The sequence below is a fragment of the Roseateles saccharophilus genome (genome assembly GCF_004342485.1).
GTDB classification, from domain to species: Bacteria; Pseudomonadota; Gammaproteobacteria; order Burkholderiales; family Burkholderiaceae_C; genus Pelomonas; species Pelomonas saccharophila.
In genome coordinates, this window is the sequence record NZ_SMBU01000003.1 from 1 (window position 1) to 110,334 (window position 110,334).

At 69.6% G+C, this 110,334-nt stretch carries 112 protein-coding genes, 3 tRNA genes and 3 pseudogenes (1 of these 118 only partly in view); 74 read left to right on the plus strand and 44 right to left on the minus strand.

The features are described from left to right. Positions 1-86 precede the first annotated feature (86 nt). The 9 genes and pseudogenes from EV671_RS03265 to EV671_RS03305 all read left to right on the plus strand — a co-directional run. Positions 87-548 (plus strand): annotated as a pseudogene (locus EV671_RS03265) (beta-keto acid cleavage family enzyme); the annotation flags it as partial. 125 nt (positions 549-673) lie between these two features. Beyond that, positions 674-1,579, plus strand: coding sequence for a TauD/TfdA dioxygenase family protein (locus EV671_RS03270; protein ID WP_415840488.1), 906 nt, complete (start codon positions 674-676; stop codon positions 1,577-1,579). Positions 1,580-1,625: 46 nt separating this feature from the next. After that, a complete protein-coding gene (locus EV671_RS03275) occupies positions 1,626-2,684 on the plus strand; it encodes a beta-keto acid cleavage family enzyme (RefSeq protein WP_132569864.1) in 1,059 nt (352 codons plus the stop codon). A gap of 14 nt (positions 2,685-2,698) precedes the next feature. Continuing rightward, positions 2,699-3,262, plus strand: a complete 564-nt coding sequence (locus EV671_RS03280; protein ID WP_132569865.1) for an RBBP9/YdeN family alpha/beta hydrolase — start codon at positions 2,699-2,701, stop codon at positions 3,260-3,262. 12 nt (positions 3,263-3,274) lie between these two features. Then, entirely contained in the window at positions 3,275-4,267 is a 993-nt protein-coding gene (locus tag EV671_RS03285; protein ID WP_132569866.1) for a quinone oxidoreductase family protein, read from the plus strand. A gap of 16 nt (positions 4,268-4,283) precedes the next feature. Next, positions 4,284-5,636, plus strand: a complete 1,353-nt coding sequence (locus EV671_RS03290) for an MFS transporter (protein ID WP_132569867.1) — start codon at positions 4,284-4,286, stop codon at positions 5,634-5,636. A 34-nt stretch (positions 5,637-5,670) separates the two neighbouring features. Further along, entirely contained in the window at positions 5,671-7,299 is a 1,629-nt protein-coding gene (locus EV671_RS03295) for a 3-(methylthio)propionyl-CoA ligase (RefSeq protein ID WP_132569868.1), read from the plus strand. Between the two features lie 139 nt (positions 7,300-7,438). Continuing rightward, a complete protein-coding gene (locus tag EV671_RS03300) occupies positions 7,439-8,461 on the plus strand; it encodes a YeiH family protein (RefSeq protein WP_132569869.1) in 1,023 nt (340 codons plus the stop codon). Between the two features lie 300 nt (positions 8,462-8,761). Further along, positions 8,762-9,532: a Bug family tripartite tricarboxylate transporter substrate binding protein gene (locus EV671_RS03305; protein WP_132569870.1), complete on the plus strand. Its 771-nt coding sequence runs from the start codon at positions 8,762-8,764 to the stop codon at positions 9,530-9,532. A 70-nt stretch (positions 9,533-9,602) separates the two neighbouring features. On the opposite strand, the gene EV671_RS03310 is transcribed toward EV671_RS03305, so the two are convergent. The 11 genes from EV671_RS03310 to EV671_RS03355 all read right to left on the minus strand — a co-directional run bounded on the left by EV671_RS03310 (position 9,603) and on the right by EV671_RS03355 (position 19,769). Continuing rightward, positions 9,603-11,993 (minus strand): efflux RND transporter permease subunit, encoded by a 2,391-nt coding sequence (locus tag EV671_RS03310; RefSeq protein WP_132569871.1) that lies wholly within the window; start codon positions 11,991-11,993, stop codon positions 9,603-9,605. A gap of 11 nt (positions 11,994-12,004) precedes the next feature. Further along, the gene (locus EV671_RS03315; protein WP_132569872.1) at positions 12,005-12,961 is read right to left on the minus strand and encodes a WD40/YVTN/BNR-like repeat-containing protein; all 957 of its coding nucleotides are present in this window, start codon (positions 12,959-12,961) and stop codon (positions 12,005-12,007) included. Between the two features lie 12 nt (positions 12,962-12,973). Then, positions 12,974-14,323: a DUF1329 domain-containing protein gene (locus EV671_RS03320; protein ID WP_132569873.1), complete on the minus strand. Its 1,350-nt coding sequence runs from the start codon at positions 14,321-14,323 to the stop codon at positions 12,974-12,976. Between the two features lie 11 nt (positions 14,324-14,334). Then, entirely contained in the window at positions 14,335-16,029 is a 1,695-nt protein-coding gene (locus EV671_RS03325; protein ID WP_243655555.1) for a DUF1302 domain-containing protein, read from the minus strand. A 479-nt stretch (positions 16,030-16,508) separates the two neighbouring features. Beyond that, positions 16,509-16,583, minus strand: a tRNA-Val gene (locus tag EV671_RS03330). Between the two features lie 88 nt (positions 16,584-16,671). Then, positions 16,672-16,746: transfer RNA gene (locus EV671_RS03335), tRNA-Val, on the minus strand. 33 nt (positions 16,747-16,779) lie between these two features. Continuing rightward, complete coding sequence (gene dnaQ, locus EV671_RS03340) at positions 16,780-17,508, minus strand: DNA polymerase III subunit epsilon (RefSeq protein WP_132569875.1); 729 nt, start codon at positions 17,506-17,508, stop codon at positions 16,780-16,782. Between the two features lie 3 nt (positions 17,509-17,511). Next, the gene (lgt, locus tag EV671_RS03345; protein WP_132569876.1) at positions 17,512-18,333 is read right to left on the minus strand and encodes a prolipoprotein diacylglyceryl transferase; all 822 of its coding nucleotides are present in this window, start codon (positions 18,331-18,333) and stop codon (positions 17,512-17,514) included. Between the two features lie 68 nt (positions 18,334-18,401). Beyond that, positions 18,402-18,950, minus strand: coding sequence for a tetratricopeptide repeat protein (locus EV671_RS26645; RefSeq protein WP_165917454.1), 549 nt, complete (start codon positions 18,948-18,950; stop codon positions 18,402-18,404). 14 nt (positions 18,951-18,964) lie between these two features. After that, a complete protein-coding gene (locus EV671_RS26650; RefSeq protein WP_165917455.1) occupies positions 18,965-19,384 on the minus strand; it encodes a hypothetical protein in 420 nt (139 codons plus the stop codon). A 124-nt stretch (positions 19,385-19,508) separates the two neighbouring features. After that, positions 19,509-19,769 (minus strand): TIGR04438 family Trp-rich protein, encoded by a 261-nt coding sequence (locus EV671_RS03355; RefSeq protein ID WP_132569878.1) that lies wholly within the window; start codon positions 19,767-19,769, stop codon positions 19,509-19,511. A gap of 60 nt (positions 19,770-19,829) precedes the next feature. On the opposite strand from EV671_RS03355, the gene EV671_RS03360 reads away from it, so the two are divergent. Next, positions 19,830-20,126 carry a c-type cytochrome gene (locus EV671_RS03360; protein ID WP_132569879.1) on the plus strand — a complete coding sequence of 99 codons (297 nt, stop codon included), beginning with the start codon at positions 19,830-19,832 and terminating at the stop codon, positions 20,124-20,126. 237 nt (positions 20,127-20,363) lie between these two features. Here the strand turns inward: EV671_RS03360 and acs are convergent, their stop codons facing one another. Further along, on the minus strand, positions 20,364-22,325 hold the full coding sequence (gene acs / locus EV671_RS03365; RefSeq protein ID WP_132569880.1) for an acetate--CoA ligase: 1,962 nt from the start codon (positions 22,323-22,325) through the stop codon (positions 20,364-20,366). 158 nt (positions 22,326-22,483) lie between these two features. Here acs and EV671_RS03370 point away from each other — a divergent pair, with 158 nt between their 5' ends. After that, positions 22,484-23,062, plus strand: coding sequence for a TIGR00645 family protein (locus EV671_RS03370; protein WP_132569881.1), 579 nt, complete (start codon positions 22,484-22,486; stop codon positions 23,060-23,062). A 34-nt stretch (positions 23,063-23,096) separates the two neighbouring features. Here the strand turns inward: EV671_RS03370 and fumC are convergent, their stop codons facing one another. Further along, entirely contained in the window at positions 23,097-24,482 is a 1,386-nt protein-coding gene (gene fumC / locus EV671_RS03375) for a class II fumarate hydratase (RefSeq protein ID WP_132569882.1), read from the minus strand. A gap of 86 nt (positions 24,483-24,568) precedes the next feature. Here fumC and EV671_RS03380 point away from each other — a divergent pair, with 86 nt between their 5' ends. The 3 genes from EV671_RS03380 (at position 24,569) to ahr (ending at position 27,740) form a co-directional block, all read left to right on the plus strand. Then, the gene (locus tag EV671_RS03380; protein ID WP_132569883.1) at positions 24,569-26,110 is read left to right on the plus strand and encodes a fumarate hydratase; all 1,542 of its coding nucleotides are present in this window, start codon (positions 24,569-24,571) and stop codon (positions 26,108-26,110) included. A gap of 147 nt (positions 26,111-26,257) precedes the next feature. Then, positions 26,258-26,716, plus strand: a complete 459-nt coding sequence (locus EV671_RS03385; RefSeq protein ID WP_132569884.1) for a GNAT family N-acetyltransferase — start codon at positions 26,258-26,260, stop codon at positions 26,714-26,716. 10 nt (positions 26,717-26,726) lie between these two features. Next, on the plus strand, positions 26,727-27,740 hold the full coding sequence (gene ahr / locus EV671_RS03390; protein WP_132569885.1) for an NADPH-dependent aldehyde reductase Ahr: 1,014 nt from the start codon (positions 26,727-26,729) through the stop codon (positions 27,738-27,740). A 24-nt stretch (positions 27,741-27,764) separates the two neighbouring features. On the opposite strand, the gene EV671_RS03395 is transcribed toward ahr, so the two are convergent. The 3 genes from EV671_RS03395 to EV671_RS03405 all read right to left on the minus strand — a co-directional run bounded on the left by EV671_RS03395 (position 27,765) and on the right by EV671_RS03405 (position 31,931). Continuing rightward, entirely contained in the window at positions 27,765-29,630 is a 1,866-nt protein-coding gene (locus EV671_RS03395) for a DUF3857 domain-containing transglutaminase family protein (RefSeq protein WP_132569886.1), read from the minus strand. Positions 29,631-29,649: 19 nt separating this feature from the next. Beyond that, entirely contained in the window at positions 29,650-30,933 is a 1,284-nt protein-coding gene (locus EV671_RS03400) for a mechanosensitive ion channel family protein (RefSeq protein WP_132569887.1), read from the minus strand. Positions 30,934-30,995: 62 nt separating this feature from the next. After that, positions 30,996-31,931 (minus strand): histone deacetylase family protein, encoded by a 936-nt coding sequence (locus EV671_RS03405; RefSeq protein WP_132569888.1) that lies wholly within the window; start codon positions 31,929-31,931, stop codon positions 30,996-30,998. Positions 31,932-31,954: 23 nt separating this feature from the next. On the opposite strand from EV671_RS03405, the gene EV671_RS03410 reads away from it, so the two are divergent. From EV671_RS03410 to mltB, 5 genes are all read left to right on the plus strand, one after another. Next, positions 31,955-32,887 carry an AAA family ATPase gene (locus tag EV671_RS03410; protein ID WP_132569889.1) on the plus strand — a complete coding sequence of 311 codons (933 nt, stop codon included), beginning with the start codon at positions 31,955-31,957 and terminating at the stop codon, positions 32,885-32,887. 195 nt (positions 32,888-33,082) lie between these two features. Beyond that, positions 33,083-33,643, plus strand: coding sequence for a PEP-CTERM sorting domain-containing protein (locus EV671_RS03415; protein WP_132569890.1), 561 nt, complete (start codon positions 33,083-33,085; stop codon positions 33,641-33,643). 51 nt (positions 33,644-33,694) lie between these two features. Next, on the plus strand, positions 33,695-34,678 hold the full coding sequence (locus EV671_RS03420) for a DUF58 domain-containing protein (protein ID WP_132569891.1): 984 nt from the start codon (positions 33,695-33,697) through the stop codon (positions 34,676-34,678). Between the two features lie 88 nt (positions 34,679-34,766). Beyond that, positions 34,767-36,785: a transglutaminase TgpA family protein gene (locus tag EV671_RS03425; protein WP_243655556.1), complete on the plus strand. Its 2,019-nt coding sequence runs from the start codon at positions 34,767-34,769 to the stop codon at positions 36,783-36,785. Then, positions 36,782-37,882 carry a lytic murein transglycosylase B gene (mltB, locus tag EV671_RS03430; protein WP_165917456.1) on the plus strand — a complete coding sequence of 367 codons (1,101 nt, stop codon included), beginning with the start codon at positions 36,782-36,784 and terminating at the stop codon, positions 37,880-37,882. The genes EV671_RS03425 and mltB overlap by 4 nt, the downstream gene beginning before the upstream one ends. On the opposite strand, the gene EV671_RS03435 is transcribed toward mltB, so the two are convergent. Further along, on the minus strand, positions 37,876-38,961 hold the full coding sequence (locus EV671_RS03435) for a cyanophycinase (protein WP_165917457.1): 1,086 nt from the start codon (positions 38,959-38,961) through the stop codon (positions 37,876-37,878). The genes mltB and EV671_RS03435 overlap by 7 nt on opposite strands. Before the next feature lie 116 nt (positions 38,962-39,077). Here EV671_RS03435 and EV671_RS03440 point away from each other — a divergent pair, with 116 nt between their 5' ends. Continuing rightward, the gene (locus EV671_RS03440) at positions 39,078-41,546 is read left to right on the plus strand and encodes a S9 family peptidase (protein WP_243655557.1); all 2,469 of its coding nucleotides are present in this window, start codon (positions 39,078-39,080) and stop codon (positions 41,544-41,546) included. A gap of 115 nt (positions 41,547-41,661) precedes the next feature. Here the strand turns inward: EV671_RS03440 and EV671_RS03445 are convergent, their stop codons facing one another. From EV671_RS03445 to EV671_RS27185, 3 genes and pseudogenes are all read right to left on the minus strand, one after another. Further along, a complete protein-coding gene (locus EV671_RS03445) occupies positions 41,662-42,447 on the minus strand; it encodes a ComEC/Rec2 family competence protein (protein ID WP_243655558.1) in 786 nt (261 codons plus the stop codon). Beyond that, entirely contained in the window at positions 42,356-43,405 is a 1,050-nt protein-coding gene (locus tag EV671_RS03450; RefSeq protein ID WP_415840492.1) for a ComEC/Rec2 family competence protein, read from the minus strand. Before EV671_RS03450 ends, EV671_RS03445 begins: the two co-directional genes overlap by 92 nt. 159 nt (positions 43,406-43,564) lie before the next feature. Further along, positions 43,565-44,103 (minus strand): annotated as a pseudogene (locus tag EV671_RS27185) (ComEC/Rec2 family competence protein); the annotation flags it as partial. Positions 44,104-44,159: 56 nt separating this feature from the next. Between EV671_RS27185 and EV671_RS03455 the strand changes: the two are divergent. The 3 genes from EV671_RS03455 to EV671_RS03465 are packed head-to-tail and all read left to right on the plus strand — an operon-like array spanning position 44,160 to position 46,462. Beyond that, the gene (locus EV671_RS03455) at positions 44,160-44,624 is read left to right on the plus strand and encodes a RidA family protein (RefSeq protein ID WP_132569897.1); all 465 of its coding nucleotides are present in this window, start codon (positions 44,160-44,162) and stop codon (positions 44,622-44,624) included. Next, positions 44,624-45,115, plus strand: a complete 492-nt coding sequence (locus tag EV671_RS03460; RefSeq protein WP_132569898.1) for a disulfide bond formation protein B — start codon at positions 44,624-44,626, stop codon at positions 45,113-45,115. Before EV671_RS03455 ends, EV671_RS03460 begins: the two co-directional genes overlap by 1 nt. Positions 45,116-45,148: 33 nt before the next feature. Then, positions 45,149-46,462 carry an MFS transporter gene (locus EV671_RS03465; protein ID WP_132569899.1) on the plus strand — a complete coding sequence of 438 codons (1,314 nt, stop codon included), beginning with the start codon at positions 45,149-45,151 and terminating at the stop codon, positions 46,460-46,462. A gap of 94 nt (positions 46,463-46,556) precedes the next feature. Here the strand turns inward: EV671_RS03465 and EV671_RS03470 are convergent, their stop codons facing one another. The 5 genes from EV671_RS03470 to EV671_RS03490 form a co-directional block, all read right to left on the minus strand. Further along, complete coding sequence (locus EV671_RS03470; protein WP_132569900.1) at positions 46,557-48,335, minus strand: gamma-glutamyltransferase family protein; 1,779 nt, start codon at positions 48,333-48,335, stop codon at positions 46,557-46,559. Positions 48,336-48,374: 39 nt separating this feature from the next. Continuing rightward, positions 48,375-49,754 carry a DUF1501 domain-containing protein gene (locus EV671_RS03475; RefSeq protein WP_132569901.1) on the minus strand — a complete coding sequence of 460 codons (1,380 nt, stop codon included), beginning with the start codon at positions 49,752-49,754 and terminating at the stop codon, positions 48,375-48,377. Positions 49,755-49,764: 10 nt separating this feature from the next. After that, the gene (locus EV671_RS03480) at positions 49,765-51,456 is read right to left on the minus strand and encodes a DUF1800 domain-containing protein (protein WP_132569902.1); all 1,692 of its coding nucleotides are present in this window, start codon (positions 51,454-51,456) and stop codon (positions 49,765-49,767) included. A 103-nt stretch (positions 51,457-51,559) separates the two neighbouring features. Next, positions 51,560-52,198: a 3-oxoacid CoA-transferase subunit B gene (locus EV671_RS03485; RefSeq protein WP_132569903.1), complete on the minus strand. Its 639-nt coding sequence runs from the start codon at positions 52,196-52,198 to the stop codon at positions 51,560-51,562. 3 nt (positions 52,199-52,201) lie between these two features. After that, positions 52,202-52,966, minus strand: a complete 765-nt coding sequence (locus EV671_RS03490) for a CoA transferase subunit A (RefSeq protein WP_132569904.1) — start codon at positions 52,964-52,966, stop codon at positions 52,202-52,204. A gap of 81 nt (positions 52,967-53,047) precedes the next feature. On the opposite strand from EV671_RS03490, the gene EV671_RS03495 reads away from it, so the two are divergent. Both EV671_RS03495 and EV671_RS03500 read left to right on the plus strand, forming a co-directional pair. Further along, positions 53,048-53,602: a LuxR C-terminal-related transcriptional regulator gene (locus EV671_RS03495; RefSeq protein WP_132569905.1), complete on the plus strand. Its 555-nt coding sequence runs from the start codon at positions 53,048-53,050 to the stop codon at positions 53,600-53,602. Further along, the gene (locus EV671_RS03500) at positions 53,599-54,540 is read left to right on the plus strand and encodes a DUF3667 domain-containing protein (RefSeq protein WP_132569906.1); all 942 of its coding nucleotides are present in this window, start codon (positions 53,599-53,601) and stop codon (positions 54,538-54,540) included. The genes EV671_RS03495 and EV671_RS03500 overlap by 4 nt, the downstream gene beginning before the upstream one ends. Positions 54,541-54,564: 24 nt before the next feature. On the opposite strand, the gene EV671_RS03505 is transcribed toward EV671_RS03500, so the two are convergent. The 5 genes from EV671_RS03505 to EV671_RS03525 all read right to left on the minus strand — a co-directional run bounded on the left by EV671_RS03505 (position 54,565) and on the right by EV671_RS03525 (position 57,643). After that, entirely contained in the window at positions 54,565-55,407 is an 843-nt protein-coding gene (locus tag EV671_RS03505) for a 2OG-Fe(II) oxygenase (RefSeq protein ID WP_132569907.1), read from the minus strand. 270 nt (positions 55,408-55,677) lie between these two features. Beyond that, positions 55,678-56,451 (minus strand): peroxide stress protein YaaA, encoded by a 774-nt coding sequence (gene yaaA / locus EV671_RS03510; RefSeq protein ID WP_132569908.1) that lies wholly within the window; start codon positions 56,449-56,451, stop codon positions 55,678-55,680. A gap of 16 nt (positions 56,452-56,467) precedes the next feature. Continuing rightward, entirely contained in the window at positions 56,468-56,884 is a 417-nt protein-coding gene (locus EV671_RS03515; RefSeq protein WP_132569909.1) for a DUF6691 family protein, read from the minus strand. 10 nt (positions 56,885-56,894) lie between these two features. Further along, a complete protein-coding gene (locus tag EV671_RS03520) occupies positions 56,895-57,323 on the minus strand; it encodes a YeeE/YedE family protein (protein WP_132569910.1) in 429 nt (142 codons plus the stop codon). Then, positions 57,320-57,643 (minus strand): ArsR/SmtB family transcription factor, encoded by a 324-nt coding sequence (locus EV671_RS03525; RefSeq protein WP_132569911.1) that lies wholly within the window; start codon positions 57,641-57,643, stop codon positions 57,320-57,322. The genes EV671_RS03520 and EV671_RS03525 overlap by 4 nt, the downstream gene beginning before the upstream one ends. Before the next feature lie 56 nt (positions 57,644-57,699). On the opposite strand from EV671_RS03525, the gene EV671_RS03530 reads away from it, so the two are divergent. Beyond that, complete coding sequence (locus EV671_RS03530; protein WP_132569912.1) at positions 57,700-58,554, plus strand: MBL fold metallo-hydrolase; 855 nt, start codon at positions 57,700-57,702, stop codon at positions 58,552-58,554. A gap of 49 nt (positions 58,555-58,603) precedes the next feature. Here the strand turns inward: EV671_RS03530 and EV671_RS03535 are convergent, their stop codons facing one another. The 3 genes from EV671_RS03535 to EV671_RS03545 all read right to left on the minus strand — a co-directional run bounded on the left by EV671_RS03535 (position 58,604) and on the right by EV671_RS03545 (position 61,455). Further along, complete coding sequence (locus EV671_RS03535; RefSeq protein ID WP_132569913.1) at positions 58,604-59,959, minus strand: TolC family outer membrane protein; 1,356 nt, start codon at positions 59,957-59,959, stop codon at positions 58,604-58,606. Positions 59,960-60,105: 146 nt separating this feature from the next. Continuing rightward, on the minus strand, positions 60,106-60,759 hold the full coding sequence (locus EV671_RS03540) for a protein-L-isoaspartate O-methyltransferase family protein (protein WP_132569914.1): 654 nt from the start codon (positions 60,757-60,759) through the stop codon (positions 60,106-60,108). Positions 60,760-60,819: 60 nt separating this feature from the next. Continuing rightward, the gene (locus EV671_RS03545; protein ID WP_243655560.1) at positions 60,820-61,455 is read right to left on the minus strand and encodes a TetR/AcrR family transcriptional regulator; all 636 of its coding nucleotides are present in this window, start codon (positions 61,453-61,455) and stop codon (positions 60,820-60,822) included. Between the two features lie 122 nt (positions 61,456-61,577). Between EV671_RS03545 and EV671_RS03550 the strand changes: the two genes are divergently transcribed. From EV671_RS03550 to EV671_RS03580, 7 genes are all read left to right on the plus strand, one after another. Beyond that, complete coding sequence (locus EV671_RS03550) at positions 61,578-62,402, plus strand: undecaprenyl-diphosphate phosphatase (protein WP_132569916.1); 825 nt, start codon at positions 61,578-61,580, stop codon at positions 62,400-62,402. A gap of 12 nt (positions 62,403-62,414) precedes the next feature. Further along, positions 62,415-63,236: a type I methionyl aminopeptidase gene (map, locus tag EV671_RS03555; RefSeq protein WP_132569917.1), complete on the plus strand. Its 822-nt coding sequence runs from the start codon at positions 62,415-62,417 to the stop codon at positions 63,234-63,236. A gap of 1 nt (position 63,237) precedes the next feature. After that, positions 63,238-65,826, plus strand: a complete 2,589-nt coding sequence (locus tag EV671_RS03560; RefSeq protein ID WP_132569918.1) for a [protein-PII] uridylyltransferase — start codon at positions 63,238-63,240, stop codon at positions 65,824-65,826. Beyond that, on the plus strand, positions 65,823-66,878 hold the full coding sequence (mnmH, locus tag EV671_RS03565; RefSeq protein ID WP_132569919.1) for a tRNA 2-selenouridine(34) synthase MnmH: 1,056 nt from the start codon (positions 65,823-65,825) through the stop codon (positions 66,876-66,878). Before EV671_RS03560 ends, mnmH begins: the two co-directional genes overlap by 4 nt. 74 nt (positions 66,879-66,952) lie before the next feature. Beyond that, positions 66,953-67,747, plus strand: a complete 795-nt coding sequence (locus EV671_RS03570) for a DUF2189 domain-containing protein (protein WP_132569920.1) — start codon at positions 66,953-66,955, stop codon at positions 67,745-67,747. 4 nt (positions 67,748-67,751) lie between these two features. Then, positions 67,752-67,970, plus strand: a complete 219-nt coding sequence (locus tag EV671_RS03575) for a DUF2788 domain-containing protein (RefSeq protein ID WP_132569921.1) — start codon at positions 67,752-67,754, stop codon at positions 67,968-67,970. Continuing rightward, a complete protein-coding gene (locus EV671_RS03580) occupies positions 67,967-68,590 on the plus strand; it encodes a YitT family protein (RefSeq protein ID WP_132569922.1) in 624 nt (207 codons plus the stop codon). The genes EV671_RS03575 and EV671_RS03580 overlap by 4 nt, the downstream gene beginning before the upstream one ends. On the opposite strand, the gene EV671_RS03585 is transcribed toward EV671_RS03580, so the two are convergent. The 5 genes from EV671_RS03585 to EV671_RS03605 form a co-directional block, all read right to left on the minus strand. Next, a complete protein-coding gene (locus tag EV671_RS03585; protein WP_132569923.1) occupies positions 68,591-69,427 on the minus strand; it encodes a prohibitin family protein in 837 nt (278 codons plus the stop codon). A gap of 79 nt (positions 69,428-69,506) precedes the next feature. Further along, positions 69,507-70,085, minus strand: coding sequence for a DUF3501 family protein (locus tag EV671_RS03590; RefSeq protein WP_132569924.1), 579 nt, complete (start codon positions 70,083-70,085; stop codon positions 69,507-69,509). Beyond that, a complete protein-coding gene (locus EV671_RS03595) occupies positions 70,082-71,428 on the minus strand; it encodes a (Fe-S)-binding protein (protein WP_132569925.1) in 1,347 nt (448 codons plus the stop codon). The genes EV671_RS03590 and EV671_RS03595 overlap by 4 nt, the downstream gene beginning before the upstream one ends. Before the next feature lie 40 nt (positions 71,429-71,468). Next, positions 71,469-71,888, minus strand: a complete 420-nt coding sequence (locus tag EV671_RS03600) for a rubrerythrin family protein (protein ID WP_132569926.1) — start codon at positions 71,886-71,888, stop codon at positions 71,469-71,471. 68 nt (positions 71,889-71,956) lie between these two features. Then, the gene (locus EV671_RS03605) at positions 71,957-72,634 is read right to left on the minus strand and encodes an alpha/beta hydrolase (protein ID WP_243655561.1); all 678 of its coding nucleotides are present in this window, start codon (positions 72,632-72,634) and stop codon (positions 71,957-71,959) included. A 223-nt stretch (positions 72,635-72,857) separates the two neighbouring features. Here EV671_RS03605 and EV671_RS03610 point away from each other — a divergent pair. From EV671_RS03610 to nifA, 16 genes and pseudogenes are all read left to right on the plus strand, one after another. Next, positions 72,858-72,933, plus strand: a tRNA-Ala gene (locus EV671_RS03610). Positions 72,934-73,276: 343 nt separating this feature from the next. Continuing rightward, positions 73,277-74,662, plus strand: coding sequence for an IS5 family transposase (locus EV671_RS03615; RefSeq protein WP_132569927.1), 1,386 nt, complete (start codon positions 73,277-73,279; stop codon positions 74,660-74,662). Positions 74,663-74,993: 331 nt separating this feature from the next. Next, positions 74,994-76,217: an IscS subfamily cysteine desulfurase gene (locus EV671_RS03620; RefSeq protein WP_132569928.1), complete on the plus strand. Its 1,224-nt coding sequence runs from the start codon at positions 74,994-74,996 to the stop codon at positions 76,215-76,217. A gap of 18 nt (positions 76,218-76,235) precedes the next feature. Further along, positions 76,236-76,667 (plus strand): Fe-S cluster assembly scaffold IscU, encoded by a 432-nt coding sequence (gene iscU / locus EV671_RS03625; RefSeq protein ID WP_132569929.1) that lies wholly within the window; start codon positions 76,236-76,238, stop codon positions 76,665-76,667. Between the two features lie 32 nt (positions 76,668-76,699). Continuing rightward, on the plus strand, positions 76,700-77,119 hold the full coding sequence (gene erpA / locus EV671_RS03630) for an iron-sulfur cluster insertion protein ErpA (protein WP_132569930.1): 420 nt from the start codon (positions 76,700-76,702) through the stop codon (positions 77,117-77,119). A 13-nt stretch (positions 77,120-77,132) separates the two neighbouring features. Beyond that, complete coding sequence (locus tag EV671_RS03635) at positions 77,133-77,456, plus strand: HesB/IscA family protein (RefSeq protein ID WP_132569931.1); 324 nt, start codon at positions 77,133-77,135, stop codon at positions 77,454-77,456. A gap of 23 nt (positions 77,457-77,479) precedes the next feature. Beyond that, positions 77,480-79,390, plus strand: a complete 1,911-nt coding sequence (gene hscA, locus EV671_RS03640) for a Fe-S protein assembly chaperone HscA (protein WP_132569932.1) — start codon at positions 77,480-77,482, stop codon at positions 79,388-79,390. Between the two features lie 12 nt (positions 79,391-79,402). Continuing rightward, a pseudogene (locus tag EV671_RS03645) lies at positions 79,403-79,786 on the plus strand (2Fe-2S iron-sulfur cluster-binding protein); the annotation flags it as partial. Between the two features lie 226 nt (positions 79,787-80,012). Next, the gene (gene nifV / locus EV671_RS03650) at positions 80,013-81,167 is read left to right on the plus strand and encodes a homocitrate synthase (RefSeq protein ID WP_132569934.1); all 1,155 of its coding nucleotides are present in this window, start codon (positions 80,013-80,015) and stop codon (positions 81,165-81,167) included. Between the two features lie 12 nt (positions 81,168-81,179). After that, on the plus strand, positions 81,180-81,515 hold the full coding sequence (gene nifW, locus EV671_RS03655) for a nitrogenase stabilizing/protective protein NifW (RefSeq protein WP_132569935.1): 336 nt from the start codon (positions 81,180-81,182) through the stop codon (positions 81,513-81,515). 23 nt (positions 81,516-81,538) lie between these two features. Further along, complete coding sequence (locus tag EV671_RS03660; RefSeq protein WP_132569936.1) at positions 81,539-82,387, plus strand: electron transfer flavoprotein subunit beta/FixA family protein; 849 nt, start codon at positions 81,539-81,541, stop codon at positions 82,385-82,387. A 19-nt stretch (positions 82,388-82,406) separates the two neighbouring features. Next, positions 82,407-83,540, plus strand: coding sequence for an electron transfer flavoprotein subunit alpha/FixB family protein (locus tag EV671_RS03665; RefSeq protein WP_132569937.1), 1,134 nt, complete (start codon positions 82,407-82,409; stop codon positions 83,538-83,540). A gap of 27 nt (positions 83,541-83,567) precedes the next feature. Further along, a complete protein-coding gene (locus tag EV671_RS03670) occupies positions 83,568-84,875 on the plus strand; it encodes an FAD-dependent monooxygenase (RefSeq protein ID WP_132569938.1) in 1,308 nt (435 codons plus the stop codon). Continuing rightward, positions 84,872-85,171 (plus strand): ferredoxin family protein, encoded by a 300-nt coding sequence (locus tag EV671_RS03675; RefSeq protein ID WP_132569939.1) that lies wholly within the window; start codon positions 84,872-84,874, stop codon positions 85,169-85,171. Before EV671_RS03670 ends, EV671_RS03675 begins: the two co-directional genes overlap by 4 nt. Positions 85,172-85,180: 9 nt before the next feature. Further along, the gene (locus EV671_RS03680; protein WP_132569940.1) at positions 85,181-85,699 is read left to right on the plus strand and encodes an Rrf2 family transcriptional regulator; all 519 of its coding nucleotides are present in this window, start codon (positions 85,181-85,183) and stop codon (positions 85,697-85,699) included. A 162-nt stretch (positions 85,700-85,861) separates the two neighbouring features. Then, positions 85,862-87,625: a nif-specific transcriptional activator NifA gene (nifA, locus tag EV671_RS03685; protein WP_132569941.1), complete on the plus strand. Its 1,764-nt coding sequence runs from the start codon at positions 85,862-85,864 to the stop codon at positions 87,623-87,625. Between the two features lie 146 nt (positions 87,626-87,771). Here the strand turns inward: nifA and EV671_RS03690 are convergent, their stop codons facing one another. Then, positions 87,772-88,680, minus strand: coding sequence for an endo alpha-1,4 polygalactosaminidase (locus EV671_RS03690; RefSeq protein WP_243655562.1), 909 nt, complete (start codon positions 88,678-88,680; stop codon positions 87,772-87,774). A 420-nt stretch (positions 88,681-89,100) separates the two neighbouring features. Next, the gene (locus EV671_RS03695) at positions 89,101-89,523 is read right to left on the minus strand and encodes a hypothetical protein (protein ID WP_132569942.1); all 423 of its coding nucleotides are present in this window, start codon (positions 89,521-89,523) and stop codon (positions 89,101-89,103) included. 244 nt (positions 89,524-89,767) lie between these two features. Between EV671_RS03695 and nifB the strand changes: the two genes are divergently transcribed. The 19 genes from nifB to EV671_RS03790 are packed head-to-tail and all read left to right on the plus strand — an operon-like array spanning position 89,768 to position 102,726. Further along, the gene (nifB, locus tag EV671_RS03700) at positions 89,768-91,354 is read left to right on the plus strand and encodes a nitrogenase cofactor biosynthesis protein NifB (protein WP_132569943.1); all 1,587 of its coding nucleotides are present in this window, start codon (positions 89,768-89,770) and stop codon (positions 91,352-91,354) included. 29 nt (positions 91,355-91,383) lie between these two features. Beyond that, a complete protein-coding gene (locus EV671_RS03705; RefSeq protein ID WP_132569944.1) occupies positions 91,384-91,578 on the plus strand; it encodes a 4Fe-4S binding protein in 195 nt (64 codons plus the stop codon). Between the two features lie 23 nt (positions 91,579-91,601). Further along, positions 91,602-92,003 carry a HesB/IscA family protein gene (locus EV671_RS03710; RefSeq protein ID WP_132569945.1) on the plus strand — a complete coding sequence of 134 codons (402 nt, stop codon included), beginning with the start codon at positions 91,602-91,604 and terminating at the stop codon, positions 92,001-92,003. Positions 92,004-92,018: 15 nt separating this feature from the next. Continuing rightward, entirely contained in the window at positions 92,019-92,678 is a 660-nt protein-coding gene (locus EV671_RS03715) for a hypothetical protein (RefSeq protein ID WP_243655563.1), read from the plus strand. Further along, positions 92,675-93,463 (plus strand): 4Fe4S-binding leucine-rich repeat protein, encoded by a 789-nt coding sequence (locus EV671_RS03720; RefSeq protein WP_132569946.1) that lies wholly within the window; start codon positions 92,675-92,677, stop codon positions 93,461-93,463. The genes EV671_RS03715 and EV671_RS03720 overlap by 4 nt, the downstream gene beginning before the upstream one ends. Further along, positions 93,456-93,791: a nitrogen fixation protein NifZ gene (locus EV671_RS03725; protein ID WP_132569947.1), complete on the plus strand. Its 336-nt coding sequence runs from the start codon at positions 93,456-93,458 to the stop codon at positions 93,789-93,791. The genes EV671_RS03720 and EV671_RS03725 overlap by 8 nt, the downstream gene beginning before the upstream one ends. Before the next feature lie 17 nt (positions 93,792-93,808). After that, entirely contained in the window at positions 93,809-94,078 is a 270-nt protein-coding gene (locus EV671_RS03730; RefSeq protein WP_132569948.1) for a nitrogen fixation protein NifZ, read from the plus strand. Continuing rightward, the gene (locus EV671_RS03735; protein ID WP_132569949.1) at positions 94,075-94,422 is read left to right on the plus strand and encodes a DUF3024 domain-containing protein; all 348 of its coding nucleotides are present in this window, start codon (positions 94,075-94,077) and stop codon (positions 94,420-94,422) included. The genes EV671_RS03730 and EV671_RS03735 overlap by 4 nt, the downstream gene beginning before the upstream one ends. Next, the gene (locus tag EV671_RS03740) at positions 94,419-95,573 is read left to right on the plus strand and encodes a cysteine desulfurase family protein (RefSeq protein ID WP_132569950.1); all 1,155 of its coding nucleotides are present in this window, start codon (positions 94,419-94,421) and stop codon (positions 95,571-95,573) included. The genes EV671_RS03735 and EV671_RS03740 overlap by 4 nt, the downstream gene beginning before the upstream one ends. A gap of 24 nt (positions 95,574-95,597) precedes the next feature. After that, complete coding sequence (nifT, locus tag EV671_RS03745; protein WP_132569951.1) at positions 95,598-95,816, plus strand: putative nitrogen fixation protein NifT; 219 nt, start codon at positions 95,598-95,600, stop codon at positions 95,814-95,816. Continuing rightward, positions 95,816-96,076 (plus strand): hypothetical protein, encoded by a 261-nt coding sequence (locus EV671_RS03750; protein ID WP_132569952.1) that lies wholly within the window; start codon positions 95,816-95,818, stop codon positions 96,074-96,076. Before nifT ends, EV671_RS03750 begins: the two co-directional genes overlap by 1 nt. A gap of 3 nt (positions 96,077-96,079) precedes the next feature. After that, positions 96,080-97,279 carry a DegT/DnrJ/EryC1/StrS family aminotransferase gene (locus EV671_RS03755; protein ID WP_132569953.1) on the plus strand — a complete coding sequence of 400 codons (1,200 nt, stop codon included), beginning with the start codon at positions 96,080-96,082 and terminating at the stop codon, positions 97,277-97,279. A 5-nt stretch (positions 97,280-97,284) separates the two neighbouring features. After that, positions 97,285-98,121, plus strand: coding sequence for an SIR2 family NAD-dependent protein deacylase (locus EV671_RS03760; RefSeq protein ID WP_132569954.1), 837 nt, complete (start codon positions 97,285-97,287; stop codon positions 98,119-98,121). 26 nt (positions 98,122-98,147) lie between these two features. Further along, on the plus strand, positions 98,148-98,453 hold the full coding sequence (locus tag EV671_RS03765; RefSeq protein ID WP_132569955.1) for a 2Fe-2S iron-sulfur cluster-binding protein: 306 nt from the start codon (positions 98,148-98,150) through the stop codon (positions 98,451-98,453). Positions 98,454-98,456: 3 nt separating this feature from the next. Continuing rightward, positions 98,457-99,614, plus strand: a complete 1,158-nt coding sequence (locus EV671_RS03770; protein ID WP_132569956.1) for a flavin monoamine oxidase family protein — start codon at positions 98,457-98,459, stop codon at positions 99,612-99,614. Between the two features lie 51 nt (positions 99,615-99,665). Further along, positions 99,666-100,352 (plus strand): molybdate ABC transporter permease subunit, encoded by a 687-nt coding sequence (modB, locus tag EV671_RS03775; protein ID WP_132569957.1) that lies wholly within the window; start codon positions 99,666-99,668, stop codon positions 100,350-100,352. Positions 100,353-100,362: 10 nt separating this feature from the next. Then, complete coding sequence (modA, locus tag EV671_RS03780) at positions 100,363-101,112, plus strand: molybdate ABC transporter substrate-binding protein (RefSeq protein ID WP_132569958.1); 750 nt, start codon at positions 100,363-100,365, stop codon at positions 101,110-101,112. Further along, complete coding sequence (locus EV671_RS03785; protein WP_132569959.1) at positions 101,109-101,900, plus strand: ATP-binding cassette domain-containing protein; 792 nt, start codon at positions 101,109-101,111, stop codon at positions 101,898-101,900. Before modA ends, EV671_RS03785 begins: the two co-directional genes overlap by 4 nt. After that, on the plus strand, positions 101,893-102,726 hold the full coding sequence (locus tag EV671_RS03790) for a TOBE domain-containing protein (protein WP_243655564.1): 834 nt from the start codon (positions 101,893-101,895) through the stop codon (positions 102,724-102,726). The genes EV671_RS03785 and EV671_RS03790 overlap by 8 nt, the downstream gene beginning before the upstream one ends. Before the next feature lie 5 nt (positions 102,727-102,731). Here the strand turns inward: EV671_RS03790 and EV671_RS03795 are convergent, their stop codons facing one another. Then, positions 102,732-103,241, minus strand: coding sequence for a hypothetical protein (locus tag EV671_RS03795; protein WP_132569960.1), 510 nt, complete (start codon positions 103,239-103,241; stop codon positions 102,732-102,734). Positions 103,242-103,364: 123 nt separating this feature from the next. On the opposite strand from EV671_RS03795, the gene modD reads away from it, so the two are divergent. The 3 genes from modD (at position 103,365) to EV671_RS03810 (ending at position 105,670) form a co-directional block, all read left to right on the plus strand. Continuing rightward, positions 103,365-104,225: a ModD protein gene (gene modD / locus EV671_RS03800; protein WP_132569961.1), complete on the plus strand. Its 861-nt coding sequence runs from the start codon at positions 103,365-103,367 to the stop codon at positions 104,223-104,225. Between the two features lie 257 nt (positions 104,226-104,482). Continuing rightward, positions 104,483-104,842 carry a hypothetical protein gene (locus tag EV671_RS03805; protein ID WP_132569962.1) on the plus strand — a complete coding sequence of 120 codons (360 nt, stop codon included), beginning with the start codon at positions 104,483-104,485 and terminating at the stop codon, positions 104,840-104,842. After that, positions 104,843-105,670, plus strand: a complete 828-nt coding sequence (locus tag EV671_RS03810; protein WP_165917460.1) for a tRNA nucleotidyltransferase — start codon at positions 104,843-104,845, stop codon at positions 105,668-105,670. Here EV671_RS03810 and EV671_RS03815 read toward each other — a convergent pair. Genes EV671_RS03815 through EV671_RS03825 form a run of 3 tightly spaced genes read right to left on the minus strand, consistent with a single transcriptional unit; the run spans position 105,656 to position 107,034 of the window. Then, positions 105,656-105,985 (minus strand): rhodanese-like domain-containing protein, encoded by a 330-nt coding sequence (locus EV671_RS03815; protein ID WP_132569964.1) that lies wholly within the window; start codon positions 105,983-105,985, stop codon positions 105,656-105,658. The two genes, EV671_RS03810 and EV671_RS03815, sit on opposite strands and share 15 nt — an antisense overlap. A 10-nt stretch (positions 105,986-105,995) precedes the next feature. Next, positions 105,996-106,589 carry a hypothetical protein gene (locus EV671_RS03820; RefSeq protein WP_132569965.1) on the minus strand — a complete coding sequence of 198 codons (594 nt, stop codon included), beginning with the start codon at positions 106,587-106,589 and terminating at the stop codon, positions 105,996-105,998. 40 nt (positions 106,590-106,629) lie between these two features. After that, the gene (locus EV671_RS03825) at positions 106,630-107,034 is read right to left on the minus strand and encodes a group II truncated hemoglobin (protein WP_132569966.1); all 405 of its coding nucleotides are present in this window, start codon (positions 107,032-107,034) and stop codon (positions 106,630-106,632) included. 363 nt (positions 107,035-107,397) lie between these two features. Here EV671_RS03825 and nifH point away from each other — a divergent pair, with 363 nt between their 5' ends. The 3 genes in view from nifH to nifK are tightly spaced (at most 60 nt apart) and all read left to right on the plus strand, a layout consistent with a single transcriptional unit that may run on beyond the window. Continuing rightward, positions 107,398-108,279, plus strand: a complete 882-nt coding sequence (gene nifH, locus EV671_RS03830) for a nitrogenase iron protein (protein ID WP_132569967.1) — start codon at positions 107,398-107,400, stop codon at positions 108,277-108,279. Between the two features lie 60 nt (positions 108,280-108,339). After that, the gene (nifD, locus tag EV671_RS03835; protein WP_132569968.1) at positions 108,340-109,800 is read left to right on the plus strand and encodes a nitrogenase molybdenum-iron protein alpha chain; all 1,461 of its coding nucleotides are present in this window, start codon (positions 108,340-108,342) and stop codon (positions 109,798-109,800) included. 34 nt (positions 109,801-109,834) lie between these two features. After that, positions 109,835-110,334 carry the start of a nitrogenase molybdenum-iron protein subunit beta gene (gene nifK, locus EV671_RS03840; RefSeq protein WP_132569969.1) on the plus strand. The gene runs 1,060 nt beyond the window's last position, so the window shows 500 of its 1,560 coding nt (coding positions 1-500); it begins with the start codon at positions 109,835-109,837; the stop codon falls past the right edge of the window.

Consider the following 110,334-nt stretch of genomic DNA (forward strand, 5'->3'; position numbering starts at 1 on the left):
TGCCCTCAAGCGCCGTGCCGCTGCCCTGGGCTACCAGATCAATCCGATGGAGGCAGTCGCATGAACGACCGTCCTCAGTTCTGTTTCTTGTGAGCTGCGCCGGCCACGGCACGCGCTTCGAGATCGAGTGCTACGACATCGGCCACCTCTACACGCTGGCCCATTTCGTCGACCGCGGCCTCGTCAAGCCGCCCTTCTTCGTGCAGTCGGTGTTCGGCCTGCTCGGCGGCATCGGCACCCACCCCGAGGACGTGGCCATGATGAAGCGCACCGCGGACCGGCTGTTCGGCAAGGACTACCTCTGGTCGGTGCTGGGCGCCGGCCGCAGCCAGATGACGATCGCGACGCTGGCGCTGGGCATGGGCGGCAACGTGCGCGTCGGCCTGGAGGACTCGCTCTGGGACGGTCCCGGCCAGTTCGCCCGCAGCAACGCCGACCAAGTGCGCCGCGTGCGTCGCATCATCGAGGGCCTGTCGCTCGAGATCGCCACGCCCGACGAGGCCCGCCGCATGCTGCAGCTCAAGGGCGGCGACGCGATCGCCATCTAGGAAGTCGCTCCAGGCCCCTCCCCCCTCTACGCCGGGGGGGGACGGGCCGGGCCGGCTTCCTAAGCTAGCCCCCATAACAGGCCGCCGGGGCCCACCGCCCGGCAGCCATCACACGGAGACAAGCCATGACCCAAACCGTCGCTGCACCCGCCGTCGTGCGCGCCGCCTCGCTGCCGGACTCGATCCAGGCCCATCCGCTGACCTGCGCCATCGGCGCCGAGATCCGCGGCGTCCACCTCGGCGCCGCCTCGCGCGACCCGGCTGCCATGGAGGAGCTGCGCCGCCTGCTGATCCAGCACCGTGTGCTGTTCTTCCGCGACCAGAACATCAGCCGCGCCGAGCATGTCGCCTTCGCACGCCACTTCGGCGAACTGGAGGACCATCCGGTGGCCGGCGCCGTGCCCGAGCAGCCCGGCCTTGTCGCGATCTACAAGAGCCCCGACACCCCCATCGACCGCTACGAGAACTGCTGGCACACCGACGCCACCTGGCGCGAAAAGCCGCCCTTCGGCTGCGTGCTGCGCTGCGTCGAGGCCCCGCCGGTGGGCGGCGACACCATGTGGGCCAACATGGTGCTGGCCTACGAGAAGCTGCCCGAGCACATCAAGCAGCAGATCGCCGGCCTGCGCGCCCGCCACAGCATCGAAGCCAGCTTCGGCGCGGCGATGCCGATCGAGAAGCGCCTGGCGCTCAAGGCCCAGTTCCCCGACGCCGAGCACCCGGTGGTGCGCACCCATCCGGACACCGGCGAAAAGATCCTGTTCGTCAACGGCTTCACGACGCACTTCACCAACTTCCACACTGCCGCCAACGTGCGCTTCGGCCAGGACTACACGCATGGCAGCGGTGAGCTGCTGCGCTACCTGATCAGCCAGGCCTTCATTCCCGAGTACCAGGTGCGCTGGCGCTGGCAGCCGAACTCCGTGGCCATGTGGGACAACCGTTCCACGCAGCACTACGCGGTGATGGACTACCCGCCCTGCCACCGAAAGATGGAGCGCGCCGGAATCATCGGCGACACGCCCTACTGAGCCTCCAGCCCCGCCCCCGATTCAACCCACCCAGAGGATCACCCCCATGAACCTGCTCGACGGTCACCTGTTCCCCGAAAACCAGCAGCCGCTGATCATCACTGCCGCGCCGTATGCGCCCTCCTGGCTGCCCTCCGACTTCCCCGAGGACATCCCGGTCACGATGGAAGAGCAGATCCAGAAGGCGGTCGACTGCTACAACGCCGGCGCCCGCGTGCTGCACCTGCATGTGCGCGAACTCGACGGCAAGGGCAGCAAGCGCCTGTCCAAGTTCAACGAACTGATCGCCGGCGTGCGCAAGGCCTGCCCCGAGATGATCATCCAGGTCGGCGGCTCGATCAGCTTCGCGCCCGAGACCGAGGGCGCAGCGGCCAAGTGGCTCAGCGACGACACCCGCCACATGCTGGCCGAGCTGACCCCCAAGCCCGACCAGGTCACGGTGACGATCAACACCTCGCAGATGAACGTCCCCGAGCAGTTCGACGCCCGCGACCTCGCCGGCACGTCGATGGCCGAGCCCGAGGTCTTCAACGCCTACAAGGAAATGATCGTGCCGGCCCAGCCTGGCTGGGCCGAGGAGCACATCCGCCGCCTGACCGCTGCCGGCATCCAGAGCGCCTTCCAGTGCTACAACATCAACAGCTTCGAGTCGGTGGAGCGCCTGATGCGGCGCGGCATTTACAAGGGCCCGCTGGTGATGAACTGGGTCGCCATCGGCGGCGGCATGGATGCGCCCAACCTCTACAACATGGCCAACATCGTGCGCGCCGTGCCCGATGGCGCCGTGCTGACCGTCGAGGCCTCGACGCTGAACGTGCTGGGCATCAACATGATGGGCATGGCCATGGGCCTGCATGTGCGCTGCGGCATTGAGGACAACCTCTGGAACCAGACCCGCACCAAGAAGGCCAGCACCGTCGAGCAGATCGAGCAGCTGGCGCGCATCGCCAAGGATTTCGGCCGCCCGATCGCCACCGCGGCCCAAGCCCGCGAGATGCTGCGCATCGGCGTGTTCTACGACAGCGTCGAGGAGACGCTGGCGGCCAACGGCTTCGCGCCCAACCGCAACGGCGGTCAGCAGGGCTATCTGCGTAAAGTGGCTTGAGGCAGAGCCCAGCCATGTCCGGCTCCGCCACCGTCCTGATCGTGCCCGGCCTGCGCGACCGCGTGGACCAGCACTGGCAGACCCTGCTCGAGCCGCAGCTGCCGCGCGTGCGCAGCGTGCCGCCGATGGGGCGCACCGACCTCGACTGCGCGGCCCGCGTGGCTGCCATCGAGCAGGCCGCCACCGCCATCGAGGGCCCGCTGATCATCGTGGCCCACAGCGGCGGCTGCGTGATGGTGGCGCACTGGGCGCGCAAGACCCGCCGCCCGGTGCTCGGCGCGCTGCTGGCCGCGCCGCCCGACTTCGACCGCCCCATGCCCGAGGGCTACCCCAGCCTGGCCGAGCTGACGATAGGCGGCTGGCTGCCAGTGCCGCGTGCGCGCCTACCCTTCCGCAGCATCGTCTGCGCCAGCCGCAACGACCCCATCGCCCGTTTCGAACGGGTCGCCGAACTGGCGCGCGACTGGGGCAGCGAGCTCGTCGACCTCGGCGAGGTCGGCCACCTCAACCCCGCCTCGGGCTATGGCGAATGGCCTGCGGCCCATGACCACATCGCGCGGCTCGCCGCCTCACACTGAAAGAGAACTGCCATGCCACGTGCCATCCGCTTCTACGAAACCGGCGGCCCCGAAGTGCTCAAGCTGGAAACCGTCGAGGTCGGCGAACCCGGCCCCGGGCAGGCGCGCGTGCGCCACGCCTATGTGGCGGTGAACTTCATCGACATCTATTTCCGCATCGGCCGCTATCCGCACCCGCTGCCGGCCGGCCTGGGCAGCGATGCCGTGGGCGTCGTCGAGGCTGTGGGCCCCGGCGTGGATTTCGTCAAGCCGGGCGACCGCGTCGGCTACATGTTCGGCGGCCAGGGCGCCTACAGCGATGTGCGCGTGATGCCGGCCGACGCCCTCATCCCGCTGCCCGACGGCATCTCCGACCGCACCGCTGCCACGCTGATCATGAAGGGGCTGACGGCCCAGTACCTGTTCCGCCAGGTCTATCCGCTCAAGAGCGGCGAGACCATCCTCTATCACGCGGCGGCCGGCGGTGTCGGCCTGATCGCCTGCCAGTGGGCCCGCGCCATCGGCGTGACCATGATCGGCACGGCCAGCACCGAAGCCAAGGCCGAGATCGCCCGCGCCAACGGCTGCGCCCATGTCATCGTCACTGGCGGCATGACGCCCGAGGACCTGGCGCGCGAGATCCCCAGGCGCGTCAAGGAACTGACCGACGGCCGCGGCGTGCCGGTGGTCTACGACTCGGTCGGCAAGGACACGCTGGCCGCCTCGCTCGACAGCCTGCAGGTGCGCGGCCATCTGGTCAGCAACGGCACCTCGTCGGGCCCGGTCGTCATCGACACGATGCAGCTGGCCGTCAAGGGCTCGATCTGGGTCACGCGGCCGGCGATGGTCCATTACGCCGCGCCGCGCAGCCAGATGCTGGCCATGGCCGACGAGCTGTTCGCGCATGTGCTGGCCGGGCGCATCGCCGGCGAACCCCAGCAGGAGTTCCCGCTGGAGCGGGCCGCCGATGCCCATCGCGCGCTGGAGGGCCGCCAGACCACCGGCGCCACCGTGCTGACGCTCTGAGCCTCGGGGAGACGCCATGCATGCCGCGCCCACCCAGCTGCCCCATCAGGACGGTTACCTGGTCGGCCGCGGCGCCGCCTGGTTCGCGTTCGCGATGACCATCATCCTGATGATGTTCGACTACATCGATCGTCAGGTCATCGTCTCGCTCTTTCCCCACCTCAAGACCGAATGGGAGCTGTCGGACAAGCAGCTCGGCGGCCTGGTTTCGGTGGTCTCGGTCACCGTCGCGCTCGGCGGCATCCCCATCGCCCTCTTCGCCGACCGCGTCAGCCGCGTGAAGAGCATCGTCGCGATGGCCGCCGTGTGGAGCCTGGCCACCATCTCCTGCATGTTCGCCGGCAGCTATGCCCACCTGTTTGCGGCTCGCGCCCTGGTCGGCGTCGGCGAGGCAGGCTATGGCTCGGTCGGCGCGGGCCTGATCTCCAGCCATTTCCCCAGCCGCATGCGTGGTGGCCTGATGGCGGCCTTCTTCGCGTCGGCCTCGCTGGGCTCGGTGGCGGGCGTGGTGCTGGGCGGCGTCATCGCGGCGCGCTTCGGTTGGCAGGCGGCCTTCGGCGTCGTCGGCATCCCAGGCCTGATCTTCGCGCTGCTCTACCTCTTCGTGAAGGACTACGGCACCGTCACGCTCGACCCCAGGCGCGAGCAGGCCCGCCGCTCCACGGCCGAGGCCAGCGGCTTCATTGCCCGCGCGCTGGTGCGCTCGGCGACGATGCGCTGGGTCTGCGTCGGCGGCGCGGCGCAGCTCATCGTCGTGTCGACCGTCTGGTCCTGGCTGCCGAGCTACCTGAACCGCTTCCACGGCATGGCCGTGCAGGAGGCCGCCACGCGCACCGCCCTGGTCGTGCTGGCCTGCGCCGTCGGCAGCGTGATCTGGGGCGTGCTGGCCGACCGTGCCGGCCGCCGCGTACCGGGCCGCCGCCTCGTCACGGTGGCGATCGCCTGCCTGATCACGCTGTTCGTGCTGCTGACGGCCTTCGCCGGCCCGCTGCTGGGCTTGCAGCTTGGCCTCGGCCAGCAGCTCGGCCTGGTGCTGTTCGCCGGCCTCTTCATGACCTGCACCTCGGGCCCGGTGGCGGCCACCGTCATCGACGTCGTCCACCCCGGCCTGCGCTCCACCGGCGCGGCCGTGCTGTCACTGTTCCAGAACCTGTTCGGCCTCGCCGCCGGGCCCTTCATCACCGGCGCGCTGTCCGACACCTTCGGCCTGCGCGTGGCGATGGCAGTGATGCCACTGTTCGGCCTGTTGTCGGCTTGGGCGCTGCTGCGCGCATCGCGCAGCTATGCCGGCGACCTGCAGAGCCAGCAGCAGGCCCAGACCACAGAAGCCTCGGCCCCCGGCACCGCGGCAGCGCTGGCGCACGGCTGAACACTTTTCCATTTCTCACCTCCCCGCCCCGCCCATGAATGGACTGATGCAAGAGCAGCCTCTGCTCATCTCCTCCCTGCTGACCCATGCCGAGCGCCATCACGGCGATCAGCAGATCGTGTCGCGCCGCGTCGAGGGCGATCTCCACCGCTACAGCTTCCGCGAGCTGGCCGAGCGCGCGCGCCGCGTCGCCAACGCCATGGCCGCGCTGGGCGTGGGCTTCGGCGAGCGCGTCGGCACGCTGGCCTGGAACGGCTACCGCCACATGGAGCTCTACTACGGCGTCTCCGGCTCGGGCGCCGTGCTGCACACCCTCAACCCGCGCCTGCACCCCGACCAGCTGCTGTGGATCGCCGAGCACGCCGAGGACAAGGTGCTGTGCTTCGACCTCAGCTTCCTGCCGCTGGTCGAGGCCGTCGCGCCGCGTGCGCGGGGCATCAAGGCCTTCGTCGCGCTGACCGACCGCGCCCACATGCCGGCCGCCAGCAGCATCCCCGGCCTGCTCTGCTACGAAGAGCTGCTCGAAGCCGCCTCGCCGGACTTCGACTGGCCAGTCTTCGACGAGCACCACGCCTCCTCGCTCTGCTACACCTCGGGCACCACCGGCCACCCAAAGGGCGCGCTCTACAGCCACCGCTCGACGGTGCTGCACACCTTTGCGGCCGCCCTGCCCGACAGCCTGAACTGCTCGGCCCGCGACACCATCCTGCCGGTGGTGCCGATGTTCCACGTCAACGCCTGGGGCCTGCCCTATATCGCCTGCATGGTGGGTGCGAAGCTGGTCTTCCCCGGCCCCTTCCTCGAAGGCCGCAGCCTGCACGAGCTGTTCGAGAGCGAGGGCGTGACCGTCTCGGCCGGCGTGCCCACGGTCTGGCAGGGGCTACTGGCCCATGTCGAGGCCAACAACCTCGCCTTCGGCACGATGCGCCGCACCATCATCGGCGGCTCGGCCTGCCCGCCGGCCATGATGCGGGCCTTCCAGGAACGCTACGACGTACAGGTGCTGCACGCTTGGGGCATGACCGAGATCAGCCCGCTGGGCACGGCCTGCACGCTGAAGCCCCGCCAACTGGCCCTGCCGGCCGAGGAACGCTACGCCGTGCAGGCCAAGCAGGGCCGCGCGGTGTTCGGCGTCGACATGAAGATCGTCGACGAGGACGGCAAGGCCCTGCCCTGGGACGGCAAAACCTCGGGCGACCTGCTGGTGCGCGGCCCCTGGGTCATCGCCAGCTACTTCAAGGGCGAGGGCGGCGACCCGCTGGCGGACGGCTGGTTCCCTACCGGCGACGTCAGCACCATCGACGCCGACGGCTTCATGCAGATCACCGACCGCGCCAAGGACGTGATCAAGTCCGGCGGCGAGTGGATCGGCTCCATCGACCTCGAGAACATCGCCATGGCCCACCCCGCCGTGGCCATGGCCGCCTGCATCGCGGCCCACCACCCCAAGTGGGACGAGCGCCCGCTGCTGGTGGTCGTGAGAAAGCCCGGCGCCACGCTGACACGCGAGGAGATGCTGGCCTTCTTCGACGGCAAGATCGCGCGCTGGTGGACGCCCGACGACGTGGTCTTCGTCGACGCCATCCCGCTCGGCGCCACCGGCAAGATGCAGAAGAACAAGCTGCGCGACCAGTTTACCGACTACCGCCTGCCGACCGCATGAGACCCCTCGGCCAAGGACTACCTTGGCCGGTCCCCCGCGGGGACGGCGATGCTTGCGGCATCGAGCCGCAAGCACATCGCCCGCGGGCCGGCTTGGGGCGGCCCGGCGCTCGGCCCCGACACATCGATCGACACGCTCTATGACCGCTACTCTCACCACACGCATCAGCCCCGCCCGCCTGCGCGGCCTCTTCCCCGGCGTGATCGCCTGTGCCGTGGTGGCCGCGGCCGCCGGCTTCCTCGGCGAGCACTACGGCGCCCCGGTGCTGCTGTATGCGCTGCTGCTGGGCCTGGCGATGAACTTCCTGTCGGAGCAGGGGCCCTGCCGGCCCGGCATCGAGTTCTGCGCCAAGGCGGTGCTGCGCGTCGGCGTGGCGCTGCTGGGCCTGCGCATCACGCTGTCCCAGGTCGCGGCGCTGGGCTGGGGGCCGGTGCTGCTGGTGCTGATCAGCCTCACGCTGACCATTGGCCTGTCGATGTGGGTGGCCAAGCGGCTCGGCTTCCAGGCCCTGTTCGGCCTGCTGACCGGCGGCGCGACCGCGATCTGTGGCGCCTCCGCCGCGCTGGCGCTGTCGGCCGCGCTGCCGCCCCACCCGCTGAAGGAGCGGGCCACGCTGTTCACGGTGATCGGCGTGTCGGCGCTGTCGACCTTCGCGATGGTGGCCTACCCCATGGTGGTCAAGCTACTGGGCCTGGACCCGCGCAGCGCCGGCATCTTCCTCGGCGCCACCATCCACGACGTGGCCCAGGTCGTGGGCGCCGGCTACAGCATCTCGACCGAGACCGGCGACGCCGCCACCCTCGTCAAGCTGCTGCGCGTGGCCATGCTGCTGCCCGTCATCCTGCTGGCCGCGAGCATCACGCGCGCGCGCAGCGCGGCCGAGGGCAGCAGCACCGGGCCGCGCCCGCCGCTGCTGCCCGGCTTCGCGGTCGGCTTCGCCGTGCTCGTCGCGATCAACAGCACCGGCTGGGTGCCGCATGCGCTGCAAAGCGCCGGCAACGAGGCCTCGCGCTGGTGCCTGGTCGCGTCCATGGCCGGCATCGGCATGAAGACCCAGCTCAAGGAGCTGGTCACGGTCGGCCTCAAGCCGGTGCTGCTGATGGTCGGTGAAACTGTCTTCCTCGCCACGCTGACGCTGCTGCTGATGCCACGGCTGATGTGAACTGAGTGCCCCTCGCCCGGTCTCGCCGCGCTGAACGCGGGCGAGCCCGGTCGGTCCCCCGCGGGGACGGCGATGCTTGGCGGCTCGGCCGCCAAGCACATCGACCACGCGGGCCGGCTTGGGGCGGCCCGGCGCTCGGCCCGCAATACCCGGGTTTCATTCGCAGCGGGTGCCGCGGACGCAGAATGGATCGCTGAAATGTCCCACCCGATGAACCCCGCTTCCACCGCACGCCGCTAGCTGCTGGGCGCCGCAGCGCTGCTCGCCGCGGGGCTGCCCGCGCGGGCCGTCGAGTGGCCGATGCGACTGCTCGTCGCCGGCCCGCCCGGCGCCTCGGCCGACCTGATCGCCCGCCTGCTGGGCGAGGCCCTGGGCACCGAGCTCGGCCAGGTCGTCAATGTCGAGCCCAGGCCCGGCGCAGCCGGACTGCTGGCGGCGGGCGAGCTGATCAGGGCGCCGCATGACGGCCAGACCCTGCTGGTGGGCGTGAACTCGCTGGTCAGCGAGATCCCGCACATCGTCAAGTCCGGCCACGACCTCGGCCGCGAGCTGCGCCCGCTGGCCGAGCTGGCCCGTGGCGGCCTGGTGCTGGTCGGCCATCCCTCTCTGCCGGCGCGCAATCTCGCCGAGCTGGTGGCCTGGATCAAGGCCCGCCCCAGCCAGGTCAGCGTGGCCTCCTACAGCCGCGGCACGATGAGCCATGTGCTGGGCCGGCTCTTCAACCAGGCCCTGGGCACCAACCTGCAGCGTGTCGGCTACAAGGGCAGCACGCCGCGCCGCATGGCGGTGCTGCCCGAGGTGCCGACCTTCACCGAACTGGGCCTGCCCCGCCTTCAGGCGGTGGGCTGGATGGGCCTGTGGTGCACGCCGGACCTGCCGGCCGCGGCCCAGGCCCGGCTGCGCGCGGCCACGCTTAAGGTGCTGGCCCAGCCCGGCCTGCACGAGCGCCTGCTCGCGCTCGGCTTCGAGGCCGGCACGTCGCGCACGCCCGAGGAGATGGGCGCCGACCTGCGCGCCGATTTCGAACGCGTCGGTGCGGTGCTCAAGAGCGTCGGATTCAAGCCCGACTGACGGCCTCGATTCCGCCGAAACCCACTGCAGCGCGCCGCCCGGCTGCCCGCCGGTGGCGACGCGGCGCCGCTCACGCCCGCGCCAGCAGCAGACGCGACAGGGCCGGGATCATCACGACGGCGCCGACCATGTTCCAGACGAACATGAAGGCCAGCAGCACGCCCATGTCGGCCTGGAACTTGATCGGGCTGAGTGCCCAGGTCGCCACGCCGGCTGCCAGGGTCACGCCCACCAGCACCACCACCTTGCCGGTGAACTGCAGCGAGCGACGGTAGGCCTGGGCCAGCGGCACGCCGGCGCGCTGCTGGGCCAGCTGGACCGACAGCAGGTAGAGGGCGTAGTCCACGCCGATGCCCACGCCCAGCGCGATCACCGGCAGCGTGGCCACCTTGACGCCTATGCCCAGGGCCACCATCAGCGCCTCGCAGAGCACCGAGGTCACGACCAGGGGCACCACCGCGACGACGACGGCGCGCCAGCTGCGGAAGGTGACGAAGGCCAGCACGATGACGGCGGCATAGACCAGCAGAAGCATCTGTTCCCAGGCCTTGCGCACGACGATGTTGGTGGCGGCCTCGATGCCGGCGCTGCCCGCCGCCAGCAGGAACTGCCGGTCGTCGCTGCCATGGGCCTTGGCGAAGCCGTCGGCCACGGCTACGACGCGGTCCAGCGTGTGCGCGCGATGGTCGGACAGGTAGGCGATGACGGGCATCACCGAGCAGTCGTTGTTGAACAGGTCGGGGTTGTTGACGCTGGCCTGCTGGGCGCCGTAGTTCAGCACGTCCTGGTTGCGCGCAATGGCCAGCCACTTGGGCGAGCCCTCGTTGCTGCCGGCGGTGATCTGGCGCACCGCGTTGGCCAGGCTCAGCGTGGTCTGCACGCCGTCGACCTGCTGCAGCGACCAAGCCAGGCGGTCGGCCTCGACCAGGGTCTCGTACTTCAGGCAGCCCTCCTTGGGCGTCTTCACGATGACGGCGAAGCTGTCGCTGGAGAGCGTGTAGTGCGAGGTGATGTAGGCGTTGTCGCGGTTGTAGCGGCTGTCGGCGCGCAGCTCGGGGGCGCCGGGGTCGAGGTCGCCGATGGCCAGCCGGGTGCTGGCGGCATAGCCGCCGGCCAGCAGCAGGCCCGAGCCGATCAGCGTCAGGTGGGCCCAGCGCGGCTCGACGAAGCGCGCCAGCAGCGCGAAGAGGCGGTTGAAGCCACGGTTCTGGCCGGCCTCGCTGTCGGCCGCCAGCGTGCGCGCCGCGGCGGCGTCGCTGACACCGACATAGCTCAGCAGCACCGGCAGCAGGATGAGGTTGGTGAAGATCAGCACCGCCACGCCCAGGCTGGCGGTCAGGGCCAGGTCCTTGATGACGGCGATGTCGATCACCATCAGCACCGCGAAGCCGACGGCGTCGGCCAGCAGCGCCGTCAGGCCGGCCAGGAACAGGCGGCGGAAGGTGTAGCGCGCCGCCACCAGGCGGTGCGCGCCCTGGGCGATGTCCTGCATGATGCCGTTCATCTTCTGCGCGCCGTGGCTGACGCCGATGGCGAAGACGAGGAAGGGCACGAGGATGGAATAGGGGTCGAGCTCGAAGCCCAGGCCGGCCACCAGGCCGAGCTGCCAGACCACCGCCACCAGCGAGCAGGCCATCACCAGTGCGGTGGAGCGCAGGCAGCGGGTGTAGAGCCAGATGATGGCGGCGGCGATGGCCGCGGCCAGGCCGAAGTAGATCGCCACCTGCATCAGCCCGTCGATCAGGTCGCCGACTAGCTTGGCGAAACCAATCACCTCGATGCGGACCGCACCGCCGGCCTCGGCGCGGCTGCGGATGGCCTCGATGGCGTGCGACAGCGCGCGGATGTCGAGGCGCTGGCCGGTGGTCGGGTCGGTGTCTAGCAGGGGCACGACCAGCATGCTGGAGCGGAAGTCGTTGCCAACCAGGCTGCCGACGATGCCGGCGCGCGCGATGTTGGCGCGCAGCTGCTCGGTGGCGGCGGGCGAGCCGTCGTAGTTGTCCGGCATCACCGGGCCGCCGCGGAAGCCCTCCTCGGTCACCTCGTTCCAACGCACGCCGGGCGCCCACAGCGACTTGACCCAGGCGCGGTCCACGCCGGGGGTCAGGAAGATCTCGTCGTGGATCTTCTTCAGCGTCTGCTGGTAGGCCGGGTCGAACAGGTCGCCATGCGGGTTCTCCACGACGATGCGCAGCGCATTGCCGAGGCCGCGCAGCTCGCCCCGGTTCTCCAGGTAGTTCTGGATGAAGGGATGGCTGCGCGGGATCATCTTCTCGAAGCTGGCCGAGAGGCTGAGCCGGGTCACGGCCAGCGTGCCCAGCAGCAGCGTCACGAGGGCGCAGGCCAGCAGCACCCAGCCGCGGTGGTTGAAGACGGCGCGCTCGAGCAGCGAGCCCGACTGCCGGTCGAAGCCTTCCAGGCTGGCGGGCGCCTCGGCGGCGGGGGCGGAGATCGCATGCATGGGCAGGCTCTTCAGGACAGGTTCAGGGAGCTGACGCCGCGCGGGCCGGCCAGCACCAGGCTGCCGTTGGCGGCGCAGGCCACGGCGGCGGCGGGCTGGGGGCGCTCGACCTTGAGCGGCGTGAAGCTGGCGCCGGCGTCGCTGCTGACCAGCACATGGCCGGCCTGGCTGACGATGACGAAGCGGCCTCGCGCGTCGACGGCGCCGGCGGTCAGACCGACCGCGAGACCGGTCTCGACACCCTGCCAGCTGCGCCCACCGTCGGTGCTGCGCACGACATGGCCGCGCAGGCCGTGGGCGAGCACGGCGCGCTCGTCGCCGACCAGGCCGAACAGCGTGCCCGCATAGGGGCTGGCGAGGGCCGTGAAGCCGGCGCCGTCCTGGCGCAGCAGCAGTCCCTGCTCGCCGGCCAGGTAGAGGGCACCACCGACGCGGCGCACCGCGTAGAGGTGCAGGCCCTTGGGGTTGTCGGCCAGCGTGGGTTCGTTGCGCCAGCTGCGGCCACCGTCGGCCGTGTGCAGCAACGTGCCGAAGGCGCCGACCGCATAGCCGCGCGACCCGTCGTCGAACCAGACGTCCAGCAGCGGGTTCTCGGCGCCCTGGGGGCCGAGCTGGCGGCCGTCGAACTGGCGGCTCCAGCGCCGGCCGCCGTCGCTGCTGGCCAGCACCACGCCGTCGTGGCCCACGGCCCAGCCGCGCTGCGGCGTCGGGAAATGCACGGCGACCAGGTCGGAGCTGACCGGCACCTCGGCCTGGGCCCAGGTCTTGCCGACGTCATCGCTGGTCAGTACATGGCCGCGCTGCCCCACCGCGACGAGGCGGGGGCCGGCCCAGGCCAGGCCGTTGAGCAGGGCCTTGGCGGCCAGGCGGCTGGCCAGGGCCGGCGTGTCCAGCAGGTCGACGAAGCCGGCGGCGCGGGCAACGGCCACCGGCAACAGGGCCGCAGCGAGCAGGCAGCGCCGTTTCATCACAACCTCACTTCAGCGGACACCGGAGCCGGCCAGCGCGTCGGCAGTCCACTCGCGCTCGGGCAGGGGCTTGGTGTGGCGCACACCACCGGTCTCGGCGATCAGGCCGGTCAACGAGTACTGGCGCGACACCAAGTCGTAGTGGCCGAACATGTCGGTGTAGGGCGCGGGCAGGTCATAGCTCGGCGCGTTGTAGGCGAAGCCGGTGCGGTAGAGCTGGCCGCGGGCGTCGTACTCGTCGCTGGCCAGGGCCGCCCAGGAGTCCTCGTCGATGTAGAAGGTGCGCTTGGCGTAGATGTGGCGCTTGCCTTCCTTCAGCGTCGCCTCGACCACCCAGACGCGGTGCAGCTCCCAGCGCACCAGGTCGGGGTTGAGGTGGTTGGGCTTGACCAGGTCGTCCTGCTTGGCCTGGTAGACCGCCGCATAGTCGTTGTAGGGGACGAACATCTCCTTCTTGCCGACCAGCTTGAAGTCGTAGCGGTCCATGGACCCGGTGAAGATGAAGCTGTCGTCGAAGGTGGTCGAGCCGGCGGTGCCGGGGTTGGGCGTGTCGAAGGCCAGATCGGGCGCGACCTTGACGCGGCGCTGGCCGGGCAGATAGGTCCAGGCGCGGCGGTCGCGCGTGCCGATGTCCAGCGGGTCGATGATCATCAGCGCCTCGCCGGCGCGGCGGGCCGGGCCGCTGTAGGTGATCTTGATCTTCCAGTAGACCTCGGAGCTGGGCTTGCTGTTGTCCCAGTAGGGGTACTCCTGGACGCTGGTGCCCTCGGTGGCCAGCGTGGCACGGCCGTTGGCGTCGACTGCGACATTACGGTACTTGGCTTCGTAGCTCTGACCGTTAAAGCGCATCAGGTGGTTCCACATCACCTCATTGCCCGTCTTGGGGATGGGGAAGGGAAAGCCGGCATGCGCGCCCTCGATGGAGCGGCCCTCGTTGAGGGTCTTGGCCTTCAGCGCGTTCCTGGCCGTGTTCTCGTAGACCCACTTGGGGAAGGCCACGCTGCGCTGGGTCGGGTAGACGTCGATGCGGTAGCTGGGGTATTTCTGCAACAGGGCCTTGGTGCCCTCGGTGAGCTGACCGGTGTGGGCCGCCATGTTCTTCGCGTCGATCTGCAGCCGCGGCTTGTCGCCGGCGAAGGGGTTGGGGCGGATGCCGTCGCCGGGCTTGAAGCCGGTCGGCGCCGTGGTGTTGCCGCCGGTCCAGGCCGGGATGCTGCCGTCCTTGTTGCCGGCCTTCTCGGCGCCTACGGGGGTCAGCGTGGCGCCCAGGGCCTTGGCCTCGTCGGCCGAGACGGCCGCCGACGCCGCGGCGGTGAGGCTGGCTGCGATCAGCCCGGCGAGCAGTTGGATCTTGGTGTTCATGCGGCCCTCGCTCAGAAGGTGGCCTTGAAGGTCAGGCTGACGAAGCCCCGGTCCTTCAGGAAAGTGGTGAAGCCGTTCTGCGACGTGACCGCGGTCCCGTTGTCGCGATAGCGGCCAAGGTAGTCGATGTACTTCAGATCGAAGCGGTATTTCTGCTGCACGTCGGCCGACAGGCCGAGGCTGAAGTTGCCCAGGCCCTCGTTGCCACCGAAGGTGACGGCCGAGTTGCCCTTGAGGCCGATGGCATAGGTCAGGGGCGCCGACAGGTCCACGCCCGGCACGACCTGGAACCAGCTCGGCGTGAAGCCGAGGCCGATGCCGACATAGTCCTTGGTGGCGCAGCCGTCCCATTTGTCCCAGTTGCGCAGGCGCGTGGTGCCGTTGGCCAGGCAGGGCGCATAGCCGACCGCGTTGAACAGGTTGGCGCCGCTGCGCACCTTGCTCCAGCTCGAATACTGCAGCTCGCCGGCCCAGCTCGCGGCGTCGAACAGCGGCGTGCGCGAGATCGTGCCGAGCAGGTTGACCAGCGCATGCCAGGTGTCGCCGCGCGGGCCCTTGGTCTGGCCGGGATCGGGCAGGCCGATGGCGACGCCCAGGGTCTGCGAGTTCAGCGGCGTGTTGCGCCGCTGCGAGACCTCGGCACCGAGGCTGACGCCGCCGATGTTCTTGGCCAGGCTGATGCCGAACAGCTTGACGTGGTCGGCATAGATCAGGTTGTAGCGGCTGCCGGCGGGCGGCAGCTGGGTCAGCAGCGTCTGGGGCATCTTGTCGGCGAAGTCGCGCCAGTAGAAGCCGAGCGTGCCGTCCAGCCAGTTCGGGCTCCAGCGCGCCGCCAGGCCCCATTCGCCGCGGTCCCGGGGCCGCACGGCGTCGCCGCGCTTGGCAAAGCCCAGGGCGGCCGACAGGTATTGGCGGTCCGGCCCGTTGAAGACGAAGTCGACCGGGCCGAGATAGGTGCCGCCCTCGGGATAGCGGGCCGACTCCCATTGCAGCGCATAGGTCGCGGCCAGCGACAGCGTGTCGGCCACCTGGGCCTGCGCCGAGAGCTGGTCGATCGGGCGGAACAGCTCCTTGGCCTCGACGCCCGGTGTGGCAAAGCCCTTCTGCAGGTCCAGCGGGCTTTGCGCATAGGCGACGCTGTGCATATGGCCGCCGAGCAGCAGGGACTCGCCCCAGTAGACGCTGTGGCGGCCGAGCTTGACCGAGACCGGCACGTCGCCGGCGTCGAAGCCGGTGAACGCGAAGGCATCCAGGATCTCGCCGGTGCCGCCGCGGTAGAGCCGCTTGATGGTCGAGCTGTACTGGTTGCCCACATAGCTCGGGATGGCGGCGAAGGGCGCATTGGGGTTCGATCGGCTGCTGCTGCCATAGGCGGCATCGCCCCAGGCCGCCGCGCTCAGGCGCACGCCGCTGCGTTTCTTGTAGACCACGTCGAACTCCGACAGCAGGTCCAGGCGCTTGGCGACCATGTCGCCCTTGTCGAAGCTGTAGTCGCCCTCGTCGGCGATCACCGTGTTGGCGATCTTGGGATCGCGCCCCTCGACGCGCCAGCCGAGGTTGACGCGCACGGTGTTGTCCCAGCGGACGCTGACATCGGGGTTGCCGGTGTTGATCTCGAAGGCCCCGGCCGGCAGGGCCAGGAACAGGGTCGCGGCAGCCAGGGTCAGCGGCGCGAGTGCGAACGGGTGATGCGCAGGTCGTCTCACGTTGTCTCCGTTTGTATGGGTGTCCTCACGGCCTCTTTTCGGGGCTCGTGAAGGCTGGATCAGCGTAGGAAATTCTGCGAACCGGGGAGGCCCCCAGCCCCCCTCTTGACAGGGGGGAGGTCGGCGCGGCAAACCCGCCCACCGTGACCCCAAGGCGACAGGTCGGGCGCGCCGCCTTCCTCGTTCAAACCGCAGCCTGCCAGGTCTGCCGGCGGAGGGCCCGTGGGCTTCGCTCGCGGCAGGCAGCTGCGCGGCGGAATCCGCGAGCACGAGGCCAGGGACACCGGCGCGGCATCGCATGCAAGGCCAGTTCGGCTTGAGTCAGCGGGATGCGGCAGCGTGCGCTCTCATGAGCGGTGCAGTCGACGCTTGTCGGAAACGGCTCTGTCCCAGAGCCCGTTTTTTTTGCTCGCATGAGCAGCAAGCGATGGCGCAAAAAGCAAACCCGGCTGGCGCCGGGTTCTTGTGGAGTCCTTGATTGGTGGGCGGTGCAGGTTTCGAACCTGCGACCCCCACAGTGTGAATGTGGTGCTCTACCCCTGAGCTAACCGCCCAATCAAAAACTGCCTTGGCCTATATTTGGCCTACCCGACCAGCCGCGCATTCAGGATCCACTTCGAGCCCTCGCTTTGAAAGGACACCTGGTGGGCGGTACAGGGTTCGAACCTGTGACCCCTGCCGTGTGAAGGCAGTGCTCTACCGCTGAGCTAACCGCCCTGATTGCACCCTGGCTTTCCGGGAAGCCCGCGATTATGCCACGGGTTCGGCGGGTTCCAATGTTCGCCACTTGCAGGCGCCGCCGGCAGCCTTGTCGAGCTCGACCAGCAGCTTGGCATGGGCCTCGGCCTCGGCCGCGTCGGCCCGCAGTACCGGCAGCTCGAAGCGCCTCAGGTCCACGGCCTCGAAGGACGCGTGGGCGTCACCACCGCCGGCGTCGCCATGGTCGTCCATCAGCAGCGCGTCCTGGCCGCGCGTCAGGCGGATGTAGACATCGGCCAGCAGTTCGGCGTCGAGCAGCGCGCCGTGCAGCACGCGCTTGGTGTTGTCCACCTCGAGGCGGCGGCACAGCGCGTCCAGCGAGTTGGCCTTGCCGGGGAAGAGGTCGCGCGCCATCAGCAGCGTGTCGCGCACGCCACTCACATGGTCGGTCAGCACGCCGCGCCTGAGACGGCGCAACTCGGCGTTGATGAAGCCGATATCGAAGGGCGCGTTGTGGATGACGAGCTCGGCACCGGCCAGGAAGGCGAGCAGCTGGTCGACGATCTCGGCGAACTTGGGCTTGTCGGACAGGAATTCTTCCGTCAGCCCGTGCACCCGCAGCGCGTCCTCGTGGCTGGCGCGCTCGGGGTTGATGTAGAGGTGCAGGTTGTTGCCGGTGAGCTGGCGGTTGACCATCTCCACGCAGCCGACCTCGATGATGCGGTCGCCCTTGTCGGCCTCCAGGCCGGTGGTTTCGGTGTCGAAGAAAATCTGTCTCATCGCTCAGCCCGCGGGCCTCTCGTTGCGCCTGGTAGCCCAGGCAAAGAGGGCGATACCGCCGACGATCATCGGCACGCACAGCCACTGCCCCATGCTGAGGCCGGTGCGAGCGGCGAACTCCATCAGGAAGGCATCCGGCTCGCGGAAGTATTCGGCCGCAAAGCGCAACACGCCGTAGCCGATCAGGAACACGCCCGAGATCTGGCCCGTCGCGCGCGGCTTGCGCGCGTAGAACCACAGGACGATGAAGAGTAGCAGGCCCTCGCCGGCCGCCTGGTAGAGCTGCGACGGATGCCGGGCGAAGCCGGCGGGATCGTTGGCCTGCGGAAAGATCATCGCCCACGGCAGGTCGGCCGGCGCCTGGCGCCCCCAGAGCTCGCCGTTGATGAAATTGCCCAGGCGCACCGAGACGATGCCGGTCGGCACGCAGGGCGCGATCAGGTCAGACACCTCGAAGAAGCCGCGACTGCGCCGGCGGCCAAACAGGAAGAGGCCGAGCAGCACGCCCAGCAGCCCGCCATGGAAGGACATGCCGCCCTTCCAGACCGCGAACACCTCCAGCAGATGATCGATGTAGTAGTCGGGCTTGTAGAACAGGCAATAGCCCAGCCGCCCGCCCAGCACGACGCCGAGCACGCCGTAGAACAGCACATCGTCCACGTCCTGCTTGGTCCAGCCCACGGCGGCATGCTGGGGCATGCGCGCGCGGCGGCCGGCCAGCCACAGGAAAAGGCCGAAGGCAATCAGGTAGGTGATGCCGTACCAATGGATACCCCCCGAGCCGATGTGGATGGCGATGGGGTCGAACTGGGGATGGACCAGCATGCTCAATCAGGGAAGCAGGAAGCGGCCGGCATCATAGCTAGCCCCCTCCCCGCCCCGCGGCCGCCCACTCAGGCCATGCCGGCCAGCAGCTTCTTCGCGTCCTCGACATTGCGCGGATTGGCGCGCTTGTTCTGCACGAAGCGCTCCAGCGCCGCCTTCGCACCGGCCTTTTCGCCCTTGGCGAGCAGGGCCTGGCCCAGGCGGTGGTCGATGGGCAGGCGCTCGGCCCCTTCCAGGCCGCGCGCGCGCTCCAGCGACCTGACGGCCTCCTCGGCCTGGCCCATCTCGGTCAGCACGCGGCCCAGGCCGTAGGGGCCGGCCGCGTGGGCGGGATAGTCGCGCTGCAGCGACTCGAAGATGCCACGGGCCTTGGGCAGGTTCTTCTGCTCCATCAGCTCGAAGCCCAGGCGCACCCAGCTGCCGCGCAGTTCGCGAGCCACGGTGCGGTCATCGCCCGCCTTCACACCGGCCAGCTCGCGCTCGGCGCCGGCCCAGTCCTTGTCGTTCATGGCCAGCAGCGCGCGCAGCAGCTTGGCCTGCTCGGGCTGGCGGGCCTGCACCTCGGCGGCCAGTTCCCTGGCCTTGGCCGTGCTGCCGCCGGCAAAACCCGGCGCCATCAGATAGAACTGGGTCAGGCCGCTGCGGGCCTCGAACAGCAGTGGATCCGCTCGACGGCCTTGACGAACTGCTCCTTGGTCTTGGCGGCCAGGCCGGGCATCTTGAAGACGCTGGCGGTCATGGCCTGCTGGCCATAGACGCGCCCCAACGCGTAGCTGCAGACGGCCTGCGGGCGCTTGTCGGCGCAGGCCTGCAGGGCCGGTAGGCTGGCCTCCAGGCGCGCACCATCGTTGTCGTCGACGGCGGCCAGGGCCAGGGCTACGGCGGCCTGATCGTCGTCGGGCTGCGCCTTGGCGCGGGCCTGGGCTGCACGGACCAGGTCGTTGGACTTGCCGGCGTCCAGCCAGGCCTGCCATTGCGGGTCCTTGAGGACGTCGGCGGATGCGGCGCAGGCCAGCAGGGCCAGCGCGAAAGGAACGAAGCGAAGGGTCATGCGGGGCTCTCCTGGAAGACGCAGATTGAACGTGCGGCCAGGGCCGGGCGACGCCCGGGTTTTCTCGATGTGACTTCAGGCAGGGCAGCTCGCACGGCGGTGCGGCGCCGGGTCGCGTGCACGCTCAGCGCTTCTTCTTCGCGCCGGGCTTGCGCTGGCCGAGGGCCTCCATCTGCTGCTCGCGGCGGGCCGCCTTCCTGGCGTCCAAAGAATCCATTACTTTGCGCTGCGTCAAACCACTTGCATCCGCCCAGCCCCACCAGGCGAGGGCCAGCGCGAAAGGCGACAGTACGATCACCCAGGCCCAGAAATCATCGCTGTGAAACTGCACCCAACCGCCAAGACGCAGCACAATGAAGAGCACGCCGATCAACACGAATGCCATGCGGCATCTCCTTCAAGTATCTTTGCAACCACTGTAGTTCAACGTCCGGAAAGGTTACCCGTGAAAGTCCTGATCCTCAGCCTCGCCCTTGTCGCCCCCGCCGCCTTCGCCAACCAGGAACTGGCCAAGTCCAAGAACTGCCTGGCCTGCCACGCGCTGGACACCAAGCTCGTCGGCCCCGCCTACAAGGACGTGGCCGCAAAGTACGCCAAGGACAAGGATGCGTACAAGAAGCTGGCCGAAAAGATCCAGAAGGGCGGCTCCGGCGTCTGGGGCCCCGTGCCCATGCCGGCCAACCCGCAGGTCAGCCCGGCCGAGGCCGAGACCCTGGCCAAGTGGGTTCTGACGGTCAAGTAAAGACCCTCCCGCCGCAGCGAAGCTGCGGCCACCGGCAGCAGCCGGATGAACAAAGGCCCGCATGCGCGGGCCTTTGCTTCTGGAGCGTTGAAGTTGGTCAGTAAGCCTGGCCTAACTGCTCAAGGATGGCGAGGTTTTGGTGTTCCCCCACATCGCTACGCGATATGAATGAACCCCGAACCCGGCCCCTCGGCTCCGCCGACCGCGCACCGCGCGGCTTTGAACAGTCGTTCCAGGCTAGTAAGCCTGGCCCAGCTGTTCCAGGATGGCCGGGTTCTCCAGCGTGGATGTGTCCTGGGTGACGCTCTCGCCCTTGGCCACCGAGCGCAGCAGGCGGCGCATGATCTTGCCGGAGCGGGTCTTGGGCAGGTTGTCGCCGAAGCGGATGTCCTTGGGCTTGGCGATAGGGCCGATCTCCTTGGCGACATGGTCGCGCAACTGCTTGGCGATGGCCTTGGCCTCGTCGCCGCTGGGGCGCGGACGCTTCAGCACGACGAAGGCGCAGATGGCCTCGCCGGTGGTGTCGTCCGGGCGGCCCACGACGGCCGCCTCGGCGACCAGCTCGGTGCAGCTGACCAGGGCCGACTCGATCTCCATCGTGCCCATGCGGTGGCCCGACACGTTCAGCACGTCGTCGATGCGGCCGGTGATCGTGAAATAGCCCGTCTCGGCATCGCGGATGGCGCCGTCGCCGGCCAGGTAGTAGCCCTTGAGCTCGCTCGGGTAGTAACTCTTCTTGAAGCGCTCGGGGTCGCCGTAGATCGTGCGGATCATGCTCGGCCAGGGCTTCTTGACGACCAGGATGCCGCCCTGGCCGTTGGGCACGTCGTTGCCCGTCTCGTCGACGATGGCCGCCATGATGCCCGGGAAGGGCAGCGTGCAGGAGCCGGGCACCAGGGTCGTCACGCCGGGCAGCGGCGTGATCATGTGGCCGCCGGTCTCGGTCTGCCAGAAGGTGTCGACGATGGGGCAGCGGCCGCCGCCCACATGCTGGTGGTACCACTCCCAGGCGGCCGGGTTGATGGGCTCGCCCACCGAGCCCAGCAGGCGCAGGCTGGACAGGTCGTAGTTCTTCGGATGCACGGCCTCGTTGGTCTCGGCCGCCTTGATCAGCGAGCGGATGGCCGTCGGCGCCGTGTAGAAGATGCTGACCTTGTGCTTCTGGATCATCTGCCAGAAGCGGCCGGCGTCCGGGTAGGTGGGCACGCCCTCGAAGACGATCTCGGTGCCGCCCAGGGCCAGCGGGCCGTAGGTGATGTAGCTGTGACCGGTGACCCAGCCGATGTCGGCCGTGCACCAGAAGACGTCGCTGTCCTTCAGGTCGAAAGTCCACTTGGTGGTGAGGGCCGCATGCAGCAGATAGCCGCCGCTGCTGTGCTGCACGCCCTTGGGCTTGCCGGTGGAGCCGGAGGTGTAGAGCAGGAAGAGCGGATGCTCGGCCTCCACCCATTCCGGCGCGCAGGTGGCGGACTCGGCGGCCATCAGCTCGTGCAGCCACAGGTCGCGCCCCTCGACCCAGGCGATCTTGCCGCCGGTGCGCTGGTAGACGATGCAGTCCTTCAGCGTCGGGCAGGCGCCGCCTTCCAGCGCCTCGTCGACGATGGCCTTCAGCGGCAGCGCCTTGCCGCCGCGCATCTGCTCGTCGGCGCAGATCAGCGCCACGGCGCCGGCGTCCTGGATGCGGTCACGCAGCGACTGCGCCGAGAAACCGCCGAACACGACCGAGTGCGTCGCGCCGATGCGCGCGCAGGCCTGCATGGCCACGACGCCCTCGACCGACATCGGCATGTAGATGACGACGCGGTCGCCCTTCCTGATGCCGCGGGCCTTCAGCGCATTGGCCAACTGGCCGACCTTGGCCAGCAGCTCGGCATAGGTGACGGTCGTGACCGTGCCGTCGTCGGCCTCGAAGATCAGCGCCGTCTTCGCGCCCTTGCCGGCCTCGACATGGCGGTCCAGGCAGTTGTAGGACACGTTGAGCCGGCCGTCTTCGAACCACTTGAAGAAGGGGGCGTCGCTCTCGTCGAGCGTCTTCGTGAAGGGCGTCTGCCAGCTGATCAGCTCGCGGGCCAGGCGGGCCCAGTAGCCGGCATAGTCCTTCTCGGCCTCGGCCACGAGCGCCGTGTAGCCGGCCTCACCCTTCACGTTGGCATTGGCGACCCACTCGGGGCTGGGCGCGTAGGTTTTCAGCGTACTCATGGCTTGTCTCCTGAAGTTGCTTGGCGCGGACTGTGCGAGGAGTCACTGACGAAGCGCTTACTCTGGTCGCCAAAACGGAGCCGGCGGGCCGCCCGGCAGCGGGCGTATCCGGTGAATCCCTAGAATCCGCCCGCTTTCCGTTGCACCCGAAGGATCCGATGACCTCCCCGCTGCGCCCCCTGCCCCGCCTGATCTTCGCCAGCCGCTGGCTGCAGCTGCCCCTGTACGTCGGCCTCATCCTGGCCCAGGCCATCTATGTCTGGCAGTTCTGGACCGAGCTGGTGCATCTGATCGAGGCCACCTTCGGCGACGGGCATGCGCTGGAGCTGCTGGCCGGCAGCGTCGGCGCCAAGGGCGCCGTGCCCGACCGGCTCTCCGAAACGCTGCTGATGCTGGTCGTGCTCGGGCTGATCGACGTGGTGATGATCTCCAACCTGCTCATCATGGTCATCATCGGCGGCTACGAGACCTTCGTGTCGCGCATGGACCTGGAAGGCCATCCCGACCAGCCCGAGTGGCTCAGCCACGTGAACGCGTCGGTGCTCAAGGTCAAGCTCGGCACCGCCATCATCGGCATCAGCTCCATCCACCTGCTGAAGACCTTCATCAACGCCGGCGCCTACGAGGAGAAGCAGCTGATGTGGCAGACCCTCATCCACATCACCTTCCTGCTGTCGGCCATGGCCATCGCCGCGACGGACCGGCTGCTGCCGGCACCCAGGCACGGGGAGCACTGAACCGGGCAGGCCGCGCCGTCGCGGCGGCCTGGTCCTAGCGTCCGACCATCTGCCCCGGCACCACCCAGGCGTCGAACTGCTCGGCCGTCAGATGGCCCAGGGCCAGCGCGGCCTCGCGCAGGCTGCTGCCATCCTTGTGCGCCTTCTTCGCGATCTGCGCCGCCTTGTCGTAGCCGATGTGGGTATTCAGCGCCGTCACGAGCATCAGCGAGCGCTCCACCAGCTCGGCGATGCGGCCCTCGTTGGGCTCGATGCCCACGGCGCAGTGCCGGTCGAAGCTGGCCATGCCGTCGCCCAGCAGCCGTACGCTCTGCAGGAAGTTGTGGATGACGAGGGGCCGGAACACGTTCAGCTCGAAGTTGCCCGAGGCGCCACCGATGTTGATGGCCACATCGTTGCCCATGACCTGGGCCGCCAGCATCGTCACCGCCTCGCTCTGCGTCGGGTTGACCTTGCCCGGCATGATGGACGAGCCCGGCTCGTTTTCCGGGATGCGGATCTCGCCGATGCCGCTGCGCGGGCCGCTGGCCAGCCAGCGCACGTCGTTGGCGATCTTGTTCATGCTGGCGGCCAGCGTCTTCAGCGCGCCATGCGCATGCACCAGGGCGTCGCAGGCCGCCATGGCTTCGAACTTGTTGGGCGCCGTCAGGAAGGGGTGGCCGGTCAGGCGCGCCAGTTCGGCCGCCACCGCCACCGCATAGCCCTCGGGGGCATTCAGCCCGGTGCCCACCGCCGTGCCGCCCAACGCCAGCTCGTGCAGATGCGGCAGCGCGGCCAGCACGTGGCGCTCGCCCTGGGCCAGCTGAGCGACCCAGCCGGAGATTTCCTGGCCCAGCGTCAGCGGCGTCGCGTCCTGCAGATGGGTGCGGCCGATCTTGACGATGTGGTCGAAGGCCTCGGCCTTGGCCTGCAACGTCGCCCGCAGCGCGCGCAGCGGCGGCAACAGGCGTTCCACCAGCGCCTGTACGGCCGCGACATGCATGGCGGTCGGGAAGACGTCATTGCTGCTCTGGCTGCGGTTCACGTCGTCGTTGGGGTGCACCAGCCGCCCCTCGCCGCGCTCGCCGCCCAACAGCTCGCTGGCGCGATTGGCCAGCACCTCATTGACGTTCATGTTCGTCTGCGTGCCGGAGCCCGTCTGCCACACCACCAGCGGAAACTCGCCCGGATGCCGGCCTGCGATGACCTCGTCGGCTGCCGCGACGATGGCCGCCGTCTTCGCCGCGTCCTGCAGGCCCAGGGCCTGGTTGACGACCGCCGAAGCCCGCTTCACCTGGGCCAGCGCGCGGATCAGCTCGGGCGCCTGGCGCTCGCCGGAGATGTCGAAGTTCTGCAGCGAGCGCTGGGTCTGCGCACCCCAGAGCCGGTCGGCCGGCACCACGATGGGGCCGAAGCTGTCGCGTTCGATGCGTGTGTTCATCAGAGGGGCTCCAGACGGCTGTAAGCCGCATTGTGGGCAGGGCGCCGGATAATCCGGGCCGCAGTCCATCCTCACCCGACTCCGCCATGACCGTCACGATCCGCCAGCAAGACCTCATCGACAGCGTTGCTGCCGCTCTGCAGTACATCTCGTACTACCACCCGGCCGACTACATCCAGCATCTCGCCCGCGCCTACGAGAGCGAGGCCTCGCCCGCGGCCAAGGACGCGATCGCGCAGATCCTCACCAACAGCCGCATGTGCGCCGAGGGCAAGCGGCCCATCTGCCAGGACACCGGCATCGTCAACGTGTTCTTGAAGATCGGCATGGACGTGCGCTGGGAAGGCTTCAGCGGCAGCATCGAGGACGCCGTCAACGAAGGCGTACGCCAGGGCTATCTCAACCCCGAGAACAAGCTGCGCGCCAGCGTGCTGGACGACCCGATCTTTGCGCGCAAGAACACCAAGGACAACACACCCGCCGTCGTGCAGATGGAGGTGGTGCCCGGCAACACGGTGGACGTCATCGTCGCGGCCAAGGGCGGTGGCTCGGAGAACAAGAGCAAGGTCTACATGCTCAACCCCAGCGACGACATCGTCGACTGGGTGCTGAAGACCGTGCCGACCATGGGCGCCGGCTGGTGCCCGCCCGGCATGCTGGGCATCGGCGTCGGCGGCACGGCCGAAAAGGCTGCCCTGCTGGCCAAGCAGGCGCTGATGGACGACATCGACATGTACGAGCTGCTGCAGCGCGGCCCGCAGAACAAGTTGGAGGAGCTGCGCATCGAGCTCTACCAGAAGGTCAACGCTCTGGGCATCGGCGCCCAGGGCCTGGGTGGTCTGACGACGGTGCTGGACGTGAAGATCAAGACCTTCCCGACCCACGCCGCCAGCAAGCCCATCGCGATGATCCCGAACTGCGCGGCCACGCGGCACGCCCACTTCGTGCTGGACGGCAGCGGCCCGAGCTACCTCGAGGCCCCGAGCCTGGACCTGTGGCCCGACGTGCACTGGGCACCCGACTACAACAAGAGCAAGCGCGTCGACCTGAATGCGCTGACACCGGCCGAGGTGGCCGGCTGGAAGCCCGGCGATACCCTGCTGCTGAACGGCAAGATGCTGACCGGCCGCGACGCCGCCCACAAGCGCATTCAGGACATGCTGGCCAAGGGTGAGCCGCTGCCGGTGGACTTCACGAACCGCGTCATCTACTACGTCGGCCCCGTGGACCCGGTGCGCGACGAGGTCGTCGGCCCGGCCGGCCCGACCACGGCCACGCGCATGGACAAGTTCACCGACATGATGCTGGCCAAGACTGGCCTGATCGCGATGGTCGGCAAGGCCGAGCGCGGCCCGGTCGCCATCGAGTCCATCAAGAACCACAAGAGCGCCTACCTGATGGCGGTCGGCGGCGCGGCCTACCTCGTCAGCAAGGCCATCAAGGGCGCCAAGGTCGTCGGCTTCGCCGACCTGGGCATGGAAGCCATCTACGAGTTCGACGTCGTCGACATGCCGGTGACGGTGGCCGTGGACGCCAGCGGCACCAGCGCCCACATCACCGGCCCGGCCGACTGGCAGCAGCGCATCGCGTCGGGCAAGGGCATCGCCATCCCGGTCGCTGCGGGCTGAAACGAAGCCCCGGCCCGGCGAGTACGTTGGGCCGCCCCCCGCGGGGGCGGCAATACCCCGGGTTTCATGCGTCACGGGTGCCGTGAACCCGGAATGGATCAGTGATTTAGCGCATCACAATCGGGCGGTCATCCACGGCCCCCCGACATGATCCAAGTCCGCCCCCTCCAGCCCTCCGACCGTGCCGCCTGGCAGCCGCTCTGGGACGGCTACAACGCCTTCTACGGCCGCGCCGGCGAGACCGCCCTGCCGGCCGCCATCACCGAGTCGACCTGGGCGCGCTTCTTCGACGCCTACGAGCCCGTCCACGCCCTCGTCGCCGTGGATGAACACGGCGCCCTGCTCGGCCTCGTGCACTACCTCTTCCACCGCAGCACGACGCGCATCGAGCCGACCTGCTATCTGCAGGACCTCTTCACCACCCCCGAGGCCCGCGGCCGCGGCGTGGGCCGCGCGCTGATCGAGGGCGTCTACGCTGCCGTGCAGGCCGCCGGCGGGCGGCGCGTCTACTGGCAGACGCACACCAGCAACACGACGGCCCGCGCGCTCTACGACCGGCTGGCGCGCAACGACGGCTTCATCATCTACGGCCACGACATCGCCTGAGGAGGCTCGCATGCCCGCCATCCGCGCCTACGCCGCCCACACCGCGGGCGGCCCGCTGCAGCCCTTCGAGTTCGATCCTGGCCCGCTGGGCGACGAGGATGTCGAGATCACGGTCGAGCACTGCGGCATCTGCCACTCTGACTTGGCGATGATCGACAGCGAGTGGTTCCCGGCCAGTTATCCCCTGGTACCCGGCCACGAGGTCGTCGGCCGCATCACGGCGCTGGGCGCGCATGCCAAGGGCCGGCAGATCGGCCAGCGCGTCGGCGTGGGCTGGCACAGCAGCAGCTGCACGCACTGCGACTTCTGCCTCGGCGGCGAACAGCATCTGTGCGGCAAGCGCCAGCCGACGCTGATCGGACGCCACGGCGGCTTCGCGGACCGGCTGCGCGCGCACTGGAGCTGGGCCGTCCCGCTACCCGGCGGCCTGGACCCGGCCGCGGCCGGCCCGCTGATGTGCGGCGGCGGCACGGTCTTCCTGCCTTTCGTGCTGCACGCCATCAAACCGACCGACCGCGTCGGCGTCGTCGGCATCGGCGGCCTGGGCCACATCGCCGTCAAGTTCGCACGCGCCTGGGGCTGCGAGGTGACGGCCTTCACGTCCAGCGCCTCCAAGCGTGACGAGGCGCTGGCGCTGGGCGCGCACAAGACCGTCTCCAGCGTCGACAAGGCCGAGTTGAAGGCCGCCGCCGGCAGCCTGGACTTCCTGCTCATCACCGTCGGCGCCGCGCTGCACTGGGATGCGCTGCTGGCCACGCTGGCGCCCAAGGGCCGCATGCACCTGGTCGGCGTCGTGACCGAGGCGATGGCGCTGAAGAGCGGCGGCCTGCTGAGCTGGCAGAAGGGTCTGTCGGCCTCGCCGACGCCGCCTCCCTCGGTGCTGAAGACCATGCTGGACTTCTCGGCCCGCCACCGGATCCTGCCCCAGGTGGAGCGCTTCCCGATGAGCCGCGTCAACGACGCACTGGACCATCTGCGCTCTGGCAAGGCCCGCTACCGCGTCGTACTGGACGCGGATTTCTGAGCCCGCGCCGGGCCAGGCCAGGCCTTATTTGTAGAGCACCTGCTGGCGTAGATCGTCCAGCACCGGCTTGAGCGCTTCCAGGTAGCCCGCCATCAGCTCCGGCGTGCAGATATTGGCCGGCATGCGGTCCGAGATGCTGCGGCTGACATGCAGCACGCGGCCTTCGCGCCGGTAGCGGCTCTCATAGCTGATCAGCGGCCCGTTGAACGCGACCCCTTCCGGGATGGACAGCACCTGAATGGTCTCGGGCAGCGTGATCTCGTAGCGCTCCTCGCTGTGCGACGAGAAACACAGCACCGGGTGCTCGGGCGCCGGCTGGTTGACGCCATTCACATAGCTCGCGACAGGTGCCGGGCTGAACAGCACCGGTCCGATGCCGAACGCGCCGGCCGCGCCCATGCGCAGCGCCTGCTTCACCTTGAAGCTCGCGTGGTAGTCGAACTCGTCGCTGCGCCGGGCCGCGTCGGAGGTCTCGATGCTGCCGTCGCCGGACATCCGCATCCCCTCGAAGTAACGCTTGACCGCGCTGCCGAGCTGATCCTTGCTGATGCTCTTGAAACCCAACCGCATCTGTTGGCCGAAGCGGCCCTGCGCGTGCAGCTCGGTGTCGCCCGTCATCGAGCCGTCCGCGCCGATCTCGAAGCGCGTGACCGTGCTCTGGCTGGCGCGGCCGTCGTCGTGCGGCGTGCGCTCGGGCAGGCCTTCCACAGCCGCGAGCACCGGCTTGTCCTGCACCTGGACCGGCAACTGGCCAAAGGGCGTGTCACTGTCGGTCGAGTCGAGGAAGAGGCCGACCGACGGCACGTAGTTGATGACGTGGTTGACCATGCTCAGCACCGGCACCTCGGGCAGCTTGTGCAGGTTGCCGGCGTTGACCAGCACCTGGTGGCTGGCAATGCCACGGGCCTGCAGCAGTGCCTGGAGCAGCGTCGCGTGGTCCTTGCAGTCGCCCATGCGGTTGTCGATCACGAAGCCCAGATCGCGCGGCACGACAGCGCCGATGCCGACGCAGTTGCCGGCATAGCCGATCTCGCGCGACACCCATTCGTAGAGCGCCCGCACCTGGGCGCGTTCGCCATCCGCACCCTTGGTGATCTCTTCGGCCAGGGCCTGCACGCGCGGCGTCACCGCGGCCTTTGGCGCGGCCCGCTCGACATAGCGTTGCGCAATCTCGCGCGTGCTCTCGAAGCTCGATACCGCGTAGCCCGGCTCGCTGCCGAGCTCATAGACACTGAAGTCCCGGCGCTCGTTGATGACGGGCTCGGGATTCTTCAGCGTCCAGCTCAGCAGCTGGCGCTTGCCGACGGTCTTCTCGCTGAAGTCCATCTGCCAGCTCTTGTGCAGCAGCTTCATGCCCGCCGGCGCGTCCACGCTGATGCTGACGCGGTCGAAGGCATAGCCGCGGCTGAACTCGCCGTTGCGCGAAAACTTGCCGGGAAACAGCGGCTGACGCGTGACGATGCGATAGCTCAACTCGGCCGCGTCGCCGACCTGCAGGTCCGGGAAGACCAGCGTCGTCTGGTTCCAGTCCGAGAACAGCGCCGCACCGCCGCTGCGCCCCGACGCCGTCTGCAGCTGGTAGTTGTCCTTGGGCAGCTTGATGCGACGGCCGTCGGCCTTGCGCGTGAACGCCTCGACGATCTCGAGCCGCTGGGCGCTGGCGCTGTAGCTCAGGCGCTGGCGGCGCACATCGTCCGCCGCATCGGCTTTCAGCAGCCGCGTGACCTGGCGGTAGGTGCTGACCTCGCTGCCGTCCTCGGACACGACATGCTGCTCGCTGTAGAGCTCCGTGCGCGCGGGCAGGTCCGTTGCGACACGCGGCGCCGCCGCGAACGCGGCCACGCCGAACCCGAGCGCGCAGGCCGCGCCCATCTTCCACATTGCCTTCATCAGACCTCCCTGGTCTTCGTCATGAAATCTGCGTGGCGGGCAGCCCGGCCTGGTGCAGCACCCGCTGCGGGTAAGGAATGTCCACGCCCAGGCGCTTGAGCGTGCGCAGGATGGCCAGGTTGACCTCGGAGCGCACGCCGCCGCTGCCGTTCTCGGGGTCGGCGATCCAGAAATAGATCGTCAGCTCCAGGCCATCGGCGGCGAACTGGCTGAGCTGGGCGGACGGCCCCGGGTCGGCCAGCACGCGCGGCACATCCTTCGTCGCCGCCACCAGTGCGGCGATGACGGCTTCCACGTCGCAGTCGTAGCTGACCTGCACGATGGTGGACAGCAGCACCCGCGGGTCAGCCAGCGAGGAGTTCTCGACGCGCTGCGTGATCAGGTTCTCGTTCGGGACGATGGCCTCCTTGCCGCCCAGCGAGCGGATCACCGTGTAGCGCGTCTTGATGTCGGTGACGCGGCCCTCGAAGCCGTCGACCTTGACCATGTCGCCGATGCGCAGGGAGCGCTCGGCCAGGATGACGAAGCCCGACACATAGTTGGCCGCCAGCTTCTGCAGGCCGAAACCCAGGCCCACGCCGAGCGCCCCGCCCAGCACGCCCAGGGCCGTCAGGTCGATGCCCGCCGCCGACAGCGCGAACAGCAGGCCGATGAAGAGCAGCAGCGCGCGGATCGCATTGGCCGCGATCTTGCGCATGGATAGGTCCAGCGACTCGCGCCGCAGCAGCTGTGCCTCGATGGCGGACGAGGCCCACAGGGCCAGCACCAGCACGAGGGCGGCCGTGAGCCCGCCTTCGATCATGTTGCGCAGGGTCAGATGGACGTTGCCGACCTTCCAGCCGATGTCGTCCAGCACGTCCATCATCATCGGCCACAGGCCGGTGATCCACAGCACGGCACCGATCCAGACCAGCCAGGAGCCCAGCCTCTCGACGCCCTTGATGAAAGTCGAGTCGGGCCAGGCTGCGGCCAGCACGCGGGCGACGAGGCGGATGGCCGCCAGCGACACCAGCAGCGGCAGTGCCAGCCGGAACAGGGCCGGCGGCAGGTCCCACAGCGGCAGCAGCCGGCGCGCCGCCAGCGCGAAGGCCAGCGCCAGCAGCGGAAAGAGCGCGCCGTCGATGATGCGCCTGCCGAACAGCACGCTCAGGTGGCGGCGCTCGGTCGCGCGCGACAGCACGGTGCTGACGAGGCCGGCCAGCAGCAGGCAGGCCAGCAACAGCATCCATTCGCCCAGCGCGGCCACGCTGAAAGCGCGGCTCAGCAGGGCCTGCAGTTCATTCAGGCTCAGAGGTTGATGCATTTCGTTCTATTCAGTCGGGGACGGAGCCACTCTCTTCTCTCGGGCGGTCTGTCCCGCAAAGGTCACAAGTCGGCGAGAGCGCGGAGGTGGACGCCGACGCTGCGCGACAGCGCATGCAGGTTGTAGCCCCCCTCCAGCACCGACACGATACGGCCTTGCGCGTGACGCTCGGCGATGGCCTTGACCTTGAGGGTGATCCATTCGTAGTCGGCCTCGACGAGGCCGAGCTGGCCGAGGTCGTCGTCGCGGTGGGCGTCGAAGCCGGCGGAGATGAAGATCATCTGCGGCTTGAAGCGCTCCAGCGCCGGCAGCCACATGGCCTCGACGATCTCGCGCACGTCGCCGCCACGCGTATACGGCGGGATGGGCACGTTGACCATGTTGGTGCCCTTGGGCACCGCGCCGCTGTAGGGGTAGAGCGGGTCCTGGAACAGGCTGACCATCAGCACGCGCTCGTCGCCGGCAATGATGTCCTCGGTGCCATTGCCGTGGTGGACGTCGAAGTCGACGATGGCCACGCGCTTGAGGCCACGCACGTCCAGCGCATGCCGGGCCGCGATGGCCACGTTGTTGAAGAAACAGAAACCCATGCTCTGGTCGCGCGTGGCATGGTGTCCGGGCGGGCGCACGGCGCAGAAGGCGTTGTCGGCCCGGCCGTCGATGACGACATCGGTCGCGCGCACCGCCGCGCCCGCGGCGGCCAGCGCGGCGGCCCAGGTGTGGGCATTGGCCGAGGTGTCAGGGTCCACCGCGCAGCGCCCGCCCGTCGCGGCGCATTCACGCAGCCGCGCGCCGATCTCGGCGACATAGCCGTGGGTGTGGGCCAGCTCGACATCCTTCAGGTCCACCGGACCGGCGTCGAAGTGCTCGAGCGCGTGGTCCAGCCCCGAGGCGATCAGCCAGTCGTCGATGGCGGCCAGCCGTGCGGGGCATTCGGGGTGGCCGTCGCCCATGTCGTGGCGGCGGCACTCGGGGGGATTGAAGTAGGCGGTGGGCATGTCTCTTGATATGGTCCAGCCCCATGACGCAATCACGAACGCTGGCGGCGCAACTGCAGGCGCTGCAAAACCAGATTAGCACGGTCATCAAGGGCAAGCCCGCGCAGATCGCCGAGGCCCTGGCCTGCCTGATGGCCGGCGGCCACCTGCTGATCGAGGACCTGCCCGGCGTCGGCAAGACGACGCTGGCCCATGCGCTGGCCATCTCGCTGGGGCTGAAGTTCTCGCGCCTGCAGTTCACGGCCGACCTGCTGCCCAGCGACCTGCTCGGCGTCAGCGTGTACGAACGCGAGCGCCAGGGCTTCGCCTTTCACCCCGGCCCGGTGTTCGCCCAGGTGCTGCTGGCCGACGAGATCAACCGCGCCGGCCCCAAGACGCAGAGCGCACTGCTGGAGGCGATGGAGGAGCACCAGGTCAGCATCGAGGGCGTGAGCCACCCGCTGCCCGAGCCCTTCTTCGTCATCGCGACGCAGAACCCCAGCGAGCAGCTCGGCACCTTCCCGCTGCCCGAGTCGCAGCTGGACCGCTTCCTGATGTGCATCTCGCTGGGCTACCCCGACGCCGCCGCCGAGCGCGAGCTGCTGATGGGCCAGGACAGCCGCGAGCAGCTGCGCGCACTGCAGCCCGTGATGACGCCGGCCGAGCTGGTCGCCGCCCAGGCCGCCGTGAAGGCCATCCATGCCGCGCCGCCGCTGCTGGACTATCTGCAGGCCCTGATCGCGGCGACGCGCTCGGGCCAGTGGTTCGTCGAGGGCCTGTCGCCGCGCGCCGGCCTGGCCGTGCTGCGCGCCTCGCGGGCGCGGGCCTTGCTGCAGGGGCGCGACTATGTATCGCCCGACGATGTGCAGGCCATCCTGCCCCAGACCATCGCCCACCGCCTGCAGCCCCGCGCCGGCGCCGGCCGCGGCGCGCGCGAGCAGGTGCGGGCCATGATCGAGGCCGTTCCCCTGCCCTGACACCCTTCCGCCGCAACGGTCCGCTGTCGATTCTCTTGACAGCTCGCACCGCCGACTCCGCACAGCCGCCGTGAGGCCGGAGTCAAGCCTTTGTCACGCATTGGGAAACCCGCCGGCTCCCAGCATTTGGCGCGTAACTTGCGTGACGCTCCTGCCGGGTGTTCGGCCCGGCGTCACACAGTCAGGAGATCAACAATGGCCCAGGTTTCAAACCCCCTGCGACACGCCGCCGCGGCCGCCACGCTGGCACTGATGGCCAGCGCACCGAGCTACGCGGCGCCGACCCTCACCTGGGACTTCGTCCCCGCCGTGCAGCAACTGGTGCCGACCGACGCCTACCAGATCACCGGCGAGCTGACCAACACCGGCACGACGAAGATCACCGGCATCACCTTCCTCGAAAGCTGGTACGGCTCGATCGGGGCCTACATCACCCACTGGAACTGGAACCCTAACTTCTGGACCGACTACGGCTCCGGCCTCAGCATCGACCCGGGCGCGAGCTTCACCTTCCAGATCGCAACCGTCGACATCGTCGATGCACACAGCGGCCTCTACACCGGGGCTGCCGACTACGCGCCCTTCCAGTCGCGGATCGGCGTCGTCGACACCGCGGGCGACTATTCGGGCACGGTCTACGCCAGCAACCAGCTGTTGCTGCAGGTCCCCGAGCCGTCGTCGGTCGCGCTCACCGCTCTGGCGCTGCTGGGCCTGTGCGGCGCCGCACGGCGTGGGCGGCGCGCCGCTACTGCTTAGGGCATTGCGCTCGCCTGCGCCGGGTCGCAGGCCCACGTATCCTCGGGGCCCATGGCCCCCTTTCTCCCGCTACGCCAACGCTGGCAGGCCTGGTGGCAGGCCCGCCAGCCCGTGGCCGACACGCACCTGACGACGCAGCGCAATGTCTACATCGTGCCGACGCTGGCCGGCCTGGCCTTCTGCGGCACGCTGGGCGTGCTGCTGCTGGCCAGCATCAACGAGCAGCTCAGCCTGGGCTACGCCCTCACCTTCGCGCTGACCGGCGCGGGCCTGGCGTCCATGCACACGACGCACGCCAATCTGCGCGGGCTGCAGATGGACCTGCGCGCGCCCGAGGGCGTGCATGCGGGCGACGAGTACGCGCTGGAGCTGCGCCTGCACAACCCGGGTAGCGCACGCTTCGGCATCGCCGTCAGCGCCCAGCTCGACAGCGGCCTCACCGAGCCCGCCTGGGTCGACGTGCCGGCCCTGGGCCATGCGGTGCTGGGGCTGCGCCTGCCGGCCGCGCGGCGCGGCCTGCGCGAACTGCCCCGCCTCATCGTGACGACGCGCTTCCCGCTCGGCTTCTTCCGCGCCTGGAGCTATTGGCGGCCTGCGGCCAGGGTCTGGGTCTACCCCAGGCCCGAGGAGGTGCCGGCGCCCTTCCCGCCCCAAGCCGAGGCCGGCGCAGGCGAGGCCGCATCGGCGCGCCAGGCGCAGTCCGGCACCGATTTCTCCGGCGTGCGCAGCTACCGCCGCGGCGACTCGATGAAGCAGATCCTGTGGCGCAAGTCCGCCCTCGCGCTGGACCAGGGCCTGCCGCTGTGGGTGCGCGAGACCGAGGCGCCGCTGGCCAGAGACCTGTGGCTGGACTGGCGCGACACGGCGGGCCGCGACCTGGAGGCCCGCCTGTCGCGCCTGACCGCCTGGGTGCTCGCCGCCGAGCGCCTGGGCCAGCCTTATGGCCTGCGCCTGGCCGGCCGCGAGATCGCACCCGCGCTCGGCGCGGCCCACCGCCAGGACTGCCTTGAAGCGCTCGCGGGGTTCGGCGGATGAACGCGCGTGCCGAGCGCCGGGCCACCCCAAGCCGGCACGCCATCCCCCTGCGGGATGGCCCGATGTACTCATCGGGCGAGGGGCGGCCGTGACGTCGGCCTGGTGGAGCCGCCTGCCGCGCGACACGCGCGACTGCTTCTTCCTGCTCGCCGTCATCGCCGCCGTCATCGCGCCGCATGCCGGCCACCTGCCCTGGTGGAGCAGCGCGCTGACCATCGTCATCCTGTGCTGGCGCAGCCTGCTGGCGGCGCGGCAGCGCCCCCTGCCCAGCCGCTGGTGGCTGGCAGCCATCATCGTGCTGTACGGCGGCATGACCTGGCTGACCCTGCGCACGCTGATCGGCCGCGAGGCCGGCATCACGCTGCTCGTCATGTTGATGGCGCTGAAGACGCTGGAGCTGCGCGCCCGGCGCGACGCCTTCGTCGTGTTCTTCCTCGGCTTCTTCCTCGTGCTGACGCAGTTCCTGTACTCGCAGTCGCTGCTGACGGCGGCCTGGTCGCTGCTCGCGCTGTGGGGGCTGCTGGCGGCCGTCGTGCTGGCGCAGATGCCCTCCGGCGTTCCCAGCATCGCCATCGCCGCCCGGCGCGCGGCCGGCACCACGGCCCTGGGCCTGCCGGTCATGGTGCTGCTGTTCATGCTGTTCCCGCGCATCGCGCCGCTGTGGGGCGTGCCGACTGAGGCCATCGGCCGCACCGGCCTGTCCAACCAGCTCGAGTTCGGCGCGATGAACGAGATCGCCAACGACGACAGCATCGCGATGCGGCTGCGCTTCCTCGACGGCAGCGCGCCGCCGCCCGAGCAGCGCTACTTCCGCGGCCCGGTGCTGACCCGCTTCGACGGCAGGACCTGGCGCGCCCCCGACCCGAGCGCCAGCCAGGGCTGGCTGCGTGGCCGCGACGACATCGCCACCAGCGGCCCGGCGCTGCGCTACGAGATGACGCTGGAGCCGCTGCGCATCGCGGTGCTGCCGCTGCTGGAGATGAGCCCCGGCGCCGTCGGCAGCGAGATCTCCCTGCCCGACCTGAGCATCACGCGCGGCCCCGAACTGCAGTGGCTGTCGCCACGCCCCATCACCGAGCGGATGCGGGTGGAGGCCACGGCCCACCCGGCCTGGCGGGCCGGCCGGGAGCGCAACCGGCTGCAGCTGGCCGTCGACCTCGAACTGCCCCCTGCCAGCAACCCGCGCACCATCGCCTGGGCGCACGAGCTCGCCGGCCAAGCCCGCTTCAGCGTGCTGGCGCCCGGCCCGCGCGCCGAAGCCCTGGCCGCCGCCGTGCTGGCCCATGTGCGCGACGGCGACTACACCTACACGCTGGCCCCCGGCCGCTATGGCGAGCAGTCGCCCCATGTCATCGACGAGTTCTGGCTGGACCGGCGCCTGGGCTTCTGCGAGCACTTCGCCTCAAGCTTCGTCGTCGTCATGCGCGCGATGGGCGTGCCGGCCCGCATCGTGACCGGCTTCCAGGGCTGGGACGCCGAGCCTCAAGACGGCTACTTCGTCGTGCGCAATGCCAACGCCCATGCCTGGGCCGAGTTCTGGGTCGAGGGCCGCGGCTGGCTGCGCGCCGACCCCACCGCCGCCGTAGCGCCCAACCGCGTCATCCAGGGCCTGGCGCTGCAGCCCCAGCCGGGCGTCATCGGGCAGTTCAACCCGACGCTGTGGCGGGCCATGCGCAACGGCTGGGAGGCCGTCAACAACCGCTGGCAGCAGCTGGTGCTGAACTACTCGCGCCAGAACCAGTTCAACCTGATGAAGTCGCTGGGCTTCGAGCACCCCGACTGGACCGCGCTGGGCCAGGCCCTGGCCGGCGTCATCCTCGCCTTCGCGCTGGCCACCGCACTCTGGATACGCTGGAGCAGCCGCCCGCACGATGCCTGGAGCCGGCAGCGCGCGCGCATCGCCGCGCAGCTGGCCCGCGCCGGCGTGGCCCTGCCCACACACGAAAGCCCGGCCGCGTGGGCGCGCACGCTGCGCAGCCAGCTCGGCCCGAAGGCCGAGCCCGCCGCGCAGTGGCTGGAGAGGCTGGAACGATCGCGCTATGCAGCCGGCCAGCCCGCCCCCGCCTGGCGCGACTTCGCCGCCGCCGCCCGTATGCTGCGCCCGTGAACTTCCGACTCCTGCCCCTGCTGGCCGGCCTGTTGCTGGCCTCTTCCGTCCAAGCGAAACCCCGCCACGCCAGGCACGAGGTGCCCCCCAAGCCCCTGGGCCTGCGCCCCGCCCTCGTCGCCTTCGCCGACGAGCTGGCGACAGCGCAGAACTGGGACGCCGCCGCGCTGCGCGATCAGCTCAGCGGCGCGCTGGACCTGCCCAAGGTGCGCCAGCTCATCCTGCCCGCGGCGGCGGGCACGGCCAAGAACTGGGGCGCCTACCGGGACCGTTTCATCGAGCCGAAGCGGCTAGAGGCCGGCGTCGCCTTCTGGGCCGAGCACGAGGGCGCGTTGGCGCGCGCCGAGAGCCGGTACGGCGTGCCGGCCGGGATCGTCGTCGGCATCCTCGGCGTGGAGACCTTCTACGGCCGCATCACCGGCGGCTTCAAGGTGCTGGACGCGCTGGCCACGCTGGCCTTCGACTTCCCCGCCGAGCACCCGCGCGCGGCCGAGCGCCAGGCCTTCTTCCGCAACGAGCTGGCCGAGTTCCTGAAGCTCTGCCACGAGAACGGCCTCGACGCCACCGAGGTGCGCGGCAGCTACGCCGGCGCCTTGGGGCTGCCGCAGTTCATGCCGGGCAGCTGGCGCCAGCATGCGGTGGACTTCGACGGCGACGGCCGCGTCGACCTGATCAACAGCCCGGACGACGCGATCGGCAGCGTGGCCCATTACCTGTCCGAATACGGCTGGAAGCCGGGCCAGGCCACGCACTACAGCGTGCGCCTGCCGGCCGACCCGATCACGCGCCGGCGCCTTCTGGCGCCCGACATCAAACCCCATTTCATGGCGGCCGATCTCGTCGAGGCCGGTGCCGAGCCCTCCGAGGCCGCGCGCGAGCATGCCGGCCCGCTGGCCGTCATCGAGCTGCAGAACGGCCCGAAGCAGCCGCCCACCGTGCTGCTGGGCACGGAGAACTTCTGGGTCGTCACGCGCTACAACTGGTCGGCCTATTACGCGCTGGCCGTCATCGAGCTGGGCGAAGCGGTGGCACGTGCGCGGGCCGTGCAGATACAGCAGCAAACGCCGCCGCAACTGCCGGCGTCGGCGCCTCAGTAGGGGTTGGAGGTCAGCACGCCCGACTCGACCGAGATCGAATAGGGCGCGACGGTCGGCCAGTTGACGAGGTCATAGCTGCCACCGGCCACCCGCTTCTCGACCTGCAGGCCGCGATAGGTCAGCGGCGTCTTGGCCTTCACGGTGATCGGGGCCACCGGCGACTGCAGGAAATAGGCCTGGCCAGTGCGGCCGCCGCTGCCGTCGGGGTTGCCCACCACGGTGCCGATGCCGTTGTCGACGACGACAGCCGTCTGCTCGTTCAGGCCGATGCCGCGCACGGCCGCATTGCTGGCCCAGCCGTCGGCCACCAGGCGGCCCATGAAGGTCACGAGCCGGCCCATGCGGTCGCGCGTGATGAGGTGGCTGTCGGTGATGACGCCGGCCATATAGGGCAGCGAGTTCAGCAGGCTGCGGTCCAGCGTGACATTGCGGTTGTAGGGGTTGGCCATCGCATCCGTCGACGTGACGGACTGGTAGAGGGCCGAATAGTCGAACTGGCCGAGCACCGCCAGGCCAGCACTGGTGCCGCCGAAGGGCACATGGTTCGCGACGGCGGCCTTCATCGCCCCCTCCAGCGGCGTACCGGCCCATTCGGCGACGTAGGTGGACTGGTCGCCGCCGGCGATGAAGAGCACGTCGGCGCGGTTGACGAGGTCCAGCACCGGCTGCGCGCTCGCGCCGGCACGGCTCTTGATGACGATGGAGCCGACCGCACCCACGCCATCCATCGCCATCAGGTAGGCGTTGTAGCCGTCCGAACCCGAGGTGCGCAGGATGACGATGTCCACCTTGTTGGCGCTGCCGCCGCGGGCCTTGGCGATCATGGCCCGGAAGGCATCGTCGACGTCGGTGCCGCCGCCCATCAGCACGAGCGTCGTCGTGGCCGGCCGCGGCGGCTGGAGGGCGGGCACGCTGCCGCTCAGGTAGAAGTCGTAGTCCTTGGTGCTGACGGTCGGCAGCGCACCGCTGCCCGTGCCATTGCTGCCGGCCCAGGCGGCACCGCTGGCCACCAGGCCGAGCGACAACAGGCCGAGCAGTGCAAGGCGACGGCTGAAAGACAGGACACGGTCTGCAAGCATGGCGGCCTCCGGCGCGACGGGTCTGGGCGAGTGTAGGCCGCGACATGACCTCCGGCAGGGCTGCCGCCGACAAGTCTGGTGTAGCGTGGCGCCCCGCATCCAGGGGAGGAACCCGCTTGACCCAAGTTCGCCCGTTGCCGCTCGCGCTGGCCCTTGCCGCCGGCCTGGCCGGCGCGCCTTCTTTCGCCCAGACCGGCTACGACAAGCCGCCCGAGCCGCTGCTGGGCGTGATGCACACGCCGCTGCCGCCATCGGCCATCGCCGACCCCACCGATCGCACGCTGTTGATGGTGCAACAGGCGCAATACCCGTCGATCAGGCGCGTCGCCGAGCCCTATCTGAAACTGGCCGGCGTGCGCGTGGAACCGCGCACCGGCGCCCGCCACGATGCCTCCAACGGCTACGGCATCCGCGCCTGCCTCGAAGGCTTCGCGCTGATCGACATCGCCAGCGGCGAGGAACGCCGGATCGCCCTGCCCGCCGGCGCCTGCCCCGGCCTGCCGACCTGGTCGCCGGACGGCCGTCGCTTCGCCTTCGGCAACACCGTGGCCGACCATGTCGAACTCTGGGTCGGCGACGTCGCCAGCGGGGCCGCGCGGCGCATTGCCGGCGTGCGCCTCAACACCATCCTCGGCAACGACATCCAATGGCTAGGCGGTGGCGCGGCCCTGCTGGTGAAGCAGCTGCCCGCCGGCCGCGGCCCCGCGCCATCGCAAGCCGCGGCGCCGATCGCGCCGGAGATCCGCGAATCGCTGGGCGGCAAGGGCGAGAGCAGCACCTACGAGGCGCGCGACACGCTGACCGGCCCCGAGGACGAGGCGCTGTTCGACCACTACGCCAGCGCGCAGCTCGCCAAGGTCGACCTCGCCAGCGGCAAGCTGACGCCACTCGGCAAGCCGGGGGTGATCGCCGGCGTCGAGGTCGCGCCCGACGGCCGCCACGTGCTTTACGAAGCGCTGAAGCGGCCCTACTCCTATGCCACCACCTGGCAGCGCTTCGCCCACGACACCCTCGTGCTCGACGCCGCGGACGGCCGCGCGACGCTGATCGACAGCGCGCCCGTGGCCGACCGCGTGCCGGTGCGCGGCGTGCCCACCGGGCCACGCGATTTCGGCTGGCGGGCCAATGCGCCGGCCACGCTGGTCTGGGCCGAGGCGCTGGACCAGGGCGACTGGAAGCTCAGCGTGCCCTTGCGCGACAAGGTGCTAATGCAGAGCGCGCCCTTCACCGCCAAGCCGGTCGAGATCCTGCGCACGCCGCAGCGTTTCAGCGGCATGGCCTGGCTGGAGAAAGGCGACGAGCCCTTCGTCTACGAGTTCGACGCCAACCGGCGCTGGGTGCGCGTGACCCGCATCGACGTGTCCGCGCCGGACAAGGCGCCCCGGGTCGTCTGGGACCATTCCGCCGACGAGCGCTACAGGAACCCCGGCGCGCTGCTGATGCGCCGGCTGGCCAATGGCGCGACCGTCGTGCGCGAGGACGCGGGCAAGGTCTATCTGCGCGGCAACGGCGCGACACCGCAGGGCGATCGCCCCTTCCTGGACCGCTACGACCTGGCCACCGGCCGGAGCGAGCGCCTGTTCCGCAGCGGCAACGAGGCGCTGGAACGCGTCATCGCCGTGATCGACGGCGGCAGCCGCTTCCTCGTCTCGCGGCAGTCGCCGGCCGAACCGCCCAATGTGTTCATGGCCACGCTCGGCGCCGCCAATGCCGGCGCCGCCGAAGGCGAGGCGCGCTACGCGGTCGCGACGACGGCCGTCACCCACATCCCCGACCCGATGCCCCAGGTGCGCGGCGTCAAGAAGCGCCTGGTCAGCTACAAGCGCAAGGACGGTGTCGAGCTCTCGTTCACGCTCTACACGCCGCCCGGCTACCAGGAGGGCACGCGCCTGCCCGCCGTGCTCTACGCCTATCCGCTGGACTACGCCGATCCGTCCAAGGCGGGCCAGGTCAGCGGCTCGCAGCAGAGCTTCGACTTCCTGCGCGGCCATCGCCTGCTGCTGCTGGCCGGCTACGCCATCATCGACAACGCCGCCTTCCCCATCGTCGGCGACCCGAAGTCGGCCTACGACACCTACCTCGACCAGCTCATCGCCGATGCGCAAGCCGCGGTGGACAAGGCGGTCGAGCTCGGCGTGGTCGACCGCGACCGCATCGGCGTCACCGGCCACAGCCACGGCGCGCTGATGACGGCCAACCTGCTCGCGCACACCGGGCTGTTCCGCGCCGGCGTGGCCACCAGCGGCAGCTACAACAAGACGCTGACGCCGTTCGGCTTCCAGAACGAGCCGCGTTCGCTGTGGGCCGCGACGCCGGTCTACGAGCAGGCCTCGGCCTTCTTCCATGCCAACAAGATCAAGTCGCCGTTGCTGATCATGCATGGCATGGACGACGCCAACCCGGGCACCGAGCCCGTCCAGGCACCCAAGCTGTTCCAGGCCATCCGCGGCCTCGGCGGCACCACCCGGCTGGTGATGCTGCCTCACGAACCGCACTGGTATACGGCCATGGAGTCGAACGAGCAGGAGGTTTACGAGATGCTCACCTGGTTCGATCGCTATGTGAAGAACGCTGCACCGCGTTAATCAACATCGCAGTTGTCCAATCTGCGTTCGCGGCGCCCGCGACGCATGAACCCGGGTCTTGCGGGCCGAGCGCCGGGCCGCCCCAAGACGGCCCGCGCTGGGCCGAGGCTTCACTTCAAGGCTCGCCGGCTTCCGGCCAGCCCGGCGCGGGCGGCCCCGCCGGTTCCGGGTCGACGGCCGGCGCGACGCGGTCGCTCCAGTAGCGCCGGCTCAGGGCCCGCTCGCAGCGGGCGTCGGCCAGCGGCTCGGCACTGCCCCAGCGCCAGGCACCGCAGGCCGGGCTGGCCACGGTCGCGATGCCCGCGGCCTGGTAGCGCGCCAGCACCGGCGGCGCCGGATGGCCGAAGCGGCTGCGGTAGCCGGCCTGCACCAGGCCCGCCACCGGCCGCACGGCGGCCAGGAACTCGGCGCTCGAGGAGGTCTTGCTGCCGTGGTGGGGCACCAGCAGCACGTCGGCGCGCAGGTCAGGCTCACGCTGCACGAGCAGCCTCTCCTGCCCGGCCTCCAGGTCGCCCGCCGGCAAGGCACGCCGCCCCGATGCCGACGTGATGCGCAGCACGCAGGACAGGTCGTTGGACTTGAGCCCCGCCACATAGTGGGCCGGCGTGGGATGCAGCACGTCGAAGCGCACGCCGTCCCAGGTCCAGCCCTGGCCCGCCTCGCAGCGCGCGGCGGGCGGCCCGGCCTGCCGCAGCGGGTGGCCGGACTCCAGGGAACTGCGCAGTTCGGCCACCGGCAGGGCCTGCATCAGCGTCGCCGCGCCGCCGACGTGGTCGCCATCGCGGTGGCTGAGCATCAGCAGGTCGAGGCTATGCACGCCCAGCAAGCGCAGCAGCGGCAGCAGCACGCGCTCGCGGGCATCCGCGCCGGGCGAGTAGGCCGGGCCGGTGTCGAACAGCATGGCATGGCCGGCGGTGCGGATGAGCACCGCGTTGCCCTGGCCGATGTCGGGCGCCAGCAGCTCGAACTCGCCGGCCGGCGGGCGGGCCACGGCCGGCCAGAGCAGTGGCAGCATCATCGCGAAGCCGGCCGCGCAGCCGCCAGGGCAGGCGCATGACGACGAGGGCCGCCCCCATCAGGGCCAGCCCCTGCGACCACAGCGGCGCCGCCGGCGGCCACCAGACGGCCGCGGGCCAGGCGACCAGCAGCCTCAGCCAGGCCATCAGGCCCTGCACCAGCAGCGCGGCCAGGGCCCACAGCGGCGCGAACAGGCTGCCGAACAGGGCCAGCGGCGTGATGACAAAGCTGATCAACGGGATAGCGGCGAGATTGGCCAGCAGGCCGACGACCGAGATCTGCGCGAAGCAGATCAGGCTCAGCGGCGCGAGGCCGACCGTGGCGATGGCCTGGGTACGCAGCGCGGCCTTGAGCTGAGCGCGCCTGCCGGGGGGCGCCGGCTCGCCGCCCGCCGCCATCAGCAGACCCACGGCGTCGAAGGACAGCCAGAAGCCCGGCTGCATCAGCGCCCAGGGGTCCACGGCAGTGACGATGACGGCCGCACCCAGCAGCACCAGCGGCCAGGGCCAGCGCAGGCCCAGCGTGCGCAGGGCCGCGACCGCGGCCAGCATGACGACGGTGCGCTGGGCCGGCACGCCCCAGCCCGAGAACAGCGCATAGGCCAGGGCCACCACGACACCGACCCAGCGCGCCGCCGTCGACGCCGGCAGGCGCAGGCACAGCCAGCCGCTGCGCCGCCACAGCGGCGCGACCAGGGCCGCCGCCAGCCAGCCCAGCAGCACGACGTGGCTGCCCGAGACGGACAGCAGATGCGCGACGCCGGTGTCGCGGAACAGGTTCCAGTCGGCGTGGGCAATGGCGTTCTGGTCGCCCAGGCTGAGCGCCGCCAGCACGCCGGCCATGGCGGGGTCGGCCACGCGCTCGCGGATGGCCGTGCGCAGGCGCTGGCGGGCCGCGTCGATCTCCCACCAGGGCGCCGCCTGCAGGCGCTCGGCACCACCCGGCCGCACGGTGCCGCTGGCGCGCAGACCCTGCTCGAACAGCCACAACTCCGCGTCGAAGCCGCCCGGGTTGACCAGGCCGTGGGCACGCTTCAGGCGGGCCGTGAAGCGCCAGCGTTCGCCAGCCGTGATGGGCGGCGAGTCATACGCCAGCAGCAGCAGCAGCAGCCGGCGCGGCACCTGGGCGCCAGCGCCGTGCCCGTGGGGCCGACCGCCTCGACGGCGAACTCGAAGCGCCAACCGGGCACGCCGCCCTGGCCGGTGATGGCGATGGGCAGCGAATCGACACGCCCGCTCAGCAAGAGGTCGCGGCCTTCCCAGGCCGGATGCAGCTCGGGCGTCATGCGCCATTGGGCGCGCAGCGCGCCCTGCGTAAATGCGAGCACCGCGACGCAGCCGGCCAGCGCCAGCCAGTGGCGGCTGCGCAGCAGCCAGAGCAGCGCAAGAGCGAGGGCCAGCGCCGCGTACTCCGCGCCGGTCGGCAATCGCTCGCAGCGATGCAGCAGCGCCAGACCGGCCAACCAGGCCAGCCCCGTCGCCACCAGCTCGCGCATGCCCCAAGGCCGCTCCGCCAAAGCCCCTCCCTGCTCCGATCCCATCGGGGTCGGAGGTGTAGCATGCCGCGGTTTTTCTCTCGCGCCACCGCGCTTCCCCCATGAGCTCCTCCGCCATCCAAGCCAAGCTCGCCGAACTCGGCATCACGCTGCCGCCGCTGGCCATCCCCGCCGCCGCCTACCTGCCCTTCACGCGCACCGGCAAGCTGCTCTTCCTGTCGGGCCACATCGCCAAGAAGGACGGCAAGCCCTGGGTCGGCCAGCTCGGCAAGAACGTCGACACCACCACCGGCCAGCAGGCCGCCCGCGCGGTCGCCGTCGACCTGCTGGGCACGCTGCAGGCCGCCGTCGGCGACCTCGGCAAGGTGCGCATCGTCAAGGTGATGAGCCTGGTCAACAGCACGCCCGACTTCACCGAGCAGCACCTCGTCACCAACGGCTGCTCCGAGCTGCTGGCCGAGGTGCTGGGCGAGGCCGGCAAGCATGCGCGCAGCGCCTTCGGCGTGGCCCAGATCCCGCTGGGTGCCTGCGTCGAGATCGAGCTGATCGCGGAAGTCCAGGACTGATGTTCATCCAACCCTCCAAGTTGCCGGCCCGCGCGCTGGCCGGCATGGCCGTGGCCAGCTTCGCCGCCGTCGGCGTGGCCCTCGTGGCCCAGCACCAATTCGGCGTCAAGCCCTGCCCCTGGTGCGTGCTGCAGCGGCTCATCTTCCTGGCCATCGGCACGTTCTCGTTGCTGGGCTGGCTGGTGCAGCCCAGGCGCTCGCTGCGCCAGGCGGCACTGGTCGTCGTGCTGATGCTGTGCGCCGCCGGCTTGACGGCGGCCGTCTTCCAGCACGAGGTGGCGTCCCAGAGCGCCAGCTGCGCGATGGGCCTGGCCGACAAGATCGTCACGGTGCTGAACCTCGAGGACCTCTGGCCCTCGGTCTTCATGATCACGGCCAACTGCGCCGAGGCCGCGGCCTACCGCTTCATCGGCCTGCCCTACGAGATCTGGAGCGGGCTGCTCTTCGTCGGCATGGCGGCGCTGGGCCTGATGGTGCTGAACAAGCGCTGACCCCCCCCGCCGCGCTGCCCGGACGGCCAGACCATGCGCGCCGCAGGACGCCCGCCGGGCTTCGCGGCCCTGCTCGCGGCCGACGCGCTCGCGAGCCTGGCCGAGCTGGCGGCCGCCGTCGTCATCCCGTGGTGGATCACGACACAGGGCGGCATGCAGGCCATCGCCGCCTACGGCATGACGCTCGCCGTCGCCACGCTGATCGTCGTGCCGGCCGCAGCGCCCTTCGGCGACCGCTTCTGCAAGGCCGCGCAGATGGGCTGGGGCCTGGCCGGGCTGGCGAGCACCGCTTTCGCGCTCGCCTGGTGCGCCGCGCGCCCCTTCGCGCTGGCGCCGGTGCTCGGCCTGAGCGTGGCCCGCGTGCTCGCCCGGACCTTCGTCGAGCCCGCGCAGTCCGCGCTGCTGCCCGAGCTGGTGGCGATGGAGCGCCTGCCCGCCGCGATCAAGCTGCAGAAGACCTGCCGCGCCGTCAGCGGCGTGCTCGGCCCCTTGCTGGCCGGCGCCCTGCTGGGCCTGGCCAATGTGCCGGTAGCGCTGGCCGCCTGCGCGGCGCTGCCCCTCGTCGCCGCCGCGGCCTCGCTGGCGATCCCCCGCCACCCAGGCGGCGCCCAGGCCTTCGACGCCCGCGCATGGTGGCGCGACCTGCGTGCCGGTGCCCGCGCGAAGTGGACCGTGCCGATGGAGCGCGGCTGGACGCTGGTCAACTTCGTCGTCTGGATCTTCCAGGGCCCCGCCGTGGGCATCCTCATCCCGATCAAGGTGAACGCGCTGGGGCTGGCAGGGCAGTGGCTGGGCGCCGGCCTGGGCGCGCTCGCCTTGGGCGTGCTGATCGGCAGCCTCTGCGGCACGGACCGGCTGGTGCGGCGCTTCGGGCGCTACCGGGTCCGCATCGGGCTGGGCTGCATCGAAGGCCTGTGCCTGGCCGGGGTGGGCCTGGCGCCGTCGGCCGCGCCGATGCTGGCGGGACTCGTGTTCGCCGGCTTCTGCAATGCCACGATGGCGCTGGTGGGGGCGACGCACCGGGCGCTGGCGATCCCGCGCTCGCACCGCGTGCGCATGCTCGCCGCCGGGGCCGTCAGCACGCAGGTCGCCGGCGCCGCCGGCCCCGCCCTGGTCGGCATCGCGCTGGCCCATTGGGCCGTGCCTGCCGTCTATGCGGGTTGCGGTCTGCTGATGGCGGTGTCTGTCCTTGGCCTCTGCCGGGTCCCGCGCCTCAGGGAGTTCCTCGAACTCGACCACGCGCACGTCGTGGACTGGTACCCGCGCCAGTACCCCCGCGTCTTCCCGGGAGGGGCCGGCCAGGCGCCGCCTTTCATGAACGCTCCAACCGCGTCGTCGGCCGGATGATCGACGCACAGGACTGCAAGGCGATGCGCAGCTTCCATGCAGACCGGTTGCAGCGCACGGTGCGGGAGGCCGGCACGGTTCCTCGAAGCCGCCCTCACTCGCCCCTGACGACACCCTCGCGGCGCGGGTCGGCCGCGCCGACCCAGCCGCCGCCATGTTCAGGGTCAAGGCGCATCAGCACCTGCAGGCCGCTGGTCAGCTCGGTCTCCTCGATCTGCTGGCCGCGTGCGCGCAGCGCCGTGAGCTGCTCGGCCGTCAGCGTGCCCGGCTCGACGTAGAACCGCCCCGAGTTGAAGTGGCCGAAGTTGGGCAGGTCCACCGCCTGCTGCACGGGCAGGCCCCAGGCCAGCGCGCCGGTCAGCAGCTTGGCGACGTAGTGGATGATGACCGGCCCGCCCGGCGAGCCGGCCACCATCAGCAGCTTGCCGTCGTGGTCGAACACCAGCGTGGGCGCCATGCTGGAACGCGGGCGCTTGCCGGCTTCCACGCGATTGGCCACCGGCCTGCCGTCGGCGCCGGCGGGCTGCAGCGAGAAGTCCGTCAGTTGGTTGTTCAGCATGAAGCCGCCGGCCAGCCCCGTGCCGCCGTCGCTCATCGTCTTGCTGCCGAAGGCGGACTCGACGCTGGTCGTCATCGACGCCGCATGGCCCTGGACATCGACGACGCTGACCTGGCTGGTGCCGTGCTCGGGCTGTTCGGCCTGGGGCGCCAGCGCCTGCGTGAGCGCGCCCGGCCGGCCCGCCGCGGCCGCGGCCATGGCCTGGGCGCCGATCAGCGCGCCGCGCTGCTTCAGATAGGCCGGCGCCAGCAGGCTCTGCCAGTCGCCACCGGGTGCGGTGACGAAGGCCGGGTCGCCGATGAACTGGGCGCGGTCGGCGAAGGCCAGCTTGGACGCCTCGGCATAGGCATGCATCCAGTCGGCCGTGATGCCCCGGGCCGCGAGCGCGGCGGGCTGGGTGTCCAGCAGACCGAGGATCTGCATCAGCGTCAGTTGGCCCGAACTGGGCGGGCCGAAACCGCAGACCCGGTAACGGCGCCACTCACTGCACAGCGGCGGGCGCACGGCGGGCTTGTAGCCGGCCAGGTCGGCCGCGGCCAGCAGGCCGGGGCGGGCCTGGCCCTTCACACGGCGCACGATGTCCTCGGCCACGGCGCCCTCGTAGAAGGCCTTGGCGCCGTGCTGGGCGATGGCGCGCAGCACGGCGGCATAGGCCGGGTTCTTCAGCACGGTGCCGACGGCCTTGGGCGCGCCGGCAGCGTCGAAGAAGTAGGCGCGGGCCTGCGGATCGTCGCGCAGCGCGGGCTCGGCACCGACCAGCTCGTGCAGCCGCGGGCTGATCGCAAAGCCCTGCGTGGCCAGGCGGATGGCCGGCTCGAACAGGCGCGCCCAGGCCAGCCTGCCGTGCTGGCGGTGCGCCTCGGCCAGCATGGCCAGCACGCCTGGCGTGCCGGTGGACAGGCCGCTCTGGATGGCCTCGCGCATGGGCAGTGGCTTGCCGTCGGGCTTGAGGAACATGGCGGGCGTGGCCGCCGCGGGCGCGGTTTCGCGGCCATCGAAGGCCTGCACCTGACGGCCGTCCCAGTACAGCAGGAAGGCGCCGCCGGCGATGCCGCTGGACTGCGGCTCGACGAGGCCGAGCACGGCCTGCATCGCGATGGTGGCGTCGATGGCCGAGCCGCCCGCGCGCAGCATCGCTATGCCGGCGTCCACGGCCAGCGGGTTGGCGGCCGTGGCGGCGAAGCGCCTGGCCGGGGCCGCCAGGCCGGCCTGGCGGGCGCTGCGGGTGGTGGCGGCCTCGGGCTGGTCGAGAGTCTGGGCGGCTGCCGGGGCCAGCCATGCGGCCAGCAGCAAGGGGGTCAGGGTGCGCAACATGGCGGCCATCTTAAGAACGGTCGCCCTGCAGCACCGATCTCAAAAGTAAGCCATGTCACGCTGGCTGTAATTGACGATCTGCGGCATCACGCTGGCCAGATCAGTGGCGCTGACGCCCATCCAGGTCGCCAGCGTGGCGCCGAGCTGGTCGACGGCCGTCGTCGGCAGCAGCCGGCCCTGGCCGACGTCGTCGGGCCCGTTGATGCTGACCGAGGGCAGACTGCCCCAGAACCGGCCGCCCTGCACCGCGCCGCCCAGCACGAAGTGGTGGCTGCCCCAGCCGTGGTCGGAGCCATCGCCATTGCTCGTCAGCGTGCGGCCGAAGTCGCTGGCCGTGAAGGTGGTGACCTGGCTGGCCACGCCCAGCTCCACCGTGGCCGCGTAGAAGCTGGCCAGCGCGTCGTCGACGGCGGTCAGCAGGCCCGGGTGCTGGGCGACGAGGAAGTCGTGCAGGTCGAAGCCGCCCAGCGACACGAAGAAGACCTGGCGCGTCGCGCCCAGGGCCTGGCGGGCGGCGATGAGCTTGGCCACCATCAGCAGCTGGTTGGACAGGCTGCTGGTGGTGTCGAAGGCCGTCGTCAGCGCCGGCACGCCGGCCAGGCCGGCCGTGACGACGCTCTGCGCGCTGACCGAGCGCGTGACGACGCGGTTGAGCTCGGCCTCCATCCAGTGGCTGCGGTCGCCCGCGGTGATGAGGCCGCGCAGCGCATCGGCACAGGCCTGCGAGCCGTAGAGCGGCTTCATGATGCCGTTGATGGGCACGGCGCCGCTGGTGGACACCTGATATTGCACGGCCTGGCGGCCGGCCATGAAGACGGCGTTGCCCGAGGCATTGATGCAGGTGAAGGTGGACGTGCCGTTGCCGGACAGGAAGAGGTCGCCCATGCGCCCGCCCCAGCCCGTCGTCGCGCCCTCGGGCGAGCTGCTCTGCCAGACGGACTGCTGGTCGTTGTGCGAGAACAGCTTGGGCGGCAGCGGCACGCTCTGGGCCTTGTACTGGGCCAGCGTGGTGGGCTGCACCAGGGTGCCGACGTTGAGCTGCACCCCCAGGCGACCGCTGTCCCACAGGCTCTTGAGCTTGCCGAGCTGGGGCGCCAGCGCCATCTGGCGGCTGCCGACGCTCAGGCCCAGGGCCGTCGCGGCGAGCTGGTCGCGCGGCGTGGCCAGGGCCAGGCGGATGGCCGCATAGGCGTCGTAGCTGGGCTGGTCGTAGGGCACCAAGGTGTTGCCGTAGTCGTTGCCGCCGTAGAGGAAGACGCAGACCAGGGCCTTGTAGTCGCCGGGCGCGGTGGCCGCCGCGGCCTCGCCGAGGGCGGCGAGGTTGAAGGCCAGCGGCGCGGCCGCGCCGGCCAGGCCCAGGGCCGAGGCGCGGCGCAGGAATTCGCGGCGCTGCAGTTCGGGGAGTCGGTTGAGCTTCATGGTCGGCCCCTTATTTCTGGATTTGATATTCGGGGCAGGCCATCAGCATCAGGATGGCGGCCTGCACGCGGCCGAGCTTGCCGGCATCGGTGCTCGCGCTGATCGTCGCGACGGCCGTCGCGATGGTGGCCTGGGTCGCAGCCGAGATGCCGCCGCCGCCCAGGCGCAGCGCGAGGTTGGCCACCAGGCTGGGCGCGTCCGCGGCCAGCGTCAGTTCGGTCGTGTAGCTGGGCTTGACGTCGCCGACGCCGCTCGCGATGGCCGACTGCAGGAAGTTCAGGTAGCCGGCCACCGTGCTCTCGTTGCAAAGCTGGAACTCGGGCGCCGTGACGCCGTTGCTGCCGAGCTGGGAGTTGGGCGGCACATAGCCGGGGCGGAAGAAGTTGAACACCGTGGGGCTGCGCAGCGGGCTCTGGCCCAGGCGGGTGGCGGGGTTGGTGGTGTCGCCGATATTCCACAGCCCATTGGGCGAGCTGACACCGAAACTTCGCCCCCACTGGATGAAGCGCTGCACCGGTTCGCGCAGCTTGCCGGCGCCCAGGCCCGTGGGCACGGTGCGCGCCTCGCTGTCCAGCAGGATGGCGCGGATGACGGCCTTCAGGTCGCCGCGCACGCCGGCGCCGTTGTCGGCCCAGACCGCGGAAATCCGCGCCACGAACGCGGCGCTGGGGTTGCTGGCCACGAGGCGCTGGATCAACTGGCGGCCGATGAAGGGGCCGACGTTGGGATGGTTGGCCAGCGTGTCCAGCGCGATCTTCAGCGCGCCGGGGCCGTCGGCGGTCGAGGGGATGTCGACGTCCAGCACCTTCTTCGCGCCGGTGGAGAACCGCGCCGGGTTGTTGACCATCGGCTTCTTCATGAAGCCGGGGTCGGTGCTGCTGGCACCGTCGAAGTCCCAGCCGGTGAGGACGCGGGCCAGGTCGGTGATATTGCTCTGGTGGTAGGTCTCGACGGGCTTGCCGGCGCCGTCGAGCTTGGGGCTGCCGTCGGCGTTGAGCTGGTAGAGGCCGATGGAGAGCAGCTGCATCACCTCGCGGGCGTAGTTTTCGTCGGGCACGCGGCCGGTCGCCGGGTCCTCCTTCAGGTTGCCGCGCATCGCCAGGTAGACGCCCATGCCGCAGGACAGCGTGACCGCGTCCAGCAGGTCGCGGTAGGTGCCGAAGCAGCGCTGCTCCAGCATGTCCACATAGGCCGCGACGGCGAAGCCGCGCCAGCTCACCGGCAGGCCGTTCATCGAGATGACGAAGATCTCGCTCAGCGCCAGCACGACGCGCTGGCGCAGCGTATCCGGCGCCGTCATCAGCTTGCGCCACAGCGTGTTGTCGGCACCGCCGAAATCGTTGCGGTGGGCGACGACGGCATAGCCGTTGGCCACCATCCAGTCGAAGTGGCCGTCGCTCGCCGGCAGCGCGAACTGCGCGTCCAGCCAAGCAGCATAACCGCCGGCCTTCACGGTGGCGATGTCGGCGCTGCTGGCGGAAAAGCCGGCCTGGGCCAGGAAGCGGGCCGCATCGGCATCGCCGATGCTGGGCGGCGGTGGAGGGGGCGGCGGTGAGGGTGTCGGTGCGCTGCCGCCGCCTCCGCAGGCGGCGAGCAGGGCCGCGGCGGCCGTGGCGGCGGCCAGGGCAGGATTCAGGTCGGCTGCGGTTGGCGCGGCGGCGGCGGCAACGGCCTCTGCCTCGGGCGATGGCGGTGGGTGCATGGGGTCCTCACTCCAGGTGCGCGGAGGATGGCCCAACGCAAACGGGCCGGCTTGCGCCGACCCGTCGAGGCCCCTGAAATGGGGACAAAGCGTGTGCTTTACCTCAGAGCAACGGAACCCCGGTCTTGCTCTGCGCGAATTCGCGCGTCACGCCCTCGGCCAGCTCGACGACGCTGATGCCGTGCGGCGTCACGTCGAAGACGCCCAGGTCCGTGATGATGCGGTCGACGACGCCCACGCCGGTCAACGGCAGCGTGCAGTTGGGGATGATCTTCAGGTCCTCGCTGCCGTCCTTCTTCTTGGCCACATGCTCCATCAGCACGATGACGCGCTTGACGCCGGCGACCAGGTCCATGGCCCCGCCCATGCCCTTGACCATCTTGCCCGGAATCATCCAGTTGGCCAGGTCGCCCTTGGCGCTGACCTGCATCGCGCCGAGGATGCTGAGGTTGATCTTGCCGGCGCGGATCATCGCAAAGCTGTCGTGGCTGCCGAAGATGCTGGAGCCGGGCAGCGTCGTCACCGTCTGCTTGCCGGCGTTGATGAGGTCGGCGTCGACCTCGTCCTCGGTCGGGAAGGGGCCGATGCCCAGCATGCCGTTCTCGCTCTGCAGCCAGACCTCCTTGGAGGTCGGCACATGGTTGGCCACCAGCGTCGGGATGCCGATGCCGAGGTTGACGTAGAAGCCGTCCTCCAGCTCCTGGGCCGCACGCGCGGCCATCTGGTCTTGGGTCCAGGCCATGGCTCAGTCCTTTTTTGAAGTGAGGGAGACCGAGCTACTCGCTTCGCTCGGGCGGTCTGTCCCCTTGTCTTTAGAAGGCGACAGCGTCACCTTCTCGATGCGCTTCTCGGGGTTGGCGTTCACGACGATGCGGTGCACATAGATGCCCGGCAGATGCACGTCGTCCGGGTCGATGGTGCCGGTCTCGACGAGCTGCTCCACCTCGACGATGGTCAGCTTGCCGGCCATGGCCGCGGCCGGGTTGAAATTGCGCGCCGTGCGGCGGAACACCAGGTTGCCGCTCTTGTCGGCCTTGTAGGCCTTGACCAGGGACACGTCGGGCACCAGGGCCTTCTCGAGGATGTAGGTGTGGCCGTCGAACTCGCGCGCCTCCTTGCCCTCGGCGATCAGCGTGCCCACGCCGGTGCGCACGAAGAAGGCCGGGATGCCGGCGCCGCCGGCGCGCAGCTTCTCGGCCAGCGTGCCCTGGGGCGTGAACTCCAGCTCCAGTTCGCCGGCCAGGTACTGGCGCTCGAACTCCTTGTTCTCGCCGACGTAGCTGGAGATCATCTTGCGGATCTGGCGCGTGGTCAGCAGCTGGCCGAGGCCGAAGCCGTCCACGCCGGCGTTGTTGGAGATAACCGTCAGGTCCTTGACGCCGCTGTCGCGCAGCGCGCCGATCAGCGCCTCGGGGATGCCGCACAGGCCGAAGCCGCCGACGGCCAGCATCTGCCCGTCCTTCACGACGCCGCGAAGCGCCTCCTCGGCGCTCGGGTACACCTTGTTCATGCCACTGTCTCCTCGCGGTTAGCAACGCCCGCAAGGGTACTATCGCGCGCCCTCAGCCGTCGATTACGCAAGATCGCCTAAGTGGAACCCGCCACCCTCGACTACCGCAGCGCCTTCCTGCTCGCGCCGATCGGCCTGGTGCTGTCGGCGCAGCGCCAGATCGTCGACTGCAACGAGCGCGTGCTGAGCATCTTCGGCGCGACGCGCGAGCAGCTCGTGGGCCAGAGCTTCGCCGTGATGTACCCCAGCGCCGCCGAGTTCGAGCGCACGGGCGAGCGCATCGTGGCCAGCCTGGACGCGCAGGGCCATTACGCGGACGACCGCGTGATGCGGCGACTGGGTGGCGGCGAACTGTTCTGGTGCCATGTCACCGGCCGTGCCCTCGACCCCGCGGCCCCGCACGCGCGCGGCATCTGGGGCTTCGAGGACCTGTCGGCCCGGCGCCAGATCACGGCCGACCTGACGCCACGCGAGCGCGAGATCGCCGCGCTGCTGGTGGAGGGCCTGACCAGCAAGGCTGTAGGCCGGCGCCTGGGCGTGAGCCCGCGCACGGTGGACATCTACCGCGGCCGGCTGATGAAGAAATACCAGGCGGGCAGCACGCCCGAGCTGATCCACAAATTGCTGTCCGCATGAGTCACCACGCGCCCGAGCTGCCCTATTGCCGCAACTGCCACTACACGCTGGCAACGCCGCGACCGGCCTACTGCGGCCACTGCGGCCAGGAGACCGACCTGCATCCGCCCTCGGTGCGCGAGATGTTCACCGAATACCTGGGCCACTACGTCGCCTTCGACGGCCCGCTGTGGCGCACGCTGTGGGCCCTGGTCTGCCTGCCCGGCCACCTGACGACCGCCTATTTCCACGGCCAGCGGCGCCGCTATGTGCTGCCGCTGCGGGTCTATCTGAGCATGAGCTTCCTGTTCTTCGTCGGCTCGCATCTGCTGTCCCACGAGGATGCCGCCGACGCGCCCGAGAAGGGCGTGCAGGCCGAACAGCCGGCCGTGGCGGGCAAGCCCGTGACGCTGCGCGTGAAGCCCAATGCGACGCCGGCGGAAACGGCCGCGGCGGCGGCCAGCGCGGCGGGCCTGCCGCCCGAAAGCGCGACGGGCACGCAGCAGAACTCCTGCGACTCCGCGCCTCCCGGCAAATGCGGCTCCACCCAGCGCTGGCTCGGCCGCCTCGTCGGCAAGGGCCAGAGCATGACGCGTGAGCAATGGACAACCCGCGCACGCGCCCTCGCCCCCTACGGCATGCTGGCCATGCAGCCGATATTCGCCGCGCTGCTGCTGGCGATGTTCGCGGGCAGCGGGCGCCGCTATGCCGAGCATTTCGTGTTCTCGCTGCACAGCCACAGCCTGTGGTTCCTGGCGCTGCTGCTGCTGCAGGTCACCGAGCTGGAGGGCACGATCATGTCCGCCGTCTTCCTGCACGGGCTGGTGGCGATGCGCCGCGTCTACGGCCTGGGCTGGTGGGGCGCCGTCTGGCGCGGCGTGCTGGTGTCGACCGGCTATTTCGTGCTGCTGATCGCGGCCCTGGTGGCGTTTGCCGCCCTGATCGCGATGACGTCCTGAGCCCTCCGGCAGAGGTTTACCGGGTCAGGTGAAGACGCCCTGGCGCAGCCACTTGGTCGCCACCCACTTCTCGCCCTCGACGACCGGCGAGCCGCCATGCAGGGTCTGCGTGGCCGGGTGCGGGCGGTCGTAGCTGAAGAACACCGCATTGCCCTTGACGGGCGCGACATCCAGGCCGATGTCCGGGAAGATGGTCGAGCCGCCGGCTACCGGCGTGTTCAGGTAGACGACCAGGGTGCCGACGCGCTGGCCGCCGCGCCTGAGGATGCCCGGCGTACTGACATGGCCGGGGTCGAAATAGTCGTAGTGGGGCTGGTATTCGGCCCCCGGCCGGTAGCGCAGCACCTGCAAGCCCTCGCCGTGGTCCAGCGGCCAGCGCAGCAGCGCCGCGATGCGGGCCTCGACGCGCTGGATCAGTTCGGCCTCGCCGCGCTCGAAGAACATGCCGTCGCTGGTGCGCGCCGCATTCACCTCGCTGCCCTCGGCGCCGGTGGCCACCGTCTCGGAACGCGCCAGGCGCTGGGTGGCGAGGGCGATGATGCCGTCGCACTCCTCCTCGCTCAGCAACTCGCCGAAAACGACGACGCGCGGCTGGCGCAGCGCCATGACGACCTTGACCTGGCGGTCGCCGGCGTCGATGACGGGTGTGAAGCGGCTCAGGTCGGGCTCGGGCAGGCCGGGCGTCGTACCGGGCGGCGCGGTCAGCGTGGCGGACTGGCCCAGCGTGCGCGCCAGCGCCTGGCGGGCGACGGCCTCGTCCCAGCCGCTGCCCAGCATCGCGGCCAGGATGCTCTCGGACGCATGGCCGACGCGGCTCTGGTCGGCGATCCACTCGCAGAGTTCGGGGGTGATGACTTGCTGGCTCATGGCTAGGAGGCTATCGGGCTTGGGGCCGGGTGTGCGCCGAGGCGAGTTGCGGGGCAAGGCTAGGCGCCGGCGAGGCGTTGGATTCTCCCCAACAACGAGCCGGTAACGACGAATTGCCACGCAAATCGCCTCGGCCCTTCGGGTTGGGCCTGCAAGAGGGCTGAGACGTTGTTGCCCCTCCTCGCGGGCGCGAGCCCGCAGCGTCGTCGTCGCCTAGCCTCAGCCCTCTTGCAGACCCAACGCGCACCCGGCCCCAAGCCCGACAGCCTCCTACCGGCGGAAGACGAGTCGATCGGGAGCGGAAACCTCGGGCGCGAGGCGGTAGCCGTCGAGGTCGAAGGCCTGCAGGCCCTCGGGCGTCTCGATGCGATTCTTGACGCAAAACCGCGCCATCAGCCCGCGGGCGCGCTTGGCGAAGAAGCTGATGATCTTGTAGTCGCCGTTCTTCCAGTCCTCGAACTGGCAGTCCACGACCCTCGGCTTCAGCGCCTTGCGGTCGGCCGCGCGGAAGTATTCCTGCGAGGCGAGATTCACGATGACCGGCGCCTTTTCGCCCCTGGCCAGCTTGTTCAGGTGCAGGGCCAGGCGGTCGCCCCAGTAGTCGTAGAGGCTGGCGCCCTGCGGGTTGGCCAGCCGCGTGCCCATCTCCAGGCGGTAGGGCTGCATGCGGTCCAGCGGGCGCAGGATGCCGTACAGCCCCGACAGCATGCGCAGATGCTGCTGCGCCCAGTCGAGGTCGCCGGCGGACAGCGTCTTCGCGTCCAGACCGTCGTAGACATCGCCGTTGAAGGCCAGCACGGCCGGCTTGCTGTTGTGCTCGGTGAAGCGCGGGCGCCAGGCGGCATAGCGCTCCACATTCAGCCGGGCCAGCGGCTCGGACAGGTCCATCAGCGCCTGCACGTCGGCGACGCTCTTGCCGCGCAGGATGTCGATCAGCGCGGCGCTGTCGGCCAGGAACTGGGGGCGGGTCAGCGCATCGGCCAGTTCGGGCGGCGTCGGCGTGTCGTAGTCGAGGGACTTGGCGGGCGAGAGCAGGAACAGCATGGGCGCGGATTTTGTCTCAGCGCCTGTACCGCTCCAGCAGCTCGAACAGACCCATGCCGGCCACCATGGCCGCGACGAAACCCAGGGCCTTGAGGCCGCCGCTGCCGGCCACCACCAGGGCCGGTCCCGGGCACAGGCCCGCCAGCCCCCAGCCGATGCCGAACAGCAGGCTGCCGCCCACCAGCCGGCGGTCGATCAGCGAGGACTTCGTCAGCTGCATCTGCAGGCCGAGGAAGGTTTCGCGCCGGCGCGCCGCCAGCGCGAAGGCCGGCAGGCCGACGGCGATGGCACCCGCCATCACGAAGGCGAGCGACGGGTCCCAGGCGCCGGCCAGGTCGAGAAAGCCCAGCACCTTGGCCGGCTGCACCATGCCCGAGACGATCAGCCCCAGGCCGAACACCAGGCCCGCCAGAGCCGCGACGACGACGCCCATGCCGCCCTCCTCAAAACAGATGCCGCGCGACGAAGACCGTCGCGAAACCGGCCGCCATGAAGGTCGCCGTCGCGACCGCCGAGCGCAGCGACAGCCGCGACAGGCCGCAGACGCCATGGCCGCTGGTGCAGCCCGCGCCATAGCGCGTGCCGATGCCCACCAGCAGGCCCGCGAGCAGCAGCGTGGCCCAACCGGTGTCGATGCGCGGCTGCAGCGGTGCTGCCAACGCGGCATACAGCCAGGGCGCGGCGGCCAGGCCGACGATAAAGGCCAGGCGCCAGGCGCGCTCGCCCGGCACGCGTCGCAGCAGGCCGCCCAGGATGCCGCTGATGCCGGCGATGCGCCCGCCCAGCAGCACCAGCAGCGCCGCAGCGAGGCCGATCAGCACGCCGCCCGCCAGCGCGCTCCCCGGCGTGAAGGCCGGCCAGTTCAGCGTCATGTTTCTTCCTTCGGACAGTAGAGCGCGTAGAGCGTGCCCAGCAGGGTCAGCAGGCGTTGGTCGGCGACGCGGTAGAAGACCTTCTTGCCGTCGCGCCGCGTGTCGACCACGCCCTCGCGGCGCAGCACCCCGAGCTGCTGGGACAGCGTGGGCTGATGGATGCCGAGCGCCTCTTCCAGCTCGCCCACGCTGGCCTCGCCCTGCGACATCCGGCACAGCAGCAGCAGGCGCTCCGGGTTGCCGAGCGCCTTCAGCGCCGCCACGGCCTCGCCCACGGCGGCACGCAGCGCGTCGACGTCCAGGGGCCCAGCTTTCGGCATGACAAACATTATATCGATAAATATAATAATCACCTTCGCCGCCCAGGGACAGCCGCATGCCCGTCGCCATCCAAGCCTTCCACGACCCCGCCACCGGCACGGTGAGCTATGTCGTGCACGACCCGGCCACGCGCCAGGCCGCGGTCATCGACCCGGTGCTGGACTACGACGCCGCCGCCGGCCGCACGTCCACGCGCTCGGCGGACGCGCTGCTGGCCTATCTGCGCGCGCAGGGGCTGAGCCTGCAGTGGGTGCTGGAAACCCATGCGCACGCCGACCACCTGTCCGCCGCGCCCTATCTGAAGCGCCAGGCCGGCGGCCTGATCGCGATCGGTGAACACATCCGCGGCGTGCAGGCCACGTTCGGCCGCCTCTTCAACCAGCCCGTGGCGGACGACGGCTTCGACTGCCTGCTGCGCGACGGCGAGCGCCTGCGCATCGGCAGCCTGGAGGCCACGGCCCTGCTCGTGCCCGGCCACACGCCGGCCGACCTGGCCTACCAGGTCGAGGACGCCGTCTTCGTCGGCGACACCCTCTTCATGCCCGACCTCGGCAGTGCGCGCACCGACTTCCCCGGCGGCGACGCGGGCCAGCTCTACCGTTCCGTGCAGCGCCTGCTGGCCCTGCCGCCCGAGACACGCCTGTTCGTCTGCCACGACTATCCCGCCGGCCGCGAGGCGCACTGGCAGAGCACGGTGGCCGAGCAACGCGCCGCCAACATCCATGTCCGCGACGGCGTGGGCGAGGCCGAGTTCGTCGCGATGCGCCGCGCCCGCGACGCGACGCTGGGCGCGCCGGCGCTGATGTTGCCGGCCCTGCAGGTGAACATCCGCGCCGGCCAGCTGCCGCCGGCCGAGGCCAACGGCGTGGCCTATCTGCGCATCCCGCTCAACGCCCTGCCCGGCCGCTGAGCCGCGCTCATGAAGCCCCCGCGTCATGGCGGGGCCCGATCGCGGCGGCTTACCTGACCAGCAGCGTGTTGACGGCGCCGACGTCCTCGGCGCGCAGCTGGCCCGAGGCCTGACGCAGCTTCAGGCCGTTGACGACGACGTCGTAGCGCGCCTTCGCCAGGTCGCGCTGGGTCGTGTAGAGCTGGGTCTGGGCGTTCAACACGTCGAGGTTGACGCGCACGCCGACCTTGTAACCCAGCTGCGTGGCCTCCAGCGCCAGCTTGGTGGACGACTCGGCCGCCTCGAAGGCACTGACCTGGGCCTTCAGCGACTGCACGCCGAAGAAGGCGCGGCGCGTGGCCTCGGAGACGCTGCGGCGCGCGAAGTCGAGGTCGTTGCGGGCCTTCTCCTCCAGCACCAGGGTCTCCTTGATGCGATTCTGGTTCAGGCCGCCGGTGTAGATCGGGTAGGTGAAGGTCAGGCCGAGGCTGGCCGACTTGCTCGTGCCCACGCCCGAAGCCGTCGCCGCGGCGCCGTTCAGGCTGTTGTGCAGGTTCTGTCCACCGAGCGTCGCGCTGGCATCCAGCGTGGGTTTGTCGGCGGCGCGGGCGATCTGCGTGTCGAGCTGGGCGACCTCCAGGCCCAGGCGCGCCTTGCGGATGCCGGGGTGCTGGTCGTCGGCGGTGGCCACCCAGGTGTCGACGTTGTCGCTGGGCAGGGCCGGCAGGGCCACCGGCGTGGCCAGGCCCTTGGGCTCGACGCCGACGCGGCCGACGAACTGGTCCAGCGTCACGCGCTTCACGCGCAGGTCGTTGTCGGCGGCCAGCTCCTGGGCCACGGCCAGGTCGTAGCGGGCCTGGGCTTCGCGCGTGTCCGTGATGGTGGCGGTGCCGACCTCGAAGTTGCGCTTGGCCGAGGCCAGTTGCTCGGCGATGGCGGCCTTGTTGGCCTGCGAGGTGGTCAGCGCGTCCTTGGCGGCCAGCACGTCGAAGTAGGCCGTGGCCAGGCGCACGATGAGGTCCTGCTCGGCCGTCTCCAGGTCGGCCTGGGCTGCGGCATAGCCGCGCTTGGCCTTGTCGATGGTCGGCGTGTTGGCGGCGTTGTAGACCGAATACCTGCCCTGCAGGCCGGCCGTCAGCGTCGTGCTGTTGATGCCGGTCGGGCCCGATCCGCTCGGCGGCTCGGTGCGCGCCTGAGTGCCCGTGGCCGACAGGCCCAGCGTCGGCCGCACCAGCGCGTCGGCCTGGGCCGCGCGCGCGGCGGCGGCGTCGGCCGTGGCCTTGGCCGCCAGGTAGGTGGCGTCATAGCCCCGTGCGGCGTCGTAGAGCTCTTGCAGGCTCTGGGCCTGGACCGCGCCGGCAAGCAGGAGGCCGGCGGCGAGTGCCAGCGGTTGCAGGGTCAGGCGGCGGGCATGGACGAAGGGCATGGGATTCCTTGGCTGGAACAGTGATTTAGGCAGCGGCCGGGGTTATAGACGCAAAGCATTCCGGTGACTGAAGGCATGCGACGACCTGCGCCCCGGGGGCCCGCAATCGACGATTTCGGGCGATGGGCTGCATGCCGCCAGGGCCGTCAGAAGCTGAAGGCCGGGGCCTCGGCAAAGCCGGGCAGGCGGCCGGCCACGGTGTCGAACAGCTCGACGCGGCGGAACTCGCCCGCACCGGTGCGCGTGACCAGCACGGCGCGCATGACGGGCGCGCTGCCGACGATGGCGGCCAGGCGCCCGCCGACCTTGAGCTGGTTCAGCAGCGCCTGCGGCAGCTCGGCGACCGAGCCGGACAGCAGGATCGCGTCGAAGGGTTCCTCGGCTGCAAGGCCGCCGGCGCCGTCCTGGTTCAGCACCGTCACGTTCAGCGCGCCGCTGCGCTTGAGGTTGGCGGCGGCCTGGGCGGCCAGGCCGGCGTCGGCCTCCAGCGCGATGACACGCTGGGCCTGGTGGCCCAGCAGCGCCGCCAGATGCCCCGTCGCGGCGCCGATCTCCAGCACCTTCTCGTGGCGCTGCACCTTGAGCTCCTGCAGCAGACGGGCCTCGACCTTGGGCGCCAGCATGCGCCGGGTGGCGGTCAGCGGCAGCTCGACGTCGACGAAGGCCTGGGCCCGGTGCGCCTCGGGCACGAAATCCTCGCGGCGCACGATGTGCAGCAGCTCCAGCACGCGGGGGTCGAGCACGTCCCAGGGGCGGATCTGCTGCTCGATCATGTTGAAGCGGGCTTGTTCGAGGTTCATCTTGTTCTCCGGGGCGCGATGGGGCGGACTAAAAACCAAAATTCTAGAGGCCAGGGCCCGTCATCCGGGCCGGGCGAGCAGGCCGTGCAGCAGCAGCGACATCTGCGCCTCCAGCATCTGGGCCGCGCCCATGGACGGCGCGCAGACGTCGTACTCGCCAAACGAATGCTCGTGCAGCATCAGGTGCAGCATGGGCGCGATCAGCATGTGCACGGTCGCCTCGATGGGCACCTCGCGGAACTCGCCGGCGCGGATGCCGCGCTCGACGAGGCCGCCGAGCAGGGCCTTGGACGGCGCGATGACCTCGTCCACATAGAACTGCGCCAGCTCGGGAAAGTTCCTGGCCTCCACCAGCATGATCTTGCTGATGCCGCCGGCGTTGCCCTCGCCGACCTTGGCCCACCAGGCCTGCATCATCTGCGCCAGCAGCTCGGCGATGGAGCCCTGGTATTGCGCGGCCAGCGCGGCCGACTCGGCGATGTGCACGCCCAGGTTCTCGTGCACGACGGCCTTGAACAGCTCTTCCTTGCTCGGGTAGTAGCGGTAGAGCGTGCCCTTGGCGACGCCGGCGCGGGCGGCCACCTCCTCGCTGCGGGTGGCGGCAAAGCCCTTCTCGACGAACAGGTCCACCGCCGCGGCCAGCAGTTCCTGCGGGCGGGCGTCCTTGCGGCGTTGGCGGGGGGTGGCGTTGGCCAAGGTGGCAGCGTTAATGACCGGAGGGTCAGTAATGTATCCGGCCACGCCAGCCGGCGGCAAGGTCATGACGAATGCGCTGGCTACACTGCGCCGCTTTCGTTGAGTTCGCCTGGAGCCTTTACGTGGATGTCATCCTGCTGATCAAAGCCGCCATCATGGGTATCGTCGAGGGGCTCACCGAGTTCCTGCCGGTCTCGTCGACCGGCCACCTCATCCTGACCGGCAGCCTGCTGGGCCTCACCGACGCCAAGTCCAAGGTCTTCGACATCGCCATCCAGAGCGGCGCCATCCTGGCCGTCTTCATCGTCTACTGGGCGCGCATCCGCGAGGCGCTGACCGGACTGGCCAGCAGCGACAAGCAGCGCCGCTTCGTGCTGAACGTCTTCCTCGGCTTCCTGCCGGCGGCCATCGTCGGCCTGACGGTCTACAAGGCCATCAAGGCCCACCTCTTCAATGCCCCGGTCGTGGCCGGCGCCTTCATCGTCGGCGCACTGATCATCCTGTGGGTCGAGAAGGTGGCCAAGCCGCAACCGCGCATCCAGAGCGTGGACGACATGACGGCACTGGACGCGGTCAAGGTCGGCTTCGTGCAATGCTTGGGCATGATCCCCGGCACCAGCCGCTCAGGCGCCACCATCATCGGCGGCATGCTGCTGGGCCTGTCGCGCAAGGCGGCGACCGACTTCTCCTTCTTCCTGGCCATCCCGACGCTGATCTCGGCCGGCGGCTACAGCCTGTGGAAGGAGCGCCATGCGCTGTCGATGACCGACTTCCCGATGTTCGCCGTCGGCTTCATCGTCAGCTTCCTGGCCGCCTGGGCCTGCGTACGCTGGCTGCTGCGCTATGTGTCCACCCATACCTTCGTGGCCTTCGCCTGGTATCGCATCGCCTTCGGCATCGTCGTGCTGGCCACGTGGATTACGGGGACCGTCGTCTGGGCGGACTGAGATAATTGGTTGATGGCCATCACGATCAAGACCGCTGCCGATGTCGAGGGCATGCGCATCGCCGGGCGCCTCGCGTCGGAAGTGCTCGACATGCTCACGCCCCACGTCAAGCCGGGCGTCACGACCAACGAGCTGGACCGGCTCGCCCATGGCCACATCGTCAACGTGCAGCAGGGCGTTCCCGCGCCGCTGAACTACTGCCCGCCGGGCTACATCCCCTACCCCAAGTCGATCTGCACCTCGGTCAACAGCCAGGTCTGCCACGGCATCCCGAACGACAAGCCGCTGAAGAACGGCGACATCGTCAACATCGACGTCACCGTCATCAAGGACGGCTGGCATGGCGACACCAGCCGCATGTTCGTCGTCGGCGAGGGCTCCATCGCGGCAAAGCGGCTGTGCGCCTTCACCTACGAGGCCATGTGGAAGGGCATCGCAAAAGTCCGCCCCGGTGCGCGCCTTGGCGACATCGGCCACGCCATCCAGACCTTCGCCGAAAACGCGGGTTTTTCCATCGTGCGCGAGTTCTGCGGCCACGGCATCGGCCGCGTCTTCCACGAAGAGCCCCAGGTGCTGCACTACGGCCGCCCTGGCACGCTGGACGAACTCGTGCCCGGCATGATGTTCACGATCGAGCCCATGATCAACGCCGGCCGCCGCGAGATCAAGGAGATGGGCGATGGCTGGACCATCGTGACCAAGGACCGCTCGCTGTCGGCCCAGTGGGAGCACACCCTCCTTGTCACCGACACCGGCTACGAGGTGATGACGCTGTCTGCCGGCAGCCCGCCGCCGCCGGCCTTCATCACGCAGGCCGCAGCGGTAGCCGCCTGACGTGGCCACCCTTGCCGACCTCCGCCAGCAGTTCAAGGCGGGCAAGCAGGCGCTGATCGACGGCTTCCTGGCCGCCCGGCCCACACAGGCCGGTGCCCAGACCCTGCTCCGCCGCCTGGCCCGCCATGTCGACGACACGCTGCGCACACTCTGGACCCAGGCCGGCATGCCCGAGGGCGCCTGCCTCGCGGCCGTCGGCGGCTATGGCCGCGGCGAGCTGTTCCCGCATTCCGACATCGACGTCCTCGTGCTGCTGCCCGACGGCGTCGAGGCCCATGTGCCCGGCCCGGCCAAGGCGGCCATCGAGGGCTTCATCACGTCCTGCTGGGATGTCGGCCTGGAAATCGGCTCCTCGGTGCGCACGCTGGGCGAATGCCTGAGCGAGTCGCAGGGCGACGTGACCATCCAGACCGCCCTGCTCGAGGCCCGCGCGCTGGCTGGCGACGCCAAATTGTTTCGCCTGATGGCCAAGCGCTTCATGCAGGCGATGGACGCCAGGGCCTTCTTCCGCGCCAAGACGCTGGAGACGGTGCAGCGCCACACCAAGTTCGACGACACGCCCTATGCGCTGGAGCCCAACTGCAAGGAGAGCCCCGGCGGTCTGCGCGACCTGCAGATGCTGATGTGGATCGCGCGCGCCGCGGGCCTGGGCAAGACCTGGAAGGCGCTGGCCCAGGGCGGCCTCATCACGCCGTTCGAGAGCCGCCAGCTGCAGCGCAACGAGGGCCAGCTCAAGCTCATCCGCGCGCGCCTGCATGCGGTGGCCGGGCGCCGCGAGGACCGCCTCGTCTTCGACCAGCAGACCGCCGTGGCGCAGAGCTTCGGCTTCGTCGCGACCGAATCCGTGCGCGCCTCCGAGCTGCTGATGCGGCGCTACTACTGGGCCGCCAAGGCGGTCACGCAGCTGCACCAGATCCTGCTGCTGAACCTGGAGGAGCAGATCAACGGCTCGCAGCAGGACCTGCTGCGCCCGGTCGAGGGCCATCCCGAGTTCCTGGACCGCGGCCGCATGCTGGAGGTCGCGACGGACGACCTCTACCTGCAGGACCCGCACGCCATCCTGCGCACCTTCCTCGTCTACCAGCAGACGCCCGGCATCAAGGGCCTGTCGGCCAGCACGCTGCGTGCGCTGTACAACGCCCGCGGCCTGATGGACGCCGCCTGGCGGCGCGACCCCGTCAACCGCGCCACCTTCATGGCCATGCTGCGCCAGCACGAGGGGCAGACGCATGCCTTCAGGCTGATGAACCAGACTTCGGTGCTGGGCCGCTACCTGTGGGTCTTCCGCGCCATCGTCGGGCAGATGCAGCACGACCTCTTCCACGTCTACACCGTGGACCAGCACATCCTGATGGTGCTGCGCAATGTGCGGCGCTTCTTCATCCCCGAGCACGCCCACGAATACCCCTTCTGCTCGCAGCTCGCCGCGCAGTTCGACCAGCCCGAGCTGCTCTACATCGCCGCCCTCTTCCACGACGTGGCCAAGGGCCGCGGCGGCGACCACTCCGAACTCGGCGCCGTCGAGGTGCGCCGCTTCTGCCGCCAGCACGGCCTGGGCGCGGACGACACGGCGATGTGCGGCTTCCTCGTCGAGCACCATCTGACGATGTCGCGCGTCGCGCAGAAGGAGGACCTGGCCGACCCCGAGGTCATTGGCGCCTTCGCTGCCAAGGTGGGCGACGCGCGCCGCCTCACGGCCCTCTACCTGCTGACCGTGGCCGACATCCGCGGCACCAGCCCCAAGGTCTGGAACGCCTGGAAGGGCAAGCTGCTGGAGGACCTCTACCGCATCACGCTGCGCGCGCTGGGCGGCGCCAGGATCAACCTCGACGCCGAGATCGAGGCCCGCAAGGCCGACGCCCGCCAGGACCTGGCCCTGCACTCGCAGTTGCCCGGCACCGAGGAGCCGTTGTGGAAGACGCTGGCCGTCAGCTATTTCGCGCGCCACGACGGCGCCGAACTGGCCTGGCATGCGCGCTCGCTTTGGCGCCATGTCGAGACCCAGGTGCCGGTCGTGCGCGCCCGCCCCTCGCCCATCGGCGAGGGCCTGCAGGTGCTGGTCTATGCGCCCGACCAGCAGGACCTGTTCGCCCGCATCTGCGGTTATTTCGACGGCGCCGGCTTCAGCATCCTCGACGCCAAGGTGCACACGACCCGCAAGGGCTATGCGCTGGACACCTTCCAGGTCATCCGCCCCGAGGCCGACGTGCATCACCGCGACCTCGTGCCGCTGGTGGAACAGAAGCTCGCCCTCGCGCTGCAGGCCGACGGGCCGCTGCCCGAGCCGCGGCGCGGGCGGCTGTCGCGGCGCGTCAAGAGCTTTCCCTATATGCCGCGCATCTCGCTGCGGCCCGACGAGCGCGCCACCGCCTGGCTGCTGACCATCTCCACCAGCGACCGCGCCGGCCTGCTCTACGCCATCGCCCGCGTGCTGGCCCGCCACGGCATCAACCTGCAGCTGGCCAAGGTGTCGACGCTGGGCGAGCGCGTGGAAGACACCTTCCTGCTCGATGGCCCGGCCCTGCAGCAGAACAAGGCCCAGCTGCAGATCGAGAGCGAGCTGCTGGACGCCGTCTCCTTGCCTGCATGAGCTATACGACCACCATCACCGAGGCGGTCGCCGAGCTCGACCGCTACGACGCCATCATCGACGTGCGCTCGCCCGCCGAGTTCGCGGAAGACCACATGCCCGGCGCGCTGAACTGGCCGGTGCTGGACGACCAGGAGCGCCACGACGTGGGCCTGCTCTACGCCAGCTCGCCCTTCGAGGCCCGCAAGCTCGGCTCCGCCCTCGTCGCACGCAACATCGCCCGCCACATCGAAGCCAGCACCAGCGGCCTGCCCAAGACCTGGCGCCCGCTGGTGTACTGCTGGCGCGGCGGCCAGCGCTCCGGGTCGATGCACTGGTTCCTCGGCCAGATCGGCTTTCGCTCGCGCCAGCTGACCGGCGGCTACAAGGCCTACCGCGCCCGCGTCCGCGACGACCTCGCCGCCCTGCCCGCCGGCTTCAGCTGGCAGGTGCTGTGCGGGCGCACCGGCAGCGGCAAGACGCGGCTGCTGCACGCACTCGCTCTGGAGGGCGCCCAGGTGCTGGACCTCGAAGCCCTGGCCGCGCATCGCGGCTCCGTGCTCGGCGCCCTGCCCGACGCCCCCCAGCCCAGCCAGAAGGCCTTCGACAGCCAGCTGTGGGCGGCGCTGCGCGCGCTGGACCCGGCGCGGCCCGTCTTCGTCGAAAGCGAGAGCCGCAAGATCGGCCGCATCGCCGTGCCCGAGGCCCTGCTCGCGGCCATGCGCGGCGAGCGGGGCCTCTGCATCTGGATCGAGATGCCCGAGGCGGCCCGTGTCGAGCTGCTGCTGCAGGACTACGGCCACTTCGGCACCGACCCCGACACCTTCTGCAGCGCGCTGGACGGCCTCGTCGAGCTGCGCGGCCATGCCCGCGTCGCCGCCTGGCAGGCCCAGGCCCGCAGCGGCGACTGGGCCGGCGTGTTCGCGGCGCTGATGCGCGAGCACTACGACCCCGGCTACGAGCGCTCGTTGCGCGGCCATTTCCCGGCGCTCGCACGGGCCCGCCATCTGCCCGTCGATTCCGCCGACGCCCGGACGTTGAAAGCCGCCGCCCAGGCCCTACTGCAGGGCTGATCCCCCCTGCGGCCTCGCAGGAGCTTGAGCCTCGTCAAGCCCGCGCCGCCGCGCTGCGGCGACACTGGCGTGCTATGCCCCATCGTTTCACTGAACAGGCGCTGCGCGAGTCGCAGGCCTTCGGCGTGCGGCCCATTCCGCTGCTACGGCCGCTGGGCTGGCTGGCGCGCGGCTGGCAGGACCTCTGGCAGATGCCGCTGGTCTCCCTCGCTCAGGGCGCGCTGATGGCGGCCTTCGGCGCGCTGCTGTGGTGGTGGGCGCGCGAACGCTTCTGGCTGCTGTCGGGCGCCTTCAGCGGCTTCCTGCTCGTCGCACCCGTGCTGGCCACGGGCTTCTATGCCTGCAGCCGCGAGCTCGACCTCGGCGGCCGGCCCGGCTGGCACACGCTGCGCGCGGCCTGGCGTCCACGTGACGGCCGCCTCATCGTCTTCGGCGTGCTGCTGGCCTTCGCCGGCACCGGCTGGGTGATGAGCTCCGCCAGCCTGATCGCCGGCTTCGCGCCTACGCCCGTGCGCACGCCGCACGACTTCCTCGTCCTCATCGTGCTGAACGACGGCTCCCACCTCTTCGAACTCTGGCTCGCGCTGGGCGCCGTGCTGGCCGCGCCGGTGTTCGCGTCCAGCGTCGTCGCCATCCCGGCGCTGCTGGACCAGCCGCAGACCAAGCTCGGCGTCTTCGGCGCCGTGCTGACGAGCTGGCGCGTCGTGCTGGAGCACCCGGCCCCCATCGCGCTGTGGGCCGCGCTGCTGATGGGGCTGACGCTGGCAGGCATGGCCTCGGCCCTGCTCGGCCTCGTCGTCGTGCTGCCCTGGCTGGGCCACGCCAGCTGGCATGCCTACCGCGACCTCGTGACGCGCCGCCAGGACTAGCGCGATGTTTGGCTACACGGAAGCGCAGATCGCCCAGTTCGGCCTGACCTTCGGGGTCGGGGCCTTCATGCTCTACATGGTCTTCATCATCCTGCAGCTGGCGCGGGAGTCCAAGGCCGGGCGCTTCGGCACCTTCGTGCTGCTGCTGGGCCTGGGCTTCGGCCTGGTCGGCTTCGCGGCCAAGGGCGTCATCAAGTTCTTCCTGGCGGGCCACATCGGATGAAAGACGCCGCAGCACGCATCAGCCGCAGCTTCCGCCACAGCCGGCTGGAGGATGTTCAGGCCCTGCTGACCGGCACGCTGTTCGCGGCCCTGGGCGTGGCGCTGTTCAAGCAAGCCGGCATGCTCAGCGGCGGCACGGTGGGCATCGCCTTCCTCGGCCACTACGCCAGCGGCTGGCCCTTCGGCGCGCTGTTCTTCGCCATCAACCTGCCCTTCTACGGTCTGGCCTGGCGGCGCATGGGCCGGGCCTTCACGGTCAAGACCGTCATCGCCGTCACGCTGATGGCGGCCCTGTCCGAGGCCCTGCCGCACTGGCTCAGCATCAACACGCTGAACCCGCTGTTCGCGGCGGTGGGCGGCGGCCTGCTGATCGGCGCCGGCATGCTGATCCTGTTCCGCCACCGCGCCTCGCTCGGCGGGCTGAACGTGCTGGTGCTGTGGCTGCAGGAGACGCGCGGCTGGCGCGCCGGCTATATGCAGGCTGGCCTGGACGCGGCCATCCTGCTCGCCGGCCTGCCCTGGGTGCCCTGGCCGCGCATCGCGCTGTCGCTGCTCGGCATGGCGGCCATCAACGCGGCCCTGGCCATCAACCACCGGCCCGGCCGCTACATGGCGACCTGATCACTTCGCCGCAGCGGCGGCGGCGATGCCGATCAGCGGCACCTGGCCATAGGTGGTCGTCGGCAGCACGCCATTCCACTTGGCGATGGCCGCGCGCTGGTTCTCGACCTCGCGCAGCTTCAGCAGCTCGGGCGTGACCTGGGCGCGCTGCAGGGCCAGCGACTCGGCCTCGGCCTTGGCCTGCGTCACCTTCTGCTCGGCCTCGACGCGGATGCGCAGCAGGTCGCGCTCGGCGCGCAGCTTGTCCTGCTCGGCGCCGACCTTGGCCTCGATGGCCTTGGAGAAGCTGTCGGAGAAGCGGAAGTTGACGATGGCGAACTCGTCCAACACCAGGCCGTGGCGCTGCATCTTCTCGCGCAGCAGCGAGGCGATGCCCTCGCGCACGTCGGTGCGCCGCGTGATCAGTTCCTCGGCCGTGAAGCGGGCGGTGACGGCCTTCATGGACTCCTGCGCGGCGGGCAGGATGATGCGGTCCGCGATCACCTCGGTGCTGGGGCCGATGGCCTTGAAGGCCTGGGCCACCTGATGCGGCTCCAGGTGGTAGTTGATAGCCACGCGCGTGTGCACGGCCTGCAGGTCCTTGGACGCCGCATCGCCCTCGCCCTCGCTCTTCTGCACGCGCGTCTCGAGCAGGTGGATGCTCTGGGCCAGCGGGAAGCGCAGGTGTATGCCTTCGTCCAGCACGTCGTCCGAAGGCTTGCCGAAGGTCGTCATCACGCCGCGCGTGCCGGCCGGCACGATGCCGTAAGGCGCCAGCAGCCACAGCACGCCGATCGCCACGACGATCTGGATCAGACGCAAAAGACCGCTGGGAAAGCGGTTGGACTCGAAGCTCATCAAGGTCTCCCTGCCGTTACCGGCCCTGCCCGGGCTCGACGGCCCGTGGTGCCGGACTGTGCCAGCAAAAGGAGGCAGCTCAGCGCAGATCGCCTGCCAGGCTGGCCAGCGTCTCCGGCGCGATCTGCAGATGCGCCGGGTAGTGGGTGTGATCGCAGCCCAGCTTGACACCCGCACCGGCCTTCACGGCCTCGCACATCGCCGCGCTCAGCTCGAAGCGCACGAAGTGCACGGCCGAGGTCTTCTCGTCGTTCTCGCGGTCCAGGTCCTCGTCGGCGATCGCATAGACGCGCGGCTGCCCCTCGACCTCGACGAAGAGCCTGTCCTCGACGCCGATCAGCCGCGCCAGCTCGCGCCGGCGTTCGTTGGGGTCGGGGTATTCGATCAGCAGCGTGGCCTTCCAGTTCGCGCCGTCGGGCACGAGAGGCAGGTAGGCGTCGATCTCGCCCTGGATGCCCTCCTCCTCGAAGATCTTCTCGATGCGCAGCATCTCCTGGATCTGGTGCCGAACAGTGCGCTCGTCCTCGAACTGCAGGTTCAAGTGCTCGCCCAGGCGCACGCTGCGCAGGCGGCGATGGGCGACTATCGAAGCCTTCTCGGTCTTGCGAAAACGCGAGTAGGCCTCCAGCGTCATCAGGGTGTCGGGGGTGATGGTCATGGGATTCCGTAGGCGGTGCGCAGCAGCGTCAGCGGGTGGGCCAGGGCCTTGGCCGGCGTGCCCGCCTCGGCCATGCCCTGGGCGATGTGGTGACCGGCGAGCGCGCAGTCGCTGCTGATGAAGTCGGGCTCGTCCTTGGCCATGGCCTTGAACACCGGCTTGCCGATCTTCATCGCGACCGGATGGGTGGGCGTCTTCACGCCGTAGGTGCCGGCATGGCCCGAGCAGCGCTCGACGGTGCTGAGCCTGAGCTCCACGCTCTGGCCGATGAGCTTGAACATCTCCTCGGTCTTGCGGCCGATCTTCTGCACGCGGCCGTGACAGGGCACGTGGTAGCTGACCTTGCCCAGGGCCTGCTTGAAGTCCGTCCTGAGCAGGCCGTCCTTGTGGCGGGCGACGAGGTATTCGAACGGGTCCCACATCGCGTCCTGCACCAGCCTGACCGCCTCCTCGTCGGGGAACATCAGCGGCAGCTCCTGCTTGAACATCAGCGTGCAGCTCGGGATGACCGACAGGATCGCGAAGCCGTCCTTGGCATAGGGCGCCAGCACGGCGATGTTGGCCGTCTTGTGCTTCTCCACCGTCTCCAGGTCGCCCAGCTCCAGCTTGGGCATGCCGCAGCAGGCCTCCTTTTCGACGATGACGTAGGGGATGGCGTTGTGCTCCAGCACCTTGAGCAGGTCGAAGCCGATGCCGGGCTCGTTGTAGTTGACGTAGCAGGTCGAGAAGATCGCCACCTTGCCCGGCGTGCGCTCGCCGTTGGTGACGACCTGGGACTGCGACTTGGGCGCGCTCCAGCGGAAGCGCTGCAGCGCCAGCGCGGGCAGCCAGGCGTCGGGGTGCACGCCGAGCTGGCGGTCCAGCACGCGGCGCGCCAGCTTCGTGCGGTTCACCGCATTGACCACCTGCACGACGACCGGAATGCCCGCGAACTGGCCGTGCACGTCGGTCGAAGCCAGGAAGCGCTCGCCGGCCCCCACCTCGCCCTTGCGGTACTTGATCGCCTTGGCCCGCAGCATCGTGTGCGGGAAGTCGAGGTTCCACACGTGCGGCGGCACATAGGGGCACTTGGTCATGTAGCAGAGGTCGCACAGATAGCACTGGTCGACGACCTTCCAGAAGTCCGCCTTGTCCACGCCATCCAGCTCGCCGGTCCTGCCCTCGTCGACAAGGTCGAACAGCGTCGGGAAGCTCTGGCACAGGCCGACGCAGCGCCGGCAGCCATGGCAAATGTTGAAGATGCGCTCCATCTCGTGGAGGCAGGCCTCTTCGTCGTTGAACTCCGGGCTCTTCCAGTCGAGCGCGTGCCGCGTGGGCGCCTCGAGATTGCCTTCGCGAGTCATGATGAAAAAGGGCCGCGTTCAGCGGCCCCGCAATGGTGTGTCAATCGACCAGCGCATCCAGCGCCTTCTGGTAGCGGTTGGCGTGCGAGCGCTCGGCCTTGGCCAGCGTCTCGAACCAGTCCGCGATCTCGTCGAAGCCCTCGTCGCGCGCGGTCTTGGCCATGCCCGGGTACATGTCGGTGTACTCGTGGGTCTCGCCGGCCACGGCGGCCTTGAGGTTGTCGCGCGTCGGGCCGATGGGCAGGCCCGTGGCCGGGTCGCCCACGGCCTCGAGGAATTCCAGATGCCCGTGCGCATGCCCGGTCTCGCCTTCGGCGGTGGAGCGGAACAGCGCGGCCACATCGTTCTGGCCTTCGATGTCGGCCTTGTTCGCGAAATAGAGGTAGCGGCGGTTGGCCTGGGACTCGCCCGCGAAGGCGTCCTTCAGGTTCTGCTCGGTCTTGCTGCCTTTCAAGCTCATTGCAGTCTCCGGTCGGGGGTGGGGCCCTCACCCTAGCGCGACACGGCCCGGGCTGCAAATACATGCTCTCAATGCAGGCTATAGCAGGCCGCTATACCAGCGCAGGCCAAGCAGATGCCGCGCCAGTTGGTGGGAACGGCCCTGCGGGTCGGCAAGGTCGTGCAGCACGCTGAAATGCTCGCAGCCCGGCAGTTCCTCGCAGACCGGCACGGCCCCCGCGCGCCCAGGCCGCACGGATCAGCAGGTTCAGGCGGCGAAACTCCTCGCTCTCCTGCGCGCCCACCACGGCCATCAGCGTCTGCGGTGCCGGCGGCGCCGGGAAATGGATGGGGCTGAGCCGCTGCGCGCTGGCCGCGTCCAGCCGCAGGTCGGCGCTCAGGAAGGGCAGCCCGCACTGCGGCGGGCAGGTCGGTGCCGACGCGCTTCCAGTCGCAGCAGCTCAGCATCGCCGCCAGATGGCCACCTGCCGAGTGGCCGATGAGGGCGATGCGGCTCGGGTCGCCGCCATGCTCGGCCGCATGCCGCCAGGCCCAGGCCACGGCCTCGGTCATCAGCATCGCGATGCGCTCGATGCTGGCGCCCGGGCAGAGGTCGTAGTTGGGCACGATGACGAGAGCGCCCTCGTCCGTGAAGCTGGCCGCCAGGAAGGAGCAGTCCGACTTGTCCAGCGAGCGCAGGTGGCCGCCATGGATGCCGACGAGCACCGGCGCGAAGCTGCCGGCGAAGGCCGGGCCGGGCGAGAACACATCCGCGTCTGCTTGCCCCCTGGACCGTAACGCAGGTCGAGCTGGCAGCGTGCTCGCTCGCGCACCACCGCCGAGGCCTGGGCCCGGCGCGACAGCACCCCGGCGCTGTCGGCCACACTCTGGCGGTTGTTGTACGGGGCTTCGAACCAGGCCGTCGATCTGCGGGGCGTCATGGCCGGCGCGACAGTAGCCGCCGGCTCAGGCTATACTTATGGACTGCGTGGGGGGGGTAGCTCAGCTGGGAGAGCGCCGCGTTCGCAATGCGGAGGTCGGGAGTTCGATCCTCCTCCTCTCCACCAACCGATGATCCCGAGCGGTTCCACACCGTCTTAGGAAAGCAAAAAAGCCCTTGAGAATCAAAGCTCTAGGGCTTTTTTCTTACCCGGAACGTCCCTCGTTGCCCTCGGAGATCCGAGTTCACATTGCAGTAACTGGCGCAGTAACTGGAAGATTTCCGTCTTCCGACCTAAAAGTTACTGCATGGCCCAGCACCTCATCCCCTCGATAGCGGCTCGGTAGTCGGCCCTGAAGAACTTCCAGAACCCGCATGAACACTGGCATTGCGGGCGATTGCCGATGGTGGAGATTGCAAGATTGCGGCCCAATCCATACCAGTTCCTTGCAAACTGAATCGAGGTTTGGATGGGCCCGAAGCCGGCGGATGAGCGCAGCGACCACGACCTGTTCCGCACCGAACTGGTCAACCTGATCGACCAGCGCCACGAGTTGGCCAAGCTGGCCGAGCTGATCGACTGGCCAGCCTTTGCGCAGCAGTGGGGCTCGCAGTTCGAGTCCACGACGGGGCGCCCGGCGCTGGCGACAAGGCTGATGGCGGCGCTGCTGTACCTCAAGCACGTGTACGCGCTCAGCGACGAGGACGTGGTCGAGCGCTGGGTCGAGAACCCGTACTGGCAGCACTTTAGCGGCGAGCGCTACTTCCGCCACGAGCTGCCGTGCGATCCGTCTAGCCTGGTGCGCTGGCGCAAGCGCATCGGCGAGGCGGGTTGCGAATGGCTGCTGGCCCACAGCATCGAGGCGGCCAGCAAAGCCGGTGTGATCAAGCGGCGCAGCCTGGACACGGTCGTGCTGGACACGACGGTGCAACCCAAGGCGATTGCGCACCCGACCGACAGCCGATTGCTGAACCGCGCACGCGAACAGCTGGTGGCTGCGGCGCAGGATGCCGGCATCGTGCTGCGCCAGAGCTACGCACGGGTCGGCAAGGCCGCCGAGACGCAGGCCGGGCGCTACGCCCACGCCAAGCAGTTCAATCGCATGCGACGCGAGATCCGCAAGCTGCGCACCTGGCTGGGTCGGGTCATCCGCGATGTCCAGCGCAAGGCAGCGGCTGTCGGCGGCGAGGTCGCTGGCGCACTCAAGGACAAGCTCGACATCGCGCAGCGCCTGCATGCGCAGCAGCGCGACTCGAAGAACAAGCTGTACGCACTGCACGCCCCGGAGGTGGAGTGCCTGGCCAAGGGCATGGCCAGGACGCCTTACGAGTTCGGCGTGAAAGTGTCGGTCGCCGTCACGGCCACGGAGGGGCTGGTGGTGGGCATGCGCTCGATGCCCGGCAACCCGTACGACGGCCACACGGTGGACAGCCAGCTCGAGCAGGTCGAGATCCTCACCGGCAAGACACCCAAGATCGCCCTGGCCGACCGCGGCTACCGCGGCGTCGAGCCTGCGTGTGGGGCGCGGCTGTTGATCAGCCATACGCGGCGACTGCCCAAGCGGCTGAAGAAGCTGCTCAAGCGGCGCCAGGTGGTCGAGCCCATGATCGGCCACATGAAGGCCGATGGGCTGTTGGGCAAGAACTGGCTCAAGGGTGCGGACGGAGATGCACTGAACGCTCTGCTGTGCGGCGCCGGGCACAACCTGCGCATGATCCTGCGGCACCTGCGGGTGCTTTATTGCGCCCTGTGGGCCCTGATCGCTATGGCCATCACGCTGGGGATGGAAATGGCGACGCCAACATCGCGGCTCAACGCTGTGACCTCACGCCGCCCGGCGCTGGCGCGCGGCTGAAAACGAGTTGTTCAGGGCGGACTAACTAGCTTCATAACCAGCGACAGGCCTATCCGCAACGGATTCTGCGGTCGTACCCGACGGCTCGGAGTGGCGCCGACCGAAGCCCACGCTCGGGCTTCGAATGCGGCCATGCTCCGGCTCGATCACGTCGTGCTTGCGACAAAGCCGACAGTCTAGACATCCACACTTATTGGCTGGCACCGGAGCGGCGTCGGCAAGTGTTTGATCCAGGTCAGTTTTTCAGGAATCCGCCACGCCTGCGCGGAACTGGCACGCTCCTTGAGTAAGTCAAGGCATCCGCCCCTCGCGCTGCCACCAGGAGCCGTGCATGAACCTCAAGCTCGACGCCAAGCCGATCTACCTCGACTACGCCGCCACCACGCCGGTGGACCCGCGTGTGGTGCATGCCATGGTGCCCTTTCTGTACGAGAACTTCGGCAACCCGGCGTCGCGCAGCCATGCCTATGGTTGGGCCGCCGAGGAGGCGGTCGAGATCGCCCGCGAGCACGTGGCCAAGCTCATCGGCGCCGATGCACGCGAGATCGTCTGGACCTCCGGCGCCACCGAGTCCAACAACCTCGCTATCAAGGGCGCAGCCCAGTTCTACAAGACGCGTGGCAAGCACCTGATCACGGTCAAGACCGAGCACAAGGCCGTGCTCGACACCATGCGCGAGCTCGAGCGCGAGGGCTTCGAGGTGAGCTACCTCGACGTGCTGCCCAACGGCCTCGTCGACCTGGACGTTCTGCGTCAGGCGCTGCGCCCCGACACCATCCTCGTCTCGATCATGGCCGTCAACAACGAGATCGGCGTGGTGCAGGACATCGCCGCCATCGGCGAACTGCTGCGCGGCCGCGGCATCCTCTTCCATGTCGACGCCGCGCAGGCCGCCGGCAAAATCCCGCTGGACCTGGCCACGCTCAAGGTCGACCTGATGAGCCTGTCGGCCCACAAGATCTACGGCCCCAAGGGTATCGGCGCGCTGTACGTGCGGCGCAAGCCCCGGGTGCGCATTGAAGCGCAGATCCACGGCGGCGGCCACGAGCGCGGCATGCGCTCCGGCACCCTGCCCACGCACCAGATCGTCGGCATGGGCGAGGCCTACCGCCTGGCGCACGATGGCATGGCGGCGGAGAACGAGCGCATCCGCATGCTGCGCGACCGGCTGCTGCAGGGGCTCTCGGCCATCCCCGAGATCCGCATCAACGGCGACATGGAGCGCCGCGTGCCGCACAACCTCAACATCAGCTTCACCTTCGTCGAGGGTGAGTCGCTGCTGATGGGCATGAAGGGCATCGCCGTGTCCTCGGGATCGGCCTGCACCTCGGCCAGCCTGGAGCCAAGCTATGTGCTGCGCGCACTCGGCCTGCCCGACGAGGTGGCCCACAGCTCCATCCGCTTCTCCATCGGCCGCTACACCACGCCCGCCCACGTCGACACCGCCGTGCAGCGCGTCACCGAAACCGTGCTGCGCCTGCGCGAGCTGAGCCCGCTTTGGGACCTTCACTGCGCCGGTGTGGACCTCAACACCGTCCAGTGGGCCGAGCACTGAACACGAACGGAGCTTTCCATGGCGTACAGCGACAAGGTCATCGACCATTACGAAAACCCCCGCAACGTCGGCACCTTCCAGACCGAGGACGCCGACGTGGGCACTGGCATGGTCGGCGCGCCGGCCTGCGGCGACGTGATGAAGCTGCAGATCAAGGTCAACCCCGCCACCGGCCTCATCGAGGACGCAAAGTTCAAGACCTACGGCTGCGGCTCAGCCATCGCGTCGAGCTCCCTCGTGACCGAGTGGGTCAAGGGCAAGAGTCTGGACCAGGCCCTGGCGATCAAGAACACCGCCATCGCCGAGGAACTGGCCCTGCCGCCGGTCAAGATCCACTGCTCCATCCTGGCCGAGGACGCCATCAAGGCCGCGGTCGCGGATTACCGCCAACGCCGTGGCGAGGTGACCGAGCAGCCCGCCTGTTCCCCCGTGCAGGCCGCCACCGCCTGACGCCCCGCCCCCAACCTGCCCAGGAGCACGCCATGTCCACCTGTCAGTCCCACGCTGCCGGCTCGTCCTGCGCCAGCTCGGCCAGCCTGCCACTCGCCACGCCCTTCACGCTGCCCGAGGGTGCCGCACCCATCAAGGTCAGCGACGCTGTCGTCTCCAAGGTCAGCGTCATGCTCGCCGAAGAAGGTGACCCCAACCTCAAGCTGCGCATCTTCGTGACGGGCGGGGGCTGCTCGGGCTTCCAGTACGGCTTCGCCTTCGACGAGGAGAGCAAAGCGGACGACACCTGCGTCGAAGCCGGCTCGCTCAAGGTCATCGTCGACGCGAGCAGCCTGCAGTTCATGTTGGGTGCCGAGATCGACTACGAGGAGAGCCTCGAAGGCTCGCGCTTCGTGATCCGCAACCCGAACGCGGCCAGCACCTGTGGCTGCGGCAGTTCCTTCTCGGTATGACGGGAGTTCTGCCATGAGTCTCACCGTCACCCCCAAGGCCGCCCGCCAGATCGAGAAGGCCCTGGCGCAACGCGGCGGCGGCTTCGGGCTGCGCATCGCCGTCAAGACCAGCGGTTGCTCCGGCTATGCCTATGCGCTGGAGTTCGCCGAAGCACCGGCACCGGAAGATCACGAGTTCCGGAGCGAAGGCGTGACACTGCTCGTCGACGCGCGCAGCCTGCCCATGGTGGACGGCACGCAGCTCGACTGGGTGCGCGAGGGCCTGAACGAAGGCTTTAAGTTCCACAACCCCAACGCCACCGCCAATTGCGGCTGTGGCGAGAGCTTCGCTGTCTAGCCTGCCGATCGGGGAGTCCCACCATGGCCTTGCTCCAGATCGCCGAGCCCGGACGTACGGCCGCCCCCCACCAGCACCGCCTGGCGGTGGGTATCGACCTCGGCACGACCAACTCCCTCGTCGCGACGCTGCGCAGCGGCGTGCCTACCGTGCTGGGCGACACCCAGGGCCGACGCCTGCTGCCCTCGGTCGTGCACTACGCGGCCGACGGCCGCGTGCTCATCGGCCACGAGGCGAACGAGCACGCCGCCGCCGACCCTCAGAACACCATCGCCTCGGCCAAGCGCCTGATCGGCCGCGCCCTCACCGACCTGCCGGCCGGTGCCGTGCCCTATGCAGTGCAGCCCCTGGGAACGGGCGCCGTGGCAGTGCCAACGCGAGCCGGCCTGAAGACGCCGGTGGACGTGGGCGCTGAAGTGCTAAGCAAGCTGCGCGAGCGCGCCGAGGCCTCCCTCGGCGGAGCGCTTGTTGGGGCTGTCATCACCGTGCCAGCCTATTTCGACGATGCCCAGCGCCAGGCCACCAAGGACGCCGCCCGCCAGGCCGGGCTGAACGTGCTTCGCCTGCTCAACGAACCGACGGCGGCCGCCGTGGCCTACGGCCTGGACACGGCAAGCGAAGGCGTCTACGCGGTCTACGACCTCGGCGGCGGCACCTTCGACGTCTCACTGCTGCGTCTCACGCGTGGCGTGTTCGAGGTGCTGGCCACCAACGGCGATGCAATGCTCGGCGGCGACGATTTCGACCAAATCCTGGTCGACTGGTTCCGCTCGCAGGACGACGCGCTCGACTGGACCGACGCCGATGCCGGCGCCTTGCGCGCTGCCGCCCGCCAAGCCAAGGAGGTCCTGACCGACACGGCCGAGACCACCCTGTGCTGCGTGCGCCACGATGGCGCCAGCCAGGCGGCGCGGCTCACACGCGAGCACTTCGAGCACTTGGTGCAGCCGCTGGTGAACCGCACGCTGGAGCCCGTGAAGCGGGCGCTGCGCGACGCCGGGCTGCGCGCAGCCGAGATGGACGGCATCGTCCTCGTCGGCGGCGCTACCCGCATGCCCGTGGTGCGCCGCGCCGTCGCTGCGCTCTTCGGCCGCGAGCCCTACACGGGCATCGACCCCGACCTGGCCGTGGCGCTGGGCGCCGCCATCCAGGCCGACCAGCTCGCCGGCAACCGCGCGACGGGCGACAGCGGCCTGCTGCTGCTGGACGTCTGCCCGCTGTCCCTGGGCATCGAGACCATGGGCGGGCTGGTGGAGAAGATCATCCCGCGCAACAGCACCGTACCGACAGGGCGGGCCCAGGAATTCACCACCTTCAAGGACGGCCAGACCGCCATGGCCATCCATGTCGTGCAGGGCGAGCGCGAGCTGGTGAGCGAGTGCCGGTCCCTGGCCCGCTTCGCGCTGCACGGCATCCCGCCGATGGTGGCGGGCGCTGCGCGCATCCGCGTCACTTTCCAGATCGACGCGGACGGTCTGCTCTCGGTGCACGCCGCCGAGCAGACCACGGGCGTGCAGACCCAGGTCGAAGTCAAGCCCAGCTACGGCCTGGGCCATGACGCGGTGGCCGAGGTGCTGCGCCATGCGCTGCTCAACGCAGAGGCCGACACCGCCGCCCGCATGCTGCGCGAGGCCGAGGTCGAGGCACGCCGCCTGCTCGATGCGGTCGAGGCCGCCATTGCCGAAGACCAGCGCCTGCTGCTGCCCCGAGAGCAGTTCGCCATCCTGCGCTCGATGCAGGACGTGGCCGATGGCCTGGAGCAATGTGCCGAAGCCGACGGCGGCTCACTGGCCGAGCAGAAGACCGCGCGCGAGGCGCTGCGCGCCGCGACCGAAGGGTTGAACCTCGCCACCACCGCGTTCGCCGGCCGACGCATGGACGCCCGCGTGCGCCAGGCGCTGGCCGGACGCCGCATGGACCAAATCTCCGCCTAAGCAGGATCGCGAATGAGCCCCGCAACGACGACGCCCCCTGGCGCCCGCAGCACCATAGCCGCAGCCACCGAGGTGACCGTGCGGCCCCACGCCGAGCACTGCCCCGAGGGCCTGCAGTTCGCGGCACGGCCCGGCCGCAAGCTCGTGGACGAGCTGCTGCAGGCCGGCATCGCCATCGAGCATGCCTGCGAGAAGGTCGGCGCCTGCGCCACCTGCCACGTCCACGTGCGCAGCGGCGGCGAGGCCCTGACGCCGGCCGACGACGAGGAAGAAGACCAGCTCGACGACGCCTGGGGCGTGGACGCGCAGTCGCGCCTCGCCTGCTGCGTGAAGGTGCGCGGCGCGGCCTTGGTCATCGAGCTGCCGCGCTACACCAAGAACCACGCCCGCGAGAAGCAGGCCTCTGCGCCTGTCACCCTCTCAGCCCCTCGCGCCGCCTCGCGACCGAGGGGCTGATGCTTTGTGGCGCGCCGCGACCGCATGTCGACAAGCCAACAATCGACACACGTCACGGCAGCCTCGGCGGCAGCAAGAAAATCCCGGCGAATCAATGGCTTAGAGACGACACCGGCATGGCACAGCCTTTGCGATGCATGAGGCAGGACACCCTGCACCGCCCATCATGCCCACCGCCTCCTCCCCCTGGCCCTGCACGCTGAACGACACCACGCTGCGCGATGGCGAACAGACGGCCGGCGTGGCCTTCTCCCGCGACGAGAAGCTGGCCATCGCCCGCGCGCTGGACGAGGCCGGCGTGCCAGAACTGGAGATCGGCATCGCGGCCATGGGCACACAGGAGATCGACACACTGCGCGCCCTCACCCACGCCGGGCTGCGGGCCCGCACCATGGTCTGGGCGCGCATGTCGCAGTTCGACCTGAAAAGCGCCGCCGCCTGCGACGCCGACATCGTGCACCTGTCGGTGCCGGTGTCGGACCAGCAGCTCACCCACAAGCTCGGCCGCGACCGCGCCTGGGCGCTGGCCACGGTGCAGCGCTGCGTCAGCGACGCCCGCGAGGCCGGGCTGGTGCCCAGCGTCGGTCTGGAGGACGCCTCGCGGGCCGACATGGACTTTCTCGCTCAGGTGGCCGAGACCGCGCAGATGGCCGGCGCCATCCGCCTGCGCTTCGCCGACACCCTGGGCCTGCTCGACCCCTTCAGTACCCACGAGCGCATCGCCAAGCTGCGCACGGCCACCGACCTCGACATCGAGATCCATGCCCACAACGATCTCGGCCTGGCCACTGCCAACACACTGGCCGCCCTGCGCGCCGGCGCCACCCATGCCAGCACCACGGTCAACGGCCTGGGCGAGCGCGCCGGCAACGCAGCGCTGGAGGAAGTGGTGATGGGCTTGCGGCATCTCCACGGCATCGAGTGTGGCGTGGACAGCCGCGCACTCGTGGGCCTGTCGCAGCGCGTTGCCCTGGCCTCGGGCCGGCCCGTGCCGGCGGGCAAGAGCATCGTCGGCGAGGCGGTGTTCTCGCACGAGTCCGGCATCCACGTCGACGGCCTGCTGAAGGACCCGCGCAACTACCAGCCCTTCGACCCCGCCGAGCTGGGGCGCAGCCATGCGCTGGTCCTGGGCAAGCACAGCGGCTCGGCCGGCCTGCGCCGCGAGCTGCAGCGCCTGGAGCTGCCGGTGCGCGACGACGTGATCGAGCCGCTGCTCGCCCGAGTGCGCGAGCACGCCACACAGACCAAGCGACAACTCGACGGCGTTGAGCTGCGCCGCCTCATCTCGGAAGTCGCGGCCCGACAGCCGCACCTCGCCTGAAGGAGACCCACCATGGACCTGATGCAACAACTCAAGGCCCTGTCCAGCGCCAACGAGTTCCTGGAGTTCTTCGGCATCGCCTATGACGAACGCGTCGTCAACGTGAACCGCCTGCACATCCTCAAGCGCTTCTACCAGTACCTGCGCCGCGCCGAGGGCCTGACCGGGCTGGACGAGGTGGCGCTCTTCCGCCGCTACCGCGAGATGCTGAACCAGGCCTACCAGGACTTCACCACCTCCACGGCCTACCACGAGAAGGTGTTCAAAGTCTTCCAGGATGCCGAAGGTCGGCAGCACGTCTCGCTCGACAGCCTGCGCCAGAGCCTGCCAGGCCGAGCCGCGGCCTGAACCGAGAACCCGAGGAGCACCTCATGCACATCGTCGTCTGCATCAAGCAGGTTCCGGACTCGGCGCAGATCCGCGTCCACCCCGTCACCAACACCATCATGCGCCAGGGGGTGCCGGCCATCGTCAACCCCTACGACCTCTTCGCGCTCGAGGAGGCGCTGCGCCTGAAGGACCAGTTCGGTGGGCGTGTCACCATGCTCTGCATGGGGCCGCCGCAGGCCGAGGACGCACTGCGCAAATGCCTGAGCTTCGGGGCGACCGACGCCATCCTCGTCACGGATCGCGCCTTCGCCGGTGCCGACACGCTGGCGACCAGCTATGCCCTGGCCGCGGCCATCCGCAAGATTGGCCAGGAGCAGGCGGTGGACCTGGTGTTCACCGGCAAGCAGACCATCGACGGCGACACCGCCCAGGTCGGCCCCGGCGTGGCCAAGCGACTGGGGCTGAACCTGCTGACCTACGTGAGCCGCATCGTCGAGGTGGACCTCGACGCTCGTCGCATCCAGGTGGAGCGCCGCGCCGAAGGCGGTGTGCAGCTGCTCGACACCACGCTGCCCAGCCTCATCACCATGCTCGAAGGCACGAACGAGATGCGCTTCGCGACCATGGAGGACATGCTGCGCGCCGCCCGCTGCACGGTGCGCAAGTGGAACAAGGACGACGCCGGCATCGAGGACATCACCAAGATCGGCCTCAAGGGCTCGCCCACCATCGTCAGCAAGGTCTTCGGCCCCAAGCCCCGCAGCGAGAAGGCCGACATGCAGGTCGTCTCTGACTCCAGCGTCAACGACGTCTGCCTCAACCTCATCCAGAAGATCTTCACCACGCACTCCACGCTGGAGGAAGAGACCGTGGAACGCCTGTCCGCCTGAACGCGCAAGGAGAAGCCCGATGAACGCAACAGCCCAACCCGCCGCCCCCTCGGGCGGTGCCGGTGCCGCAGGCGGCGCCCTCAAAACAGCCGGCCGCTCCGGCCGCAGCACCGAACTGCCCGAACACCTCAAGGCCTACAAGGGCGTGTGGGTCTTCATCGAGCATGACCGCGGCCATGTGCACCCCGTCAGCTGGGAACTGATGGGCGAGGCCCGCAAGCTGGCCGACAAGCTGGGCGTCGACGTGAGCGGCGTGTTGCTCGGCGGGCCCCAGGATCCGCTGGAGGCCTTCGCCAAGGAAGCCTATGCCTACGGCGCCGACCATGCCTACCTGATGCGCGACCCCGTGCTGCAGGGCTACCGCAACGAGCCCTTCACCAAGGGCATGACCGACCTGGTCAACAGATACCAGCCTGAAATCCTGCTGCTGGGCGCCACCACCATGGGCCGCGACCTGGCGGGCTCGGTCGCGACGACGCTGGCCACCGGCCTGACGGCCGACTGCACCGAGCTCAACATCGACGGCCGCGCGCTGGCCGCCACGCGGCCGACTTTCGGCGGGTCGTTGCTCTGCACCATCATGACCCTGGCCTACCGGCCGCAGATGGCCACGATGCGCCCGCGCACGGCACCCATGCCGCGCCGCGACGAAAACCGCAGCGGCGACATCATCACGATGGAGCTTGGCATGATCGAGACCGACATCGTCACCAAGCTGCTGGACTTCATCCCCGACGCCAGCCGCAACACGGTGAACCTGGCCTATGCCGACATCATCGTCACGGCCGGCAAGGGGCTGAAGAACGCCGACAACTGCCAGTTGGTCTGGGACCTGGCCCGGGTGCTGGGCGCCGAAGTGGGCGCCACCCGCGCGGTGACCCAGGCGGGCTGGCTGGAGGCCGAGAGACAGGTGGGCCAGACCGGAAAAACCGTGCGCCCAAAGCTCTACATCGCCGCCGGCGTGTCCGGCGCCATCCAGCACCGCGTGGGCATGGAGGCAAGCGACATCATCGTCGCCATCAACACCGACCCCAACGCGCCCATCTTCGACTTCGCGCACCACGGCATCGTCGGCAACGCGATGCAGGTGCTGCCCATGCTGACCCAGACCTTCCGCAGCCACCTGGACAAGCGCATCAGGAAGGTCGCCTGAACGGCCCCACACGCAAGGAGAACCGAGATGAGCAAGGAGAAGTTCGACGCCATCGTGGTCGGCGCGGGCCCTTCGGGCAACGCCGCCGCCTACACGCTGGCCAAGGCCGGCCTCAAGGTGCTGCAGATCGAGCGCGGCGAGTACCCGGGCAGCAAGAACGTGCAGGGCGCCATCCTGTACGCCGACGCGCTGGAACGCATCATCCCCGACTTCCGCGACGACGCGCCACTGGAAAGACACATCATCGAACAGCGCATGTGGATGCTCGACGAGAACAGCTTCGTCGGCAGCCACTACCGCAGCGACGACTACAACAAGCCCCCCTATAACCGCTACACCATCATCCGCGCCCAGTTCGACAAGTGGTTCTCCGGCAAGGTGCGCGAGGCCGGTGCGCTGCTGATCTGCGAGACCACCGTGGAGGAGCTCATCCTCGACGGCGGACGCGTCGCCGGCGTGCGCTGCGACCGCATGGGCGGCGATGTGTTCGCCGATGTCGTCATACTGGCCGACGGCGTGAACTCCACGCTGGCGCGCAAGGCGGGCTTCCACAGCGAACTCTCGCCCAAGAACGTGGCCCTGGCCGTCAAGGAGATCCTCTTCCTGCCGGAGGAAACCATCCAGGCCCGCTTCAACATCGGTGCTGAGGAAGGCGTCGTCATCGAGATGATGGGCTCGGTCACCGAGGGCATGGTGGGCACGGGCTTCCTCTACACGAACAAGGACTCCCTCACCATCGGCGTCGGATGCATGCTGGCCGACTTCAAGGCCAACCCCAACCGCACGGCGCCCTATGCGCTGCTGGAGAAGCTGAAGCGGCACCCGTCCATCGCACCGCTGATCGAGGGCGGCGAGATGAAGGAGTACTGCGCCCATCTCATCCCCGAGGGCGGATTCAATGCCGTGCCACGCATCTACGGCGACGGCTGGATGATCGTCGGCGACTCGGGCGGCTTCGTGAACGCGGCCCACCGCGAGGGGTCCAACCTCGCGATGACCACCGGCCGCCTGGCCGCAGAGACCGTCATTGCCGCCAAGAGCGCCGGCAAGCCGCTGACGGCGAAGACGCTGAAGGCCTACAAGGACGCGCTGGACGAGAGCTTCGTCATGAAGGACCTGAAGAAGTACCGACGCCTGCCGCAGATCCTCGAGTCCAGCCCGCAGTTCTTCACCACGTACCCCGAACTGCTCAACCGTGCCGCCAAGACCCTGTTCACGGTCGATGGCGTGGACAAAACGACCAAGCAGCGCGAGATCCTGGGCAGCTTCACGGCCGCCCGCAGACTCACCGGACTGGTGGGCGACGCACTCAAACTCTGGAAGGGCACGCGATGAATGCAATCACCGTCAACGTGGAAGAGAAGCTCTTCCAGAACCGCTACAAGGTCGACCATGGCCGCCCGCACATCCAGATCAAGGATGCCGACATCTGCACCAACGCGTGCCAGAGCCAGCAGTGCACCTTCGTCTGCCCTGCAGCCTGCTACAAGGCCGAGAGCAACGGCCGGGTCACGCTGATCACGGACGGCTGCCTGGAATGCGGCAGTTGCCGCGTCATCTGCACCGAGCACACCAACGTGGCCTGGGAATACCCGCGCGGCGGGCACGGCATCCTGTTCAAGTTCGGTTGAGGAGGCAACATGCTGAACTTCACACTGAGCAGCCGGGCCTGCAACGCCGCCGCCGCCATGGTGAGCCTCGAGCAGCATGCCCAGCGAAGCCCCGCGTCCCTGCCGGTACTGTCCAAGCGCATGGGCATCTCGCTGTCCAGCCTCGAGCAGGTCATTGGCCCGCTGCGCCGGAACGGGCTGGTGCTGTCAACGCGCGGACCCGGTGGTGGCTATCAGCTTGGGCATGCCGCCCGCGACATCAGCGTGGCCGACATCGTCGCCGCGGTCGACAAGGCACCCAAATCCGCCAGCGGCGACGCCAAGGTCCAGGGCAACTGGCCCACCCTGAGCAGCGCGATGGCCAGGTGCCTGGCGTCTGTCTCGCTGCAGGACCTGATCGACGATCAGGCGTACGAATCGGGGCCGGAGCCCTCCGATGAGGCGGGCCATGCACTGCGCAAGGGCATCTCGACCCGCCCCGTGCTCGATCCGGTCATGCTGCCCGCCCACGCCAACACGGTGTTCGCACTGGCCGAGGCGCTGAAATGATCGCGAACGACCGGTGAAACGGGTCACTTCTTGATCTGGATCAAAGGACAGGAGAGGCGGCGCCGCCCGGCACGGACGGGCTCGCCGTCGGGCGGGGTTCTTGCATGCTCCTCGGTATCGGCAAGCGCGCCCCGGAATGGCGCGGCCGCGAGGAGGTGATGTATGGTTCCCGCGCCAGCGCCCGAGCGATCCCACGTCGAGCTGATCACGATCTACGAGATCTGTCGCATCCTGGGGGCGTCGCTCGACCTTCAGCGCAGCTTCCGGGAAGCGCTCAACGTCCTCCTGGTCCATCTTCATCTCGACCGGGCCATGATCGTCCTGGTCGACGCCCCCGAAACCGGAGAGCCCCCCGATCCGCCCACGCTGCGCGTGCACAGCGCCGCGGGGTTGAACAGCGAACAGATCGGACGCGGCGTCTGGGCGCCCGGCGAGGGCATCGTGGGCCGCGTTTTCCAGTCCGGCGTCCCGGCGACGGTGACCAACGTCACCGAGTCGCAGGAATTCGTCGATCGCACCGGTGCCTTCAGTGCCCAGGACGGCCGGCGCATGTGCTTCCTGGCGGTGCCGCTGGTCAGTGACAACAACGTCGTGGGCGTGCTGGCCACGCAGCGCGAAGTGGCGGGCAAGGCGCGCCTGAGCGACGACCAGCGCGTGCTGCGCATGGTCGCGACGCTACTGGCTCAGGCCTGCGTGCTGGCTCGCGCGGTTACGGCCGAGCACCGCAGGCTGCAGCTCGAGACGACGCGCCTGCAGAAGGCACTGGCGCCGGAGCCACGTGGCCGCTACACGCTGGACAGCGTCGTCGGCGTCTCGTCCGAGATGCAGGGCGTCTTCGCCGAGGTGCACCAGGCCGCCCCCACCCGCTCCACGGTGCTGCTGCGCGGCGAGAGCGGCACAGGCAAGGAGGCCATCGCGCGCGCCATCCACTTCCAATCGACACGGCGTGACGGCCCATTCATCAAGGTGAACTGCGCGGCGCTCACCGAGAGCCTGCTCGAAAGCGAGCTGTTCGGTCACGAGCGCGGCGCCTTTACCGGCGCCGCCGCTGACCGCAAGGGCCGTTTCGAACAGGCCCATGGTGGATCGCTCTTCCTCGACGAAGTGGGCGACATCAGCGCCGCCTTCCAGGCCAAGCTGCTGCGTGTGCTGCAGGAGCGCGAATTCGAGCGCGTGGGCGGCAACCGCACCATCAAGGTGGACGTGCGCCTGATCTGCGCGACCAATCGCGACCTGGAGAGCATGGTCCAGCGCGGCGAATACCGGGCCGACCTCTACTACCGCATCAACGTCGTCAGCATCTTCCTGCCGCCGCTGCGTGAGCGGCGCAGCGACATCCCGCCGCTCGTCGCGCATTTCCTGGATCGCTACAACAAGGAGAACCGGCGCAAGCTCAAAGTCTCGGCCGATGCGATGGACGTGCTCACACACTGCTACTGGCCGGGCAACGTGCGAGAGCTGGAGAACTGCATCGAGCGCACCGCCACCATGGCCGGGGGCGAGGTGATACGTGCAGTCGCTTTCCCCTGCCGCCAGAACCGCTGCCTGACCCAGACGCTCCACCACCTCGACAAGGAAGACGCCGTCGCACCCGTGCAGGTGGTGCGCATCCCGATCAAGGAGTCGCCCCGCCCGGCTGCGCCGACACCGCCGGTGGAAGTGGACCCGGCTGAGGATCTCTTTACCGACATCGACGAATCGCCGCACGAACTCGACGGCGTGGTGCGCATCGGCCCGACCGAGCGGCTCAACGGCGTGCCACGCCAGTTCGGCCCCCAGCCGCCCTCGGGCGAACGCGAACGGCTCATATGGGCCATGGAGCAATGCGCCTGGGTGCAGGCCAAGGCCGCCCGGCTGCTGCACGTGACGCCGCGCCAGTTGGGCTATGCGCTGAGGAAGCACAACATCGAGGTACACAAGTTTTGAGGTCTGGCCGTGTGGGACTGGATGCGTCCTGGGGCACCGAACGATTTACTTGTGTTGAAGGGCTGTTCCGCCGGCTCGCGCCGTTCATGTCAACCCGAAGGCGTCTTTCCACGCCACAAGCAAACCGCCGGCGAGCCGCACGGCGGCTATGGCTCGCAGCTGTAGCGGAAGGTGTCATCCAATTGCAGCGGGAGCACAAGCGTGCGCATGTTGGCCACGTGGGCTGCCGCGCACAGGGAGTCGCGCGCGCCGCCGGTGTTGTTCTGGTACTTGGCGTCGTACTCGGCGTTCAGTACCGGCTTGTTCTTCGAAATGAAAACACTGTAGCCATCACACTCTGAGTACTGGTGGCATTGCTCATTGATAGCGAGGTCGAACGACGGCTCCAGGTCGCTCAACTGGCCGACATCGTTCTTCAGCGCGACGGCCAGCCAACGCTTATGCGCCTCGTCGGCGAGGAAGCGGTTGTAGTCGAGCTGGTCCTGCGCGGTGAGCGGGAAGCTCGTGTTGTTGGCGTAGCCGTCGACGTTATCCGGCTCCACGCCGTCGCAGCCCTTGCTTTGCGCAAGGTCCAGCCTAGTCGCCATGATTCGGCGCACATTGGCCGAGCGGGTGTCGAGCCAGTTCTCGCCAGGCCAGCCGGACAGCGGACTGCCCATGTCGGCCGCAGTGAAATGCGAATTGTCGGGGCGCCAGTTCTCCGAGCTTCCGGCAGAGAAATAGCAGACGATCTTGCGGCCACTGGTCTTGAGCTGGGCAATCGCCGCCGCGCTGTTGTCGAACAGATCGATGTCGTAGATCACGACGGTGTAGGACGTGTTCACCGTGCCCCTGAGCTGCCATTGCCAGGTGTCGGAGGCGATGGGTTTCCACCAGGTGCTTGGCGAACTAGCGGGTGTCGGCGCAGTTGCAGGAGTGCCTGTGCCGCCGGCATTGGTCGATGCGGCGTCTGCGCCACCGCCGCAGCCAGCGAGCAAGGCCGTGCCAGCGCAACCGACCATCAAGGCTGACAGTGCCTGCATCAGCCGGGTGTTACGGCCGGTTTGAGTCTTCATTTTCGTGCGTAACGTTCTTCTTTTCTACAGAAATTGGATGACGGCAAAGTGTATGTGTACAGCTGTCGACCCCACTCGGACTTTCGCTTGCTCCCGGAGCAGTCGCTCATGCCGCACGCCTTTGATTGCGTTTACGGCCAGCCTCAGTGGTATCTGAAGTGCCGGGCTGCTTTTGGCTCAGATCGCGGCCGACCGCTTCTGTTTAGGTTTGTCCAACACCTGCCCTCAGGCTGCATGGTGCGCAGAGCCGTGCCGATCGACGCGCAGGTGTCGGGCTCGTGTGACACCTGCCCACACAGGCAGGTGTCACACAAGCCTTAACAGGAACGATCATCCAACCTTCGCGCCCGCCTCGCCGCTCATGGCGGTCGCGCATGGCGATCCGGTCCTGCCAACTGCCCATGACCCAATCGGGCCGACTCAACCGCGCGCCACAGGGATGTACAGAACCGCCCTCCGGCCGATCTGCGCGTTGACCTTCTTGCGCACGGTCTCGACCTTGAACGGCCGCGGGATCGATGAGCGTGCGCCGCGGGTCAGTGCGGCTTGCACGCCAGCATCGTCCACTGGGCCGAAGGCCAGCAGCGGCACCCCCGGCCAGGTCTGCAGCAACAGTCCTACGACATCCGGCGTCTCGGCCTCGATCACACTGGCTCCCAGCAGTACCACGTCGATCCGAGCGGCGGCCGGATGCCCAAACGCCGAGGCGCTCGAAGTGAAGACGTGCACCTCCAGTTCGTCCGCCAGCATGAACTGCAGCGCTGTCGCGCTCACGTCGTCCAGGTCGAGGACGAAGGCACGCTTGGTCTCGACCGCGCGAGCCGTGTCGACGCCGATCTGCATGTTGCTCTCCTGTGTGCCGATGGCGTCAACGGGAGCAAGCCCCGTGCCGCGGTGCCGTGCCCATGACAGGGCGCTTCGCGGCGCGCGCGGTGCCGACGCGGATGTTGGGTTTGTCGGCAACGGAACACCTGCCGCCGCAGAGGCAATTCATGCAAGTGCCTGATTCTTAAGGCTCTGCATGCGGCGAGCCGACTGGCACGCCTCTCGCAATAGGAGGACACACCACCCGACATGAGGTCTGTCGATGTCGCAAGCCGCCGCCTACGTTGACGCCAGTAACTTGAGCAAATCCCGCCAGGCCGTCAGCCAGATCCTTGAGACCGTCGCCTCCGGCGGCTGCAGCACCACGGGGGGCGCCGGTAAATCCAGCTGCGGCTCCTCCGGCGGGCCCGACGACATGCCGGCCGAGATCTGGGAGAAGGTCAAGAACCACCCCTGCTACTCAGAAGAGGCCCACCACCACTACGCCCGCATGCATGTGGCCGTGGCCCCTGCCTGCAACATCCAGTGCAACTACTGCAATCGCAAGTACGACTGCAGCAACGAGAGCCGGCCCGGCGTCGTCAGCCAGAAGCTCACGCCCGACCAGGCGGTGAAGAAGGTGTTGGCCGTGGCCAGCGAGATCCCGCAGATGACGGTGCTGGGCATCGCCGGGCCGGGCGACTCGCTCGCCAACCCGAAAAAGACTTTCGACACGATGCGCATGCTTCACGAGCAGGCGCCGGACATCAAGCTCTGCCTGTCCACCAACGGCCTGGCCCTGCCAGACCAGGTCGACGAGATCGTCAAGTACAACATCGACCACGTCACGATCACCATCAACATGGTTGATCCGGCGGTGGGCGAGAAGATCTACCCGTGGATCTTCTACGACCACAAGCGCTACACCGGCTATGAAGCCGCCAAGATCCTGCACGAGCGCCAGATGCTCGGCCTGGAGATGCTCACAGCGCGAGGCGTACTCACCAAGATCAACTCGGTGCTCATTCCGGGTATCAACGACGAGCACCTGATCGAGGTCAACCGCGAGGTCAAGAAGCGCGGGGCCTTTCTGCACAACATCATGCCACTCATCTCCGAGCCCGAACACGGCACGGTGTTCGGCCTGACCGGCCAGCGCGGCCCGACGGCCCAGGAGCTCAAGGCCGTGCAGGACGCCTGCGCGGGCGGCGCCAACCTGATGCGCCACTGCCGCCAGTGCCGGGCCGACGCCGTAGGCCTGCTCGGCGAAGACCGCAGCGAGGAGTTCACGCTCGACAAGATCGACGACATCGAGGTCGTCTACGACCTCGACAGGCGCCGCGCCTACCAGGAGCAGGTCGAGAACGAGCGCCAGGCCCAGGTCGCCGCCAAGACCGAGGCGCTGGCCGCGCAGGCTGCGCACGACGGCGTCGACCCCGGCATGAAGCTGCTCGTGGCCGTCGCGACGGAAGGACACGGCAAGGTCAACCAGCACTTCGGTCATGCCACCGAGTTCCAGATCTTCGAGGTCAGCCGCGACGAGGCCCTGTTCGTCGGCCACCGGCGCGTGGACCTCTATTGCCAGGGCGGCTACGGCGAGGACGAGCAGTTGCCCTCCATCGTCAGGGCCATCAACGACTGCCATGCCGTGCTGGTGTCCAAGATCGGCGCCTGCCCGCGCGACGAGCTCACGGCCGCGGGCATCGAGCCGGTGGACGCCTACGCCCACGATTTCATCGAGAAGGCGGCCCTGTCCTGGTTCGCCGACTACTGCGAACGCATCGCCCGCGGCGACATCGTCCACCGGGCCCGCGGCGACGCACACATCCGCCAGGGCGCCTTCTCCGGTGCGGCCGAGAAGGTCGCCTGACCATTCAACCACCCGCCCAGGAGCCCACCATGGCCTTGAAGATCATCGCCTCCACCTGCACCGGCTGCTCGGCCTGCGAGCCCGAGTGCCCCAACGTCGCCATCCGCGAGAAGGGCGGCACCTTCATCATCGACCCGGCCAAGTGCACCGAATGCGAGGGCCAGTTCGACGCGCCGCAATGCGTGTCGGTCTGCCCCGTCGACGGCTGCATCAAGAAGGCCTGAGCCCGAATCCTGGAGACAACCGCATGTTGCAACCCGCCTTCACGGTCACCCCGGCCGCCGCCAAGTTCATCCGCCGCATGGTGCGTTTCTCGGAGCATCCCGCCGGCGGTTTCCGCCTGACGGTCACGCCGGGCGGCTGCTCGGGCTACAGCGCCGAGTTCAGCGTCGAGCCCGCACCGCGGGCGGGCGACAGCGAGGTCCAGGTGGACGACGTCAGGCTCTACCTGCCCGCCGAGAGCCGGCTCATGCTGGAGGGCGTCACGGTGGACTTCACCGAGACACCCACCTCGGCCGGCCTGAGCTTCGTGAACCCCAGGGCCGGCACCTGCGGCTGCTCCAGCTCGGCAGACGCCAGCCCACCGGCCGAGGCCAGCGTGGCCGTCAGTGCCATCGTGCGCAAAGCCGCCCGCCCAGCGGGCCACTGACGGCAAGGACCGGTCATGAGCCCCGCACGGCCGCCCGAAGAGGCAGAGCTCCCGCCTGGCGGGACAACGCGCAGCGCGAACGGGGCACCCACGCCTGCCGCCCCCGACTTCGACACCGCGGTGCTGGGTCATGGCCTGCCCGCCGAGGCCGAGGCCGCGCTGCGCGAGGCCGGCCTCGCCCAGGGCGACGCGGTGCGAGCCATGTCGGCGCTGATGCGTGCGAACCGCCTGGCACCGGCGCATCCGGCCGTGCTGATCGCCTTCTACCGGCACTACTTCTACGGCCACCGCCCGCGCCTGGCGCGGGCCGTGGCCCGCAAGGCCCTGGTCAGCGGCGCCCTTGCGCTGGGCCTGCCGCAGCTATGGCGCGACGTCCCCGACACCCCGCTGCCCGGCGCCCGCGACGACGCGGCCACCCGCTTCTACCTCTGGGTGCTCAAGGGCTATGCCTACCTGAGCCTGCGCCTGGGCGACGAGCGCGAAGCCCGGGCGGCGCTGGCCAAACTGCGCGCGCTGGATCCCGAAGATCGGGTCGGCGCCGCCGTCATCGAGGCGGCGCGGCAGCGACAGCAACGCAGCCTGCTGGCGGACGACGACGACGCTGCCCCCGCGCTGGCGATCACCGGCGCGCAGGCCTGGCTGGCCCTCGACGCCGCGCTCGGGAGCGCGACATGAACACGGCCGCCACCTGGAACGACATCCCGGCCGGGCATTGGCAGGGTGGCCCGCTCGACTGCGCCAGTTGCGAGCACCGCGATCTGTTGGCGCAGCAGGCCTGCGAGCCCGGCCGGGTCTGCATGCAGGACGCCTATGCCCGGCGCGTCGACCGCTTCTTCGCGTGCCACCCTGGCCTGGCCGTGCAGCATCTTCAGCACGGTTACTTCGAGGTGCGCGCCATCGCGGCCCGGCATGCCGACGTCTTTCACCTGCCAGGCCTCATCAACGACCCGGACGAGACCGTGCGACTGCAGCTGGCCCTGCGCCTGCCTCAGCGCCAGCTGCTGCGCCTGCGCGAGGACCCGCATCGCGAGGTGCGCATCCGCGTGGCGCAACGCCTGGCTCCCGAGCAGCTCGCACCCATGCTGCGCGATGCCGACTATCAGGTCCGCGCGATGGTGGCGCGCCGCCTGCCCGCCGCACTGCTGCCGCTGCTCGCGCGGGACCCCGACGCCCAGGTGCGCCAGGAGGCGGCACGGCGGCTGGAGATGCCGGCACTGTGGGAGCTCGTCAACGACCGTGACCCCGACGTCAGGCGCACCGTCGCCCAGCGGCTGCCCGGGCCGCTGCTGGGCAGCTTTGCCCGCGATGCCGACCTGTTGGTGCGCTGGGAGGCGTCGGGTCGCGCCAGCGAAGACATCGTGGGCCTGTTCCTCGACGACCCCGACGGCGAGGTGCGCGAGCGCGCCGCGCAGCGCCGCCTGGAGCTCGGACGCCGCACCGAGGAGGCCTGCAATGGCTGACATCGCCCGCGACGACGACGAGCTCGAGATTGCTGCGCCACCCCGCTTTCGCATGGGCGAACGCGTCGTGAGCCGCAGCGTCATCCGCAACGACGGCACCTACAACGGCAGAGACGTCGGCGAAGTGCTGGTGCACAAGGGCGAGGTTGGTTTCGTCACCTCCATCGGCACCTTCCTACAGCAGTTCTACATCTACGCCGTCGAGTTCATCGACAGCGGCCACCGCGTCGGCATGCGCGCCAAGGAGCTTTGCACGCTGGACCACCTGCCCGACGAGGTCCTTGCCCAGCTGGGCGACAAGGCCGCGCTGCTGCAGCGGCTGCGCTGAACACCCGAGGAGAGGCCATGCTCATCGAACCCGCCCTGCCGAAATTCCAATGGGGCCAGCCCGTCATCGCGGCCGTCGATCTTTACAACGACGGCAGTCACCCCGACGTTGCCGAGGACCAGCTGATGATCGTCGCCGGCGGCCCCGGCGAGATCGTCCAGGTGGGGCACCACGCCGAGGCCAACCTCGCGGTCTACATGGTGGACTTCGGACTGGCCGTGATCGGCTGCCTGGAGCACGAGATCCTGCCCGAAGGTAGCGCCCTGACCGAAGAGGCCGGCACATGAACACCGGGCACGGCCTGACGCAGGCCCACGATGGCGGTGCCGTGCTGTCGCTGGACGCCGCCCGTATCGAGCGGGCGCTGGATCAGCGCAGCCGCTACAGGTATGTACGCCCCTACCTGGCCCGTGAGGGCGACGGCTGGAAGATCGTCAGCCCCAACTGCTCGCGCAATGTCGATCCGCAGGGCGGCGAGATCGACATCGCCTGGCTCGTGCCCCACGACGCCGGCTGGCTGCTGTTCGCCCGCGACCATGCCCAGGGCGGCTGGCGCCTGAACCGGCAGGGGCCGCTGACCAAGTTGCTGGCCCTGCTGTGCGCCGACCCGGCGAGAGAGTTCTGGCAATGATCTACCTGGACCACAACGCCACCACGCGGCCCTGCCCCGAGGCCATTGAGGAGATGCAAGACGCGCTGCGTACCCTCTGGGCCAACCCCTCGTCCACCCACACCGCGGGCCAGGCCGCCCGCGGGGCGCTGGCCGATGCCCGCACCCGCGTTGCCCGCTTCCTGGGTTGCCAGGGCACGGAGCTGGTTTTCACCAGCGGCGCCACCGAGGCCAACCACATGGCCGTCCTGGGCGGCCTCGCGTTGGGCCGCACTCGCGGCCGCACGCGGCTGGTGCTGAGCTGCATCGAACACCCCGCCATGCTGGCGCTGGCCCAGCGGCTGCGCGCCGAGGGCACGATCGTGGATCTGATCCCGGTGCAGGCCGACGGCAGCCTTGACCTGGCCGCCGCCGAGCGCCTCATCGGCGCGGACGTGGCCCTCGTCAGCGTGATGGGTGCAAACAACGAGACCGGCGTCTGCATGCCGCTGGCGGCGCTTGAGCAGCTGGCGCACGCTGTGGGCGCGCTGATGCACGTGGACGCGACCCAGCTCGCCGGCCGGAGCGAGCAGCGCTTCGACGCCTCGGGTGCCGACCTCTGGTCCATCTCGGCCCACAAGCTGCACGGCCCCAAGGGCGTCGGGGCCCTCGTCGTGCGCAAGGGCCTGAGCCTGCCTGCGCTGCTGTGCGGCCGGCAGGAGCGCCAGCGCCGCGGCGGCACCGAGAACCTGCCGGGCATCCTCGGCTTCGCGGCGGCAGCCGAGCGCGCTTCGCTCACGCTGGCCGCCGACCTGCTGCACCTGCAGGACCTGCAGGCGCGGCTGGAACGCGGGCTGCTGGCCCTGTCGCCACAGGTGCAGGTCTACGGGCGAAGCTGCCAGCGCCTGCCCAACACCAGTTGCCTGCGCTTCGGCCTGCTGGATGCCGACCGGGTGCTCGCGCGACTGGAGCGCGCCGGCGTACTGGCCTCGTCCGGCGCCGCCTGCAGCGCGGGCGGCACCCAGCCTTCGCATGTGCTGCTGGCCATGGGCGAGAGCCCCGAGCGCGCCAAGGCCGCCATCCGCCTCTCGACCGGCCGCGACACCCGCGCCGAGGACATCGAGCAGGTCATTGCGGCCGTGACCGGCGCCCTGCTGCCGCTGCTCGCCGACGAAGCCCTGGCCGCCGCCTGAACGAACCCACCCACGGAGCCCCGCATGAAAGTCATGATCCGCAAGAGTGCTGCAGGCGTGCTCAGCGCCTATGTGCCGAAGAAGGACCTCGAGGAACCCATCGTCGCCCAGGAGAAGCCGGGGCTTTGGGGCGGCAGCGTCACGCTGGCCAACGGCTGGCAGCTGGCCCTGCCCGAGATGGCCGCCGGCACCGGCCTGCCCATCACCGTCGAGGCCCGGCGACTGGCCGGCGGGAGCGACTGATGTCGGCCCCGTTCAACGCCGAGCAGCTCGCCGAGGCGCTGCGCCTGGCCGAGACGGCCAGCTCCGCGCGCGAGGCGGCCTCGCTGTTGCGCCAGCGCTTCGCGGCGCTGCGCGTCGTCGTCGTCGACGCCTTCGACATGCGCGGCGAAGTGCCCGCCGCGCAGGGAGCGCAGCGACGCCTCTACCTCGGCGCCAGCGACGGCCATTGCTGGTCCGTCACGGCCGACCCCGCCCAGGCGGCCGGCCTCTTCCTCGCCTGAGCGATGGACACCACCCTCACCGCTCAGGAGGGCAACGAAGCCGACGACTTCGACTTGCCCGACGACTGGTTGCGCCTGTGCGACCCCGACCTCAGCGGCGTCGAGCTGCAGTTGGTACAGGCGGCGCTGGAGGAGCCCCAGCTGTCCTGCGGCCGCATGGTGCAGCACTTCGAGCAGGGCTTTGCCCGGCACCATGGCCGCCGCCACGGCATTGCGGTGGCTAGCGGCACCATCGCCACCTGGCTGCTGCTGCGCGCGCTGGGCATAGGCCCGGGCGACGAGGTGGTGGCCTCGCCCTATGGCTGGCACCAGGTCGGCCATGCGGTCACGCTGACCGGCGCGCGGCTGGTATTCGCCGACATCAACTACTGGTCCGGCTGCCTGGACCCGGTGCGCGCCGCGGGCCAGATCGGGCCGGCCACCAAGGCCCTGCTGGTGGGCAATGTCAACGGCCACCCGGCCGACTGGGGCGCCTTCGAGACGCTGGCCACTGAGCGCGGCCTGGCCCTACTGGAGGACTCGACCGAGGCCATCGGCTCGCGCTGGCGCGGGCGGCTTGTCGGCAGCTTCGGCCGGGCCAGCGTGTTCGACTTCTCCCAGCCCTCGGCCCTGTGCTGCGGCGAGGGCGGCATGGTGCTGACGGACGACGACGCACTGGCCGCCGAGCTGCGCTATCTGCGCGCCCGCTCGCTGAAGGACCGACGCTCGGTGTCGGTCGGCTCGCGCGTGCCGCTGCAGGCCGCGATGAGCGAACTCACCGCGGCCGTCGCCGCCGGCCAGCTCGCCCGCCTGCCCGAGATCCTGGCGCGGCGCCTGCAGGTGGCCGGCTACTACCTGGCCCAGATGCAGACCTTCGAGGGCATCAAGCCGCCCTATGTCGCCCCGGACGTCGATGAGGTGCACTGGATGGTCTACACGGTGCACCTGGGCAAACGCTTCACCGCCAGCGCCTGCGACGAAATCATCGAGGACATGGCCGACGACTCCATCGAGGCCGTCATGTACTGCCAGCCCCTGCACCAGCAGTTCCACTATGTGCAGCAGGGCTGGCGGCGCGGCCAGTTCCCGCTCGTCGAGCGCATCGCCGACCGCGCGGTCGCCCTGCCCTTCCACGGCCATCTGCAGCCCGACCACGTCCGCTTCATCGTCAAGACGATGAAGGACAGCTCCGTCAACGTCGGCGCTGGCGCCGCCATCTATTGATCGCCATGAACCTCAGCACCCTGCCCCATCTTCCCGAAGCGGTCAGCCTCGGCCTGCGCTCCGGGCGCCTGGCCCCCTATCTCGGGCCGTGCCTGCTCGCCCTGTGCAATGACGCGGCCGTGCCGGCCGACCCACCTGCCCTGGCCGCCCATCTCAGCGGCAGGAGCTCGGTGCCCGGCAAGATCCGCCTGCGCGTCACGGCCGTCGCGCAGTTCATCGAGAACTTCAAGCACCGCAAGACCCTGGTGGGGCTGATGGACGAGGCCTTCGCCGCCACGCCCACGCCGTCGCCCCTGCACCGCTGGCTGGCAGGCCTGCCCGCGCCCCTCATCGTCGACACCTGGTACGACGACACGCTGCGCCACGCCCTTGCTGCGCGCCGCGACTGGGCCGAAGTGCAGGGCCTCTCGCAGAGCGAGCACTTTGGCGCATGGACGGGCTGGTACGGCGCCGACGGCGCCCTGGCCCCCGATCCGCTCGAGGCGCCCACCGTCCTCTACAAGCCCTGGGGCAGCCGCCGTCCGGGCAGCAACTATCTCGTGTCGGACACCGACTTCGTCGAGGTGCTCACCGAGATCGACATCCAGACGCCCATCCCCGAGCTCGTGCAGCGCCGCCGCAGCGACCTCGGCTTCGTCTTCCTGGGCTGCCGCTTCAACGACCAGTTGCCGCGCGCCTTCGCGCGGCAGATCCTCAAACGCTCCGGCGGCCCGCACTTCGCAGTGCTGCCCGACGAGCCCACGCGCATGGAGGCCCGCTTCCTGGAGGAGCAGGGCATCACGCGCATCGCCCAGCCACTGGCCGAAGTGGCGGAAAGCCTGACCGCCACCGCCGACGCCTGAGCCTCAACCCACCCTGGAGAAACATCATGCCCACCCTGACCCTGAAGCCCTCCGGCAAGACCCTGGAGCTGCCGGCCGGCACCCAGTTGCTCAAGGCCATCCTCGACGCCGGCGAGCAGCTCATCAGCAAATGCGGCGGCCAGGCGAGCTGCGGCGCCTGCCACATCTTCGTGACCGAGGGCCGCAAGGGCGTGTCCCGGCTTACGCCGGCCGAGAACGCCAAGCTCGACACGCTGGTGGGCGTCAGCAGCAAGTCGCGCCTGGCCTGCCAGGCCAACTTCCTCGGCACCGAGAATGTGACCATAGAACTGCTGGGCGCGCTGAGCGGCTGAGCCATGCTCGACGTCGCCATCATCGGCGGCGGCGTCTGCGGTCTGGCTCTTGCACACAGCCTGCAGGCGCGCGGCCTGGACTGGGCGCTGTACGAAGGGCGTGACCGCCTCGGCGGCCGCGTGCTCACGGTCCGCGGCGAGAACGGAGCCGCGCTGGACCTCGGCGCCACGTGGTTCTGGCCCGCCACCCAGCCCGCCATCACGCAGCTGGTGGCCGACCTCGGCCTGCCGACACTGGCACAGCCGGACGATGGCCGGGTGCTGCTGCTCGACGATGCCACGCGCCCGCCCGAGGCCCACGGCTACGACGCCGCGACGGGCCGGGTCGCCGCCGGCCAGGCGCCAGAGCCCGGCAGCCTGCACGGCGGCGCGCGTCGTCTGGCGGGCGGCATGCAGGCCCTGGTGGACGCGCTGGCCGCCCGCCTTCCGGCGGAGCGCCTGCACTTCGGCCACCGACTGCGCCGACTGCAGGACCTGGAGCCCGCCGTGGCTCTGCGCCTCGATGCCGGGCCGCCCGCCGGCCTCGAGCTGAAGGCCCGACGCGTCGTGCTGGCCCTGCCGCCGCGCCTGGCCCTCGAACAGGTCGAGCTCAGCCCGCCCCTGCCCGCGGCGGTCCAGGCCGCGATGCGCCTGACCCCCACCTGGATGGCCCACGCCGCCAAGGCCGCCGTGCCCTGCCGTGAAGCACTGTGGCGCACCCAGGGCTTGAGCGGCGACGCCTGGGTCACGCATGCGCAGGCGGTGCTGGCCGAGGTCTACGACGCGGGCGATACCGCCTCCGCTGCGCTGGCCGGCTTCGTCGCCCTGCCGGCCGAGCAGCGGCCGGCCTTCGAGCGCAGCATGCCGCTGCTGCTGCACAGCCAGCTCGCCATGCTATTTGGCTCCGACCTCCAGCCGCTGGGCGCGCACTGGCGGGACTGGGCCCGGGACGAGCTGTGCTGCAGCCGCCTCGACCGCGAGGAGGATGGCCGCGGCCGCCACCCCGGCCAAGGGGGGCCAGAACAAGGCGCGCTGCTGCGCGAGCCGCTCTGGGACGGGCGGCTCTGGCTGGGCGGCAGCGAGACGGCACGGCTGGCCGCGGGCTATCTCGAAGGCGCACTGCGCACGGCGGGCCGGCTGCGCGTCGAACTGGGCCGGAACCAGGCGGCAAACCAGGCATGAACCCTGCAATCCACTGACGTGAGGTAGATCGCTACATCACGTTTGTCCGGAATGCTTCAAACCCTGCACGACACCGACTGGACGCCGCTCTGGCTCACGCTGCGCGTGGCGAGCCTGGCCACCGCCCTGGCCTGGGTGGCGGGCGTGGGCCTGGGCTGGCTGTTCGCCCGCACCGCACTGCCGGGACGGCGATTGCTGGAGGCCGTGTGCATGCTGCCGCTGGTGATGCCGCCCACGGTGCTGGGCTACGGCCTGCTGTTGCTGATGGGGCGGCGCGGCGTGCTGGGCAGTTGGCTGCGCGAGCACTTCGACTACTCGATCATCTTCACCTGGCATGGCGCCGTGCTGGCCTCGGCCCTGGTCGCGCTGCCGCTGGTGCTCAAGGCCGCGGGCACCGCCTTCGGCCAGGTGGACCGCACGCTGGAGGCCGCGGCCCGCACGCTGCGCCAGTCGCGGTGGAGCACCTTCGTGCGCGTGACGCTGCCGCTGGCCTGGCCTGGCATCCTGGCCGGCACGCTGCTGGGCTTCGCACGGGCCATGGGCGAGTTCGGCGCGTCGCTGATGGTGGCCGGCTCCATCCCCGGCCAGACCCAGACCGCTTCCATGGCCATCTATGACGCCGTACAGGCCGGCCACAACGACGTCGCGCTGGCACTGGCCCTCGTCATTTCCACGCTTTCCGTCCTCATCCTGGTGGCGTCGCAACGCTTCCTGGGAGGCCAGGCCGTCCAACCCTGAAGGAGCCGCGATGCCCATCACCCGTCGCCGCCTGGCCCTGCTGGCCTGCATCGTTCTGCTGCCCAGTTGGGCAATCGCGCAGAGCCTGACCGTCTCAGCCGCCGCCAGCCTGACCGAGGCCTTCAAGGAGATCGGCGCCCGCTTCGACGCCGCCCGCGGCGGCAGCACCCGCTTCAACTTCGCAGCCTCCGGCGTGCTCATCACGCAGATCGCGCAGGGCGCGCCGGTGGACGTCTTCGTCAGCGCCGATCAGGAGAGCGTGGACCGGGGCGTGAAGGCGGGCCTGCTCGACCCCGCCACGCGGCGCGACTTCGCATCCAACAGCCTCGTGCTGATCGTGCCGGCCCAGGATGCGCTGGCCATCACCGCGCTGGGCGAGCTGAACCGGGCCGACGTCAGGCGCATCGCCGTCGGAAAACCCGCCACCGTGCCCGTGGGCCGCTACACGCGCCAGGCGCTGGAGACGGTTGGCCTGTGGACCAGCGTCGAGCCGCGCATCGTCTACGCGAACAGCGTGCGCCAGGTCCTCGACTATGTGGCGCGCGGCGAGGCCGACGCCGGCTTCGTCTACCGCACCGATGCCGAGCTGGCGCGGGACAAAGTCCGGCAGGTCGTCGTCGTCGCCGGCCACGCGCCGGTGACCTACCCGGCCGCCGTCGTGCAGGACAGCCGGCAGCAGGCTGCCGCGCGCGCCTTCGTCGACTTCCTCGCCGGGCCCGAGGCCCAGGCCATCCTGGCCCGCCACGGGTTCGACAAATGATCGACCTCTGCCTGCACGCCCGCGTGGGCGACGGCCACCGACAGTTCGAGCTGCGGATGGCCTTTGCCACCGAGGCGCCCGTTGTCGCGCTGTTCGGGCCCTCGGGGGCCGGCAAGTCGCTCACGCTGCAGGCCATCGCCGGCCTGCTGCGCCCGCGCGCCGGCCATGTGCGGGTGGCCGGCCGCACGCTGTTCGACAGCCGCGCCGGCATCGACCTGCCGCCCGAGCGGCGCCGCGTGGGCTGCGTGTTTCAGCATTACGCGCTCTTTCCCCATCTCGACGTGCGGCAGAACGTGGCCTTCGGACTCTCCAGCTGGCGCCAGCGCCCCAGCCGCGCGCTGCGCGAACGGGTCGAGACCCTGCTGGACGACTTCGGCCTGCAGCCGCTGGCGGCCAGCCGGCCCGACACGCTGTCGGGCGGACAGAAGCAGCGCGTGGCGCTGGCGCGGGCCCTGGCCTGCGAGCCCGGCCTGCTGCTGCTCGACGAGCCCTTCGCCGCGCTGAATCCGGCGCTGCGCCAGCAACTGCGCGGCGAGCTGCTGGCCTGCGTGCGCCGCTGGCAGGTGCCGGCCCTCGTCATCACGCATGAGGTCGAAGACGTGCTGGCGCTGGCCAACCAGGCCTATTGCGTCGAAGGCGGCCGGGTGACGCGCGCGATCGACCTCGACCGCGTCACGCAGCGCGAACTTGTGCTGCGCGAGCTCGGCACCGTGCCGGCCTTGCAGACACCGGCTCAAGGCCAGTTGCGCGATTGGTTGCTGGCTGCGGCCCAGGTGCCCCTTGTCTGAGCTCGCGCCTGCGCCGCACGCATCCGACCCTGTTGGGCGGGACACCAGCCTGCTGTCCGGCGAGCTGCGCCTGGCCGGCCGGCTCGACGCGCGCTTCTTCGCACTGCTGCGGGCAGTGCAGGGCTCGGGCTCGCTGCAGAAGGCAGCCCGAGCGGCCGGCTACAGCTACAAGGGCGCCTGGCTGGTGCTCGAGACCGCCGGCAACCTGGCCCGCACGCCCCTCGTCGTGTCGCAGACCGGCGGACGGCGGGGCGGCGGCTCGCAGCTCACGCCAGCCGCCGTCGAACTGCTCCACAGCTGGCAGCAACTCCAGCAGCGCCACCACCGTTTTCTTGCCGAGCAGGACGCCTGGTTGCTCTCTCACCCCCACCTCGTCAACCTCCTCAGGAGCCTCTCGATGAAAGCCAGCGCCCGCAACCAGTTCTCCGGTACCGTCACCGACGTCAGCCAGGGCCCCGCCACCACCCAGGTCACGCTCGACATCGGCCACGGCCACAGCGTCACCGCCTCGCTCACCTCGGCCGCCGCCACCCGCCTCGGCGTGGCCGTGGGCCAGCCGGCGTTGGCGCTGGTCAAGTCATCCGAGGTGGTGCTGGTGTGCGACTTCGCCGGCTACAAGCTGTCGGCCCGCAACCAACTGGCCGGCTCGGTCTCGCGCGTGCAGAAAGGGGCCGTGTCTTCCCTCGTGGGCATCACGCTGCCCGGCGGCGCCGTCATCACGGCCAGCGTCACCAACGACGCCGTCGATGCGTTGGCCGTGGCCGTCGGCCAGCCGGCCACGGCCAGCTTCAAGGCCTATGCCGTGATGCTGGCCGTGCCAGCCTGAGCCTGTCACCAGAGCTTGACCACCTCGACCAGCGCGAGATGGCGCACATAGCGCGGGCCCGTGTGCAGATCCTGCCGGCTGATCAGCGTGAAGGCCCCACGGTGCTCGTGGCTCGGTGCGCAAGGCGAGGCGAAGGCGATCATCACGCCGGCCCCCACCGGCGTGTTGAAAAGCTCGTTCCACGAGAACAGCGCCCGGTAGCCCTCCGACGATTCGGCCACGATGGCGACACGCTTGAAGTCGGTGCGGTGCTCGAAGGCCGGCTGCGCCTCGTCGATCAATGGCGCCAGCGGTACGGCCCGCAGGCGCAGGCTGTCGCCATGCGCGCCATCGAAGGTGCAGACCACCTGGAAGTCGACCTCCTCGGCGCCACGGGCTTGCAGTGCCGGCACGTCCAGGCGCAGCGGCTGGCGCACCCAGCCGCCCACGATGAGCTGCGGCGCCTCAAGGCCGCGACCGGGGCAACGCGGCGCCCCGGGCCGCGCGACAAAGGAAGTGAGCGAAGTGGCTTGCATGGGTTGTTCCTGCTGCTGCTGTCGAAGGCCCCACGCGGCCGGGCCTTCGACGGTCGTCAGGTTGTGGCCGCTTTGTCGTGATGTCATCACCTACATCACGCATGACCAGGAGTAGCACGCACCATGCCTGACATCAGCTTTCCCGCCCGCCTCGACGACAGGCGATTGCTCGCCCTGCTGCAGGAGGACGTGCCGCACGGCGACCTCACCACCGACAGCCTGCCGCTGCGGGCGCGCCGGGCCGAGATGGCCTTCCATGCGCGCGGCCCGCTGCGCCTAAGTGGCATCGAGGAGGCCGCCCGGTTGTTGACCCTGTGCGGCGCGACGGCGACTCTGGCCCATGCCTCGGGGGAATCGCTCGGCCACGGCACCGAGCTGCTGCGCGGACAGGGGCCGGCAGCGGCCCTGCTGCGCGCCTGGAAGGTGGCGCAGACCCTGGTGGAGTTCATGTCGGGCATTGCCGGCGCCACCGCGACGATGGTGGACGCGCTGCGACAAGCCGGCTTCGGTTGCCCCGTGGCCTGCACACGCAAGAGCCCGCCGGGCACGCGGGCGCTGGCCGCACTGGCGGTGCGCGACGGCGGCGGCATCCTGCATCGGCTCGGCCTGTCCGAAACCCTGCTCGTCTTTCCCGAGCACCGCGCCCTGCTCGCGCCGGAGGACTGGCCCGGCTGCCTGGCCGGGCTGCGCGAGCGCCAGCCGGAGAAGCGCCTCGTCGTCGAAGTGGGCAGCGCCGAGGCCGCCCTTGAAGCGGCTGCCGCTGGCGCCGAGGTGCTGCAACTGGAGCGCTTCAGCCCCGCCGAGCTGGCGGCGCTTCGCGACCGGCTGCGGGCTGCCGGCCTGCAGCCGCGGCTGGCACCGGCCGGCGGCGTGACCCTGGCCAACGCGGTCGACTACGCCCGCTCTGGCGCAGACCTGCTCGTGACCTCCAGCCCCTATTTCGCGCGCCCGGCCGAGGTACAGGTCAGCCTGCGGCAGATCTGAGCCTTGATTCGGCAGTTAACCGCTCGCTACTTATCGAAAGTCTCAGTGCATCAAGGCCGTCGCGCCGGGGCGGCGATCACCACCTCGGTGAGCTGCGCTGCGCGCCCGCTGGTCTGCGCGCCCAACTGCGAATCTAGGCTGAGTGGCGGTTGGCACGGAGGCTGCAACCCCGGGACGGGCGGGCGCGTTCGCGTCCGAATCCCGACAAATCGGCCGCCGCGCACAGACGGACGTGCCGAACCACGGAGCCCCGCCCGATGTACCTGCGCAGCCTGTACGACATCGTCATCGACACCGGTGCCAGCATCAGCGAGCTGACGCACGAGATGCAGGGCGAGGACGAGCTGTTCAGGTCCACACTGACGCTGCGCGCCATCGAGGCCCAACTTCTGATCATGGCCCACACGCTGGGCAACGTGACGCCACAGCTCCACCAGAAGCTCCACCAGGCCGACTGGGTGGGCTGGGCCGCGCTGCACGACAAGCTGCGCCGTGGCGTGCAGCCGCGCCGCGAGGAAATCTGGTACGCCGTCAACGGCCTCGTACCCCAGACCCTGGCGCTGTTGCAGGACCTCAGGCGTCGGCAGCCCCGGCTGTTCGAGTGGTCGCCGGGCTGAATGATGACGAACGTCGACGAGCTGCGCGACCTGCTGCGCAGCAGCGGTGATCCCGGCACGGCCTTGCCCGGGTCCGCCCCGCCGCAGGCCGTGCGTCTGGCAGCGGCGCTCGTGTTGCTGATGGCGCGCGGCGGCATCGTGCGCATGAGCCCAGGCGCACGCTGGCAGCTCATCGAGGCGGCGCTTCTGGCGCCACAGCCGTCGCTGGCCTTCGAGGCGCTGCGCCGGCACCGCGTGCTCGCCGTTCTGCTGCCGGAGGTGGCGGCACTGTTCGGCGTACCGCAACTGTCCGACGGGCGCGAGTGGCAGGATGTGGGCGAGCACCAGTGGCGCTTCGTGGACGAAGTGGCTCGCGCGGGCGCGCCGCCTGCGCTGCGCTTCGCGGCCCTGATGCACAAGATAGGCAAGGCAGGCACGCCCCGCGAGATCTGGCCCAGCCACTACAAGCAGGAACTGCGCGCCCATGCCGCACTGCAGGCACTGGCCCGGCGCGTCACGGTGCCGGCGCCGGCACTGGCCCTCGCCCACCTGGTGGTGGACGTGCTGGACCGCATCCACGCCGTCAGCGACATGCGGGCCGGTCCCATCGCCCAATTGCTCGCACGCCTGCAGGCAGGCGAGCAGCCCGAGCGCTTCGAACAACTGCTGGCCCTGGCCGCCTGTGACTGGGCGGCCTACCCGGGCCACCACGCAGCCGACTATGCCAAGGCGGCACGGCTGCGCTTGGCCCAGCGGGCCGCCGGGCAGGTGGCCGTTAAGGGCCTGTCGGCCGACGCGGCGCTGCAGGCCCGTGCCGAGGCCATCCACGCGGCGCTACGGCCGCGCTGAGGCGGGCTGCCAGGCCAGCCAGGCAGCCCAGCCGCCAGCGAGGTCACACACGGCCGTGAAACCGAAGTCACGAAACATCTGCGCATGGGCGAGGCTCGCATGGCCGTGGTAGCAGTAGACCAGCAAGGGCCGCGTGCGCGGCTCGCATAGCAGCAGCGCCTCGTGGTAGCGACCGTCCAGGTGCGGGCTGCCGGGCAGGCAGGCCTGGGCATGGGCGGCAGCGTCGCGCGCGTCCAGCAGCAGGGCCCCGGGATGGGCCTGCAGCCAGGCCGGTAGGTCGGCGGCCTGCAGGCGACGGGTCGCGCCCCCGCTCACGGGCCGGGCCTCACACCGGGCGGTTCTCGTAGATGTTGCGCACCGGGCCCATGGCCTTCACGCCCTCCTCGAAGCTGATGCGCTCAAAGATCCCGGTGAACGCGAGCGCCTTGTCGGCCACCGCATCGGTCTTGCCGGCGGTGTCCAGCTTCTTCAGCTCGTTCTTCTCGATGTAGAGCAGGGACAGCAGCTCGTTGTAGACGGTGGATTCATCGATGGGCAGCACATAGAAGGTGGCGCCACCGAAGTCGACCACGTACTTCTTGCTGATGTCGATGTTGTCGACGAACAGGAAGTACTTGCCCTGGGGGCTGAGGGTCTCGGCCAGCACCTCGGCCAGCAGTTGGATGTACTCGAAGCTCAGCAGGAAGCCGGCGAAGAAGGCGATGTAGGGCTGGCCTTCATGGGCGACGGCGATGACCTGGTCGCTGGAGATCTCCGGCGGGCGGGCCTCGTCGGCCATCTTGGCCGGGAACTTCAGTGCGAGGTCGCCGCGGAAGCCCGCGCGGCCGGGCTTGTGCGTGGCGCCCTTGAGCACGCTGTTCAGCAGCCTGCCCTCCGATTGAAGGCGGGCGAAGGCGGTTTGTTCGAGAGTGGTGGTCACAGTGTGCTCCAGGCGTTGGGAATCGGGATGGGGGGTGGGTTCAGGGTGTGTCGGTGTTGCGCAGGAAGTCGGCCACCTTGTGGAAGGCGGCGTCGAGCTCCGCGCGCAGGCCGGCGTCGGCACAGGTCTCGGCCAGCGCACGGCGCATGCAGGCCATCCAGGCGTCGCGCGCGGCGCCGTCGATGGCGAAGGCCTGGTGCCGGCGGCGCAGCTTGGGCGGCCCGCGATCCGGCGTGTACAGCCTGGGACCGCCCATCCATTCGCTCAGATAGCGTGTGAGCAGGCGGCGCGTCGGGCCGAGATCGACCTCGTGCATGGCGCGTATGGCGCGGGCCTGCGGCAGCTCGTCCATCGCGCGGTAGAAGGCGTCGACGAGGCGTTCGATGGCACCGTGGCCGCCGAGGCGCTCGAAGTGCGGGTTGGCCGGTGTCGTGGATACGTCCATGCGTAGGTAGACGCAACGGTCGTACCAGCTTGCGCCGCGCCCGCGTCTTCCCTGGAGAGGCAGGCAATGCAGGCCTGTCCGGCCCGCCCTGACGGGCCCCTGCTTTGTCGGGTTCCGAACAAAGTCCACGCGCACCGCCGCACCCCTGCGCTGGCCCGATCAACGGGGTTTTCTCTCGGCAAAACAAGCACTTGGCCTCGCGCAGCAGACATGGCACGCGCATTGCGTTATCGCAGTTGCGCGGAACCCATGTCATGCCCCGGGAAGCTTCTAAGAAGACCCACACGGCACCGAAGGCTGCATCGAGATCGCGACGACCTTTCGAAGTCTCGTCCAACCTCTATCCACCTACTGGAGTACCCAATGGCATCCCTTCGTCAAATCGCCTTCTACGGCAAAGGCGGCATCGGCAAGTCCACCACCTCGCAGAACACACTCGCGGCGCTGTCGGACCTCGGCCAGAAGATCCTGATCGTCGGCTGCGACCCCAAGGCCGACTCGACCCGCCTCATCCTGCACGCCAAGGCGCAGGACACCATCCTCTCGCTCGCCGCCGAAGCCGGCTCGGTGGAGGACCTCGAGATCGAGGACGTCATGAAGATTGGCTACAAGGACATCCGCTGCGTGGAGTCCGGCGGTCCGGAGCCGGGCGTCGGCTGCGCCGGCCGCGGCGTGATCACCTCGATCAACTTCCTCGAGGAGAACGGCGCCTATGACGGCGTGGACTACGTCTCCTACGACGTGCTGGGCGACGTGGTCTGCGGCGGCTTCGCCATGCCCATCCGCGAGAACAAGGCGCAGGAGATCTACATCGTCATGTCGGGCGAGATGATGGCCATGTACGCGGCCAACAACATCTCCAAGGGCATCCTGAAATACGCCAACTCCGGCGGCGTGCGCCTGGGCGGCCTGGTCTGCAACGAGCGTCAGACCGACAAGGAATTGGAGCTGGCCGAGTCCCTGGCCAAGATGCTGGGCAGCAAGCTCATCCACTTCGTGCCGCGCGACAACATCGTCCAGCACGCCGAGCTGCGCCGCATGACGGTGCTGGAGTACGCCCCCGACTCCAAGCAGGCCGGCGAGTACCGCACCCTCGCCCAGAAGATCCACAACAACGCCGGCAACGGCACCATCCCCACGCCCATCACGATGGACCAGCTGGAAGACCTGCTGATGGAGCACGGGATCATGAAGCAGATCGACGAGAGCCAGGTCGGCAAGGCCGCCGCTGCGCTGGCAGCCTGAGCCCGCGTCCCCCGGGGCAGCGCCCCGGGCTGCCCCCTCCCTCGCACCACGGAGCATCAAATGAGCATCACGGTTGAAGACCGCAAGGCCGCGAACAAGGCCCTGATCGACGAAGTCCTCAAGGCCTATCCCGAAAAGATGGCCAAGCGGCGCGCCAAGCACCTCGGCACCTTCGAAGAAGGCAAGCCCGACTGCGGCGTGAAGTCCAACATCAAGTCCCTCCCGGGCGTGATGACCATCCGCGGCTGCGCGTATGCGGGCTCCAAGGGCGTGGTGTGGGGGCCGATCAAGGACATGATCCACATCTCCCACGGTCCGGTCGGCTGCGGCCAGTACAGCTGGGCCGCCCGCCGCAACTACTACATCGGCACCACCGGCATCGACACCTTCGTGACGATGCAGTTCACCTCCGACTTCCAGGAGAAGGACATCGTCTTCGGCGGCGACAAGAAACTCGACAAAATCATCGACGAGATCCAGGACCTCTTCCCGCTGAACAAGGGCATCTCCATCCAGAGCGAGTGCCCGATCGGCCTGATCGGCGACGACATCGAGGCCGTCTCCAAGAAGAAGGCCAAGGAGTACGAAGGCCACACTATCGTGCCGGTGCGCTGCGAGGGTTTCCGCGGCGTGAGCCAGTCGCTGGGCCACCACATCGCCAACGACGCCATCCGCGACTGGGTCTTCGAAGGTAAGACCAAGAAGGAGCGCGAGTTCGTCGCCACGCCCTACGACGTGGCCATCATCGGAGACTACAACATCGGCGGCGATGCCTGGAGCAGCCGCATCCTGCTGGAGGAGATCGGCCTGCGCGTGATCGCGCAGTGGTCGGGCGACGGCACCATCGCCGAGCTGGAGAACACGCCTAAGGCCAAGCTCAACGTGCTGCACTGCTACCGGTCGATGAACTACATCAGCCGGTACATGGAAGAGAAGTACGGCATTCCCTGGGTGGAATACAACTTCTTCGGCCCGACCCAGATCGAGAAGAGCCTGCGTGAAATCGCCAGCCACTTCGACGACACCATCAAGGCCAATGCCGAGAAGGTCATCGCCAAGTACCGCCCGCTGGTGGATGCCGTCGTCGCCCGCTACAAGCCGCGCCTGCAGGACAAGACGGTCATGCTCTACGTCGGCGGCCTGCGTCCTCGCCACGTCATCGGCGCCTACGAGGACCTGGGCATGGAGGTGGTCGGCACGGGCTACGAGTTCGGCCACAACGACGACTACCAGCGCACCACCCACTACATCAAGGACTCGACGCTGATCTACGACGACGTGACCGGCTACGAGTTCGAGAAGTTCGTCGACAAGATCAAGCCCGACCTGATCGGCTCCGGTATCAAGGAGAAGTACGTCTTCCAGAAGATGGGCGTGCCTTTCCGCCAGATGCACAGCTGGGACTACAGCGGCCCGTATCACGGCTACGACGGTTTCGCCATCTTCGCCCGCGACATGGACATGGCCATCAGCTCGCCGGTCTGGGGCCTGGCCAAGGCCCCCTGGAAGAAAGCGGCCTGAGGGCCGGCCCACGACACCCTGAAGGAGTAACACCATGCCTCAGAACGCCGACAAGGTCATCGACCACGAGCTGCTCTTCCGCGAGCCCGAATACCAGGAGCTCTTCACGAACAAGAAGCAGAACTTCGAATACAACCACCCGGACGCCAAGGTCGAGGAGATCCGCGACTGGACCAAGAGCAAGGAGTACAGGGACAAGAACTTCGCCCGCGACTCGCTCGTGGTCAACCCGGCCAAGGCCTGCCAGCCGCTGGGCGCCGTCTTCGTCGCCAACGGCTTCGCCAAGACGCTCTCCTTCGTGCACGGCTCGCAGGGCTGCGTGGCCTACTACCGCAGCCACTTCAGCCGCCACTTCAAGGAGCCGACCAGCTGCGTCTCGTCGTCGATGACGGAGGACGCGGCTGTGTTCGGCGGGCTGAACAACATGATCGACGGCCTGGCCAACACCTACAACCTCTACAAGCCGGACATGATCGCCGTCTCGACGACCTGCATGGCCGAGGTGATTGGCGACGACCTCAACGCCTTCATCAA

Excerpts from the sequence above, each read along its gene's own strand:
- EV671_RS03515 (WP_132569909.1), bottom strand. The coding sequence starts at position 56,884 with ATGGGCGTCGTCGTCGCGGCTCTGGCGGGCCTGGTGTTCGGCCTGGGG.
- EV671_RS03280 (WP_132569865.1), top strand. The coding sequence starts at position 2,699 with ATGTCCGGCTCCGCCACCGTCCTGATCGTGCCCGGCCTGCGCGACCGC.
- EV671_RS03470 (WP_132569900.1), bottom strand. The coding sequence starts at position 48,335 with ATGTTGCGCACCCTGACCCCCTTGCTGCTGGCCGCATGGCTGGCCCCG.
- EV671_RS26650 (WP_165917455.1), bottom strand. The coding sequence starts at position 19,384 with ATGACCCTTCGCTTCGTTCCTTTCGCGCTGGCCCTGCTGGCCTGCGCC.
- EV671_RS03320 (WP_132569873.1), bottom strand. The coding sequence starts at position 14,323 with ATGAACACCAAGATCCAACTGCTCGCCGGGCTGATCGCAGCCAGCCTC.
- EV671_RS03810 (WP_165917460.1), top strand. The coding sequence starts at position 104,843 with ATGATGACGAACGTCGACGAGCTGCGCGACCTGCTGCGCAGCAGCGGT.
- EV671_RS03590 (WP_132569924.1), bottom strand. The coding sequence starts at position 70,085 with ATGACCATCACCCCCGACACCCTGATGACGCTGGAGGCCTACTCGCGT.
- EV671_RS03370 (WP_132569881.1), top strand. The coding sequence starts at position 22,484 with ATGACCTCCCCGCTGCGCCCCCTGCCCCGCCTGATCTTCGCCAGCCGC.
- yaaA (WP_132569908.1), bottom strand. The coding sequence starts at position 56,451 with ATGCTGTTCCTGCTCTCGCCCGCCAAGTCCCTCGACTACGACACGCCG.
- EV671_RS03635 (WP_132569931.1), top strand. The coding sequence starts at position 77,133 with ATGAGTCTCACCGTCACCCCCAAGGCCGCCCGCCAGATCGAGAAGGCC.
- modA (WP_132569958.1), top strand. The coding sequence starts at position 100,363 with ATGCCCATCACCCGTCGCCGCCTGGCCCTGCTGGCCTGCATCGTTCTG.
- nifW (WP_132569935.1), top strand. The coding sequence starts at position 81,180 with ATGGACCTGATGCAACAACTCAAGGCCCTGTCCAGCGCCAACGAGTTC.
- EV671_RS03795 (WP_132569960.1), bottom strand. The coding sequence starts at position 103,241 with ATGCAAGCCACTTCGCTCACTTCCTTTGTCGCGCGGCCCGGGGCGCCG.
- EV671_RS03420 (WP_132569891.1), top strand. The coding sequence starts at position 33,695 with ATGGCCCCCTTTCTCCCGCTACGCCAACGCTGGCAGGCCTGGTGGCAG.
- EV671_RS03465 (WP_132569899.1), top strand. The coding sequence starts at position 45,149 with ATGCGCGCCGCAGGACGCCCGCCGGGCTTCGCGGCCCTGCTCGCGGCC.
- nifD (WP_132569968.1), top strand. The coding sequence starts at position 108,340 with ATGAGCATCACGGTTGAAGACCGCAAGGCCGCGAACAAGGCCCTGATC.
- iscU (WP_132569929.1), top strand. The coding sequence starts at position 76,236 with ATGGCGTACAGCGACAAGGTCATCGACCATTACGAAAACCCCCGCAAC.
- EV671_RS03295 (WP_132569868.1), top strand. The coding sequence starts at position 5,671 with ATGAATGGACTGATGCAAGAGCAGCCTCTGCTCATCTCCTCCCTGCTG.
- EV671_RS03270 (WP_415840488.1), top strand. The coding sequence starts at position 674 with ATGACCCAAACCGTCGCTGCACCCGCCGTCGTGCGCGCCGCCTCGCTG.
- EV671_RS03475 (WP_132569901.1), bottom strand. The coding sequence starts at position 49,754 with ATGAAGCTCAACCGACTCCCCGAACTGCAGCGCCGCGAATTCCTGCGC.
- EV671_RS03500 (WP_132569906.1), top strand. The coding sequence starts at position 53,599 with ATGAGTCACCACGCGCCCGAGCTGCCCTATTGCCGCAACTGCCACTAC.
- EV671_RS03690 (WP_243655562.1), bottom strand. The coding sequence starts at position 88,680 with ATGAAGACTCAAACCGGCCGTAACACCCGGCTGATGCAGGCACTGTCA.
- EV671_RS03290 (WP_132569867.1), top strand. The coding sequence starts at position 4,284 with ATGCATGCCGCGCCCACCCAGCTGCCCCATCAGGACGGTTACCTGGTC.
- EV671_RS03355 (WP_132569878.1), bottom strand. The coding sequence starts at position 19,769 with ATGGCATTCGTGTTGATCGGCGTGCTCTTCATTGTGCTGCGTCTTGGC.
- EV671_RS03675 (WP_132569939.1), top strand. The coding sequence starts at position 84,872 with ATGAATGCAATCACCGTCAACGTGGAAGAGAAGCTCTTCCAGAACCGC.
- EV671_RS03735 (WP_132569949.1), top strand. The coding sequence starts at position 94,075 with ATGAACACCGGGCACGGCCTGACGCAGGCCCACGATGGCGGTGCCGTG.
- map (WP_132569917.1), top strand. The coding sequence starts at position 62,415 with ATGGCCATCACGATCAAGACCGCTGCCGATGTCGAGGGCATGCGCATC.
- EV671_RS03600 (WP_132569926.1), bottom strand. The coding sequence starts at position 71,888 with ATGAGCTTGAAAGGCAGCAAGACCGAGCAGAACCTGAAGGACGCCTTC.
- EV671_RS03535 (WP_132569913.1), bottom strand. The coding sequence starts at position 59,959 with ATGCCCTTCGTCCATGCCCGCCGCCTGACCCTGCAACCGCTGGCACTC.
- EV671_RS03405 (WP_132569888.1), bottom strand. The coding sequence starts at position 31,931 with ATGCCCACCGCCTACTTCAATCCCCCCGAGTGCCGCCGCCACGACATG.
- modD (WP_132569961.1), top strand. The coding sequence starts at position 103,365 with ATGCCTGACATCAGCTTTCCCGCCCGCCTCGACGACAGGCGATTGCTC.
- EV671_RS03400 (WP_132569887.1), bottom strand. The coding sequence starts at position 30,933 with ATGCATCAACCTCTGAGCCTGAATGAACTGCAGGCCCTGCTGAGCCGC.
- mnmH (WP_132569919.1), top strand. The coding sequence starts at position 65,823 with ATGAGCTATACGACCACCATCACCGAGGCGGTCGCCGAGCTCGACCGC.
- EV671_RS03695 (WP_132569942.1), bottom strand. The coding sequence starts at position 89,523 with ATGCAGATCGGCGTCGACACGGCTCGCGCGGTCGAGACCAAGCGTGCC.
- EV671_RS03275 (WP_132569864.1), top strand. The coding sequence starts at position 1,626 with ATGAACCTGCTCGACGGTCACCTGTTCCCCGAAAACCAGCAGCCGCTG.
- modB (WP_132569957.1), top strand. The coding sequence starts at position 99,666 with ATGCTTCAAACCCTGCACGACACCGACTGGACGCCGCTCTGGCTCACG.
- EV671_RS03485 (WP_132569903.1), bottom strand. The coding sequence starts at position 52,198 with ATGGCCTGGACCCAAGACCAGATGGCCGCGCGTGCGGCCCAGGAGCTG.
- nifT (WP_132569951.1), top strand. The coding sequence starts at position 95,598 with ATGAAAGTCATGATCCGCAAGAGTGCTGCAGGCGTGCTCAGCGCCTAT.
- EV671_RS03575 (WP_132569921.1), top strand. The coding sequence starts at position 67,752 with ATGTTTGGCTACACGGAAGCGCAGATCGCCCAGTTCGGCCTGACCTTC.
- EV671_RS03540 (WP_132569914.1), bottom strand. The coding sequence starts at position 60,759 with ATGAACCTCGAACAAGCCCGCTTCAACATGATCGAGCAGCAGATCCGC.
- dnaQ (WP_132569875.1), bottom strand. The coding sequence starts at position 17,508 with ATGAGACAGATTTTCTTCGACACCGAAACCACCGGCCTGGAGGCCGAC.
- EV671_RS03530 (WP_132569912.1), top strand. The coding sequence starts at position 57,700 with ATGCCCGTCGCCATCCAAGCCTTCCACGACCCCGCCACCGGCACGGTG.
- EV671_RS03710 (WP_132569945.1), top strand. The coding sequence starts at position 91,602 with ATGTTGCAACCCGCCTTCACGGTCACCCCGGCCGCCGCCAAGTTCATC.
- EV671_RS03665 (WP_132569937.1), top strand. The coding sequence starts at position 82,407 with ATGAACGCAACAGCCCAACCCGCCGCCCCCTCGGGCGGTGCCGGTGCC.
- EV671_RS03450 (WP_415840492.1), bottom strand. The coding sequence starts at position 43,405 with ATGGCCGGCGTGCTGGCGGCGCTCAGCCTGGGCGACCAGAACGCCATT.
- EV671_RS03715 (WP_243655563.1), top strand. The coding sequence starts at position 92,019 with ATGAGCCCCGCACGGCCGCCCGAAGAGGCAGAGCTCCCGCCTGGCGGG.
- EV671_RS03570 (WP_132569920.1), top strand. The coding sequence starts at position 66,953 with ATGCCCCATCGTTTCACTGAACAGGCGCTGCGCGAGTCGCAGGCCTTC.
- nifH (WP_132569967.1), top strand. The coding sequence starts at position 107,398 with ATGGCATCCCTTCGTCAAATCGCCTTCTACGGCAAAGGCGGCATCGGC.
- EV671_RS03770 (WP_132569956.1), top strand. The coding sequence starts at position 98,457 with ATGCTCGACGTCGCCATCATCGGCGGCGGCGTCTGCGGTCTGGCTCTT.
- EV671_RS03305 (WP_132569870.1), top strand. The coding sequence starts at position 8,762 with ATGCGACTGCTCGTCGCCGGCCCGCCCGGCGCCTCGGCCGACCTGATC.
- EV671_RS03720 (WP_132569946.1), top strand. The coding sequence starts at position 92,675 with ATGAACACGGCCGCCACCTGGAACGACATCCCGGCCGGGCATTGGCAG.
- EV671_RS03760 (WP_132569954.1), top strand. The coding sequence starts at position 97,285 with ATGAACCTCAGCACCCTGCCCCATCTTCCCGAAGCGGTCAGCCTCGGC.
- EV671_RS03585 (WP_132569923.1), bottom strand. The coding sequence starts at position 69,427 with ATGAGCTTCGAGTCCAACCGCTTTCCCAGCGGTCTTTTGCGTCTGATC.
- EV671_RS03620 (WP_132569928.1), top strand. The coding sequence starts at position 74,994 with ATGAACCTCAAGCTCGACGCCAAGCCGATCTACCTCGACTACGCCGCC.
- EV671_RS03380 (WP_132569883.1), top strand. The coding sequence starts at position 24,569 with ATGACCGTCACGATCCGCCAGCAAGACCTCATCGACAGCGTTGCTGCC.
- nifA (WP_132569941.1), top strand. The coding sequence starts at position 85,862 with ATGGTTCCCGCGCCAGCGCCCGAGCGATCCCACGTCGAGCTGATCACG.
- EV671_RS03520 (WP_132569910.1), bottom strand. The coding sequence starts at position 57,323 with ATGACGCTGAACTGGCCGGCCTTCACGCCGGGGAGCGCGCTGGCGGGC.
- EV671_RS03595 (WP_132569925.1), bottom strand. The coding sequence starts at position 71,428 with ATGACTCGCGAAGGCAATCTCGAGGCGCCCACGCGGCACGCGCTCGAC.
- erpA (WP_132569930.1), top strand. The coding sequence starts at position 76,700 with ATGTCCACCTGTCAGTCCCACGCTGCCGGCTCGTCCTGCGCCAGCTCG.
- EV671_RS03660 (WP_132569936.1), top strand. The coding sequence starts at position 81,539 with ATGCACATCGTCGTCTGCATCAAGCAGGTTCCGGACTCGGCGCAGATC.
- EV671_RS03315 (WP_132569872.1), bottom strand. The coding sequence starts at position 12,961 with ATGAAACGGCGCTGCCTGCTCGCTGCGGCCCTGTTGCCGGTGGCCGTT.
- EV671_RS03755 (WP_132569953.1), top strand. The coding sequence starts at position 96,080 with ATGGACACCACCCTCACCGCTCAGGAGGGCAACGAAGCCGACGACTTC.
- EV671_RS03765 (WP_132569955.1), top strand. The coding sequence starts at position 98,148 with ATGCCCACCCTGACCCTGAAGCCCTCCGGCAAGACCCTGGAGCTGCCG.
- nifB (WP_132569943.1), top strand. The coding sequence starts at position 89,768 with ATGTCGCAAGCCGCCGCCTACGTTGACGCCAGTAACTTGAGCAAATCC.
- EV671_RS03725 (WP_132569947.1), top strand. The coding sequence starts at position 93,456 with ATGGCTGACATCGCCCGCGACGACGACGAGCTCGAGATTGCTGCGCCA.
- EV671_RS03785 (WP_132569959.1), top strand. The coding sequence starts at position 101,109 with ATGATCGACCTCTGCCTGCACGCCCGCGTGGGCGACGGCCACCGACAG.
- EV671_RS26645 (WP_165917454.1), bottom strand. The coding sequence starts at position 18,950 with ATGGCGCCGGGTTTTGCCGGCGGCAGCACGGCCAAGGCCAGGGAACTG.
- EV671_RS03395 (WP_132569886.1), bottom strand. The coding sequence starts at position 29,630 with ATGAAGGCAATGTGGAAGATGGGCGCGGCCTGCGCGCTCGGGTTCGGC.
- ahr (WP_132569885.1), top strand. The coding sequence starts at position 26,727 with ATGCCCGCCATCCGCGCCTACGCCGCCCACACCGCGGGCGGCCCGCTG.
- EV671_RS03740 (WP_132569950.1), top strand. The coding sequence starts at position 94,419 with ATGATCTACCTGGACCACAACGCCACCACGCGGCCCTGCCCCGAGGCC.
- acs (WP_132569880.1), bottom strand. The coding sequence starts at position 22,325 with ATGAGTACGCTGAAAACCTACGCGCCCAGCCCCGAGTGGGTCGCCAAT.
- EV671_RS03525 (WP_132569911.1), bottom strand. The coding sequence starts at position 57,643 with ATGCCGAAAGCTGGGCCCCTGGACGTCGACGCGCTGCGTGCCGCCGTG.
- hscA (WP_132569932.1), top strand. The coding sequence starts at position 77,480 with ATGGCCTTGCTCCAGATCGCCGAGCCCGGACGTACGGCCGCCCCCCAC.
- EV671_RS03310 (WP_132569871.1), bottom strand. The coding sequence starts at position 11,993 with ATGCATGCGATCTCCGCCCCCGCCGCCGAGGCGCCCGCCAGCCTGGAA.
- EV671_RS03670 (WP_132569938.1), top strand. The coding sequence starts at position 83,568 with ATGAGCAAGGAGAAGTTCGACGCCATCGTGGTCGGCGCGGGCCCTTCG.
- EV671_RS03705 (WP_132569944.1), top strand. The coding sequence starts at position 91,384 with ATGGCCTTGAAGATCATCGCCTCCACCTGCACCGGCTGCTCGGCCTGC.
- EV671_RS03490 (WP_132569904.1), bottom strand. The coding sequence starts at position 52,966 with ATGAACAAGGTGTACCCGAGCGCCGAGGAGGCGCTTCGCGGCGTCGTG.
- EV671_RS03385 (WP_132569884.1), top strand. The coding sequence starts at position 26,258 with ATGATCCAAGTCCGCCCCCTCCAGCCCTCCGACCGTGCCGCCTGGCAG.
- EV671_RS03680 (WP_132569940.1), top strand. The coding sequence starts at position 85,181 with ATGCTGAACTTCACACTGAGCAGCCGGGCCTGCAACGCCGCCGCCGCC.
- EV671_RS03615 (WP_132569927.1), top strand. The coding sequence starts at position 73,277 with ATGGGCCCGAAGCCGGCGGATGAGCGCAGCGACCACGACCTGTTCCGC.
- EV671_RS03455 (WP_132569897.1), top strand. The coding sequence starts at position 44,160 with ATGAGCTCCTCCGCCATCCAAGCCAAGCTCGCCGAACTCGGCATCACG.
- EV671_RS03750 (WP_132569952.1), top strand. The coding sequence starts at position 95,816 with ATGTCGGCCCCGTTCAACGCCGAGCAGCTCGCCGAGGCGCTGCGCCTG.
- EV671_RS03805 (WP_132569962.1), top strand. The coding sequence starts at position 104,483 with ATGTACCTGCGCAGCCTGTACGACATCGTCATCGACACCGGTGCCAGC.
- EV671_RS03505 (WP_132569907.1), bottom strand. The coding sequence starts at position 55,407 with ATGAGCCAGCAAGTCATCACCCCCGAACTCTGCGAGTGGATCGCCGAC.
- EV671_RS03300 (WP_132569869.1), top strand. The coding sequence starts at position 7,439 with ATGACCGCTACTCTCACCACACGCATCAGCCCCGCCCGCCTGCGCGGC.
- lgt (WP_132569876.1), bottom strand. The coding sequence starts at position 18,333 with ATGCTGGTCCATCCCCAGTTCGACCCCATCGCCATCCACATCGGCTCG.
- nifV (WP_132569934.1), top strand. The coding sequence starts at position 80,013 with ATGCCCACCGCCTCCTCCCCCTGGCCCTGCACGCTGAACGACACCACG.
- EV671_RS03285 (WP_132569866.1), top strand. The coding sequence starts at position 3,275 with ATGCCACGTGCCATCCGCTTCTACGAAACCGGCGGCCCCGAAGTGCTC.
- fumC (WP_132569882.1), bottom strand. The coding sequence starts at position 24,482 with ATGAACACACGCATCGAACGCGACAGCTTCGGCCCCATCGTGGTGCCG.
- EV671_RS03480 (WP_132569902.1), bottom strand. The coding sequence starts at position 51,456 with ATGCACCCACCGCCATCGCCCGAGGCAGAGGCCGTTGCCGCCGCCGCC.
- EV671_RS03410 (WP_132569889.1), top strand. The coding sequence starts at position 31,955 with ATGACGCAATCACGAACGCTGGCGGCGCAACTGCAGGCGCTGCAAAAC.
- EV671_RS03580 (WP_132569922.1), top strand. The coding sequence starts at position 67,967 with ATGAAAGACGCCGCAGCACGCATCAGCCGCAGCTTCCGCCACAGCCGG.
- EV671_RS03435 (WP_165917457.1), bottom strand. The coding sequence starts at position 38,961 with ATGCTTGCAGACCGTGTCCTGTCTTTCAGCCGTCGCCTTGCACTGCTC.
- EV671_RS03825 (WP_132569966.1), bottom strand. The coding sequence starts at position 107,034 with ATGGACGTATCCACGACACCGGCCAACCCGCACTTCGAGCGCCTCGGC.
- EV671_RS03460 (WP_132569898.1), top strand. The coding sequence starts at position 44,624 with ATGTTCATCCAACCCTCCAAGTTGCCGGCCCGCGCGCTGGCCGGCATG.
- EV671_RS03415 (WP_132569890.1), top strand. The coding sequence starts at position 33,083 with ATGGCCCAGGTTTCAAACCCCCTGCGACACGCCGCCGCGGCCGCCACG.
- EV671_RS03445 (WP_243655558.1), bottom strand. The coding sequence starts at position 42,447 with ATGCTGTTCGACACCGGCCCGGCCTACTCGCCCGGCGCGGATGCCCGC.
- EV671_RS03730 (WP_132569948.1), top strand. The coding sequence starts at position 93,809 with ATGCTCATCGAACCCGCCCTGCCGAAATTCCAATGGGGCCAGCCCGTC.